This is a genomic window from Vibrio sp. A37 (assembly GCF_059777565.1).
This window is the reverse complement of record NZ_JBLNLI010000013.1, coordinates 1-85,075: the sequence shown is the minus strand read 5'-3', so window position 1 is coordinate 85,075 and position 85,075 is coordinate 1. Positions and strand designations below refer to the sequence as shown.

80 protein-coding genes and 1 pseudogene are annotated in these 85,075 nt (G+C 43.6%); 28 read left to right on the top strand and 53 right to left on the bottom strand.

All coding sequences use genetic code 11. The annotated features are described in order from the left end of the window. Nucleotides 1-142 precede the first annotated feature (142 nt). Genes hemG through ACM2FC_RS18750 form a run of 3 tightly spaced genes read right to left on the bottom strand, consistent with a single transcriptional unit; the run spans nt 143 to nt 2,795 of the window. A complete protein-coding gene (gene hemG, locus ACM2FC_RS18760) occupies nt 143-673 on the bottom strand; it encodes a menaquinone-dependent protoporphyrinogen IX dehydrogenase (RefSeq protein WP_498482535.1) in 531 nt (176 codons plus the stop codon). Nucleotides 674-681: 8 nt separating this feature from the next. Then, entirely contained in the window at nt 682-2,139 is a 1,458-nt protein-coding gene (locus tag ACM2FC_RS18755) for a TrkH family potassium uptake protein (RefSeq protein WP_498482534.1), read from the bottom strand. A 38-nt stretch (nt 2,140-2,177) separates the two neighbouring features. Beyond that, nucleotides 2,178-2,795, bottom strand: coding sequence for a YigZ family protein (locus ACM2FC_RS18750; RefSeq protein WP_498482533.1), 618 nt, complete (start codon nt 2,793-2,795; stop codon nt 2,178-2,180). A 243-nt stretch (nt 2,796-3,038) separates the two neighbouring features. On the opposite strand from ACM2FC_RS18750, the gene fadB reads away from it, so the two are divergent. Then, entirely contained in the window at nt 3,039-5,210 is a 2,172-nt protein-coding gene (fadB, locus tag ACM2FC_RS18745) for a fatty acid oxidation complex subunit alpha FadB (RefSeq protein ID WP_498482532.1), read from the top strand. Between the two features lie 26 nt (nt 5,211-5,236). Beyond that, complete coding sequence (gene fadA / locus ACM2FC_RS18740; RefSeq protein ID WP_498482531.1) at nt 5,237-6,400, top strand: acetyl-CoA C-acyltransferase FadA; 1,164 nt, start codon at nt 5,237-5,239, stop codon at nt 6,398-6,400. Nucleotides 6,401-6,441: 41 nt separating this feature from the next. On the opposite strand, the gene punR is transcribed toward fadA, so the two are convergent. Then, nucleotides 6,442-7,344 (bottom strand): DNA-binding transcriptional activator PunR, encoded by a 903-nt coding sequence (gene punR / locus ACM2FC_RS18735; protein ID WP_498482530.1) that lies wholly within the window; start codon nt 7,342-7,344, stop codon nt 6,442-6,444. Between the two features lie 150 nt (nt 7,345-7,494). On the opposite strand from punR, the gene punC reads away from it, so the two are divergent. Beyond that, on the top strand, nt 7,495-8,700 hold the full coding sequence (gene punC, locus ACM2FC_RS18730) for a purine nucleoside transporter PunC (RefSeq protein ID WP_498482529.1): 1,206 nt from the start codon (nt 7,495-7,497) through the stop codon (nt 8,698-8,700). Nucleotides 8,701-8,772: 72 nt separating this feature from the next. On the opposite strand, the gene glmU is transcribed toward punC, so the two are convergent. From glmU to mnmG, 14 genes are all read right to left on the bottom strand, one after another. Beyond that, complete coding sequence (gene glmU, locus ACM2FC_RS18725; RefSeq protein ID WP_498482528.1) at nt 8,773-10,137, bottom strand: bifunctional UDP-N-acetylglucosamine diphosphorylase/glucosamine-1-phosphate N-acetyltransferase GlmU; 1,365 nt, start codon at nt 10,135-10,137, stop codon at nt 8,773-8,775. Between the two features lie 145 nt (nt 10,138-10,282). Further along, nucleotides 10,283-10,705, bottom strand: coding sequence for a F0F1 ATP synthase subunit epsilon (locus ACM2FC_RS18720; RefSeq protein WP_498482527.1), 423 nt, complete (start codon nt 10,703-10,705; stop codon nt 10,283-10,285). An 18-nt stretch (nt 10,706-10,723) separates the two neighbouring features. Next, entirely contained in the window at nt 10,724-12,127 is a 1,404-nt protein-coding gene (gene atpD, locus ACM2FC_RS18715) for a F0F1 ATP synthase subunit beta (protein WP_498482526.1), read from the bottom strand. A gap of 26 nt (nt 12,128-12,153) precedes the next feature. Further along, nucleotides 12,154-13,020, bottom strand: a complete 867-nt coding sequence (gene atpG / locus ACM2FC_RS18710; protein WP_498482525.1) for a F0F1 ATP synthase subunit gamma — start codon at nt 13,018-13,020, stop codon at nt 12,154-12,156. A 43-nt stretch (nt 13,021-13,063) separates the two neighbouring features. After that, entirely contained in the window at nt 13,064-14,605 is a 1,542-nt protein-coding gene (gene atpA / locus ACM2FC_RS18705) for a F0F1 ATP synthase subunit alpha (protein ID WP_498482524.1), read from the bottom strand. A gap of 13 nt (nt 14,606-14,618) precedes the next feature. Then, nucleotides 14,619-15,152: a F0F1 ATP synthase subunit delta gene (atpH, locus tag ACM2FC_RS18700; protein ID WP_498482523.1), complete on the bottom strand. Its 534-nt coding sequence runs from the start codon at nt 15,150-15,152 to the stop codon at nt 14,619-14,621. 14 nt (nt 15,153-15,166) lie between these two features. After that, a complete protein-coding gene (gene atpF / locus ACM2FC_RS18695; protein ID WP_498482522.1) occupies nt 15,167-15,637 on the bottom strand; it encodes a F0F1 ATP synthase subunit B in 471 nt (156 codons plus the stop codon). Nucleotides 15,638-15,707: 70 nt separating this feature from the next. Then, on the bottom strand, nt 15,708-15,965 hold the full coding sequence (gene atpE, locus ACM2FC_RS18690) for a F0F1 ATP synthase subunit C (RefSeq protein WP_237363418.1): 258 nt from the start codon (nt 15,963-15,965) through the stop codon (nt 15,708-15,710). 60 nt (nt 15,966-16,025) lie between these two features. After that, on the bottom strand, nt 16,026-16,832 hold the full coding sequence (atpB, locus tag ACM2FC_RS18685; protein WP_237363417.1) for a F0F1 ATP synthase subunit A: 807 nt from the start codon (nt 16,830-16,832) through the stop codon (nt 16,026-16,028). Nucleotides 16,833-16,840: 8 nt separating this feature from the next. After that, nucleotides 16,841-17,230 (bottom strand): F0F1 ATP synthase subunit I, encoded by a 390-nt coding sequence (locus ACM2FC_RS18680; protein ID WP_498482521.1) that lies wholly within the window; start codon nt 17,228-17,230, stop codon nt 16,841-16,843. A 197-nt stretch (nt 17,231-17,427) separates the two neighbouring features. Then, a complete protein-coding gene (locus ACM2FC_RS18675; protein ID WP_498482520.1) occupies nt 17,428-18,315 on the bottom strand; it encodes a ParB/RepB/Spo0J family partition protein in 888 nt (295 codons plus the stop codon). A 27-nt stretch (nt 18,316-18,342) separates the two neighbouring features. Then, on the bottom strand, nt 18,343-19,116 hold the full coding sequence (locus ACM2FC_RS18670; protein ID WP_498482519.1) for a ParA family protein: 774 nt from the start codon (nt 19,114-19,116) through the stop codon (nt 18,343-18,345). Nucleotides 19,117-19,131: 15 nt separating this feature from the next. Beyond that, nucleotides 19,132-19,764: a 16S rRNA (guanine(527)-N(7))-methyltransferase RsmG gene (gene rsmG / locus ACM2FC_RS18665; protein ID WP_498482518.1), complete on the bottom strand. Its 633-nt coding sequence runs from the start codon at nt 19,762-19,764 to the stop codon at nt 19,132-19,134. Then, nucleotides 19,764-21,659 (bottom strand): tRNA uridine-5-carboxymethylaminomethyl(34) synthesis enzyme MnmG, encoded by a 1,896-nt coding sequence (gene mnmG, locus ACM2FC_RS18660; RefSeq protein ID WP_498482517.1) that lies wholly within the window; start codon nt 21,657-21,659, stop codon nt 19,764-19,766. The genes rsmG and mnmG overlap by 1 nt, the downstream gene beginning before the upstream one ends. An 894-nt stretch (nt 21,660-22,553) precedes the next feature. Between mnmG and ACM2FC_RS18655 the strand changes: the two genes are divergently transcribed. Further along, complete coding sequence (locus ACM2FC_RS18655) at nt 22,554-23,015, top strand: hypothetical protein (RefSeq protein WP_498482516.1); 462 nt, start codon at nt 22,554-22,556, stop codon at nt 23,013-23,015. A 66-nt stretch (nt 23,016-23,081) separates the two neighbouring features. Here ACM2FC_RS18655 and mioC read toward each other — a convergent pair whose 3' ends face one another. The 10 genes from mioC to ACM2FC_RS18605 all read right to left on the bottom strand — a co-directional run bounded on the left by mioC (nt 23,082) and on the right by ACM2FC_RS18605 (nt 34,777). Next, nucleotides 23,082-23,516 (bottom strand): FMN-binding protein MioC, encoded by a 435-nt coding sequence (gene mioC, locus ACM2FC_RS18650; RefSeq protein ID WP_498482515.1) that lies wholly within the window; start codon nt 23,514-23,516, stop codon nt 23,082-23,084. 137 nt (nt 23,517-23,653) lie between these two features. Next, nucleotides 23,654-28,153 carry a phage tail family protein gene (locus ACM2FC_RS18645; protein WP_498482514.1) on the bottom strand — a complete coding sequence of 1,500 codons (4,500 nt, stop codon included), beginning with the start codon at nt 28,151-28,153 and terminating at the stop codon, nt 23,654-23,656. Between the two features lie 243 nt (nt 28,154-28,396). After that, nucleotides 28,397-29,758 (bottom strand): tRNA uridine-5-carboxymethylaminomethyl(34) synthesis GTPase MnmE, encoded by a 1,362-nt coding sequence (gene mnmE / locus ACM2FC_RS18640; protein ID WP_498482513.1) that lies wholly within the window; start codon nt 29,756-29,758, stop codon nt 28,397-28,399. Nucleotides 29,759-29,892: 134 nt separating this feature from the next. Beyond that, complete coding sequence (gene yidC / locus ACM2FC_RS18635; protein ID WP_498482512.1) at nt 29,893-31,542, bottom strand: membrane protein insertase YidC; 1,650 nt, start codon at nt 31,540-31,542, stop codon at nt 29,893-29,895. Between the two features lie 2 nt (nt 31,543-31,544). Then, nucleotides 31,545-31,802 (bottom strand): membrane protein insertion efficiency factor YidD, encoded by a 258-nt coding sequence (gene yidD, locus ACM2FC_RS18630; protein WP_237363407.1) that lies wholly within the window; start codon nt 31,800-31,802, stop codon nt 31,545-31,547. After that, entirely contained in the window at nt 31,769-32,092 is a 324-nt protein-coding gene (rnpA, locus tag ACM2FC_RS18625; protein ID WP_498482511.1) for a ribonuclease P protein component, read from the bottom strand. The genes yidD and rnpA overlap by 34 nt, the downstream gene beginning before the upstream one ends. 46 nt (nt 32,093-32,138) lie before the next feature. Further along, on the bottom strand, nt 32,139-32,273 hold the full coding sequence (rpmH, locus tag ACM2FC_RS18620; RefSeq protein WP_006880025.1) for a 50S ribosomal protein L34: 135 nt from the start codon (nt 32,271-32,273) through the stop codon (nt 32,139-32,141). 209 nt (nt 32,274-32,482) lie between these two features. After that, entirely contained in the window at nt 32,483-33,220 is a 738-nt protein-coding gene (locus ACM2FC_RS18615; RefSeq protein ID WP_498482509.1) for an amino acid ABC transporter ATP-binding protein, read from the bottom strand. Next, nucleotides 33,217-33,888: an amino acid ABC transporter permease gene (locus ACM2FC_RS18610; protein WP_498482507.1), complete on the bottom strand. Its 672-nt coding sequence runs from the start codon at nt 33,886-33,888 to the stop codon at nt 33,217-33,219. The genes ACM2FC_RS18615 and ACM2FC_RS18610 overlap by 4 nt, the downstream gene beginning before the upstream one ends. A gap of 139 nt (nt 33,889-34,027) precedes the next feature. Then, entirely contained in the window at nt 34,028-34,777 is a 750-nt protein-coding gene (locus tag ACM2FC_RS18605; protein ID WP_498482506.1) for an amino acid ABC transporter substrate-binding protein, read from the bottom strand. Between the two features lie 419 nt (nt 34,778-35,196). Between ACM2FC_RS18605 and dnaA the strand changes: the two genes are divergently transcribed. The 8 genes from dnaA (at nt 35,197) to ACM2FC_RS18565 (ending at nt 45,064) form a co-directional block, all read left to right on the top strand. After that, nucleotides 35,197-36,585, top strand: coding sequence for a chromosomal replication initiator protein DnaA (gene dnaA, locus ACM2FC_RS18600; protein ID WP_498482504.1), 1,389 nt, complete (start codon nt 35,197-35,199; stop codon nt 36,583-36,585). A gap of 62 nt (nt 36,586-36,647) precedes the next feature. Then, entirely contained in the window at nt 36,648-37,748 is a 1,101-nt protein-coding gene (dnaN, locus tag ACM2FC_RS18595; RefSeq protein WP_498482503.1) for a DNA polymerase III subunit beta, read from the top strand. Nucleotides 37,749-37,769: 21 nt separating this feature from the next. Beyond that, on the top strand, nt 37,770-38,849 hold the full coding sequence (recF, locus tag ACM2FC_RS18590; protein ID WP_498482501.1) for a DNA replication/repair protein RecF: 1,080 nt from the start codon (nt 37,770-37,772) through the stop codon (nt 38,847-38,849). 14 nt (nt 38,850-38,863) lie between these two features. After that, nucleotides 38,864-41,281 (top strand): DNA topoisomerase (ATP-hydrolyzing) subunit B, encoded by a 2,418-nt coding sequence (gyrB, locus tag ACM2FC_RS18585; RefSeq protein WP_498482500.1) that lies wholly within the window; start codon nt 38,864-38,866, stop codon nt 41,279-41,281. 274 nt (nt 41,282-41,555) lie between these two features. Then, the gene (locus tag ACM2FC_RS18580; protein WP_498482498.1) at nt 41,556-42,620 is read left to right on the top strand and encodes an ABC transporter substrate-binding protein; all 1,065 of its coding nucleotides are present in this window, start codon (nt 41,556-41,558) and stop codon (nt 42,618-42,620) included. Nucleotides 42,621-42,622: 2 nt separating this feature from the next. Further along, nucleotides 42,623-43,630 carry a FecCD family ABC transporter permease gene (locus tag ACM2FC_RS18575; RefSeq protein ID WP_498482496.1) on the top strand — a complete coding sequence of 336 codons (1,008 nt, stop codon included), beginning with the start codon at nt 42,623-42,625 and terminating at the stop codon, nt 43,628-43,630. Next, nucleotides 43,621-44,397, top strand: a complete 777-nt coding sequence (locus ACM2FC_RS18570) for an ABC transporter ATP-binding protein (RefSeq protein WP_498482495.1) — start codon at nt 43,621-43,623, stop codon at nt 44,395-44,397. The genes ACM2FC_RS18575 and ACM2FC_RS18570 overlap by 10 nt, the downstream gene beginning before the upstream one ends. Nucleotides 44,398-44,626: 229 nt before the next feature. Further along, a complete protein-coding gene (locus ACM2FC_RS18565) occupies nt 44,627-45,064 on the top strand; it encodes an Hsp20 family protein (RefSeq protein ID WP_498482493.1) in 438 nt (145 codons plus the stop codon). Between the two features lie 186 nt (nt 45,065-45,250). On the opposite strand, the gene ACM2FC_RS18560 is transcribed toward ACM2FC_RS18565, so the two are convergent. The 3 genes from ACM2FC_RS18560 to glyQ all read right to left on the bottom strand — a co-directional run bounded on the left by ACM2FC_RS18560 (nt 45,251) and on the right by glyQ (nt 49,684). Then, nucleotides 45,251-46,501: a valine--pyruvate transaminase gene (locus tag ACM2FC_RS18560; protein WP_498482491.1), complete on the bottom strand. Its 1,251-nt coding sequence runs from the start codon at nt 46,499-46,501 to the stop codon at nt 45,251-45,253. Between the two features lie 187 nt (nt 46,502-46,688). After that, nucleotides 46,689-48,755 (bottom strand): glycine--tRNA ligase subunit beta, encoded by a 2,067-nt coding sequence (gene glyS / locus ACM2FC_RS18555; protein WP_498482490.1) that lies wholly within the window; start codon nt 48,753-48,755, stop codon nt 46,689-46,691. A gap of 2 nt (nt 48,756-48,757) precedes the next feature. Then, nucleotides 48,758-49,684 (bottom strand): glycine--tRNA ligase subunit alpha, encoded by a 927-nt coding sequence (gene glyQ / locus ACM2FC_RS18550; RefSeq protein ID WP_498482489.1) that lies wholly within the window; start codon nt 49,682-49,684, stop codon nt 48,758-48,760. A 395-nt stretch (nt 49,685-50,079) separates the two neighbouring features. Between glyQ and ACM2FC_RS18545 the strand changes: the two genes are divergently transcribed. Further along, the gene (locus ACM2FC_RS18545; protein WP_498482487.1) at nt 50,080-50,637 is read left to right on the top strand and encodes a TMEM165/GDT1 family protein; all 558 of its coding nucleotides are present in this window, start codon (nt 50,080-50,082) and stop codon (nt 50,635-50,637) included. Nucleotides 50,638-50,772: 135 nt separating this feature from the next. Then, complete coding sequence (locus ACM2FC_RS18540) at nt 50,773-51,033, top strand: hypothetical protein (protein ID WP_498482486.1); 261 nt, start codon at nt 50,773-50,775, stop codon at nt 51,031-51,033. Between the two features lie 10 nt (nt 51,034-51,043). Here the strand turns inward: ACM2FC_RS18540 and tusA are convergent, their stop codons facing one another. Continuing rightward, on the bottom strand, nt 51,044-51,292 hold the full coding sequence (tusA, locus tag ACM2FC_RS18535) for a sulfurtransferase TusA (protein WP_498482485.1): 249 nt from the start codon (nt 51,290-51,292) through the stop codon (nt 51,044-51,046). A 134-nt stretch (nt 51,293-51,426) separates the two neighbouring features. Here tusA and ACM2FC_RS18530 point away from each other — a divergent pair, with 134 nt between their 5' ends. After that, the gene (locus tag ACM2FC_RS18530; protein WP_498482536.1) at nt 51,427-51,600 is read left to right on the top strand and encodes a hypothetical protein; all 174 of its coding nucleotides are present in this window, start codon (nt 51,427-51,429) and stop codon (nt 51,598-51,600) included. 109 nt (nt 51,601-51,709) lie between these two features. Here the strand turns inward: ACM2FC_RS18530 and ACM2FC_RS18525 are convergent, their stop codons facing one another. Then, the gene (locus tag ACM2FC_RS18525) at nt 51,710-51,970 is read right to left on the bottom strand and encodes a DUF5062 family protein (RefSeq protein ID WP_498482484.1); all 261 of its coding nucleotides are present in this window, start codon (nt 51,968-51,970) and stop codon (nt 51,710-51,712) included. A 261-nt stretch (nt 51,971-52,231) separates the two neighbouring features. Between ACM2FC_RS18525 and ACM2FC_RS18520 the strand changes: the two genes are divergently transcribed. Next, the gene (locus ACM2FC_RS18520; RefSeq protein ID WP_498482483.1) at nt 52,232-52,519 is read left to right on the top strand and encodes a hypothetical protein; all 288 of its coding nucleotides are present in this window, start codon (nt 52,232-52,234) and stop codon (nt 52,517-52,519) included. Nucleotides 52,520-52,621: 102 nt separating this feature from the next. After that, the gene (locus ACM2FC_RS18515; protein WP_498482481.1) at nt 52,622-53,575 is read left to right on the top strand and encodes a LysR family transcriptional regulator; all 954 of its coding nucleotides are present in this window, start codon (nt 52,622-52,624) and stop codon (nt 53,573-53,575) included. Between the two features lie 29 nt (nt 53,576-53,604). Here the strand turns inward: ACM2FC_RS18515 and acuI (ACM2FC_RS18510) are convergent, their stop codons facing one another. From acuI (ACM2FC_RS18510) to ilvG, 7 genes are all read right to left on the bottom strand, one after another. Further along, nucleotides 53,605-54,585 carry an acrylyl-CoA reductase (NADPH) gene (acuI, locus tag ACM2FC_RS18510; protein ID WP_498482479.1) on the bottom strand — a complete coding sequence of 327 codons (981 nt, stop codon included), beginning with the start codon at nt 54,583-54,585 and terminating at the stop codon, nt 53,605-53,607. Between the two features lie 218 nt (nt 54,586-54,803). Then, nucleotides 54,804-55,784, bottom strand: coding sequence for an acrylyl-CoA reductase (NADPH) (gene acuI, locus ACM2FC_RS18505; protein WP_498482476.1), 981 nt, complete (start codon nt 55,782-55,784; stop codon nt 54,804-54,806). 155 nt (nt 55,785-55,939) lie between these two features. Further along, complete coding sequence (gene ilvA, locus ACM2FC_RS18500; RefSeq protein ID WP_498482474.1) at nt 55,940-57,469, bottom strand: threonine ammonia-lyase, biosynthetic; 1,530 nt, start codon at nt 57,467-57,469, stop codon at nt 55,940-55,942. Nucleotide 57,470: 1 nt separating this feature from the next. Then, the gene (gene ilvD, locus ACM2FC_RS18495; protein ID WP_498482472.1) at nt 57,471-59,312 is read right to left on the bottom strand and encodes a dihydroxy-acid dehydratase; all 1,842 of its coding nucleotides are present in this window, start codon (nt 59,310-59,312) and stop codon (nt 57,471-57,473) included. A gap of 14 nt (nt 59,313-59,326) precedes the next feature. Then, nucleotides 59,327-60,274, bottom strand: a complete 948-nt coding sequence (gene ilvE / locus ACM2FC_RS18490; protein WP_498482470.1) for a branched-chain-amino-acid transaminase — start codon at nt 60,272-60,274, stop codon at nt 59,327-59,329. A gap of 13 nt (nt 60,275-60,287) precedes the next feature. Beyond that, on the bottom strand, nt 60,288-60,572 hold the full coding sequence (ilvM, locus tag ACM2FC_RS18485; protein ID WP_498482469.1) for an acetolactate synthase 2 small subunit: 285 nt from the start codon (nt 60,570-60,572) through the stop codon (nt 60,288-60,290). A 9-nt stretch (nt 60,573-60,581) separates the two neighbouring features. Then, on the bottom strand, nt 60,582-62,228 hold the full coding sequence (ilvG, locus tag ACM2FC_RS18480) for an acetolactate synthase 2 catalytic subunit (protein ID WP_498482468.1): 1,647 nt from the start codon (nt 62,226-62,228) through the stop codon (nt 60,582-60,584). Nucleotides 62,229-62,722: 494 nt separating this feature from the next. On the opposite strand from ilvG, the gene ACM2FC_RS18475 reads away from it, so the two are divergent. Both ACM2FC_RS18475 and yihG read left to right on the top strand, forming a co-directional pair. Continuing rightward, nucleotides 62,723-64,252 (top strand): YifB family Mg chelatase-like AAA ATPase, encoded by a 1,530-nt coding sequence (locus ACM2FC_RS18475; protein WP_498482467.1) that lies wholly within the window; start codon nt 62,723-62,725, stop codon nt 64,250-64,252. A gap of 151 nt (nt 64,253-64,403) precedes the next feature. Further along, nucleotides 64,404-65,276: a 1-acylglycerol-3-phosphate O-acyltransferase, YihG family gene (gene yihG, locus ACM2FC_RS18470; RefSeq protein ID WP_498482466.1), complete on the top strand. Its 873-nt coding sequence runs from the start codon at nt 64,404-64,406 to the stop codon at nt 65,274-65,276. A gap of 185 nt (nt 65,277-65,461) precedes the next feature. On the opposite strand, the pseudogene ACM2FC_RS18465 reads toward yihG, so the two are convergent. From ACM2FC_RS18465 to ACM2FC_RS18450, 4 genes and pseudogenes are all read right to left on the bottom strand, one after another. Further along, nucleotides 65,462-66,070 (bottom strand): annotated as a pseudogene (locus ACM2FC_RS18465) (thiol:disulfide interchange protein DsbA/DsbL); the annotation flags it as partial. Between the two features lie 34 nt (nt 66,071-66,104). Next, nucleotides 66,105-67,091 carry a serine/threonine protein kinase gene (locus ACM2FC_RS18460; RefSeq protein WP_498482465.1) on the bottom strand — a complete coding sequence of 329 codons (987 nt, stop codon included), beginning with the start codon at nt 67,089-67,091 and terminating at the stop codon, nt 66,105-66,107. Nucleotides 67,092-67,147: 56 nt separating this feature from the next. Continuing rightward, complete coding sequence (gene ccoG / locus ACM2FC_RS18455; protein ID WP_498482464.1) at nt 67,148-68,578, bottom strand: cytochrome c oxidase accessory protein CcoG; 1,431 nt, start codon at nt 68,576-68,578, stop codon at nt 67,148-67,150. Nucleotides 68,579-68,734: 156 nt separating this feature from the next. Beyond that, nucleotides 68,735-69,001, bottom strand: coding sequence for a YihD family protein (locus tag ACM2FC_RS18450; protein ID WP_498482463.1), 267 nt, complete (start codon nt 68,999-69,001; stop codon nt 68,735-68,737). A 542-nt stretch (nt 69,002-69,543) separates the two neighbouring features. On the opposite strand from ACM2FC_RS18450, the gene ACM2FC_RS18445 reads away from it, so the two are divergent. Together ACM2FC_RS18445 and trhA are read left to right on the top strand one after the other, a co-directional pair. Next, nucleotides 69,544-70,326, top strand: coding sequence for a sporulation protein (locus ACM2FC_RS18445; RefSeq protein WP_498482462.1), 783 nt, complete (start codon nt 69,544-69,546; stop codon nt 70,324-70,326). Nucleotides 70,327-70,398: 72 nt separating this feature from the next. Then, on the top strand, nt 70,399-71,049 hold the full coding sequence (gene trhA, locus ACM2FC_RS18440; protein WP_498482461.1) for a PAQR family membrane homeostasis protein TrhA: 651 nt from the start codon (nt 70,399-70,401) through the stop codon (nt 71,047-71,049). Here the strand turns inward: trhA and ACM2FC_RS18435 are convergent. The 6 genes from ACM2FC_RS18435 to def all read right to left on the bottom strand — a co-directional run bounded on the left by ACM2FC_RS18435 (nt 71,046) and on the right by def (nt 77,379). Continuing rightward, nucleotides 71,046-71,603 (bottom strand): DUF3157 family protein, encoded by a 558-nt coding sequence (locus ACM2FC_RS18435; protein ID WP_498482460.1) that lies wholly within the window; start codon nt 71,601-71,603, stop codon nt 71,046-71,048. The two genes, trhA and ACM2FC_RS18435, sit on opposite strands and share 4 nt — an antisense overlap. A 24-nt stretch (nt 71,604-71,627) precedes the next feature. After that, nucleotides 71,628-73,073 carry a TrkH family potassium uptake protein gene (locus tag ACM2FC_RS18430; protein WP_498482459.1) on the bottom strand — a complete coding sequence of 482 codons (1,446 nt, stop codon included), beginning with the start codon at nt 73,071-73,073 and terminating at the stop codon, nt 71,628-71,630. A 12-nt stretch (nt 73,074-73,085) separates the two neighbouring features. After that, nucleotides 73,086-74,462, bottom strand: coding sequence for a Trk system potassium transporter TrkA (gene trkA / locus ACM2FC_RS18425; RefSeq protein ID WP_498482458.1), 1,377 nt, complete (start codon nt 74,460-74,462; stop codon nt 73,086-73,088). A 60-nt stretch (nt 74,463-74,522) separates the two neighbouring features. Further along, entirely contained in the window at nt 74,523-75,800 is a 1,278-nt protein-coding gene (gene rsmB / locus ACM2FC_RS18420; RefSeq protein WP_498482457.1) for a 16S rRNA (cytosine(967)-C(5))-methyltransferase RsmB, read from the bottom strand. Between the two features lie 77 nt (nt 75,801-75,877). Further along, a complete protein-coding gene (fmt, locus tag ACM2FC_RS18415; RefSeq protein ID WP_498482456.1) occupies nt 75,878-76,825 on the bottom strand; it encodes a methionyl-tRNA formyltransferase in 948 nt (315 codons plus the stop codon). Between the two features lie 32 nt (nt 76,826-76,857). Next, nucleotides 76,858-77,379: a peptide deformylase gene (gene def / locus ACM2FC_RS18410; RefSeq protein ID WP_498482455.1), complete on the bottom strand. Its 522-nt coding sequence runs from the start codon at nt 77,377-77,379 to the stop codon at nt 76,858-76,860. A 174-nt stretch (nt 77,380-77,553) separates the two neighbouring features. Here def and dprA point away from each other — a divergent pair, with 174 nt between their 5' ends. The 3 genes from dprA to ACM2FC_RS18395 are packed head-to-tail and all read left to right on the top strand — an operon-like array spanning nt 77,554 to nt 79,757. Further along, nucleotides 77,554-78,678 (top strand): DNA-processing protein DprA, encoded by a 1,125-nt coding sequence (gene dprA, locus ACM2FC_RS18405; protein ID WP_498482454.1) that lies wholly within the window; start codon nt 77,554-77,556, stop codon nt 78,676-78,678. Next, nucleotides 78,675-79,151, top strand: a complete 477-nt coding sequence (locus ACM2FC_RS18400; RefSeq protein WP_498482453.1) for a DUF494 family protein — start codon at nt 78,675-78,677, stop codon at nt 79,149-79,151. Before dprA ends, ACM2FC_RS18400 begins: the two co-directional genes overlap by 4 nt. A gap of 30 nt (nt 79,152-79,181) precedes the next feature. Further along, nucleotides 79,182-79,757, top strand: a complete 576-nt coding sequence (locus ACM2FC_RS18395) for a DNA topoisomerase family protein (RefSeq protein ID WP_498482452.1) — start codon at nt 79,182-79,184, stop codon at nt 79,755-79,757. Nucleotides 79,758-79,781: 24 nt separating this feature from the next. Here ACM2FC_RS18395 and ACM2FC_RS18390 read toward each other — a convergent pair whose 3' ends face one another. Continuing rightward, nucleotides 79,782-80,900 carry a 5-(carboxyamino)imidazole ribonucleotide synthase gene (locus ACM2FC_RS18390; RefSeq protein ID WP_498482451.1) on the bottom strand — a complete coding sequence of 373 codons (1,119 nt, stop codon included), beginning with the start codon at nt 80,898-80,900 and terminating at the stop codon, nt 79,782-79,784. Between the two features lie 4 nt (nt 80,901-80,904). Next, the gene (gene purE / locus ACM2FC_RS18385; RefSeq protein WP_498482450.1) at nt 80,905-81,390 is read right to left on the bottom strand and encodes a 5-(carboxyamino)imidazole ribonucleotide mutase; all 486 of its coding nucleotides are present in this window, start codon (nt 81,388-81,390) and stop codon (nt 80,905-80,907) included. A gap of 201 nt (nt 81,391-81,591) precedes the next feature. Between purE and tsaC the strand changes: the two genes are divergently transcribed. The 4 genes from tsaC (at nt 81,592) to ACM2FC_RS18365 (ending at nt 84,279) form a co-directional block, all read left to right on the top strand. Further along, nucleotides 81,592-82,149 carry an L-threonylcarbamoyladenylate synthase type 1 TsaC gene (gene tsaC, locus ACM2FC_RS18380; RefSeq protein WP_498482449.1) on the top strand — a complete coding sequence of 186 codons (558 nt, stop codon included), beginning with the start codon at nt 81,592-81,594 and terminating at the stop codon, nt 82,147-82,149. 18 nt (nt 82,150-82,167) lie between these two features. After that, nucleotides 82,168-83,085 carry an oxygen-dependent coproporphyrinogen oxidase gene (hemF, locus tag ACM2FC_RS18375; protein WP_498482448.1) on the top strand — a complete coding sequence of 306 codons (918 nt, stop codon included), beginning with the start codon at nt 82,168-82,170 and terminating at the stop codon, nt 83,083-83,085. 103 nt (nt 83,086-83,188) lie between these two features. Beyond that, nucleotides 83,189-84,022 carry a shikimate dehydrogenase gene (gene aroE / locus ACM2FC_RS18370; RefSeq protein WP_498482447.1) on the top strand — a complete coding sequence of 278 codons (834 nt, stop codon included), beginning with the start codon at nt 83,189-83,191 and terminating at the stop codon, nt 84,020-84,022. Then, on the top strand, nt 84,019-84,279 hold the full coding sequence (locus ACM2FC_RS18365) for a DUF1488 family protein (protein WP_498482446.1): 261 nt from the start codon (nt 84,019-84,021) through the stop codon (nt 84,277-84,279). The genes aroE and ACM2FC_RS18365 overlap by 4 nt, the downstream gene beginning before the upstream one ends. 7 nt (nt 84,280-84,286) lie before the next feature. Here the strand turns inward: ACM2FC_RS18365 and ACM2FC_RS18360 are convergent, their stop codons facing one another. Next, a complete protein-coding gene (locus tag ACM2FC_RS18360; RefSeq protein WP_498482445.1) occupies nt 84,287-84,832 on the bottom strand; it encodes a gamma carbonic anhydrase family protein in 546 nt (181 codons plus the stop codon). Nucleotides 84,833-85,075 lie beyond the last annotated feature (243 nt).

Here is an 85,075-nt window from a genome sequence, read left to right as displayed (position 1 = left end):
TGGCTTGTTTGAAGCCATCCCGTGTCAGCGAGGGGGCATTATAGAGATCGGAACTATATTGGCAAGCGTTTTTTTGGATTATTTTCGAAAAACACACCTTTCGACTAAAGTTTAATCATTTTGACTTATAACTCTACATTTATTAGTCCATGTTCTTAAACTTTTCGGCGAATAATGTCACTTTTTGCCAGTTGGTATATTCCACTTCTTTACTAGTATCTGTTTCCCCACCCGTCATCGTCATGATGAATTTAATCATCATTTTATCTATCCAGTTATAACGTGGGTAATACAGTGCTCCAGCAAACACACCGATTAGCTCGGGTTTCCATGGAGACTTTTTCAAAAAAGTCTGAATATAGGCACTACCTTCTGGTGTGTCTTTACCTTGGTCTTCTTTTCTCGCGGTTAGGTTTACACAGAAAAAAGCCACTTTGCTTTTTTTGAGTTGCTCTAAATGTGTTTCTATAAACTGATACAACTTCTTGTTCAGGTGCCCATAGCGTATCGATGCACCGACGAGAATTTTATCGTATAGAGAAAGGTCAATTTGCTCTGCATCATGCAAATTCTTTAACTCACACTCACAACCTTGCAATTCACTATCGATAAATTTAAATATTTTCTTTGTTTGACCTTCTCTACTTGAATAAAGAAATAGTACTTTCATCACCAACCTCTTTAACTGCGCCAAAATGTAGGAGTAAACAAAATAAGCAGAGTAAATATCTCTAATCGCCCAAAAACCATAGAAGCAATAAGCACCCATTTAGCACCATCATTGACGCTACCAAAGTTCATTGCTACCTCACCTAGGCCGGGTCCAAGGTTATTGAGCGTCGCAGCAACAGCAGAGAAAGCAGTTAACTCACCCATTCCTGTCGCTATGAGTGCTAGCATACACACTACAAAAACCAAAGTATATGCAGAAAAGAACCCCCATACCGCATCTACAACTCTTTGATTTAACGCAGTTCCTCCAAGTTTAATGGTATACACTGCCCTTGGATGGATAAGCCTTTTCATTTCACGAGCACCTTGGCGAGTTAGCAATAAAATCCTTATCACTTTCATTCCGCCTCCTGTCGAACCAGCACATCCACCAATAAATGAGGAAAAAAGCAGTAATACAGGGAGAAATAGTGGCCATTCGGAAAAGCTTGATGTTGTAAACCCCGCGGTTGTAGAGATAGAAACCGTTTGAAACAAGGCCATATCAAAGGTTTCAAACGTGGAATTATAGGTTTGGCTCAGTAGCAACACCGAAAAGCAGATTAAAAACAAAATACCTTGTACGGCAAAAAATGCTCGAAACTCTGGATCTCGCCAATAGTACTGGGGGTGAACGCCTCCAGAGGCTACCGCAGCGAAATGAAGAGAGTAGTTACATGCTGAAATAAGCAGGAAAACTACTGCAATTAAGTTAATGGTTTCGCTATTAAAATAACCAATGCTGGCATCATGAGTAGAAAAGCCGCCAATCGCAATGGTAGAAAAACTATGACAAATAGCATCAAACGGCGTCATCCCTGCTAGCCAATATGCCAAAGCACATGCAATGGTGAGGCTCAAATAAATATACCAAAGCGCTTTTGCTGTTTCAGCAATCCTAGGAGTCATCTTGCGATCTTTAACTGGCCCAGGAATTTCTGCGCGATAAAGCTGCATACCACCGATACCCAAAACTGGCAATATCGCTACGGCTAATACGATGATTCCCATACCACCAAACCATTGGAGAATTTGCCGGTAAAATAGTATTGCTTTAGGCAAGTAGTCGAGCCCGGTTAAAACCGTTGCTCCGGTAGTAGTTAAGGCTGAAAAAGATTCAAAGAAGGCATCGGTCACGGATACGCTTGGGTTATCTGAGATGAGAAAAGGCAAAGCACCAGCACTACCGAGTACTATCCAAAATAGTACAACAATAAGGAATCCATCTCGGGATTGTAGCTCTTGTTTGTATTGCCTATTTGGAAACCAACAGAAAGCCCCACAGGCCAGTAATACGAAGAATGTCGTGACAAAAGAAACCCCGGCTCCATCTCGGTAAATTAGCGCCACCAGCGCAGGGGCAAGCATAGTGATACTGAAAAGAGCCAACAAAAGGCCAACTATGCGAATAATGGATCGAAATTGCATGGCATCAAAAGTGAAGGCTAGCTTCTAACTTCCCAATGTTAATTTATAGTGGCGACAACTACCTTTGCACCACTTTTATTGATCGTCGCTTGGGTAAAAGCATCGACTTGATTTTTTTCTATTTCTACAATTAACACAACTGAATCTGAATATTTTGAATCAATTGTTTGTGCCTGATGAAAATCTATAACTGTTTGCACGACAGGCATCAATCCATAGTCTAACTCTAGGCGTAACTTTGTCGTTATTTTTTTCTCAATTGTTTGAAGCTGCTTGAGCGCTTGCTGGACTCCGCCCCCATAGGCTTTCACCAATCCACCTGTTCCAAGCTTAATACCACCCGAATAACGAGTCACCACAGCAGTTAACTCCCCAACACCAGATCCAGACAATTGAGCGAGTATCGGCTTACCTGCTGTACCAGAAGGTTCTCCATCATCACTGAACCCCCACTTCATAGAATCTTCTGGCCTTCCTGCTACAAATCCCCAGCAATTATGTCGTGCTGACTTATGCTCTTGCTTTATTTGTTCAATTGCCGCTTTAGCGGCGTCTACACTTGGTGTAGGGATCAAATGAGTAATAAAGACACTTTTTTTAATTTCCTCTTCAAAAATCGTTGGTTCAGAGGGAATTAAATAAGGGCTATCGTTCATGAGAATTCCGATATTTGGCAACAAAGTGAAATTCTATCACGTAATCTGGCAGTTCATTTAACAAGATAGAGTTTTATATTGTTAAACAAATGTTGAAAAAATGTATTGAATACTACTAGAGATATGTGCAAACTAAAGCAACTGGTCTAACCAGACAAAATAACAATGCGCATTTTCGAGAAATTGAAAGTTGTACAGTCGAATAAACTGAAGATGCTTAGGTATATGTGACGGAGATAAATAATGATTTATCAAGCGAACACCTTGTCAGTCGAAGAACTAGATAATGGCATTGCGGAGTTAAAGTTTTGTTCACCCGGTTCAGTGAATAAACTTGATATCGCAACACTTGAATCTATTGATAATGCAATAGAAGCCATAAAATCCCACTCAGGCGTAAAGGGACTTATTGTTACATCAGATAAAGACAGTTTTATCGTTGGTGCTGATATCACTGAGTTTTTAGGGCTTTTTGAAAAGTCGAAACAGGAACTCGATAAGTGGCTTCAATTTGCGAACTCGATATTCAATAAACTGGAAGACTTACCGTTTCCAACACTTTCAGCCCTGAGAGGTCATACTCTTGGTGGCGGGTGTGAATGTGTGTTAGCGACGGATTTCCGAATTGGCGACAACTCTACCAATATCGGTTTACCGGAAACAAAATTGGGCATTATGCCTGGCTTTGGAGGTTGTGTAAGACTTCCGCGCCTTATCGGCGCAGACAACGCCATGGAAATAATTACTCAAGGTAAATCAATTAAAGCAAGCAAAGCTTTGAAACTAGGCCTGCTAGATGCAGTTGTTGAAAATGGATCTTTACGACAATCAGCAATAGATACTATCAGCAAAGCAATCATTAATGAGCTAGATTGGGAAAAGCGTCGTAAACAAAAAACCTCTCCACTAAGCTTAAGCAAGCTCGAGTCTAAAATGAGCTTTACGATTGCTAAAGGGATGGTTTTACAAGTAGTGGGTACTCACTACCCTGCTCCAATGAATGCTGTTCTGGCAATCGAAAACGGTGCAGTTCACTCTAGACAAGAAGCACTTGATATTGAACGACAATACTTTATCGAACTAGCTAAATCTCCCGAAGCAAAATCCTTGGTCGGCATATTCCTCAGCGATCAATATCTAAAAGGACAAGCGAAGAAGTCCGCTAAAAGCACCAACCAAGATACCAACCAAAGCGCGGTATTAGGTGCTGGAATCATGGGAGGCGGCATCGCCTATCAATCCGCTCTGAAAGGCGTTCCCGTTACCTTGAAAGATATCGCTCAGCCCGCATTGGATTTAGGGATGGGTGAAGCCTCTAAGTTACTCAACAAGAAACTGTCTCAGGGTCGAATAGACGGCTTCAAAATGGCTAAGATACTCTCTGATATCAAGCCAACACTTAACTACAGTGAAATCAACGATGCTGATGTTATTGTCGAGGCTGTTATCGAAAATCCGCAGATCAAATCCAGTGTTTTAAAAGAAGTCGAAGAGTTAGTTGATTCCGATACCGTTATTGCCTCCAACACTTCAACCATTCCAATCAATACTTTGGCTGCTTCCCTGAAAAGGCCAGAAAACTTCTGTGGTATGCACTTTTTCAACCCTGTCCATCGTATGCCTTTGGTAGAAATAATCCGTGGTGAACACACATCAGAAGAGACCATCAATCGGGTTGTAGCCTATGCAGCGAAAATGGGTAAATCCCCTATCGTCGTCAACGATTGTCCCGGTTTTTTCGTCAACCGAGTACTTTTCCCTTACTTTGCTGCTTTCAACCTACTACTCAAAGATGGTGCAGACTTCACCCAAGTAGACAAGGTTATGGAACGCCAATATGGCTGGCCAATGGGACCTGCTTATCTGCTTGATGTTGTAGGTATTGATACTGCCCATCACGCTCAAGCGGTTATGGCAGAAGGTTTCCCGACCAGAATGGCAAGCCCAGATAGAGACGCAATTCAAGCCTTGTTTGAAGCAGAGCGATATGGCCAGAAAAATGGCCGAGGTTTCTATGAATACAGCGTGGATAAGAAAGGAAAACCTAAGAAGTCATTCTCCGACGAGGTTTCCTCTATTTTAGAGTCTGTAACAATGGAGTCAGCTGAATTTGATGCTGAAACCATTATTGAGCGAATGATGGTTCCCATGATAAATGAAGTACTGCTGTGCTTTGAGGAAAACATCATCGCAACACCTCAAGAAGCGGATATGGCACTGGTTTACGGTCTGGGCTTCCCTCCGTTTAGAGGTGGTGTCTGCCGCTATTTGGATTCAATTGGCACGGATAAATATATTGAAATGGCCGAAAAATATCAGCACCTTGGTCCTCTTTACCAAATTCCAGCTTTGCTGGAAAAAATGCGCAGTGAAGGCAAAACATTTTATTCAATAGAAAATGTTAGCTCACTATAAACCACTTTTGGAAAAGGAATAGAATCATGAACAACGTAGTTATTGTTGATTGCCTACGCACCCCAATGGGACGTTCCAAAGGTGGTGCCTTTCGTCATACGCGAGCTGAAGATCTTTCTGCTCACCTTATGAATGGTTTGCTGCAGAGAAATCCGCAAGTCTCCGCCAACGAAATCGAAGACATTTATTGGGGATGCGTACAGCAAACCCTTGAACAAGGATTCAATATAGCTAGAAATGCTGCTCTACTAGCGGGACTACCGATCGAAATTGGAGCAACAACCGTTAACCGCCTTTGTGGATCGTCCATGCAAGCTTTGCACGATGCAGCGAGAGCCATTATGGTGGGTGATGCAGAGATCTGTATTATTGGCGGCGTCGAGCACATGGGCCATGTACCTATGAATCACGGCGTCGACTTCCATTCAGGGTTATCAAAAAATGTCGCAAAAGCAGCTGGAATGATGGGCCTAACCGCTGAAATGCTGGGCAAAATGCACAACATAAGCCGCCAGCAGCAAGATGAATTCGCTGCAAGCTCCCACCAAAAAGCACATGCAGCGACCGTTGAAGGGCGTTTTAAAAACGAAATATTGCCAATTGAGGCACATTCAGAAGACGGCTCTCTGATTACGCTCAACTATGATGAAGTTATACGTCCTGAAACCAGTGTCAAAGGATTATCTCAACTAAAACCAGTTTTCGATCCTGCTTCTGGTACGGTAACAGCTGGCTCGTCTTCAGCTTTATCCGATGGTGCAGCCGCGATGTTAATTATGTCCGAAGAAAAAGCACAATCACTTGGCTTAACCATACGGGCAAGAATTAAATCAATGGCAATAGCTGGCTGCGACCCTTCTATCATGGGCTACGGGCCTGTGCCTGCCAGCAAGAAAGCGCTAAAAAGAGCCGGTTTATCTATCTCTGATATCGATGTTGTCGAGCTTAATGAAGCCTTTGCAGCTCAATCTCTTCCTTGCGTAGCAGACCTAGGGCTTGCTGAGGTAATGGACAAGAAGGTAAACCTCAATGGCGGCGCTATCGCGCTTGGCCATCCGCTAGGTTGCTCTGGCGCAAGAATATCCACCACGCTGATCAACATTATGGAACAGCAAAATGCCAAATTTGGTTTAGCGACAATGTGCATTGGACTTGGACAAGGTATCGCTACTGTATTCGAAAGGCCTTAGTTATAGTCCTAGCTAACAAGGGTCAGTATCTCGCTGGCCTTTCACGCTTTTAGCCAATCTTGATATAACTGCTCTGTTGTTCCCAAATAATCCACCATCCACTGTATCAACCTATTAGTAGGATCTCTCTTCCATACTAAACAACACTCGCTACTTGGGGTTTCCAAGGTAGTAGCTTTACTAATCAGTGTGCCAGCAAGTAAGTGCTTACTTGCCATATGGACTGGCATATAGCCTGCACCTAAGCCTTTTCTTAAACAATCTATCGCAACATGCCAATTGGGCATCAACAAACGGCGCTGACTCGGATAATAGCTATTATGTCGTTTCGGTAACTCTCTAGACGTGTCATCTAAACAGATAGCGGGGTACTTACTTATCAGCTCCTCGGTCAGCTGTTCTGCTTTAGCACAAGGGTGATTAGGAGACATAACAAATATCCAGTCCATGCTGCCCATGTTTTTAGTATTGTACTCGCCGCCTACAGGTATCGCAGAGGTTGCCCCAATGGCTATATCCGCTCGTCCTTGCGATATTGCTTCCCAAGACCCATTAAAGACTTCCATGTTAATTTGCAGCTCAGCAAAATCAAAAGAGCTATAAAAGTCACTGACTAAGCTTTCCAGCTTTTCTAAACGAACAATGTTGTCGAGGGTAATTTTTAAGGTTTGTTTCCAACCATTCGCCGCTCGCTGGGTTTGAATTGTCACCTCATCCATTTGCCGTAACATACTTCTAGCATGCTCAACAAAAATTTCTCCAGCAGCCGTGAGCTCTACTTTTCTAGGAAGCCGTCTGAATAAAACGACGCCAAGATCTTTCTCAAGTTGTCTCACCGAGTAGCTAATCGCAGAAGGAACTCGATGCAATACTTCCGCAGCAGCAGCAAAACTTTCTAGCCGAGCGATAGTATCTATCAGTTCAAGGGAGGATTTAGAATACATATTTGACATCAAATTTTTTGAATCATAACTACAAAAATTAGCGTTTTATTTATAAGCAGTCAAAAAATAAAATTCCAATCCAAAGGTTAAAGGGCTAACTAATATCCTGATACAAGTTTTAAACATTAAATTTTTTGATTGGAAATAAGAATGAGACCATCAAAATTACAACTACTCTATCTAATTTGTTTATCAATGCTTGGTTTTGTCGCCACTGACATGTACCTTCCTGCATTTAAAGATCTTGAATTAGCATTTTCCACAGGCCCACAACAGATTGCACTTTCGCTAAGTGTTTTCTTGGTTGGTATGGCAATTGGACAATTTCTTTGGGGAATAGCTAGCGACCAGTATGGAAATAAGAAAACATTAATTGTAGGGCTCGCTATCTTTTCAATAGCTTCATTCGGCATCGCTTACAGCGACTCGATTTGGCAGCTACTTTCGTTAAGGTTTTTGCAAGCTATTGGCGTCTGTGCACCAGCAGTAATTTGGCAAGCGATGGTAATAAAACGCTACTCAAACACCACCAGCCAACAGCTATTTTCCACAATTATGCCTTTAGTTGCATTATCTCCAGCACTAGCACCACAGTTGGGCGTTGTTCTTGCGCACAGCCTTGGTTGGCAGAGCATTTTTATTGCATTAACTCTGATCGGTATAGTTCTTGTCGTTGCGACTTCCTTACAACCTAAAGAAGAAGTATCAAAAAACCTTTCTCGTTCAGTGAAACAAGATGTAGCTTCATTGTTTAAGAATCGCGTTTATGTCGGTAATATATTGATGTTTGCTTTTGCTTCCGCAGCGTTTTTTGCATACCTCACAGGTATGCCAGAAATTATGACTCGCTTAGGTTATTCAGCAAAAGACATTGGTTTGAGTTTCATTCCACAAACTATCGCGTTCATCGTAGGCGGCTATACAGGAAAGAGGGTCGTCAGCAAATATGGCGCTGCTGATACATTGAAAAATTTACTCGCTGTGTTTGTTGTCGCTTCTGTGATGGTATTTGCAGCATCCCAATGGCGGCTCAATTCAATATGGCCAATATTAGCGCCATTTTGCTTACTTGCCCTTGCTAACGGTGCTATGTACCCAATTATTGTCAACCAAGCGCTTTCTAGCGCAAAACACTGCGCAGCCACTGCTGCTGGCCTACAAAATAGTATTCAGATTTCAGTAAGCAGTATCGCCAGTGCTATCGTGGCTACTTTTGCACTTCGCGCACAATCCGCCACAGGTATTGCCATTCTAATTTGCATGGTTGCACTTCTCATCAGCTATGTTATTGGGAATAGCAAAGCGAAAAAGAATGTTATAGGTCAAGAACATAAACCTCTTACAAGTGAAAAGTAAAATCTCTTGAAGTCAATATACATAAGGGCCCGTAAAGGACCCTTATGTTATTTTTGATATTACTTGTCTGAGTTATTTTCTTTCCTTAACTGGGCGCTGCCAATTCGAAACCTTACGTTCCTTAGCTCTTGTAATAACAAGCTCATTTTCTGCAACATTTTTTGTTAGCGTGGTACCAGCACCTATTGTTGCACCATTGCCAATTTCTACTGGAGCAACAAGCTGGCTGTCTGAACCAACAAAAACATCATCTCCGATGATAGTCTTGTGTTTGTTCGCACCATCGTAATTGCAAGTAATCACACCGGCGCCAACATTGACACGTTGACCAACTTCAGCATCGCCGATATAGGTAAGATGGTTTGCCTTGGAGCCTTTGCCCAGCACAGCATTTTTCATTTCGACAAAGTTTCCAACATGAGCATAATCAGACAGCTGAGCTCCGGGTCTTAAGCGACTAAAAGGCCCAATGGTGCAGTCTTCACCAACGCTTGCATCCTCTATAACGGAATAAGGGCGAACAACCGTGTTGTCATCAATTTCGCAGTCGATTAATACACTTCCAGCTCCAATTTTAACATTGTCTCCAAGCGAAACTTTACCTTCAATAACGACGTTAATATCAATTTCGCAATCTTTACCCGCTTGCAATTCACCTCTTAAGTCAAAGCGAGCCGGATCCCTTAGCATAACACCTTGCTTTAACAAGCTTTCCGCTTGCATAGTTTGGTAAGCTCTTTCTAATCGAGATAGCTGAAGGCGATCGTTCACCCCTTCAACTTCCACTGGGCTAGCAGGATGAACGGCTTCAATTGTACGGCCTTCTTGGTGGGCGGCTGCTATGACATCAGTTAAATAGTATTCACCTTGAGCATTGTCGTTGTTTAGGCCCGATAACCAACGTTTTAGATCTTTGCCAGTTGCAACCATGACACCTGTATTGATTTCTTGGATTTGTTGTTGCTCTTCAGACGCATCTTTTTGCTCTACAATTGCGACAACATTTCCATTGTTACGAACGATACGGCCGTAGCCCGTAGGATCATCTAACACAACCGTCAACAAGCCAATACCACCCTCTGGCTGAGCTTGTAAAAGATTGGTAAGTGTGTGCTCACTTATCAAAGGAACATCACCGTATAGAACTAAAACTTGTTCATCGTCGGTAAATTGAGATGAAGCTTGATCAACGGCGTGTCCAGTACCTAGCTGCTCAGCTTGTAGTACCCAATTCACCTTTTCGCCAGACAACGAGCTTTGCATTAGCTCACCACCGTGACCGTAAACCAGATGAATACTTTGCGCATTCATCCCTTCACAAGTATCAATAACATGCTTAACCATTGGCTTACCTGCTAGTGTATGTAACACCTTTGGCAAGTTGGAATACATTCGGGTTCCTTTTCCCGCAGCGAGAATAACGGCGCTAAAATTCATTGATCACTACCTTATGGAGACAAGTTTAATGAAAGCTATTGTAACGGCGAACAGTATTTGAAGGAAAGGTTGCAAGAGCATTAAGACAGTATTCATACAAAAAAGGCGACCTAGAGGTCGCCTTTACATTCTAATTTGCTAAGAATTAGCGTCTACGTTTAGTCAACTCAATGACACGTAGCTGAGCTATCGCTTTCGCTAAATCACTTGCCGCTTGAGCAAAGTCCATATCACCGTGTTGGTTCTTAATATGTTCTTCAGCTTTACGTTTGGCTTCTTCAGCTTTTGCAGAATCTAATTCTTCACCACGGATAGCCGTATCAGCCAGTACCGTTGCTGTTCCTGGTTGAACTTCAACAATACCACCGGACACATAAATAATCTCTTCGTGTCCGAACTGTTTTACGATACGAACCATTCCAGGCTTAATAGCGGTAAGCAGCGGTGTATGGCCATGAAAAATACCCAATTCACCTTCGCTACCGGTCACCTGAAAAGTTTCAACACGGCCTGAGAAAATCTTCTTCTCCGCGCTAACAACATCAAGGTGAAAGGTAATCTCTGCCATATGACCTCCTAATTAGCCTTATAGCTTCTTGGCATTCTCAACAGCGTCGTCGATTGCACCGCAGTACATGAACGCTTGCTCAGGAATGTCATCGTAATCGCCAGCTAGCAGACCTTTAAAGCCACGTAGTGTTTCTTTTAGAGGTACGTATACGCCTGGGTCACCAGTAAATACTTCTGCTACGTGGTAAGGCTGAGTTAAGAAACGTTCAATCTTACGAGCACGAGATACCACTTGCTTATCTTCTTCAGATAGCTCATCCATACCTAGGATAGCGATGATATCTTTTAGCTCTTTGTAGCGTTGAAGCGTTCTTTGAACACCTTGTGCTATATCATAGTGCTCTTGACCAACAACAAGAGGGTCAAGCTGACGAGACGTTGAATCTAACGGGTCAATCGCTGGGTATAGACCCATTGCGGCGATGTTACGGTTAAGTACAACTGTTGCATCCAAGTGAGCAAACGTTGTTGCTGGAGACGGGTCAGTCAAGTCATCCGCAGGTACGTATACCGCCTGTACAGACGTGATAGAACCAGAACGAGTTGACGTGATACGCTCCTGAAGTACGCCCATCTCTTCAGCAAGAGTTGGCTGGTAACCTACCGCAGATGGCATACGACCAAGCAGTGCTGATACCTCAGTACCCGCAAGTGTATAGCGATAAATGTTATCGATGAACAGTAGTACGTCACGACCTTCATCACGGAACTTCTCAGCCATTGTTAGGCCTGTCAAAGCAACACGTAGACGGTTACCCGGTGGCTCGTTCATCTGACCGTAAACCATCGCTACTTTTGATTCTTCAGGATTTTCAACGTTTACAACGCCCGCTTCCTGCATCTCGAAGTAGAAATCATTACCTTCACGAGTACGCTCACCAACACCAGCGAATACGGATAGACCTGAGTGTTGAAGTGCAATGTTGTTGATAAGCTCCATCATGTTAACGGTCTTACCTACACCCGCACCACCGAACAGACCGATTTTACCACCCTTCGCGAATGGACAAACCAAGTCGATAACTTTAACGCCAGTTTCTAAAAGCGCTGTTTCGTTCGATTGTTCTTCGTAGCTTGGCGCTGGACGGTGAATCGCATAGTGCTCTTCTGCACCAATTTCACCACATTCGTCAATTGCATCACCAAGTACGTTCATGATGCGTCCCAAAGTCTTAGTACCCACTGGTACAGAAATTGGAGCACCTGTATTTTCTACTGTCAAACCACGACGTAAACCATCAGAGCTACCCATAACGATGGCACGAACTACGCCACCGCCAAGTTGTTGTTGAACTTCTAGTACTAAACGTTCTTTGCTATCAACAACGTTAAGAGCATCATATACACTAGGTACTTCGCTCTGTGGAAACTCCACGTCGACTACCGCACCAATGATCTGTACGATCTTACCTGTAGCCATCGTTAATCCTCTAAATTTTATTTCACCTAAACTGCAGCTGCACCAGATACAATCTCTGATAGCTCTTGTGTAATCGCCGCTTGACGGGCTTTGTTATACACAAGTTCTAACTCATCAATAAGATTGCTGGCATTATCAGTTGCCGCTTTCATTGCTATCATTCGAGCAGCTTGCTCACATGCAAGATTTTCAACTACACCTTGATATACCTGTGACTCTACGTAACGAACTAAAAGTTTATCCAGTAGAGGCTTTGGTTCAGGCTCGTAGATGTAATCCCATGCATGATCGCGTTGCATCTCTTCACTATCAGATTTAGGCAAAGGTAATAATTGATCGATCGTTGGTTCTTGCGTCATCGTGTTAACGAAGTGGTTATACACGACGAATAGGCGATCCAACTCACCTTCATCATATTTTTTCAACATTACGCCGACAGAGCCAATCAAACTTTCCAGAGTAGGTGTATCACCTAGTCCAGAAACCTGAGCTGCAACCTTAGCGCCGCTATTATTGAAAAACGCGGTAGCCTTTGAGCCAACTATGGCTAATTCGACTTCTGCACCTTGCTCAGACCAGTCTTTCATATCCAGCATGGCTTTCTTAAACAGGTTAATGTTTAAACCACCACACAATCCGCGGTCAGTTGAAATAATGATGTAACCAACACGTTTAGCTTCACGCTCTTCTAGATACGGATGACGATACTCTAGATTTGCGTTCGCTACATGACCGATCACCTTACGCATTGTTTCAGCATATGGACGAGACGCTTGCATAGCCTCTTGAGAGCGGCGCATTTTAGACGCCGCTACCATTTCCATTGCTTTCGTAATTTTTTGAGTGCTTCTAACACTACCTATTTTATTACGTATCTCTTTTGCGCCGGCCATCGTTAATCTCCATTAGTCGGTGGCATCCTGTGCCACCTACCTTTTACCAAGTTTGGGTCGCCTTGAAATCGTCAGTCAGTTTCTTCAGCTGACCTTCAACTTCATCGTTATAAGCACCCGTCTTGTTCACTTCCGATACTAACTCGGCATATTGGCTATGAGCGTATGACAGTAGTGCCGCTTCAAAATCTAGAAGCTTGTTTAATTCAACATCATCTAGATAGCCACGCTCTGCAGCGAAAATAACTAGTGCTTGGTCGAATACTGACATCGGAGCATATTGCTTCTGCTTCATTAGCTCAGTTACTTTCTGACCATGGTCTAGCTGCTTCTTAGTTGCATCATCTAAGTCAGATGAGAACTGAGCGAAAGCCGCAAGTTCACGGTATTGAGCTAGAGCGGTACGGATACCACCAGACAGTTTCTTAATGATTTTTGTCTGAGCAGCACCACCAACACGAGAAACAGAGATACCTGGGTCAACCGCTGGGCGGATACCCGAGTTAAATAGCTCAGTTTGAAGGAAGATCTGACCATCGGTAATCGAGATAACGTTGGTCGGTACGAACGCTGATACATCACCGGCTTGAGTTTCGATGATAGGTAAAGCGGTCAATGAACCTGTTTTACCTTTCACTTCACCTTTGGTGAACTTCTCTACGTACTCTTCACTTACGCGAGCTGCACGTTCTAGTAAACGTGAGTGGAGGTAGAATACGTCACCTGGGAATGCTTCACGGCCCGGTGGACGTTTTAGAAGAAGTGAGATTTGACGATAAGCAACCGCTTGCTTTGATAAATCATCGTATACGATAAGTGCATCTTCACCGCGATCACGGAAGTACTCACCCATAGCACAACCCGCATAAGGAGCTAGGTATTGCAATGCCGCAGATTCAGAAGCTGATGCGACAACAACGATAGTGTTTGCTAGTGCACCGTGCTCTTCAAGCTTGCGTACTACGTTTGCAATTGTTGATGCCTTTTGGCCAATCGCTACGTAGATTGAGTAGATGCTTGAATCTTTTTGGTTGATGATAGCGTCGATTGCTAAAGCCGTTTTCCCCGTCTGACGGTCACCGATAACAAGCTCACGCTGACCACGACCGATTGGAATCATCGAGTCAACAGATTTGTAGCCAGTTTGAACAGGCTGATCAACCGATTTACGATCGATTACCCCTGGTGCGATAACTTCAACAGGAGAGCTCAACTTAGCTTCGATAGGACCTTTGCCATCGATTGGCTCACCTAGCGTGTTTACAACACGGCCTAGGAGTTCAGGACCCACAGGTACTTCAAGAATACGGCCTGTGCCTGTTACTTTCATGCCCTCTTTAAGGTCGGCATAAGGACCCATAACTACTGCACCCACTGAATCTCTGTTCAAGTTCAATGCTAGTGCGTAACGATTTCCCGGCAGTTCAATCATTTCACCTTGCATCACATCTGCAAGGCCATGAATACTAAGAATACCATCGCTTACCGATACGATAGTACCTTCATTGCGAGCTTCACTAACAACGTCGAATGCTTCGATTCGTTGTTTGATTAGATCGCTAATTTCGGTGGAATTAAGTTGCATGCTCCAATCCCCATTAAGACATCAATGCGTCGCTCAGGCGAGTCAAACGACTACGTGCTGAGTTATCAATGACTAAGTCTCCGGCTCGAATTATGACCCCTGCTATTAGGGCCGCATCTACACTGCAATTCAGCTGAATTTTGCGCTCAAGGCGCTCTGCCAGTTTTTTGCTAATGTCGTCTTGTTGCTTCTTGGTGAGCTTAGTGGCAGAAATTACTTCAACATCCACTTCTTGCTCATGCTCTCGCTTGAGAGCCATAAAAGCGTCAAATACATTTGGAAGCGCCATTAGACGTCCATTCTCGGCCATCACTTTGAGAAAGTTTTGGCCATTAGCATCAAACTGTTCGCCACATACCGCGATAACAATTTCAGCAAGCTTCTCTGCAGAAACCGAACTGGTTAAGAGTTCATGAATTTGTTCGTTGTTTGCGACTTCGGCTGCGAAAGCCAGCATTTGACTCCATTGGTCTAGCTGTTTTTTCTCAACCGCAAAATCGAAAGCTGCTTTAGCGTAGGGGCGTGCAATTGTTGTCAAGTCAGACATATTCGCCCCCTGATTTAAAGTTTTGCAGTAATATTTTCAAGAATATCTTTGTGCGCGTCTTTATCGACTGAACGCTCAAGGATCTTCTCCGCACCGGCGATTGCCAGAGCTGCAACTTGTTTACGCAGATCATCTCTAGCTTTAATACGCTCTGCTTCAATTTCGGCTTCTGCTTGAGCCAGGATATTTTTACGTTCTTCCTGAGCTTCATGACGAGCTTCATCCAAAATTTGAGCTTTGCGTTTATTGGCTTGATCGATAACCTCTGTTGCCGTGCGCTTCGCTTCCTTCATTTGCTCGGAAGCGTTGGCTTGTGCCAAGTCAAGATCTTTGGCCGCTCTATCAGCAGCCAACAAACCATCAGCAATTTTTTTCTGACGTTCTTCGATTGCCTGCATGATTGGTGGCCACACGTATTTCATGCAGAACCAAACAAACAGTGCGAACGCGATTGCCTGACCTAGCAGAGTTGCATTCATATTCACAACGCTACCCCTTCCTTTGTTTAGACTTGGTGTTAATCAATGACAAACTAAGTTGTCTCAATCAGATAGATTAACCGCCTAGCTGACCAACGAATGGGTTTGCAAATGTAAATAGAAGCGCGATTACGATACCGATCATTGGAACCGCATCAAGCAGACCTGCGATGATGAACATCTTAACTTGTAGCATAGGAGCCATTTCTGGTTGACGAGCTGCACCTTCAAGGAATTTACCGCCTAAGATTGCGAAGCCGATTGCTGTACCAAGAGCAGCTAAGCCTACGATGAGACCTACAGCAATAGCGGAATAGCTCAATAATATTTCCATTACTATCTCCAAAAAATTTATAGTTGTTGGCTAAATTAAGTTAATTAAAATTTCAAAGTATTAATGATTATCTTCATGTGCCATTGATAGATAGACAATAGTCAACATCATGAACACAAACGATTGAATCAAAATGACTAGTATGTGGAAAATCGCCCACGGAAGTGAACCGACCCACTGTAGCCACCAAGGCAACATTGCCGCGATAAGAATGAATACCACCTCCCCCGCAAACATGTTACCGAATAGACGCATGCCTAGAGAAAGAGGTTTCGCCAGTAAAGAAACCACTTCGATAAGCAGGTTAAACGGAATCATAATTGGGTGATTGAATGGGTGGAGAGCCAGTTCTTTCGCAAAGCCCAATGGACCTTTCACTTTAATGCTGTAGTAGAGCATCAAAGCAAAAACGCCAAGAGCCATTGCCATGGTGATATTTACGTCAGCTGTCGGGACCACTTTAAGATAAGGGATTCCAGCGAGCTGTGCTGAGTACGGTAAGAAGTCAACTGGAACTAAGTCCATTAGATTCATTAAAAACACCCAGCAAAAGATAGTCAGAGCCAGTGGTGCTATCAATGGATTGCGTCCATGGAAGGTGTCTTTGACGTTTTGATCGACAAAACCCACTACCATTTCAACGAAACATTGCAGCTTTCCTGGTACATCTGATGTTGCTTTCTTGGCTACAGAGCGAAATACCCAAAGGAATAACACCCCAGTCAGCACAGAAAACACCAAACTATCTATATTCACGTTCCAGAAACTTGTTTCCTCCGCGACCAAACCTAACTTAGCTAAAGAAAGATTGGCGAGGTGGTGCTCAATGTATCCGGCCGATGTTAGCGCTTCACCTGGCGCAGCCATAACTCATCCTATTTCTTTTTGTTAACGAATAGCACTGGCGCTAAAAAATTGATTCCTAATGCCAGCGAATAGGTTAGTTGTAGGGGAACGAGGTCCACCTTCATATACATGTAGGCAACATAGAAGAGTGCAACGGTGATGAGGATTTTTAGCGCTTCGCCTGTATAGAAAGAAGCTGTGATGAGCTTTGCAGCACGAGCTCCACTAAACATAAAAGCACAGAATGCGAAAACTGCGTTAGCGACAACAAAAATACCGCCACCAACCAGCGCTGAAACTCCCCATTCAGCATTCACAGCAATTGACATCCCTGCAGCCAGTAATATAACCGCGCCAGACTGGATCATTAACAATTGCTTTGCAAGCTCTCGCCCAGGCCTAGCCAACGCAGCTACCATGTATTCTTACCTCTAAGTATGATTCTCAGCTATGAAAACTAATTTTTTTAAAATGCTAAGAAGTCGCCGAAATTATACGGCCAGTTAAACTGAATGCAATGAAAATAACGCATAAAGTTACAACTTTGTTTACAATCCGACAATTTTTGTACAAATACCTAGATTTGTTCATAATTGGTCGAAACCAATTATCTCACTTAGTTTTTAAGGCGGGCGATTAGCGCTTCCAATTTGTGAGGCTCATCAACACTAATTGTCATTTTTGCCTTTCCGGTCTTAGTTCTAACAATGGATACTTTTGCACCCAAAATTTCACTTAAATTTTGTGACAATTGGTGTGTTTCTTCGTCTTGAGGAGTGTTTTTTTCTTCAGGTTGAGGTGAAAGACATTTTTTTACCAAACTTTCAGTCTGGCGAACGGTCATGTTTTTGTTTGCAACTTGTCGCGCAACATCACGTTGCTGCTCGCCTTCAAGCATAAGAAGAGCCCTAGCATGACCCATTTCCAAATGCTTTTCTGCGACGAGTGATTTTACAGAATCCTCCAACTGATTAAGCCTAAGAAGATTACTCACAGTTGCACGAGATTTGCCTATCGCATCGGCTACTTGCTGGTGGGTCAGAGTGAATTCGCCTTGCAGTTTTTCTAAAGCTTGCGCTTCTTCAATAGCATTCAAGTCTTCGCGCTGAATATTTTCGATAAGTGCCATCGCAATAGCTGCTCTATCAGCAACGTTTTTTATTAAACATGGCACTAGATACAAACCAGCTTGGCGGGCAGCTCTCCAGCGTCGTTCACCCGCAATAATTTCATACTGGCCTTCTTCACCATCCAATTCTCTCACCACAATTGGCTGAATGATTCCTTGAGATTGAATTGACGTAGCAAGCTCTTCCAACGCTTCTGGAGACATTTCTTTACGTGGCTGATAGGCCCCTGGTCGTAAACAGGATATTTCCAACTCGGTTAGCTCTCCGTCAGATGACATTACCTGACTTTTAGTAGCAACTTGTTGTTTTTCACGAGCCAATGAGCTAGTTGCAAGTAACGCATCTAGCCCTTTTCCTAAACCACGTTTAGACATTGAGTGATTCCTTTAATTTAATATTGGTTAAGCCGGTACTTCTTCTCGACGAAGCATTTCTCCAGCGAGGGCCAAATAAGCTTTTGAGCCAGCAGAATACTTATCATAATACATAGCTGGTTTTCCGTGGCTAGGAGCTTCTGCTAAACGAACATTTCGTGGAATGACTGTGCGATATACTTTAGTCCCGAAGTGCTTTTTGAGTTGATCAGAAACTTCATTGGAAAGTCGGTTTCTAGGATCAAACATGGTTCTGAGCAAACCTTCTATCTTAAGGTTTTCATTGACCACCGCTGCCAGTTTACTGATAGTGTCCATCAGCGCTGTTAACCCTTCTAGGGCAAAATACTCACATTGCATTGGGACAAGAACGGAATCTGCAGCAGCCATTGCGTTTATGGTAAGAAGGTTTAATGAAGGTGGGCAGTCTATGAATATGAAATCATATTCATCTTTAACAGGCGCGAGAGCATTTTTAAGTCGAACTTCACGCGCAAACACTTCCATGAGTTTAATTTCTGCTGCAGTGACATCTCCATTTGCCGCAATGAGGTCATAGTGACCAGAAGTTTTTCGGCATACTACGTCAGCAAAAGGCGTGTCTTCAACCAATAAGTCATAAGCTGTCGCTTCAACTTGATATTTGTCGACGCCACTTGCCATAGTGGCATTACCTTGTGGATCGAGATCGATAACCAAGACTTTTCGTTTTGTTGCGGCCATAGATGCCGCAAGGTTTATACAAGTCGTTGTTTTGCCTACGCCACCTTTTTGATTGGCGATTGCTACTATTCTACCCACTGTTTTCCTCGCTATTTATCCCTTGCGCGATAAGACGACCAGATGACGCTCTCCCTCCAACTGTGGGACTTTTAATACTTCCACACTATCAACATGACACCAGTTTGGTAGTTGATTTAGCTCATCTTGAGGTAACTGACCCTTTAACGCGTAAAATATCCCTGAATCTTGCTTAGGTAAATGATGGCACCACTCAACCATATCTGTCATGGATGCGAATGCTCTACTTAGAACACCATCAAACTTTTCGTTAGGTTCAAACTCCTCAACACGACTTTGAATAGGCGTGACATTGGTTAATTGGAGTTCGTGTACCACTTGCTTAATGAATCGAATACGTTTACCTAAACTATCTAGTAAATAAAATTCACTATCCGAGTTCATGATTGCTAGGGGTATACCCGGTAAGCCTGGACCAGTTCCTACATCGATAAAACGCTGGCCTTTTAAATGTTGGCTTACAATAATGCTATCCAATATATGTTTAACTAACATGTCCATTGGGTCGCGAACAGAAGTCAGGTTATAAGCCTTATTCCATTTATCCAATAACGCCACATATCGCACAAGCTGATCAATTTGTAGTTCACTGACTGTTAAGTTTGCTTGTTTAACTAACTGCTCTAACTTTACTCTCAAAGCTTCCATTATGCTACTTCACCTTTTTTCAGCATGCCTTGTTTTTTGAGATGAACAAGCAGAATAGAAATTGCAGCTGGAGTCACACCAGAGATGCGCGAAGCAATGCCAATAGTTTCTGGTTTAGCTTCACTTAACTTAGATATAACTTCGTTGGATAACCCTTTTACATCCTGGTAGTTAAGGTCAAGCGGCAGTTTGGTGTTCTCATGACGGAGCGACTTCTCTATCTCATCCTGCTGACGCTGAATGTAACCTTCATATTTTACTTGGATTTCAACTTGCTCTGCCGCTTGTCGATCATCGAGTGCCGGGCCAAATACTTCTAAAGCAGTTAATTGCGCGTAATCAACTTCAGGACGGCGCAGCAGATCTTCACCACTTGCTTCTCTAGAGATCGGTGTTTTCAACATGGCATTTAGATCATCGACACCTTCAGATTTAGGGTTGATCCAAACTTGGCTCAAGCGTGCACGTTCCCGCTCCATGTTCTCAATCTTTTCATTAAATCGCGCCCAGCGATGATCGTCTACTAGCCCTAGACCTCTAGCCATTTCGGTTAAACGCAAATCAGCATTGTCTTCACGCAGAAGTAGACGATATTCAGCGCGAGATGTGAACATCCTGTAGGGTTCTTTGGTACCCATTGTGGATAGATCGTCGATAAGCACGCCCATGTATGCTTGATCACGACGAGGACTCCAACCTTCTTTGCCTTGACTAAACAAGCTTGCATTCAAGCCAGCCATTAAACCTTGCGCCGCGGCTTCTTCGTAACCTGTGGTGCCATTGATCTGCCCCGCAAAGAACAAACCGTTGATGAACTTGGTTTCGTAGGTTTGTTTTAAATCTCTTGGATCAAAGAAATCATATTCGATAGCGTAACCAGGACGCACAATGTGTGCGTTCTCAAAACCTTTCATTGATCGAACAATTTCAACCTGAACGTCAAAAGGCAAGCTGGTGGAAATACCGTTTGGATAAAGCTCGGTGGTATCAAGACCTTCTGGCTCAATGAAAATTTGGTGACTATTTTTGTCCGCAAAACGCATCACTTTGTCTTCAATTGAAGGGCAATAACGAGGACCAATACCTTCAATTACACCAGCATACATAGGACTACGATCTAAGTTTGAACGGATAACATCGTGAGTGTTCTCGTTAGTATGTGTGATGTAACACGGTATTTGACGAGGATGCTGACTGCGATCACCCAAGAATGAGAAAACGGGAGTAGGATCATCACCATGCTGAACTTCAAGTACTGAAAAATCGACACTTTTGGCATCGATCCTTGGTGGTGTACCTGTTTTTAAACGATCCACTCTAAATGGCAATTCTCTTAATCTATCCGCTAAGGCAATCGACGGAGGATCGCCTGCGCGCCCTCCAGAGAAGTTTTCCATGCCAATATGGATCTTTCCACCTAAAAATGTTCCAACGGTTAATACGATCGCTTGAGCGTGGAATTTAAGACCCATTTGAGTCACAACACCAATAGCTCGATCTTGTTCAACGATAAGATCGTCTACTGATTGTTGAAATAAGGTCAAGTTCGGTGTGTTCTCTAAAGTGCTGCGAATAAAAGCCTTGTACAACGCTCGATCAGCCTGAGCTCTGGTTGCTCTTACTGCTGGCCCCTTTGATGCATTAAGGGTTCTGAATTGTATACCAGAATGATCAATTGCTTGAGCCATAATGCCGCCCATTGCATCCACCTCTTTCACTAGGTGACCTTTACCTATTCCACCTATTGCTGGGTTACATGACATTTGACCCAGGGTGTCAATATTGTGTGTCAGTAGTAGTGTTTTCTGACCTGTACGGGCAGAAGCAAGAGCAGCTTCAGTACCAGCATGGCCACCACCAACCACAATGACATCAAATTTTTCATGAAAAAGCATAGGCTGACCTCAAATGTATCTCGAAGTAATGGACAGACAAAAGGAGACGTATTCTACCCTCTTTCAGGTTTGAGAGAAACGGTTTTGTCAGTTTTTCCTGATCCTTTGAATGTCTTTAATATATATAGATCTATATAGATCTTTTTATTGGATCTATTATTAGGATCACCGATCTCTGTGGATAAGCGGTAAATGATCATATAGATCATGATGTTTGGTGGGATCAAAAGATGTGTCATTGTTCTGATCTGATCGAGGATTAGCTGGGATCTAAATTAATGGTTATACACAGGGGGGATTTAGTATACGAGTTATTATTTGGATAACTAAAGGTTAATCACTGAAAAGATCTAGTTTTATCCACAGTAGTTTTGTTAGTGGGATAACTGTCCAGATAGTTGTGTATATCCCTAATGGGAGAGAACTGTAACACTGTGTGCTGCTAAGCTAATAAAAGTTAGAAACTAAAAATAGTTTAATAAGAAGTAAGTTTCGTAACCATTTTTAGTAGTGCACTATAAGCGTTGGGAATTATTAATTTATAGGATAATGTCCGGTTAAATAATGGACAATTGTTGTTGAATAAGTATAAATATAATTATAACATGACATTCCTTAACTTTATTACACTTACTAATAGTACCTAACTGGATAAGGATATATTTCATTTCTAAACTGTTATTTAAATGATAATTAATATTGTTTTTAATTTTTATTTACTGTTTATTATTGATTTGTTATTTCTAATACTTCTTACTTATCGATTTTGTATAATGCACTGTTCATACGTGATCTAAATGTAAAACTACTATCCATACATTAGTATTGGTACATCAAGTTAAGAGTGAGACATCTTTTTACTAATATAAAAATAAAATCTTTATAGGAAATAGTATGAAAAAACTTTTAGCTTTAAGCATAGCAGCATCTGTCGTTACTCTTTCAGGATGTTCTACCATGTTTAACAGTGGTAGCCAGACCATCGTAGCGAATGCTCCGAACCCAGATCAAAAAGTAAAAGTAGACGTAACTACACCGAATGAAACGTATCACACGACTTTGCCTGCTACTATAGTTACTCACCCTTCTTCTACTAAAGAAGTGACCATAAAAGTTGACGACAAGTGTTACAACAGTACTTCTGTGACTGTTAATCGCTCTGTTACTTCTTCTTATTGGGCAAACTTGCTTAATGGTTGGGGTTTCTTAATCGATTATGCGACTGGCGACATGTGGAAATATGATAGTCAGGTACTCGTTCCTGTTGAGAAAAAGCAAGACTGTGTATCGACATCTTCAACAAACTCTCCAGCTCCTGCAGCTAAAGCTCCTGCCAATAAAACAAAAGCAAGCTAATGTAACTTTAGCTTGTTTTTAACGAATGGTATTAAAGAGCCTTTTTAATAAAAGGCTCTCCTGAAATTAAAATAATTCAATATTATCTGCTAACCACTCTTCTGCTGCATCCTCTGGGACTGGATGAGTCAGAACATCAATCGCTAGCAACTCGGTTAGTGGTGTAGCGCCAGAATCTTTTAGCAGTTGAAATGCTTGTTTACCTGCGGCGCAAAAGGTGTCGTAGCTTTTATCTCCAATACCAATAACAGCAAAGCTCAATTTGTCCAAACTTACTTCAGTCTTTTGCAGCTCTTCGATAAAAGGCTGAATATTATCTGGAAATTCTCCCGCTCCATGTGTTGAAGTGATCAATAGCCAAGTGCCCTCTTTTGGGATCTCATCAAAATCGGGCGAGTTATGGATCGTCGATTGTTTCCCTTGTTCTTCTAGTAGATCACTAAAGTGATCGCCTACGTATTCAGCGCCACCTAGCGTGCTGCCTGTAATTATGTGGATCATGTTGTTTACCAAATATATCTCAAGTATTGATAGTATTCTGTCTCATTACTAATTTGTAAATGAGTTCTGTAACCTATCAATTGTCTTACCTTCCTGTTGCCAATTTCTTTCGCGAGCCTATCTGAATCCAAGGTTATCTAATCTGTCATTTTTAGTAAGCCATCAAATATTGGTAATACTGCAAGCAAACCACATTTAATCAGCATCCAATCAGGGTTAGTGGGCTCATCTATAGGTATCCAGCACCCACTGTCATAGCTGTACGTGTAATCTGAATAGGTTAGAAAAGTGGCAGTTCTTCCCAAGTCGCTAGCAATTTCATCCATAATATACTTTCCATTTTTGGATGTTACAGAAGCTGCGATCGCCGCTATAAGCCCAATAAAAACATTGATTGCCTCACGCCACCAGTTCCACCTAGCTATTTCTTTGATCCATTCTTTCCCTTCAGCTGGCGGCGGTATTTTCCAAAAACGAGTGTACGCGATTAAAGCACCAATCTTACAAAGCCAATCCCAAGCATTCCGAATGATATCAACGACACATAATAAAACCTGATTGCTTTCATCAAGCTCCTTTCGCTTCCAACCCAACATCTCTACATTTTCGCAAGTGACTCGCGTGAGTTTTACGAGAATACGCATCAATTGGATATATCCTTTACAAACGTCACAACGCTTTTTATCGTCACCTTGTATCCCTTTCTTCCTTAAAATCCAAGCTACGTTTTCAAATTCCCTGCATGCTAACGGGAGGAAAGTAAAAATATTTTCTTGTCTTTTACTCATAGACTCTAAGGCTAAGCCATCGTTGCTATTCGAAGTAAGCATATCTGAAAAGTTGGACATTGACGTATTACAAGTAACATAGGCGACAACCCAGCTGCCTAAACCTAAAGTCCAACCGACAAAATCGGAGAAACTAATATTTTCTTCAAGGTTTACGCCAAATATTTTGAATAAGTCTGTTAGTAAAGGAATTTGCAGGGTTATAAAGTTTGCTTCGAATAGCGCCGGGATGATGCTTGTGTATAACTCAGGTAAATCAATAGCATCTTTGAAGAGTGTAATAAAGTCTTCGGCAGAGTCCATCGTATCGTCACCAATAGACTTTATGGACTTGAGCATATTTCCAGCTAGAGACGCTGGGTCACAAATACTAGTAAAAGCTGCAATTAAAGCCCCTACGACATCAGATATGATCTTATCAATATCCGAATAGATTTTATCTAATATTCCTTCAATACTCGCTATGAATTTCTCGGGGAATGAAAATGAATTCACCAAGATAGGAGTAAGAGCATCATATATGCCGTCTTCTACTTGAGAAAACTTGGCCATGGCTTCTTCAACAAGGTGAAAAACGGGATGAAGAACTTTATTCGTGAGAAAGCTCATCCCTTGTTTTAGTTCGCTCTCAATTTGATCTGATAAATTGGTCGTTACGGGACAGTCATCTATTAGGTTTTGAATCTTATTATCAAAGATTGTTTTACCTTCGTTGACGATACTCGTCGCTTCATTAGCTATGCTATTGATGGTTATGTTCTGCTGTTCGAAGTCGTTGCTAGCTTCGCTAAATATTCCTAAAGCTCCAGAAGGGTAGCTTTTTACAAAGCTAAGCATATCGCCCAAATGAAAGAACATTTCAATAAATCGAATCACCGCTAACATATAGTCAAACCAAGCATTGATGACTAAAAATAACGCTGACAATCCCGGAATTACGCTGAGAACTTTTTCCACTGATAGAACGATGCTTTGTACATCTTTAATTGCAACGCCAATATCCTTTAAAACATCATCTGGAATTTTGGCTAAGTTGTTGAATATATTTTCACCTTCTTGAACAACGCTTTGCCGAATGGATTTTAGATCACTTTTTAATTTGTCATATTGTTTTTCAGCCCAGCTTTCAATTGAGTGCCAAGCATGAGTAATCCAGCCAAAAGGGTTCCAGGTTAAGCCGATCTGATTGGCTGAATTTTTTTGTTCGATAATACAAAGGAATGGGTTGATAAATTTTGTTGAATCAGAATGATATAATCCGTTGGCAATTTCTATATTAACGCCATCTCCTCGAAGCCTGTCATAGTTCAAATTGTCTTTTTGGCTCAATTTAAGAAGTTCGCTTCCAGTTTGCTTAGACAGACTGGACATTTGAGTGTTGCCGTCGGATGTGGAGATATCTGAACGGTATTTGGGTTGCATTGCTCCGACTTGATCGGGTGTTATGTTTGTTTCTAGCCGACCATTTGCTCCTTTACCAATAAAGCAACTAAACCAAGCAGAGGTCGTTGGAGAATCGGCTTCCTGAAGAGGAATGACGGAGCTGCCTAGATTGGGATCGGTCGTATAGTTTGGTAGTGTCGAGTTATCATCATCTACATAATTTCCCATATCGACGCTTCGAATCATTAAATGCGCAGCTAAACTTGAAGCCTGAATTCTAAATCGTAGCGTAGAATGTTTAGTTATCGGGCGAATGACAGCGCCACTATTTCTTGAGGCTTGGTGTGCATAGCCATTGTGGTCGATAATTGTGATGGGATTACTTGAGCGAATCTCATAGTAAAAAGCTTCAGGAGCTGGGCTCTGAGAATCACTATTATCAAAGGGCACGCTGTAGCCATAGTTATTGATAGGTTCGATGGCAACTTGGTGGAATTGCTTACGTTCTGGATCAGGCCTGTTATCATCTGTTATTTGTTTTCGTTGGCTAATCGCTTGGCTAGACCATTGACCAGCTACATGGTTGAAGCTGTATATTTGTGTTGTCAGCTCACCGCTAGTCGCATCACCTTTAACGCTGACATATTCAAAGTCATGGCTGAACTTGTTGTTACAAGCAAGGCTAACGTGTGCATTGCCTAGGAACAGTGCCTGATTTGCCGACATGCTGGTGTCGGTAATGTCTGTTCTAAAGTCTGGTACTTTTGCGTATTCCCACAAGGTAGCCTCAATCGGCCCCATTGCTTTTAAGTGTTCTCTATATCCGTTGGTAGAAAATGGGTTATCAGGTTGTTCTGAATCTTCACTTGATTGGAAGGATTGGCTAATCAATCCAGCACCATTTAATGTATTGATCAGAAAACGCCATCCGCCATATTTAGATTGTCCGCCTCTTAGAAAGTAGACTTTCGTATATCCTAGATAACCCGGAAAGTTTAGTTTTACTGTTGATTGTATTTCCTTCGATATGCTATCAACACCGTATAGTATTACTCTAGAATCCCTATTATTTGTATCTATAGACCACCAAGCTATACCGATGTAGATATCGATATTTCTCTGATTTTTATCTGGTGACGTTAGATTGGTCGCCAACGTATTTCCTAGATAGTGGCTATCAGTGATATCTGTTATGACACGACTATCAGAGTAGTCGGGAGCATTGGGAAGAAACTTAGGAGAATCGATATACGAATCGTTTGGAAGAATTGGGCCATTAACATAATGAAGATTAAAAGCTGTATTGTCAGACAAAGTATCACTTTTGCACTGAAAATTTGAGCTATCAAATTCTAACAACTTATAGTGCCCAGGCTCTCCATCACAATAGCAAGAAAACCAAATTTTGAGTTGATTACTATCGGCTGGATTGTTGGGTGAGTACTCAATATCGTTTATAGAATTAAGATCGTAAGTTGTTTGCGCTGCATACACATTAACACTATCAGGATAGATGAAGCTGTATATGGCATTTTGTTTTCTATTTGACTCGTCTTGAAACCAAAAATGTGTAAAACCATAGCGATCAATAAATCGAGATTTTAAGGTCCAGCTTGCATCATCACCTAACTGACATAGCGGAGCATTAGTATCACTTTTATATTCTATCCACTTACAATTCTCAACGGCAGAAACAATATTACTTCTATCTGGATAAAGAGCTAAATTGTCTAAGCTAATTTTTCTAGAAAGGATAGCGGTATGCCCCTGACACAAGATAAAAACCATCCACATGGCATGAACAGAGCTACCACTACTTACGTCGTTTGTTCCTGGTAGTGTGACTGCAACAACTCTTTCTGGGTTAGATGGAAGGTCTAAAGGCACAATATGTTTGTGTAATCCCTCGGCTGGTACTTCCGAACTTTGAGTATGAACTGGGATATTTTCATAGTGTTCAAATTGCCATCCATTGTTAGGATCTTTTATTACTTGTATGACTTCTGTCGGTCCATAATTTGCAGACTTGTCAATAAACGTTGCTTCGATTGAATCTGAAGTATTGTAGGTTGGCATCGAATACAGCTTACAGTTACCCCAATTAAATCCTTCGATACTATCAACAAGAACAGAAAAGTTAGGTGCGTCGCTATAGGCGGGATAGCTCATTAGCTCGTCAGACACTCGAAAGCTATAGATACCAGGCTCAGCTGCCATTTCACTGTCGGTGATACCGTAGTCTGATGGGTTAGACTCAAAGCCAGAAATGGTTTGTCCCCATGCGGTCGGAACGCAACCTGCGGCGACGAGAGAGGAGAGTGAAGCAACCTTAATACTGCCAGATAAAAATTCTCTTCTTGATACTAAACTATCAAAACAACTGAGTTCTTTTGTTTGTAATTCCGATGAACGAATGATTTGTTTGAGCTTATTAGCCAGCTGAGTCCGCAATTCAGAGAGTGTCATTTTTAATAATAACCAGTTATAAATTATAATGGTCAGCTATTAAAAACAATAACTATGAATATTATATTAAGGATTTATGATTTGATATTAAATTAGTGGTTTACAGTATAAGTCTAGAATATAAAATATATTAGATAGTGAAATTATTTAATAAATACGTTAACAGAAACAGCACAACGATAATATAAATATAACGAGGTGCTGTCTTGTATAATTATAAATATTTAAATATTAGATTAGCCATTATTTACCAATACAAAAAGAAGAGAAGATTCTGCCCAGAAGATCATCTGAACTAAATTCACCGGTAATTTCATTGAGATGTTGCTGAGCGATACGCAGTTCTTCAGCTAATATTTCACCAGCCATATAGCCTTCAAGCTGCTGCTGGCCAATATCTAGATGTTCGGCAGCTCGAGCAAGGGCATCTAAGTGACGTCTGCGAGCCATAAAGCTACCTTCGTGACCACCAGCAAAACCCATACACTCTTTTAAGTGATTGCGCAGTGAGTCTACGCCTTGTCCAGTTTTTGCAGAAAGGCGGATAAGAGTAGGAGAGTTAACATGGCAAATACCTAGGCTTTCACCAGTTTGATCTGCTTTGTTGCGAATAACCGTCATGCCAACATTGCTTGGTAATCTATCAATAAACTCTGGCCAGATTTCTTTTGGATCGCAGGCATCGGTTGTCGTGCCATCCACCATAAACAGAATTCGATCGGCTTGCTCTATTTCTTCCCAAGCTCGTTCAATACCAATTCTTTCTACTGCGTCTGAAGCATCACGTAGGCCAGCTGTATCGATAATATGAAGTGGCATGCCGTCAATGTGAATATGCTCTCTCAGTACGTCACGAGTGGTGCCAGCGATTTCGGTCACGATAGCGGACTCTTTGCCGGAAAGGGCATTCAACAAGCTTGATTTACCCGCATTTGGCCGGCCAGCAATCACCACTTTCATCCCTTCACGCATGATAGCGCCTTGGTTGGCTTCTTTACGTACTAAATCAAGATTATCGATAATTGTTTGCAGATCGCCGGCGACTTTACCGTCTGCCAAAAAGTCGATTTCTTCTTCAGGGAAGTCAATCGCAGCTTCAACATAGATGCGAAGGTGAATGAGTGATTCAACCAAAGTTTGGATGCGATTTGAAAACTGACCTTGCAAGGAGTGCAAGGCCGATTTCGCCGCTTCTTCAGAGCTGGCGTCAATCAAATCAGCAATGGCTTCTGCTTGAGCTAAATCCATTTTGTCGTTTAGGAAAGCTCGTTCTGAAAACTCACCTGGCCTTGCCGCACGTACTCCTGAAATACCTAGTATGCGCTTTATCAGCATATCCATAACAACGGGGCCACCGTGGCCTTGAAGCTCTAAGACATCTTCTCCCGTAAAGGAGTGAGGGTTTGGAAAGTACAAAGCGATACCTTGGTCCAAAGCTAAGCCATTCTCATCTTGGAAGGCTAGGTACTCTGCATAACGAGGTTTGAGCTCTTTGCCCGTTACCTCTAGAGCAACTTGTTTTGCTTTTGGTCCTGATACTCGAATGATTCCAACACCACCTCGGCCCGTTGCGGTTGCTTGAGCTACGATAGTTTCAGTTGTCATAACTATGCCTACTTTAAATAGCGAAGTGCGTTGATGAATGATAAACGCACAGCTTGTTGTCTAAATTAGCTGAATTGTAATCAGCAAAAACAAAAAAGGCGACCTTTGGCCGCCTTTTAACTCAGAGATAATCGTTAACTCTTGGCTTTTTTGCTGTGTAAGCCTTTTTTCTCCAGCTGACGATAAATCAAAGTCTGCTGAATCAGAGTTACGATGTTCGATACTAACCAGTAAAGAACCAAACCTGATGGGAAGAACACGAAGAATACCGTGAAACCAACTGGCATGAACATCATGATCTTCTGCTGCATTGGGTCCGTTACAGTCGTCGGGCTCATCTTCTGGATGAAGAACATACTTACACCCATTAATACAGGTAGGATGTAGTATGGGTCAGCAGCTGACAAATCGTGAATCCAACCAAAGAACGGTGCATGGCGAAGTTCTACAGAACCCATCAATGCCCAGTATAGAGCAAGGAATATTGGCATCTGCAATACGATAGGGAAGCAACCACCGAGAGGGTTTACTTTCTCTTTCTTATACAGCTCCATCATCTCTTGGCTCATACGTTGGCGATCATCGCCAATGCGCTCTTTCATTGCCTGAATCTTAGGCTGCAGCATACGCATCTTAGCCATAGATGTGTATTGAGCTTTTGTCAGCGGGTACATCGCACCACGAACCAAGAAGGTTAGGATGATAATTGCGATACCCCAGTTACCAACGAAACCGTGGATGAAAGCAAGTAGTGAGTGAAGAGGTTTTGCGATAAACCACAACCAACCATAGTCAACAACTAGGTCTAGGTTCGGAGCAACGGCTGCCATTTTGTTTTGCAGCTGTGGACCAACCCAAAGCGTTGCATCGAAAATAGCTTGCTGGCCATTGGCTATAGTTTTGTTTGGTAAACGAACACCAATATCTGCGAAGTTGCCTACTGTACGGCTATAAATGTCAGTACCAGGAGCATTGCGAGGAACCCAAGCAGTCGCGAAATACTGTTGAATCATCGCTACCCAACCTTGACCGTTTTTAAGATCAATGGATAGGTTGCTCTTCTTCATTTCGTCGAACTTGTACTTCTCGTAGCGAGTATCAGCCGTTGAGTATGCGGCACCTGTATAGGCGTGCTCAGTAAAGCCACTGCTCTTATGATTAGCAATATTTTTACGTAGGTGAGCGTACATGCCTAAAGTCGCGTTTTTGCCAGAGTCGTTCTTCACGTCGTATTGAACGTTAACAGCGTAGCTACCGCGTTTTAGGATATAGGTTTTGGTGTAAGTGATGCCATCTTTGGTGTACGTCATTGGTACACGTAGTTCATCTTGGCCTTTGGCTAAAGTGAAGCTATCAGCACTTACTTTGTAATCAGGGCGATCAGCTGTGCTTAGGTCGATACCTTGAGGGCCAACTAAGCCACTTTGTGCGATGTACTGTTTACCTGGTTTATCTTCAAGAAGAACAAACGGTGATTTTGACTTCAACGTTGCATCATACTTGTTCAAATCTGCATTGATGACGTCGCCGCCTACAGTATCGATAGTCAAAGTTAAAACGTCAGTTTTAACTTGAATAGTTTTCCCAGTGCTCTGATGTTGTTGAGCAGGAACGGGGTCCAACGCGTTAGTACCCGTGGTCGTTGGTGGCAAACTGCTTTTTGATGCTGTCTGCTCAACCGCATGTGTTTGTGGTGCTGGGTTCTTCTCTTTTTGCCATTGTGAATAAAGCAAAAAAGAAACCAGAGCCAAGGCGATTAACAGGAAATTACGTTGAGAATCCATTGTTATTTATCTCGGTTTTGTTTCTGGGCAGGAGGGACTGGGTCGAATCCTCCTTCGTTCAAAGGGTGGCATTTTAATAAACGTTTACCTGATAACCAACACCCTTTTACAAAACCGTGAGCTTTCAACGCTTCTATTGCGTATCGAGAGCAGGTTGGTGTAAATCTACAGCGTGGGCCAATTAGCGGACTGATGAGCCATCTATACAGATAGACAAGTCCAATGGCTAACCGCGCGAGGGGCGAGACAGGCGATGCCATAATTTATCAAATAACCTAAACACTTCATCATTGCTCAAACTTTGCGCGCTTTTCTTAGCAATTACAACAAAATCTTTATTGGGAAGTTCATGTTGTTTGTTACGAAAGCTTTCGCGAGCAATTCGTTTGAACCTATTACGGTCAACAGCAGTCTTAATCTGTTTTTTAGGTACAGCTAACCCTAATCTAGGATGATTGAGAGTGTTATTGCGAGCGATGATAGTGAAGTGAGGCGAGCCAGCTCGATGAGCTTGCTGAAAGACGTTTTGATAATGCTCGGGAGTTAACAAACGTAACTCCCGATTGAACGCGTATGTATTCAAAATAATTCAGTGATTATTTTGATAGGCGCGCACGGCCTTTTGCACGACGTGCATTAATAACCTTACGGCCGTTCTTAGTTGCCATGCGAGCACGGAAACCGTGTGTACGCTTGCGCTTTAGAACTGAAGGTTGAAAAGTGCGTTTCATGATAATTACCTTACTGATCAGTAGTTTTAGGTTCTTAGTTAACCCGGCGTGGGTTTTTATTCGTCCAGTTATTAAACATAGACGATTTCCGACGCCTCTCAACAAAGAGGCGGAATTGTAATCACTGTCACTGAAAGTGTCAATGAACAAATTCCAGCCGGGGGGATTATACGAAGTAGAAACAAAATCTCAAGGATCTTTCGCGATCTTTAAACAGTTCCCACTTTACGTAAAAAGCGTTTTAGTCGCTCATCTTGTGGATTGTCAAAGATATCCTGTGGATGACCTTGTTCGACAATATTTCCTTCAGCCATAAAGATCACTCTGTCAGCGACCTCTTTGGCAAATTGCATCTCGTGAGTGACCACCAGCATAGTTTGGTGATCTTTGGCTAGTTTCTTCATTAATGCCAAAACTTCTCCTACCCATTCAGGATCGAGTGCAGATGTTGGCTCATCAAACAATAGCAGTTCTGGAGAAAGCGCCATCGCACGCCCGATGCCCACTCGCTGCTGTTGGCCGCCAGAGAGAGAAATAGGGTAACTGTCAGCTTTATCTCCAAGGCCGATATCAGTAAGTATCTCAATGGCACGGTCGTAAGCTTTCTGTTTCTTCCAGCCTCTTACTGTAATCAAACCCTCTGCGATGTTTTGCTTTGCTGTCATATGAGCAAATAGTGCATAGTTTTGAAAGACAAACCCGGTCTTTTTCCTCAAGGCACGAACTTCGGCATTTGAATGCTTCTGGGTATCTACTTTTACATCATCAATAGATATTGAACCTTGATTGGCATTTTCTAGAAAGTTAATGCAGCGCAGTAGGGTAGATTTCCCTGTACCGCTCGATCCGATCACAACGACGATTTCGCCCTTATTAATGGTGAGATCAATACCTTTTAATACTTCACTGTCGCCGAAAGACTTATGAATATCTTTTATTTCGATCATTTTGTGTACGCCTTATCCAGTTTTGCTTCTACCATGGTTTGTGCTCGAGTGAGCAAGACAACGACAGCCCAGTAAATCAGCGCAGCGGCCGTAAAGGATTCGAAAAAACGAAAACTGGAAGAAGCTTCCATCTGAGCTTTTGCCATCACTTCTGCTACGCCCAAGGTGAAGGCTAGGGAAGTAGACTTAATCAAATCGATGTAATAGTTCATTAATGATGGAAAGGCGATGCGTGTCGCTTGCGGCAAAATAATACGACGCATTGCTTGTGGTGTGGTCATTCCAACAGAAAGACTCGCTTCCATCTGGCTTTTATCTATACCAAGAATTGCTGCGCGTACTGTTTCTGCCATGTACGCTGCATAATGAAGGCTTAAGCCAAACACAGCAGCGTTGAATGCACTCATCCCTTCAAAAAAAGGCACCACTTGCGGCAAACCAAAATAGAAAAGAAATAGCTGCACCAACAAAGGTGTACCGCGAAAGAAGCTGATGTAAATTTGGCTTATTTGATCAAGTACTGGAATTTTGAATATGCGAATATTTGCGATAAGCACCGATAAGATAAGCGCAAATATCATGGCGAGCGTCGCCATTTTCATTGTGACACCAAGATACTTAAACAAGATTGGCAGAAGCCCAATCATATAGTGAAAATCAAAGCCCATAACGTCATCCAAAAAAGAAAGTAAAACCCACTACTAATAAAAGTAGTGGGTAAAATAAAATTAAGTTGTTATACACATTAGCTAAAGTTACTTCAGTACTCGCCACTAGCTTGTTATGTATATTTATGTAAGCAAGTGCTTACTCTTTAGTAATATCTGCTCCGAACCATTTTTCTGAAATTTTAGCTAAAGTGCCATCTTTTCTCATTGACGCAAGAGCTTGGTTTACTTGATTTCTTAGTTTCTTACCTTTGGCATCATTGGCGAAAGGCCAAGCATTTTCGATGGTGGCGAATGGCTTGCCAGCTAGCTTGAAAGGTAGGCCTGTTTTCTTGATAAGTTGTACGACTGACAAACGGTCCATAACAAAAGCATCGGTTGCTCCAATCAATACAGACTGTTCGATACCTGTATCGAAGGTCTTAATGTTGAACTGGTTGTTTTTGTCATGCTTGCGAAGCAACTGTTCAAAGTTAGACCCAAGGTTAACTGCAACGGTTTTGCCTTTTAGATCATCGATGCCATGAATCGTGTTATTGGACTTTTTTACGGCTAATTGAGCACCGTCGATAACATACGGATCGGAGAATAGGTATTTAGCTTTTCTCTCAGGTGTAACCGTAATTTGGTTTGAGATAGTATCGATGTGGCCAGTCTCTAAAAGACCAAACAGACCAGAGAAGTTTGCAGTGACAAATTCCACTTTATAGTCTTCACGCTTACCGATCTCTTTCCACAAATCCACTTCGAAGCCTTGTAGCTTGTCATTCTTTACGAAAGTAAATGGGAAATAGCGGCCAGACATGCCAACTTTAACCACAGTTTCTGCTTGAACGCTGGTGACGGATAGCGCAACTATCGCCAATAGTACTTTAATCCAGTGTTTCATATTGTCACTCCTCAATTAATAGGTGGGCGATACTACATTCTATATAGTTCGCGTAATAAATAATGTTCAGCAATAACCTAGATCTTTAGGGTATAAAGGTGGCGAGGGTACAGTTATCTTTGTTGGTAAATCAAATTGATAGCTAACCTGAATGTTGCTGATTAGGAGTCATTAGCAATAAAGTAATCCACAAAGTTATCACCAACGGCAGGATCTTAATTTTTTTCACTAATCGTAGATTTTGTGGATCAAGGTGTGAGTAAATTTAGGGTGAGCTGTGCGGATCTCGTCAAAACTGCGAAAAAATTGTGAATAAGTTAGATCTTATTCACTGCAACGTCGATCATTTGCTGGCGATCTTGTTTATCAACAGGTAAAATTAACGGTCTTTCCTGATCATTTTTTCTCGTGGGGGCACCGTGTCATCTTCGCTTTGGTTGCAATGTATGCAACAACTTCAAGAAGAGCTACCAGCTACAGAATTCAGTATGTGGGTTCGTCCGTTACAAGCGGAGATTAATGACAATACGTTGACTTTATTTGCTCCAAACCGCTTTGTATTAGATTGGGTTCGCGATAAATACATCAATAGTATTAACCGTTTACTGCTTGAGTATTGTGGTAATGATATTCCTAGCCTGCGTTTCGAAGTAGGCAGCAAGCCCGTAGTCGCACCAAAGCCAGAGCCAGTGAGAACAAAAGCTGACTTAGCGGCTGAATCTTCGGCACCTGCTCAGCTACAAAAAACGTGGGATGATGAAGCAAGCGCCATTGCTAATATTAATCACCGTTCAAACGTAAACCTTAAGCACAAGTTTAATAACTTTGTTGAGGGTAAATCTAACCAACTCGGCCTAGCAGCTGCGCGTCAGGTGGCAGATAATCCTGGTGCGGCGTATAACCCTCTATTTCTATATGGTGGAACGGGTTTAGGTAAGACTCACCTTTTGCATGCAGTAGGAAACGCGATTGTCGATAATAAGCCGAACGCAAAAGTGGTGTACATGCACTCTGAGCGTTTCGTGCAAGATATGGTAAAAGCACTACAAAATAACGCCATTGAAGAGTTTAAGCGTTACTATCGTAGTGTTGACGCGCTGCTTATCGATGACATTCAATTCTTTGCTAACAAAGAGCGTTCTCAAGAAGAGTTTTTCCACACCTTTAATGCACTGCTTGAAGGCAATCAGCAAATTATCCTAACTTCTGACCGATATCCAAAAGAGATCAGCGGAGTAGAAGACAGATTGAAATCTCGCTTTGGTTGGGGACTCACTGTTGCGATTGAACCACCAGAGCTAGAGACTCGTGTGGCAATTTTGATGAAAAAGGCGGAAGATCACCAGATCAACCTTGCTGATGAAGTGGCGTTCTTTATTGCTAAGCGCCTGCGCTCCAACGTTCGTGAACTTGAAGGTGCTCTAAACCGTGTGATTGCCAATGCAAACTTTACTGGTCGCCCAATCACCATTGATTTTGTTCGCGAAGCGCTGCGTGATTTGCTTGCGTTGCAAGAAAAGTTAGTCACTATTGATAATATTCAGAAAACCGTTGCAGAATACTATAAAATCAAAGTGGCAGATTTGTTGTCAAAACGTCGCTCACGTTCTGTTGCGCGTCCTCGTCAATTAGCGATGGCTCTCTCAAAAGAGTTAACTAACCACAGCTTGCCTGAAATTGGTGATGCATTTGGTGGGCGAGACCACACAACTGTTTTGCATGCTTGTCGTAAAATAGAGCAGTTACGTGAAGAGAGCCACGATATCAAGGAAGATTATTCGAATCTGATTCGTACTCTATCTTCTTAAATCTGCATAAGTATTATATCTATCAATATTTGAGCGAACTGTCGGTTTGTTAAGAGCTATATATGAAATTTACTATTGAACGTAGTCACCTGATTAAACCGTTACAACAGGTATCTGGTGCATTGGGTGGAAGACCTACCCTGCCTATTTTAGGTAACCTCCTTCTTAAAGTGGAAGAAGGTGCACTTTCAATGACATCGACGGATTTAGAAATTGAGCTAATCAGTCGAGTCAACTTAGAAGGTGAGTTTGAAGCGGGTGCAATTACCGTTCCTTCACGTAAATTCTTAGATATCTGTCGTGGATTGCCAGACAATTCCAGCATTACCTTTGTATTAGAAGGTGATCGAGTTCAGGTGCGCTCTGGCCGAAGCCGTTTTTCTCTTGCTACTTTACCTGCTAACGACTTTCCAAATATCGAAGATTGGCAAAACGAAGTTGAGATCTCTCTAACGCAGGGTGAATTGCGTGGACTTATCGAAAAAACTCAATTTTCAATGGCCAACCAAGACGTTCGCTACTATCTAAACGGCATGCTGTTTGAAGTTGATGGTACTACTTTAAGATCGGTGGCAACCGATGGTCACCGTATGGCGGTGGCACACACACAATTGAGTAACAATTTTGAACAATCGCAAATCATTGTTCCGCGCAAAGGTGTTCAAGAGCTGGTAAAAGTATTGGACGATCCTGATCAACCCGTGGTGTTGCAAATCGGTAACTCTAATATTCGCGCTGAAGTAAACAACTTCATTTTCACTTCTAAGTTAGTTGATGGCCGCTTTCCAGATTATCGCCGTGTCTTACCTCAAAATACTAACAAAGAGTTGCAAGCTGGGTGCGAAGATTTAAGACAGGCGTTTGCTCGAGCTGCTATTCTTTCTAATGAGAAGTTTCGAGGGGTTAGGGTTAACCTAGAAAACAGTGAAATGCGGATAACCGCAAGTAACCCTGAACAAGAAGAAGCAGAAGAAAATCTAGATGTTACCTTTGACGGCGAGCCAATCGAAATTGGTTTTAACGTCAGCTATGTTCTGGATATTCTCAATACACTTCGCTGTGAACAAGTAAGAGTGTCAATGTCTGAAGCAAATGCTAGTGCATTGATTGAAGACCTTGAAGATGACAGTGCAATGTATGTTGTGATGCCGATTCGCTTATAGGATAAGTGACTTTAAGCTTAAATGCCTCTTACTCGTCTAGTTGTAAAACAATTTAGAAATATTAAAGCCTGTGATATCGAACTATCACCAGGCTTTAACTTTCTTATTGGGCCTAATGGCAGCGGTAAAACCAGTCTACTAGAAGCGATTTATTTGCTTGGCCATGGTCGCTCGTTTCGCAGCTCGCTGACCGGTAGAGTGATTCAAAATGAATTCGATGAGCTGTTTGTTCATGGTCGCTTTTTGAATCCAGATAACTTTGAACTGCCAATCGGTATTAATAAGCAGCGCGATGGCACAACAGAGGTTAAAATAGGCGGCCAATCTGGACAAAAAATAGCAAAATTGGCTAATGTACTGCCTTTGCAATTGATTCACCCAGAAGGTTTCGACCTTTTGACGGCAGGGCCGAAGTCTCGCCGCGCATTTATTGATTGGGGCCTGTTCCACTCAGAGCCTTCTTTTTATGAGGCTTGGGGAAGGTACAAGCGATTAGCCAAGCAGCGCAATGCTTTGTTAAAAACGGCTCGAGATTACGCCGAAGTCAGTTATTGGGATCAAGAGTTAGCAAAGCTGGCCGAGAGTATTAGCCAATGGCGAGAGTCATACGTTAATAACGTAAAGAAAGTGGCAGAGGTGATTTGCCATGAATTCTTACCAGAGTTTGACATCCGTTTGAAGTACTATCGTGGCTGGGACAAAGATACTGCCTACAAGGATATCCTCAGTCAAAACTTCGAACGAGATCAGTCTTTAGGTTACACCTTTAGTGGACCAAATAAGGCTGACTTAAAAATAAAAGTGAATGGGACGCCTGTTGAAGATGTCCTTTCACGTGGTCAATTGAAGTTAATGGTGTGTGCATTGCGCGTCGCGCAGGGGCAGCACTTAACTGAAATGACGGGAAAGCAGTGTATCTACTTGATAGATGATTTTGCTTCCGAGTTAGATAGCCAGCGTCGCCAACGTCTTGCAGACTGTTTAAAAGCGACGGGGGCTCAAGTTTTTGTAAGTTCTATTACCAAAAACCAGATTGCAGATATGCATGACGAGCAAGGTAAGGTGTTTCATGTGGAACACGGAACAATAGAGCACGTATAAATAGAGAGTAACTCATGTCTGAAAATTATGATTCATCGAGTATTAAAGTACTGAAAGGGTTGGATGCGGTACGTAAGCGTCCAGGTATGTACATCGGTGACACTGATGATGGTACCGGATTGCATCACATGGTATTTGAAGTAGTGGACAACTCGATTGATGAAGCGCTAGCTGGCCACTGTAAGGACATTATCGTCACTATTCATGAAGACGATTCAGTATCAGTGAGCGATGATGGACGTGGTATTCCTACAGAAATGCACCCAGAAGAGAACGTGTCGGCAGCAGAAGTTATCATGACGGTACTTCACGCTGGTGGTAAGTTCGATGACAACTCGTACAAAGTTTCTGGTGGATTGCACGGTGTAGGTGTCTCTGTTGTAAACGCGCTGTCTGAAAAAGTCGAACTAGTTATTCATCGTGGTGGCTCGGTTCATACCCAAACTTATCATCATGGTGAGCCTCAATCACCGCTTGAAGTGATAGGTGAGACTGACAAGACAGGAACCTTTATTCGTTTCTGGCCAAGTGCTGAAACCTTCTCGAATATCGAATTCCACTACGACATTTTAGCCAAGCGTCTACGTGAGCTTTCGTTCTTGAACTCGGGCATCTCAATCAAGCTCATTGATGAGCGTGAAGAAGACAAGAATGACCACTTTATGTATGAAGGTGGTATCCAAGCGTTCGTTGAGCACTTGAACACCAACAAAACGCCAATTCACGCTAAAGTTTTCCACTTTGACTTTGAACGTGAAGATGGTATTTCGGTAGAAGTTGCGATGCAATGGAATGACGGTTTCCAAGAGAACATCTACTGCTTTACCAACAATATTCCTCAGCGCGATGGTGGTACTCACTTGGCGGGTTTTAGAGCTGCCTTGACTCGTACCATTAACAGCTTTATGGATAAAGAAGGCTTCTCGAAAAAAGAGAAAACGTCCACTTCTGGCGATGATGCACGTGAAGGTTTGACGGCGGTTGTATCTGTAAAAGTGCCTGATCCAAAATTCTCTAGCCAAACCAAAGACAAGTTAGTCTCTTCTGAAGTGAAATCGGCGGTAGAGTCTGTCATGGGCGAAAAGCTGTCTGAATTCTTGGTTGAAAACCCGAACGAAGCGAAAACAGTCTGTAGCAAAATCATCGATGCTGCTCGTGCTCGTGAAGCGGCTCGTAAAGCTAGAGAAATGACTCGCCGCAAAGGTGCGCTCGATTTAGCTGGTTTACCAGGCAAACTTGCTGATTGCCAAGAAAAAGACCCTGCACTTTCTGAACTATATATTGTGGAGGGTGACTCTGCGGGTGGTTCAGCAAAACAAGGGCGTAACCGTAAAAACCAAGCGATTTTGCCGCTAAAAGGTAAAATCCTAAACGTTGAGAAAGCGCGCTTTGACAAGATGCTTTCGTCACAAGAGGTTGCTACGCTAATCACGGCTCTTGGTTGTGGTATTGGTCGCGATGAGTACAACCCAGATAAACTGCGTTATCACAACATCATCATCATGACCGATGCGGATGTCGATGGTTCGCACATCCGTACTCTACTTTTGACCTTCTTCTACCGTCAAATGCCTGAGCTTATCGAACGTGGCTATATCTATATCGCTCAGCCACCTTTATACAAAGTGAAGAAAGGTAAGCAAGAGCAATATATTAAAGACGAAGATGCGATGAATCAGTATCAAGTCTCTTTGGCTTTGGATAATGCTTCTTTGCATGTAAACCCAGAAGCACCTGCGATGTCTGGAGAAGCTTTAGAAGACCTAGTTAGACAATACAACGCTGGCATGAAGCTGGTCGGTCGTATGAGCCGCCGTTATCCGCAAGCTTTGGTTGAAGAGTTGATATATGTGCCGCGATTAACTGCCGAACAGTGCCAAGACTTATCTGCAGTTGAAACATGGGGAAATCAGCTAGTTACTCAATTAAACGAGAAAGAAGTGGGTGCGAGCCAATATAGCTTGGAAGTTGAACAACACGAAGAGCTTGGCTTGAATCTACCGAAAGTGATGGTGCGTACTCACGGTGTTAGTCACGAGCATGTATTAACGGTAGATCTACTTAACTCAAAAGAGTACAACAAACTGGCGACGCTCTCTGAAGCACTAGAAGGTCTGATTGAAGATGGTGCCTACGTGAAACGTGGTGAGCGTACTATCCCAGTTGCTAGCTTTGCTGAAGCGTTAACTTGGCTGCTAAAAGAGTCGAAGCGTGGCCTAAGCCTTCAACGTTATAAAGGGTTAGGTGAGATGAACCCTGAGCAGCTTTGGGAAACCACAATGGATCCTGAAACTCGCCGCATGATGCAAGTAACGATTGAAGATGCAGTTGGAGCCGATCAGCTATTTACCACATTGATGGGCGATCACGTTGAACCTCGTCGTAACTTCATTGAAGAAAACGCATTGAAAGTGGCAAACCTCGACGTTTAACATTCAATCTAAGTTTTCACCTATAAGGCGAACCTAGTGTTCGCCTTTGTTTTGTCTAGCGATATACAAATGTGCATATAAATATTATTTATACTATTCAATGACAAACGGGCTATTACGCCTAATACTCTTCAATTTCTACAGTCATTCATTTTAGTTAGATTCGGCGAAACGCCAGTAGTGTGATTTTTTGAGTAGTGTCACATTATTTAATGTCACTACTAACTCACGGTATAATTCAACCTCAATTTTTATTAGGTCTTTAGGTTGGGCAATGTTGGCTGCATTTAAGCGAAACACACTATTCTCATCGTTACTATTTTTGATTGTTGGGCTATTTTCTTTTTCAGCTATGGCGAGCCAAACGATAATCGATCAGACAGGCCACAAAGTTGTACTGCCCGATCATATTAAGCGTGCGGTCATCTTAGAGCACCACACCTTAGATGTGGCTGTTGAGCTTGGAGCCACGTCGCAAATTGTTGGAGTGGTGCGTGATTGGCAATCTCTGCTAGGTTCAGACTTTGCGCGTTTAGCGCCGCAGATTGTTCACCTACCGACTCCGGGCGATCTGACTTCGGTCAATTTAGAAGAGCTCCTCAGTTTGCACCCTGATGTGGTCTTTATGAGTAACTACGCACCCGAACAAATGGTGAAGCAAGTACAGAGCGTAGGGATACCTGTTGTCCGAATGAGTTTTTTCGTCAGCAAAGCCAGTCAAAGAACCAGTTTCAACCCAGAGATCACCAATGGGCCAAAAGCGTATTGGCAAGGAATGAAGCAAGGTATCACCTTGCTTGGCAAAATATTTGGCAAAGAAAAGCAAGCCAGCGCGCTTGAGCATCAGATGGATGTCACCAAGCAGATCATTAATAGTCGTATTGACGGCTTAACTTCAGCACAAAAAACGCGTTTGTACATGGCTAACCCAGATATGAACACTTATGGTTCTGGCAAATTTACCGGTGTCATGATGGCTGAGTCAGGTGGCTTTAACGTAGCGCATACTATCCATGGATATGGTGAAGTGTCTATGGAGCAGGTACTAGCTTGGAACCCTCAAGTTATTTTCGTACAGAGCCGCTATCGCGATATTGTTGCGGGCATTCAATCCGATCCTGCTTGGCAAAAAGTTGATGCAGTAAAAAATCATCGTCTGTTTATTTCTCCAGAGTACGTTAAGCCTTGGGGTCACCCAGCACCAGAAAGCTTTATCCTTGGCGAACTTTGGATGGCGAAAAAGCTTCATCCTAAGTTGTTTGCTGACGTAAATCTAAACCAACGCGTTGACGAGTTTTATCGTCAGTTTTACCACACGACCTATAAGCCAGAGCAGTAATAATGACTCGGCTGCCTTTCCAACGCTTAATGATAGGGCTGATTGCCAGCACAGTGATTATTGTGCTGGTGGCTGCGTGCCTTGGGCGATATATGATCTCCCCAGAGGCCATGTTGCGTGCACTGGTGAATCATTGGCAGGGGAAGGCTGGTCACAATATGGTATACACCGTACTCTCAGACGTGCGTTTTCCGCGAGTAGCGATGGCTTTTTTGGTTGGCGCGAACCTTTCTTGCAGCGGTGTCTGTTACCAAAGCATGTTTCGCAACCCTTTAGTTAGCCCATTTATTTTGGGTATTTCAGGGGGGGCAGGCTTTGGGGCTGCCATAGCCATTTTGCTTTTGGGTGGCAGTTATTGGATATATATCAGTGCGTTTGGCTTTGCAGTCATTGCGGTTTTGCTGTCAATGTTGCTGGGTGGCAAAGAAGGCCAACGTTCAACTTTAGTGCTGGTGCTTTCAGGAATTGTTGTCGGCTCAGTATTTACCGCTTTGTTGGCGTTGCTTAAATACACTGCTGATCCAGACAACAAACTGCCAATCATCGAATACTGGCTAATGGGCTCGCTAAGTGATAGCCGACCTGACCTGCTGGCAACTTATAGCTTGTTTACGCTACCAGCAATGGCGCTGCTGTGGTGGTTCCGTTGGCGATTAAATTTACTGTCGAACAGTGACGATATATCTCAATCTTTAGGTATTAACGTAAAACTTGAGCGCGGTCTTTTCATCGCTTTAGCAACAGTGTTAGCTTCGGCATCGGTTGCCGTTAGTGGGATTATTGGTTGGGTGGGTTTAGTTATTCCGCATTTAGCTAGGTTGCTTGTCGGCCCCTGCCATCGCAAATTGGTTCCTGTGAGCTTTTTCCTTGGTGGTGCCTTTTTGCTGGTGTGCGATACGGTGGCGCGCTCTAGTGCCAGTTATGAAATTCCACTAGGGGTGATTACTGCTCTTTTAGGTGCGCCAATATTTGCTGTTCTATTGCGTCGAGGTAGGCAGTCATGGAACTAACCGTTAATGATTTGAGCTTTCAGCACAAAGACGCAAAGAATCCGGTATTTGAACGCCTTAATATCCATGTGGCAAGCGGCGACATTTTATCTATCCTAGGGCCGAACGGGGTAGGCAAGTCAACCTTATTACGCTGCATTTCTGGACTGCTTACGCCTAGCTCTGGAGAAGTGCGAATAGCCGGTCAGAATATCGCGGCTATGAGTTTTGGCCAGCGCGCGCGCAACTTGGCACTCGTTTCTCAAAGCGAGTCATGTACTTTCAATTACCAAGTCCTTGATGTGGTACTGACAGGATTTGCATCTCAGCTTGGATTTTTGAAAAAGCCAGGGCAGAACGAGATAGCTGAAGCTAAGCAAGCTCTATCGTTGTTAGGTATCGAGTCTTTTTCTGAGCGAGACTACAGTAAACTCAGCGGTGGTCAGCAACAGTTGGTGCGTATTGCCCGTGCGATTGTGCAAAAAAGCAAAATATTGCTGTTTGATGAGCCGACCGCTCACCTCGATCTCGCTTTTCAGCAGCAGGTTTTAAAAGCGATTGTCTCTTTAAAAGAGCAAGGCTTTACCATTGTGATGACGACTCACTCTCCCGATCATGCCCACTATTGTGGTGGCAATGTTCTACTACTGGGCCCGCAGCAATCTCAATATGGCAGTTGCCAAGAAATGTTGACTAAACAAAACCTCAGTAGTATTTATCAGGTAGATTTGGAAGTATTCTCTAGCCCTACCGGCAGTCTTGTTTGTATTCCTAGTTATCAAAAATAAATCAAATTAATTTTGACTATTCCCTTGAATCTAATTTTTCCATCCCTATATCTAGTTATGAAGAGGATGCCAAATGGGCCTCTGACTAGCGCTAAATTGAACTTTGCTCAGGAGAGGAAGTGCAGCTTAGCAAACTAAAATTCGATTCTCTCTGACGTCCGCAAGGAGCATGAGATGAATCTCGTTGCCACCTATGGCAACACTATTGCTTATTAAAGAGGATAGTATTATGCGTAATGTAGATTTCTCACCTTTATACCGTAACGCGATTGGTTTTGACCGTCTGTTTAACTTGATGGAAGCGAACAACGCGAAAAATGGTTCTTCTGGTTACCCTCCATACAACATCGAACAGCAAGACGAAAATAAATACCGTATTACCATGGCGGTAGCAGGCTTCGCTGAAGATCAGCTTGAAATTACTCAGAAAGAGAACATGCTGTTGGTACGTGGAGAGCAAAAAGCGGCAGAAGAGAAGAACTATGTTTACCAAGGTATTGCTGAACGTGATTTCGAACGTAAATTCCAATTAGCAGATTATGTAAAAGTGATCGGCGCTGAGATGGAAAATGGCTTACTTCATGTTGATTTAGAGCGTGAAATTCCAGAAGCCATGAAACCACGTAAAATCGCAATCAATGGTAGCAAGCTAATCGACAATAGCTAAACAATTCCATCATAAGGTAGAGAAAGAGCGCTAATAAGCGCTCTTTTAGTATTCGCAGTATTTAAGTGAAACAAGCTTCCACAAACCGCTCAAGACATCCATGTTCGCTTAAACATGGGCATCCATGCCCATGTATGTTTGTTCCAGCTTATTCCACTAAGATGAGCAAAGTTTTCAAGATTGAAATTAACCTTGAGCGTAAGCTTTTTCGATCTCTTCGGCGATAATACTAATGCCTTTTTGCATCACGTCTTCTGGCTGTACGTAGTTCATGCGTAGACACTGATGACCGTGATCCCAGCCGTCTTCTTGGCCGAAGAAGAAGTATTCTCCCGGAACGATTAATACCCCTCTTGCCTTCAAACGCTTATAAAGTTCCATTGTCGTGATCGGCAATTCATCAAACCATAACCAAAGGAATATCGCCCCTTCTGGTTTGTGAATGCGGAAGCGAGAGTCTGGAATCGCTTCTTGCAGTAAGTTGACTGCCAGCTGCGACTTTTCTTTGTAGTAAGGTTTGATTACTTGACGGCTCATCTTAAGCAAATCGCCTTTTTCAATCATGTGATTGACGATGGCGGGCCCCATGCTACCCGGCGCTAGGCTAATGACTCCATTAAGGTTGGTTAGAGCCTTAGTAATTTCTTCATTCGCGATGATGATACCGCAGCGCAGGCCCGGTAAGCCTAGCTTTGATAGGCTTTTGCACAGGATCGTGTTTTCATTCCAGAAAGGCTTAACGTCTTCAAAGATAATACTTGGGAAAGGTACACCATAGGCATTATCAATGATGAGTGGAATATTGTTGACGCGAGCAAGCTTATCCAGCTTTTGTACTTCTTCATCTGTCAGTACATTGCCGGTTGGGTTAGTTGGACGTGATGCGCAGATCGCAGCAACAGAGTCGTCTACTTCCAGCTTTTCAAAATCAACGTGGTACTTAAACTGTCTGTCGCCAAGTAGCTCAATTTCTGGGTGGTAAGAGACAAAAATATCGTCGTCGATGCCTGCATCTGCGTAGCCGATATATTCTGGTGCCAGTGGCAGCAAAATTTTCTTGGTTGACCCATCAGCTTGCTTACCAGCTAGTAGGTTAAATAGGTAGAAAAAGCCGCTTTGGCTACCGTTGGTTAAGGTAATGTTTTTTTCGCTGATATCCCAACCGTACGTGTCTTTTAAAAGAGCGGCTAGCGATTTAATAAAAGCATTTTTGCCTTGCGGGCCATCATAGTTGGTCATGGAAGCGATGAGTTCACCGCTTTGCAACATTTCTTCACTGGTTTGGCGAAAGTACTCGAGCATTTCTGGTATTGCGGCTGGATTGCCGCCTCCGAGCATGATGGCTCCTGGAGTACGCAGACCATCGTTTAGGTCATCCATTAACTGTGTAATACCTGAATAGCGATTAAATTTTTCACCAAAGTTAGAAAATTGCATTTTTTATTATACCTAGTGTGTTGTATTTACTTTTTATGGGCCCGTTTGCGAAAAAGCCGGAACCGTTGAACATACCCTAATGTCATCACCTGTCATAGTAATTATCGGTGACTTTTTATAAAAATACTGCTTATAAAAAAACCCAGCTTTATAGCTGGGCTTCGTTTAGCTGAAGGTTACCCGACAATCACTTTTGCAGGAGAGAAATATCCGCTGTTTTTAGGAATAGATTTCTTAGCTGGCTAAGTAGAGTGAGTCGGTTTTTCTTAAGCGCTTCATCATCAGCCATTACCATTACGTTGTCGAAGAACGCATCGACAGGTTCACGTAGGTCAGCTAGCTGAGTAAGAGCTTGTTGGTAGTTACCTGTCTCAAATGCAGGCTCTAGCGCTTCTGTCATGATCTCAACATTTTCTGCTAGTGCTTTTTCAGCGTCTTCTTGCAGCAATGCTAAATCAATTTCGTTAGCAAGCTCGCCATCGAATTTTGCCAAGATATTACCGACACGCTTATTCGCAGCAGCAAGAGATTCGGCAGCTTCTAGGCTGCGGAAGTGTGATACCGCTTTAACACGCTGATCGAAGTCTGCGGGCTTGGTTGGGCGGCGAGCTAATACCGCTTGAATCGTATCAATGCTAAAGCCAGCATCTTGATACCAAGCTCTGAAGCGGCCTAGCATGAATTCGATAACGTCAGACTCTACCTTGTCGTTAGTGAGCTTATCATCGAATAGTGATTTTGCTTTGCTGATCAAATCAGTTAAATCTAACTGGTAGCCATTTTCAACGATGATACGAAGTACACCAAGTGAAGCGCGGCGAAGTGCAAACGGGTCGCTGCCCTTTGGAGCTTGGCCAATACCGAAGATACCTACGATAGTGTCTAGCTTGTCTGCCATTGCAACAGCAGAGGAGATACCGCTGCTTGGTAAGTCATCACCCGCGAAGCGAGGCATGTACTGTTCGTTTAGTGCGACTGCAACTTGTTCGTCTTCACCGTCATGGCGAGCATAGTGCATACCCATCACGCCTTGAGTGTCAGTGAACTCGAATACCATCGAGGTCATTAAGTCACATTTCGCAAGTAGCGCTGCACGTTTTGATTTCTCGATGTCTGCACCGATTTTCTCTGCGATGTAACCCGCTAGTTCAGTGATGCGGTCGGTTTTATCCTTGATTGTACCTAACTGCTTCTGGAAGATAGCTGTTTCTAGCTCTGGTAGACGGTCAAGCAAAGGACGCTTGCGGTCGGTGTTAAAGAAGAACTCAGCGTCAGCTAGACGAGGGCGAACCACTTTCTCGTTACCTTCGATAACGTATCTTGGCTCTTTCGATTCAATGTTAGATACGAAGATAAAGTTCGGCAGAAGCCTTTTGTTTTCGTCGTAAACTGGGAAGTACTTTTGGTCGCCTTTCATGGTATAAACCAACGCTTCAGAAGGCACTTTTAGGAACTCTTCTTCAAACTTAGCGGTTAGCACAACTGGCCATTCAACCAAAGAAGTCACTTCTTCTACTAGGTCATCTTCAAGATCAGCAATACCGCCAACCGCTTGTGCAGCTTGTTGTGCGTCAGCTAAGATGATCGCTTTACGTGCTTCATAATCAGCCATGACTTTACCACGCTCTAGCAAGAGCTCTGGGTATTGATCTGCAGACTCAATAGCAAATTCCTGCTCACCCATAAAGCGGTGACCACGGATAGTGCGACCAGAAGCAACACCAAGGATTTCACCTTCGATCAGCTCGTCGCCAAACAGTACAGTTAGTGTTTTAACTGGACGGATGAATTGAGTTTCTTTGTCACCCCAACGCATAGGTTTCGGGATTGGAAGATTAGCCAGTGCCTTTGCCGCAAGGTCGATAACAATTTCTTTAACTGGTTTGCCAGCGACTTCTTGTTTGAACAGTAACCATTCGCCCTTGTCAGTCACTAGGCGATCGGCTTGTTCAATAGTGATCCCGTTGCCGCGAGCCCAGCCTTGAGCGGCTTTGGTTGGGTTACCGTCTGCATCAAATGCAACAGAAATTGCAGGGCCGCGTTTTTCAACCACTTTGTCGGCTTGAGAATCAGCAAGCTCAGCCACTTTAAGTGCAAGGCGACGTGGTGCTGCGTACCATTTCACACCTTGGTGAGAAAGCTCTGCACTTTTTAGCTCAGCTTCAAAGTTGTTAGCAAAGGCTTCAGCTAGAGTGCGTAGTGCCGTTGGTGGTAGCTCTTCCGTACCTAATTCAATTAGAAAATTCTTAGCCATGATTACTTCTCCTCGCTTTTTTCTTGGTTACGACACATCGGGAAACCAAGTGCTTCACGGGATGCGTAGTAGGCTTCAGCAACCGCTTTGGTTAGGTTGCGAATGCGGAGAATGTAACGTTGACGCTCAGTTACCGAAATAGCTTTACGAGCATCTAGCAAGTTGAACGCATGAGCGGCTTTTAGAATGCGCTCGTAAGCTGGCAGTGGAAGAGGCTTTTCAAGCTCAAGCAGCTCTTTCGATTCTTTTTCACATTGGTCGAAGAACGAGAATAGGAAATCAACATCTGCGTGTTCGAAGTTGTAAGTCGACTGCTCAACTTCGTTTTGGTGGAAAATGTCACCGTAAGTCACAACGCCTTGCGGGCCTTTGTTCCACACCAAATCGTAAACAGAATCCACTTCCTGAATATACATAGCTAAACGCTCGATACCATAAGTGATTTCACCAGTGACTGGCTTACACTCAAGGCCACCTACTTGTTGGAAGTAAGTAAACTGAGTGATTTCCATACCGTTTAACCAGACTTCCCAGCCAAGGCCCCAAGCGCCAAGTGTTGGGTTTTCCCAGTTGTCTTCAACGAAACGGATGTCGTGGACAAGTGGGTCGATACCAAGTACTTCCAGTGAACCTAAATACAGCTCTTGAATATTGTCCGGAGACGGCTTCAAAGCGACTTGAAATTGGTAGTAGTGCTGCAGACGGTTTGGGTTTTCACCATAACGGCCATCAGTTGGACGACGAGATGGTTGCACGTAAGCCGTCGACATTGGCTCAGGACCTAGTGCTCGAAGGCAAGTCATTGGGTGTGAAGTACCCGCACCCACTTCCATGTCTAGCGGTTGCACAATAGTACAGCCATTTTGAGCCCAATAATCCTGCAGCGCGAGGATCATTCCCTGGAAAGTTTTGATATCGTATTTTTGCATAGTCAGGTTCGCGCGAAATTGATAAATAATTCGATAAAAATTAGCGGCCCAGTATACCCATATAACGGGTGCTGTAGTAGGGGTAATCGTGCTTAATTAATAAACTAAAGCGAAAATGTCGTTGAATGAGGCGCTAAATTAACGTGATCGTGTCGATTTGTTGCTTTCAACAGCAAAGTTCAATAGAATTTGCCTGTCTTTGGGGAGTAGCTTAGTGAATTCAAACCTAAGAATTCGCTTCGTTCGTCAACATAATTGGTGCCAAATCACCATGGCGTTCGAGACTAAAAGCCTTTTTAGTTTAGCAAGACCTTAGGCAAGCACCATGAACCGAGGCGGGGCATGGGGTTTGTCTATGGTTAAATATTATAACCCCTGCCTCATATGAGTGCATTGTGAGCGTATTAGCAACTTCCATTACTAGTATCACCTTGGCTGAAATCGGCGATAAAACCCAACTTCTTTCTTTGCTGCTGATTAGTCGCTATCGAAAACCTACCGCGATTATTTTTGGCATATTGTTCGCCACACTATTAAATCACCTTGTCGCTGCTTGGTTGGGTGTGGTCATTGCTGACTGGCTTTCTCCAGTAGTACTAAAATGGCTGGTGGTGCTAAGTTTTGTGTCTATGGCTTTGTGGGTATTAGTGCCCGATAAAATAGATTTTGATCAGAAGTTTGCCAACCGAGGTCCTTTTTGGGCTAGTTTCATCGCATTTTCTATTGCTGAAATAGGCGATAAAACGCAAATTGCTACTTCTATACTTGGTGCTCAATATTCTCACGCGTTGGGTTGGGTGGTGATCGGAACAACGATAGGCATGATGCTTGCCAATGTGCCGGTCATCATTATCGGTCAAATGTCTGCGGATAAAATACCGATGGCATGGGTTCGCAAGGCCAGTGCTGGCGTGTTTGTGATAATGGCGATCATTGCTTGGTTGTCTTTGTAATTAGGATTCGTGGTGGCATTTATATTTGCTTAAACTTTTGCCTAAAATTCGCCTGATATCGTGATAGTTGGCAAATTTGTCTCGCTTAGCTCATGCTAACTTAGAGACAGATCACCAGCGAATGAGGGCGATACTATGCTTACACGTTATACGGGCATGACAGCAAAGAATCAGAGCTATTTATTCACGTTTGGTTTTATTTTGACGGTACTCGGGATGGGGCTAACTGATTTATGGTTACCTATGGTGGTGGGCGCTATCTTGATGGCCGCACTGATGGTTGAATCGTGGATTCGGGTGGCTCACATTATTCCAATGCACAGAGAAATGCGCAATTTGAAGCATCAGTTAGAACGATTACAGCAAGATAGCCGCTCACAAGAAGAAAGGCTGTAATCTACTTTGCTTAATCGGTGCCTTTTTTTATGAGGTACTGAAAGGGAGGCTCTTCTGTTTGCGAATCAATCAGCTGATGATCCATAAAACGACAGAAGCTCGGAATATCACGAGTAGTGGATGGGTCGTCAGCTTCAACTAGCAGCACTTCACCATCTTTCATCTTTCTAATGGTTTTTCTCACCATCATAACAGGCTCAGGGCAGCGTAAGCCTTGTGCGTCTAAAGTCTGATTGGCAAGTTTTGAGTCTACTGTCATAGTGTAATCTGCGTTCAAAAATCCAAAGCGTAGAGGATACAGGGAGTAAAAAAATATTCAATAACCTCTTGGCAAAGCAAAGTTTTTCCTTTAACTTATTTAACAGTTTTTTAACAACAACTAAAGGAAGCAACGTGACAGCAATGGATAGGCTCACCGTTTATTCTGTTCTTTGTTTGGTTTCATTTTGCGCTTTAGTGTTTCGTAGCTCTGCAGATATATCATTCCTTCCACTCATTGGGTTAAGCGCCACTATTATTGGTATGTGCTTAGAGATGTATCGTTGGCACGAACCTAACGATGAATAGGCTCACTTTTCATTTTTGGTTGTTAGATAATTGTAAGGTTACACATTCCGACACTATCCCAATTTTCTTGGGCTTCCCCGCCGAAAGGCGGGATTTTTTTATCTAATTTTTATTTCAGTGGATCGTCATCCGGTAAGGCGTTATGTATCCAGCGTGCTAGTCGTTTTTTGATGTTGGCACCGTCGAGCTTGTCGTCGGGGAGTGGCGTGATTTGGTTTACTTCAACTAAGAACAAGTAGACGGCTTTTGTTTTAATTGGCTGGGAAGAGTTTGGTAACTCAAATCCTTGCATTTTTGCCATTTTGAAACCGACTTCTATCGCTTTTTTTACCAGTTTATCTTCGTTTAGGATCTTCGCGGTTTTAGACATGTTGTCACCATCTTCGGCATCGATTGAGCATTGAGTATATCAAACGCAAAACCCTTCACAAATCACGTTGCTGGATAAGTGATTAAGGTTTTATTTCAGGTGCTTATGGGGTTGTTTGCCCTCGTTTTACAAATGGTTACGTTAGGACACGAATATCAGCAAATTCGGTGTGACAGCTTTGCTCTCTGTGACTTGCTATACAGAAAGTACAGTAGATTTTATTTAGCCTGAGCGCGTAAAGGAATGAAGAAGGTATGAGTTATGAACTATCAATACTACGTGGCAACAACCAATAAATGTGAAACTGTGATGTCTCACTTTGGTACTCGCGGACACATGGAAGCGTTAAATAAATCGGGTTTGGATTATAGTGAATTAGTGGCGCTGCAACCTATCGATCCCCAATTTGAATCCAAAAAGTCATCTCCAGAAATTGTAGTCTGTAAGTGGACGGCTAAACTAGAAAAAGAGGTCGACAGTCAGGATATTCAAGCCAACATTATTCAATTGTTAGCAAAGCAGCCTGATGCATTAATCTACGTGAATTGAACAAGAAACGCACTTTAAAGGTATTATATCCTGTCCTATGACAGGATTTTTTTTTACCGAATGGGTACACTTGCTCACTGTGTATCCTAAAGAAAAATCGTCGTGGAAATTGAAGAAGTGTATCGCAGGGACCTGAACCTGCTGGTAGCGCTGCGAGTCTTGATTGAAGAGTCAAGTGTTACAGAAGCCGCAAATAGGCTGAACTTAAGTCAGTCTGCGATGAGCCGCACTCTTGGTCGTCTGAGAAATATGCTTGATGATCCGTTGTTTACACGCCAAGGTCAGCATTTGATCCCAACAGAAAAGGCGATTGAAATAGACAATTTGTTTTCAGATCCGATTGAGTCGCTCTGTCGGTTACTATCTCCAATAGAGTTTGAACCCGAGAATTGCTGCAAAAAATTTGTAATAGCAACGACTGATTATGCAATGCAGACCATTTTACCTTATGCCCTACCAAGGATTTATCAAGAAGCGCCAAATGTCTCTTTTGATTTTGTTCCGATACAACAACACAGGCTCGCGGACCAACTGGCGTATGGTGAGGCTGATTTAGCGATTTGTCGAGCGGCTGAACCCTTAGACATACTGCATTGCGAAGGTTTGGGTAAAGTGGGCATTTCGTGTTTACTATCAAAAAAACATGCGCTAGCAAACGAGGATCTATCGCTTAAGGAGTACCTTAAGTTTCCTCAAGCTATGATAGCAATAAGTGAAGGGGTAAAAGCCTTAATTGATCATGCCCTTGAGGGCGCTCCTCAACCAAAAGTTGTTTTATCCACTTATCATTTGGAAACGGCATTGGCGATAGTCGATAGCATTCCATTAATTATCAATGTGCCTGCAGATTTAGCGTACTTGGTGGCTAAACGCTATGACTTAGTTGTGAAGGAATTACCGTTTGAATTTACTACGGTCAATTATTCGATGATTTGGCATCCGCGTTGTGAGCATTCAGTGGTTCAGAGCTGGTTAAGGAACGTATTTAAGGAAGAATGTTCTCGCCTTATTACTCAACGAATGGAAGATATTGAGCGAGCGAGAACAAACGAGTAGCAAAACCTAGAGCGTTACTGTAACTACGGCTATGGTTTTACGACGATACGTCCGGTGACTTGCCCTTTGGTGATAGCCTCTGCAAAGTAAGGTACTTCTTCTAGCTCAATCTCGTTGCAGGCTTGTTCAAAGTAACTATCTGGCAGTAAACTTGCGAGCGCTTCCCATGCGACAATACGCTTCTCTATTGGGCAAGAGACGGAATCGACACCTTGTAGCCTCACATTACGTAGAATAAATGGCATAACAGTTGTGGGAAGATCAGAACTACCAGCCAAGCCACAAGCAGCTACGGTACTACCATAATCCATTTGCGATAGCACTTTTGCTAACATGCTACCACCAACGGTATCTATTGCTCCTGCCCATTGTTGTTTCTCAAGTGGGCGCAACGGCTGTTCAAATTCTTCTCGAGCAATAACTCGGTTCGCCCCAAGTTGTTTGAGCAATGGTCCATTTTTATTTACTCGACCTGTAACGGCGGCAACGTTATAGCCAAGCTGTGACAGCAAACAGACAGCAACAGAACCAACACCACCACTTGCGCCAGTGACCAGTATTTCTCCAGTACTCGGTTCAAGATCCATATCAGTAAATGCCTCAACGCAAAGCATAGCGGTCAACCCTGCGGTCCCGATCATCATGGCCTTTTTACTATCAAGTGTTTCAGGAAGTGGTACTAGCCAATCAGCTTTGAGTCTGGCTTTTTCAGCCATGCCGCCCCAATGTTTTTCGCCAACACCCCAGCCCGTCAGTATGACTTTATCGCCAATTTTATATCGGGAATCATCCGAATGAGCGACGGTGCCGACCAGATCTATTCCCGGAATCATAGGGAAGTTGCGAACAACTTTTTCTTTTCCTGTGATGGCCAAACCATCTTTATAGTTGAGCGACGAGTAGTCTACGTTTACTAGAACTTCTCCTTCAGGCAGGGTCAATTCATTGAGTGAATTAATACTGGCTATAGTGTTTTTTTCCACTTGGTTTAACACGAGTGCTTTAAACATTGAAATCTCCAGACAAAGCAAGCAACTTAATCATTAGGGAGTGTATGTTGTTAAAGGCTGTGAAAAAAATGAAACTTTAGCATAGTATTCATGACTTATATGCATTTCAATGGGTGAGAAAAAGGTAGCCTCACTTATTTACGTGATTAGGCTTTAACATCAAGCTGCTATTTTGTTTATATAACAGCTTGATATAAAAGGGCATGTAATAGGATCTATTAAAGCTTAATGACGACTCGCCCTGTGACCTGGCCATTGGTGATATCTTCGGCATATTGAGTCGCTTGCTGCAAAGTTATCTCGGTACAAGCTTGCTCAAAATAGCTCTCTGGCAGCAGCTTAGTGAGAGTTTCCCAAGCTTGAATTCGTTTATCTACAGGGCAAGAAACCGAATCGATCCCTTGTAGGCGTACATTGCGCAAAATAAATGGCATCACTGTCGTTGGCAAATCAAAGCCACCAGCCAAGCCACAAGCCGCAACAGTGCCGTTGTAATCCATTTGTGCTAGAACTTTTGCTAACACCTTGCTGCCAACAGTATCAATGGCTCCAGCCCAGATCTGCTTTTCCAGTGGTCGACTCGGCTCTTCAAATTCCGATCGATCGATAATGCGAGCAGCGCCTAATTGGGTAAGTAAAGGTCCATTTTGTTCTACACGTCCTGTAACAGCAGCAACTTTATATCCCAGTTGAGACAAAAGAGTGACTGCGACAGAGCCAACACCACCGCTTGCGCCTGTGATTAATATTTCTCCAGCGTCTGGTTTGATATCTGAGTCTAGGATAGCTTGAACACACAGCATAGCAGTAAAGCCCGCTGTACCGACCATCATTGCTTTTTTGCTATCTAACCCTTGTGGTAGCGGGACTAACCAATCAGCTTTCAAGCGCGCTTTTTCAGCCATGCCACCCCAGTGATTTTCTCCTACTCCCCAACCTGTGAGAACGACGTCATCGCCAGCTTTATAGCGCGAGTCTTCAGAGCTGATGACTTTACCTGCTAAATCGATTCCAGGTACCATTGGAAAATTACGAATGATTTTACCTTTTCCAGTGATTGCTAGTCCGTCTTTATAGTTTAAAGATGAGTACTGCACCTCAATTAACACCTCACCTTCTGGTAGGGCAGACTCCTCCAAACGCTCGATGTTGGCGAGAGTTTTTTTATCGACTTGATTGAGTACTAGGGCATTAAACATACATGACTCCATGCTTTTAAGGCTTTGATAAATAATGAAATGAAACATTACGAAAGAGATTAAACAGTCGTCACTATAGCACTTTGTTTCAGGCTAAAGTATAGGGCTAAATCAAACGGAGAAATGATGGCCAGAACTTTATTCTGGCCAAGATATTAAGAAAGGAAAAATTGGTAGGATGGATTATCTGTTTCGTCTTTGCATTGATAGCCAAGCTCCCTTAGATGCGCAGAGAAGCGAGTCAAGTCAGACTCTTGTAACTCGAAACCACACAAAACACGCCCGTAGTCTGCGCCATGGTTTCGATAGTTAAATAAGCTGATATTCCAATGCGTTCCTAACGTACTCAAGAACTTTAACAGTGCGCCGGGGTATTCTGGAAATTCAAAGCTATACAGTCTTTCTTGAAGAGGCTTGGATGGCTTGCCACCAATCATATAGCGGATGTGCAGCTTTGCCATTTCATCATCAGAGAGATCAACTACGGGATACCCACCATCTCGCAAATCTTGGATGATATTGTCGAGTTCAACTTGACCATCTTGCAGACGAACACCGACAAAAATATTTGCCAATTGGTCGTCGTTGTAGCGATAGTTAAACTCAGTAACGGCACGCCCACCAATCAGATTGCAGAACTCAAAGAATGCGCCTTGACGCTCAGGAATGGTGACCGCCAGTAAACCTTCACGTTTTTCACCTAGCTCTGAGCGTTCTGAAACATAACGTAATCCATGGAAGTTAGTGTTTGCGCCAGAAAGGACGGTGCCAAGCTTTTTATCTTTGAGGTTGTTTTGTTCAACATATTTCTTCAGGCCTGCTAATGCGAGTGCACCTGAAGGCTCGGCAATGGCGCGAGTATCTTCAAAAATGTCTTTTACCGCAGAACAGATCTCATCGCTGCTGACTGCAACATGGTCGTCGATATATTGTTGGCAAAGACGGAAGGTTTCGCTGCCGATCTGTTTTACCGCAACGCCATCAGCGAACATACTAATCTGATCGAGTACGACCGGCTCTCCAGCGTCTAGAGCCGCTTTAAGGCAAGAAGAATCTTCCGGCTCGACAGCAATAACTTTTACTTCTGGCATTAGTTGCTTTACCAAAACTGCGACGCCAGCCGCTAAACCACCTCCGCCGACTGGCATAAAGATGCAGTCTAAGTGACCATTTTGCTGTAGCATTTCCATGCCGATGGTTCCTTGTCCAGCAATGACCAATGGGTGGTCAAAAGGTGGAACAAAAGTATAGCCGTATTGCTTAGCTAAGCGTTCCGCTTCAGCTTTGGCTTCATCGAAGTTGTTGCCATGCAACACCACCTGTCCACCGAAATCTCTAACGGCATCCACTTTGATATCTGGCGTAGTTTTTGGCATCACAATGGTGGTTTTGATACCTAGCTTGCTACCAGAAAGAGCCATGCCTTGCGCGTGATTACCTGCGGATGCTGCAATCACACCAGCACTTTTTTGCTGCTCAGTTAAATTGGACACCATGTTGTAGGCGCCGCGTAACTTAAAAGAGTGGACGGGTTGGCGATCTTCGCGCTTGATTTGAACTTGATTGCCGATGCGTTTGGACAATCTAGGCATGTCTTGAAGTGGCGTTACAGTGGCGACTTCATAAACAGGAGCTCGGAGTATTTGGCGCAGATAATCTGCGCCAGTTTGGTTGGTCAATGTCATACTAGTCCTCAAGCATAGATTTGTCTCTTACTGCGCCTTTATCTGCGCTGGTTGCCATGCTTGCGTATGCTTTGAGAGCAAAGGAGACTTCACGTTGACGATCAACTGGTTTCCAGCCTTGAGCACTCTTTGCATCACGGCGAGCTTTTAGCTCTTCTTCACTCACATCAAGAGTGATAGAGCGATTTGGAATGTCGATAGTAATACTATCGCCCGGCTCGACAAGACCAATGGTTCCGCCATTGGCCGCTTCTGGAGAAACGTGGCCGATTGAAAGGCCTGATGTGCCGCCAGAGAAACGTCCGTCTGTAAGTAGTGCACACTCTTTGCCCAAACCCATCGATTTCAGGTAAGTGGTTGGATAGAGCATTTCTTGCATGCCAGGGCCGCCTTTTGGACCCTCATAGCGAATGACGACAACATCGCCAGACTTAACCTTACCACCGAGAATACCTTCAACCGCATCTTCTTGGCTTTCAAAAACCACGGCTGGGCCTTGGAACTTAAGGATACTCTCGTCAACACCTGCCGTTTTGACAATGCAGCCATCCAGTGCAATGTTACCACTCAGAACAGCCAGTCCACCATCTTGGCTATAAGCGTTGGATTTCTCACGAATACAGCCTTCTTGACGATCATCGTCTAGCGTGTCCCAGCGACACTCTTGAGAAAAGGCTTCTGTCGTACGAATGCCCGCAGGACCCGCGCGGTAGAAATCTTTCACTTCATCTGAGTTGGTTTGCTTGATGTCATACTCTGCAAGTTGCTCTTCAAACGTCATGCCAAGTACGGTATTCACTTGGTTGTTGAGCAGCCCTGCGCGGTTAAGCTCACCTAAGATCCCCATAACGCCACCTGCTCGGTGAACATCTTCCATGTGATATTTTTGGGTGGAAGGTGCCACTTTACAGAGGTGTGGGACTTGACGGGACATGCGGTCAATGTCGCTCATGTCAAAGTCCACTTCGCCTTCTTGGGCTGCAGCGAGCAGGTGCAGAACGGTATTGGTTGAACCGCCCATAGCAATATCAAGCGCCATGGCATTTTCAAATGCGGATTTGTTAGCGATATTGCGTGGTAGGGCCGTTGTATCATCTTGCTCGTAGTAGCGTTTAGTCAGTTCTACAATGCGTTTACCCGCGTTAACGAACAGCTGCTTGCGATCCGCGTGCGTTGCCAGCATAGAGCCATTGCCCGGTTGAGAAAGACCAAGAGCTTCGGTTAAGCAGTTCATCGAGTTTGCGGTAAACATGCCAGAGCAACTACCACATGTTGGGCAAGCGGAACGTTCAATTTGCTCGCTTTGCTCGTCAGAAACACTTGGATCAGCACTTTGCATCATTGCATCAACCAAATCGAGTTTGATGATCTGATCAGAAAGCTTAGTTTTGCCCGCTTCCATTGGCCCACCTGAAACAAAAATTACAGGGATGTTGAGGCGCATAGAGGCCATCAGCATTCCCGGAGTAATTTTGTCGCAGTTAGAGATACATACCATCGCATCCGCACAATGAGCATTAACCATGTACTCAACAGAGTCAGCGATTAGCTCACGTGAAGGCAGAGAATACAGCATTCCACCGTGGCCCATCGCGATGCCATCATCCACAGCGATAGTGTTGAACTCTTTCGCGATGCCACCAGCGGCTTCGATTTCTTTGGCAACCAGTTGCCCTAAATCTTTTAAATGAACATGGCCGGGAACAAATTGGGTGAAAGAGTTAACGACGGCAATGATCGGCTTGCCGAAATCTTCATCTCTTACTCCAGTTGCTCGCCATAAAGCGCGAGCCCCTGCCATGTTACGACCGTGTGTTGTGGTTGCTGAACGATACTTCGGCATTTTATTTTTTTCCTTTATTTTTTAGGTGCTTGGTCTGGATAGACGTAATCTAACCAGCCCCACTTATCTTCTGTGGTTCCGTTAAATAGACCGAAGTATGCTGCTTGGAGCTCTTCGGTGATAGGTCCGCGTTTACCAGAACCGACTTCAATCTTGTCTACGCTGCGCACAGGAACGATCTCTGCTGCAGTGCCCGTCATGAATATTTCATCTGCTAGATAAAGTGCTTCTCGTGCAATATTTGCTTCTTGAACTTGGTAACCTCTGTCTCTTGCTAGCACCATAATTGAATCGCGAGTGATGCCAGGCAAAATTGCGCTGGTGGCTGGAGGTGTGGTTAGAATGCCGTCTTTGATAACAAAGATGTTTTCACCAGCACCTTCGGATAGATAACCATCGACGCTAAGAGCAATGCCTTCATCATAACCATGACGGCGTGCTTCACCACCAACCAGCAGTGAAGATAGGTAGTTTCCACCTGCTTTTGCTGCTGTTGGAATGGTATTTGGTGCTGCGCGGTTCCAGCTAGAAATCATTGCATCAACACCATTTTCTAATGCTTCTTCGCCTAGATAGGCACCCCATGGGAATGCTGCGACGATAACATCCATTTCAGTACCCACAGGAGGACACACACCAAGACCCACATTGCCGACAAAACCAAGTGGACGAATATAGGCAGAAGTCAGCTTGTTGACGCGCAGTGTTTCTCTGGTCGCTTCCATAATTTCTTCGACAGAGTATGGAATAGGAAAACGATATATTTTTGCAGAGTTATGCAAGCGCTGTGCATGTTCTTGATGGCGGAAAACAATCGGTCCATTTGGCGTGTCATAGCATCTGACACCTTCAAATACAGAGGTCCCATAGTGCATTGCGTGTGTTAATACATGCACATTTGCATCTTCCCATGGAACCATTTCACCGTTGAACCAGATGTAGTCTGCTGTTTTCTTAGCCATTTATCGTTTTCCTTTATGCACAAATATTTTGTTGGAGGTTATTGTTGGGTAGTTCATTGTTATTGATTGCTGTTACTTCGACACTGCGCACGTCCCAAAGTTTTTCAATTTGATTGGTTAAAAATGAAATTGGACGGTCGCTGTCGACAATGATCTCTACACTAGCGACTTTGCTTTCATGATTTTGTGTCGCAGCTATCTGTTTGATGATAAATCCACGATGGCGAATGACGCGTAGGATTCGTTCAACCAATACGGGCTTGTCTTGCGCTTTGATGTCTACTAAATATCTATCCACCGGTCTCTCCTAAGTATTTTCTAACATATCGTTGTTTGAGGCACCTGGTGGCACCAAAGGCCATACATTTTCTTCTTCATCAATGACAACGTGCAGCATATAAGAAGTTTTGCTCGCAAGCATTTCTTTTAGCGCTGGCTCTACTTCTTCTTTCTTTGTGATGGTTTTCCCTGGAATATCAAATGCTCTCGCTAGGGTCACGAAATCTGGGTTGTCATCTAGAATCGTTTCACTGTGACGACCATCAAAGAACAGCGATTGCCACTGACGAACCATGCCAAGACGTTGGTTGTTTAGCAATACGATTTTGACTGGAATTTGACGACGCTTCAAAGTGCCTAATTCTTGCACATTCATCATAAATGATCCGTCACCTGTAATTAGGATTGACTGATCGTCGGGTCTTCCAACGGCTGCCCCCATTGCTGCTGGTAGACCAAACCCCATTGTGCCAAGGCCCGCAGAAGTGATGAAGTTTTGTGGATCTCTGGGTTGAATATGTTGAGCTGCCCACATTTGATGTTGGCCAACATCGGTAGAAACAATACTGCTATCAGGCATCATGTCTGAAAGTTGTTTAAGTAGTAGCGGGGCGAAGATAAGCTCGCCAGGATGGTCGTAGCGCCATTTGAACGCAGTACGCAGGCTCTCACAATGATGCACCCATGGCGAAATGTCGTGACTCATTTCTAGCTTCGGCAGGATGGTATTGATATCGCCACGAAGTGGCGCATGTGCATGGCGGAGTTTGTTGATTTCAGCCGCATCAATATCGATATGGACAACTTTGGCGTTCGGAGCAAAGGTATCTAACTTGCCCGTCACGCGGTCATCAAATCGCGCACCAACCACAATCAGTAGGTCGCTTTCTTGAACGACTAAGTTGGCCGCTTTTGTGCCGTGCATGCCTAGCATGCCTAGGTAGTGTGGATCGTGACGTTCAATAGTACCTAAACCCTTCAGCGTGCTGACACACGGCATTGGGTTCAAGCGAAGAAATTCCCTAACAGACTCTGTCGCGTAAGCTAATTGAACACCACCACCGACATAAAGGACTGGACGAGAGCTTTCTGCCATCACTTGTTGTGCTGCTGCAAAATCTTCATCACTAGGGACTGGCATTGTTGGTGCATCGAACTCAGGTAAGAACGAGTCAGGCACCTCCGCTAACTGAACGTCTTTTGCTATATCAACGATCACAGGACCAGGCCGGCCTGTTTGAGCAACTTCAAATGCTTCTGCTAATGTTGGAGCGAGCTCATTGATATCAGTGACGAGGTAGCTATGTTTGGTACAGGAGAGGGACATACCGATAACATCCATTTCTTGAAAAGCATCAGTACCGATATGAGAAGTAGCGACTTGGCCAGTGATTGCGACGAGGGGAATGGAATCAAGGAAAGCATCAGCGAGGCCAGTGACGAGGTTAGTTGCTCCAGGGCCGGAAGTCGCCATACACACTCCCACCTCTTGGGTTGCTCTGGCCATACCGATTGCAGCCATTGCAGCACCTTGTTCGTGTCGGCAGAGAATATGTTCTACTTCTGCGTCATAAAGTGCGTCGTATATTGGCATGATTGCGCCGCCGGGATAACCAAAAACGGTTTTAATTCCCTTTTGTTTTAGCGCTGCGACAACAAGTTCGGCTCCTTTCATTGGAAATTCCCTCTCTGTCGTGATGGCTTATCGCAGCTTCTGCGGTAATTCGATGTCATGTTTGCTCCCGTTCTTCCTGCTTATCTGATTATAGTTGTGTTATTTTTAATCAGATTTTGCGCTTATTTTTGTTAAATTTAGTTGTAAAAAAACCCCCGGACTTTTCAGTGCGGGGGTTTTTGCAAATATGTGGGTTATCTTTCGCCCACTCGCCCCCGCGCGGTGCTAATAATGACCACGATAATCAGGACAACGAGAGTGTTAATGCGAGTGACTAAATTCATCTGATTTCTGTAATGATTAAAAAATTTATGTACCAAACCCTTTGTGCCTTTAGTGGTAACATACAAATCCGTTAATTGACAAGCAAAATTTCATTCTTTTTTCATCAACTGAGCATGTTCAGCTGAGATATATAAGTAACTTTGATGGCGAAAATTAGATTTTGTCGCCATTGGTTGTTTTGTATTTGTAGCATATGAATAAGGCAGAACATGGCGCTAGCAATCATAAATAGCCGAGCTTGTATCGGTGTGGAGTCTCCCCAAGTTACCGTCGAAGTGCATATCAGTAATGGGATGCCAGGCTTTTGTTTGGTTGGCCTGCCGGAAACAACGGTAAAAGAATCTCGCGATAGAGTTCGTAGCGCCATCATCAATTCGCGCTTCGAATTTCCAGCTAAAAGAATCACGGTGAATTTGGCACCTGCTGATTTGCCCAAAGAAGGAGGACGTTTTGATTTACCTATTGCTTTAGGGGTATTGATTGCTTCGGGTCAGATCCCTGCAACTTCTATTGAAGATAAAGAGTTTATTGGTGAGCTTGCTCTTTCTGGTGAGTTGCGTTCGGTGAAGGGTGTGCTTCCTGCCGCCCTTGCAGCAAATGTGTCAAAAAGAAGCTTGATAGTACCCCATCAAAATGGCGATCAAGCCGCATTGGTTGGTCGAGAGAAACACAAGTCAGCACAATCATTATTAGAAGTCTGCGCAGCTCTCTGCGGTCAAGAAACCTTGGGCCTATTTGAAAGTTCAGGGACATCACCTTTGCCTACTTCTCATCGAGACTTACGAGATATTATCGGTCAGCAACAGGGAAAGAGAGCGCTAGAAATTGCTGCGGCAGGTAATCATAACTTGCTTTTTCTCGGTCCTCCGGGAACAGGCAAAACGATGTTGGCTTCTCGGCTTTGCGATTTGTTACCAGAAATGAGCGATGACGAGGCACTAGAAACGGCTTCCATTGCCTCTTTAACCCAGCAAGAAATTAATCATCACAATTGGAAACATAGACCTTTTCGTTCTCCTCATCACTCTAGCTCAATGGCCGCTTTGGTGGGAGGGGGCACGGTGCCAAGGCCAGGAGAAATATCTCTAGCTCACAATGGCTTGTTATTTTTGGACGAGCTGCCGGAATTTGAGAGAAAAGTGCTGGATTCGCTACGCCAGCCTTTAGAGTCAGGAGAGATTATCATTTCTCGAGCGCAAGGAAAAACCCGTTTTCCTGCTCGTTTTCAATTGGTTGGGGCGTTAAATCCTAGCCCTACCGGTTACTACGAAGGTAATCAAGCTAGAGCTAACCCGCAGAATATGTTGCGTTATCTAAGTCGCCTTTCTGGCCCCTTGCTAGACCGCTTTGATATGTCGATAGAAATACCAGCTCTGCCAAAAGGGATGTTGTCTGAGGGTGGGGACAGAGGTGAAACAACCTTGATGGTGAAGGGAAGGGTAGAGCAGGCAAGAGGGCTGATGCTAGCGAGAAATGGGAAGGCAAATGCACTGTTAGGAAGTCGAGAGATAGATGAGTATTGCCCGTTGGCCAAAGTTGATGCTGAGTTTTTAGAGAATGCTTTGCATCGGCTTGGTTTGTCGATACGGGCGTATCACCGAATCATCAAGGTCGCACGTACAATCGCAGATTTGGCTGGCGCGAATGATATTAATCGCACGCACTTATCAGAAGCCCTGGGGTATCGCGCAATGGACAGGCTACTGCAGAGGTTGACAGAAAACTCAGTCGTGAATTAAGAAGCGATTGTTCAACAAGTGATTTTATCTAGCTAGTTATTCCAATGTGTAGAAGGAATTGTATAATGACGAGCTGCTTTTTTAGGCTAAAATTAGGCCACTAAAGGGCTCAAACGGATTTATCAATTCTCAATCATTGTTGTTATTAAATATGTTGGCTTATTTATTACTTGTGCTGAATGTTTCTTTAGTCATTCTCAATTCAGCTTTTTGTTCGATTATTATTTGTATTATCGCACTGTTTAAAGTGCTGCTTCCTACCGCTTCACTCAAATCATTGGCGACTCGCTTGGCAAATAAAGCAATGTGGCTATGGGCGACCATCAATTCTTGGATTTTGTCTGCTTCAAACAAAGTTGATTGGGATATTGAAGGAGGAGAAGGGCTAAGAAAAGATGGTTGGTATTTGATGATAAGTAACCATCTGAGTTGGACTGATATTGTCGTTCTGTGCTGCGTGTTTAAAGACAAAGTGCCCATGCCTAAATTCTTTCTAAAGCAGCAACTACTTTACGTTCCGTTTATTGGTATGGCGTGCTGGGCGCTGGATATGCCTTTTATGCGTCGTTATTCCAGAGAATATTTAATTCGCCATCCAGAAAAACGGGGCCAAGACCTAGCGACAACACGCCGATCTTGCGCTAAGTTTCAGCATACACCTACAACGGTCGTTAACTATGTTGAAGGTACTCGGTTTTGTCACAGTAAAAAGAAAGCGAATGGCTATTCATATTTGTTGCAGCCTAAATCTGGTGGTATTGCTTATACATTGGCAGCTATGGGCGAACAGTTTGATAGTATTGTAGATGTGACGCTCGCTTATCCAGAAAATTTAGATAAGCCGTTTAAGGATATGCTGATGGGGCGAATGACGAAAATAGTAGTGAGAAGTCGAACTTTACCAGTCAATGAAGAGGTCACGGGTGATTACTTTAATGACAAGCCATATAAGAGGCAGTTTCAGCAGTGGCTATCCGATGTTTGGCATGAGAAAGATGAGTTGCTAAAGGATATTCATAAGTAAACGATTAACGGGGTAGCAATGAGCGACCCCGTTTTATTAATGACTTAGAAACTTTAGTTAATTATTTAACTTGTTGCTTCTGTTGTGCTCTTAGTGACTGTTTCACTGTCTTTATGTTGTTTATCTGCTTTAGAGCTTTTATCTGACTTGTCGTCACCTTTCGGTTTATGCCCTGGGTTTCCTTTCAATAGGTACTTAACCAAGTCCATATACTCATCGATGGATTTAATAGATTGCGTTCTAACAATATATTTGTTGTTGATGATAACCGTTGGAACACCGGAGATACCAGCATCACGGAAGTCTTTGTCGTAACGGCGAACCATTGAGTCGACAGCGAAACTATTAAAGACGGAGTTAAACTGCTCTTCACTTACGCCTGCATTTTCAAAAATATCGCGCAGCTGGTCGATATTTTGAGGTGGCTTGTTTAATTTATGGATTTGATTAAACATGATTGGCACCATTTTCTTCTGAATACCTAGCTCTACCATTGTTGCGTAGGCCTTACTCATGTTTTCACCCATAGAGCCGCCCATAAATGAGACGTGTTCTTTCTTAAAGATGACATTTTTCGGTAACTCGCTTTGCAGTTTCTCGATAATTGGTTCGAACTGATAACAGTGCGGGCAATAAAAAGAGAAAAACTCCGTAACAGTAGGCTTTGCTGACGAGGCGAGTTTGAGTGTTGTGTAATTAACGCCTTCTTTAAACACTGTCGGTGTTGTAGGCTGGGCAGCGTATGCAGAAACACTCAGCAATAAGGTTGCAGCCAGTGCAAACAGCTTTTTCATATAAACTCCATTCTATGTAATAATCGGTGACTCTTTACCATTGAGGTGAAAGCGACAGCGGTGGTTCACCCAAAGCCGCTATTTGTTCTTTAAACGACAAAACCTGATTTTCCCAATATTTTGCATCTGCAAACCAAGGGAACGCAATCGGAAAGGCTGGGTCATTCCATCTTTTCGCAAGCCATGCCATATAATGTACCATTCTCAGACCACGTAATGGCTCAATCAGTTTCAATTCCGTGGACTTAAATTGATAAAATTCCTCGTAAGCTTCTAAAATAACGTCTAGCTGGGCAAGTTTGTCGTGCTTTTCACCACTCAGAAGCATCCATATATCCTGAATAGATGGACCATTTCTAGAGTCATCGAGGTCGACAAACATCGGGCCATCACGCCACAAAATGTTGCCTGGATGGCAATCGCCGTGCAGGCGAATATTGGTGTGTCCATCCGTCCATAGGGTGCTGAGCTCATTAATTAACAGATCGAGATCGTTAAAAAATGCACTCTCCAAATGGCTAGGGATAAAAGACGAGTTTTGCAATAAATCTCTGGGCTGATAGAGATATTCTTCAAGACTAATTGTTGGCCGATGTTCGAAGGGTTTCGTACTGCCTACTTTGTGGATACGACCTAAGAATCGGCCCACGCCTTCAAGTTGATCAAAATTATCGACTTCGAACTGTCTGCCTCCGACGCTTTCGAATAGGGCAAACATATAGCCTTGGTAGTGGTGTAATGATTCGCCATTAATTATCGCAGGAGGAGCAACAGGGATATCAGCCTCCAAGAGATCAAAGGTAAAAGCGTGTTCTTCTATGATTTGTTCTTGGCTCCATCGCTGTGGACGATAAAATTTAACCACGTACCTTGTACGCTCTTCATCAGTAAATTGATATACGCGATTTTCATAACTGTTGAGCGCCAGAAGTCCAGACTCTGCTCTAACCCCGATACTCTCTAATGCATACCACATGAAGTCTGGTGTCAGCGCATCAAAATTAAACGCTTGCTGTGTCATAGCTTACAAGGTTCATTACTGAACCCGGATCCTTCGTTGTGCCAAATCTGTCGAGGCTATAGTTTTTGGATAAACCGGCTTTCGACTTCAATGGTGAAATGATTACTGTCCGACAGTATAAACTGAATCTTGGAAACAGGTGAACGGAGATTTTCTGGGTCAACACCGAGTGTCATTGGTAAGTTGAGAACTTCTCCTGGTTGTACCCAAACTTGCTGTTTCCCGTACCATGATGCTTGATTTAGCCCTTCAACACTAAGCTGATACAACTGTGGTTTTTGCGTTTTATTAAGGATTTTTAGTAGGTAAGTATTTTCAACTTCGCCTGAGCTGTTTATGCGATACAGTTGACTTCTGTCTCTTAAAACCGATAGTCCGGCAGGATCTACAGTGCTGATCTGTGCGAAAAATAGCCCGATCATTATTAACATGACTAGGCCATAACCAATCAATTTAGGCCTAAATATATTGGTAGAATGTCCCTCAAGCTTGTGTTCTGTCGTGTAGCTAATGAGTCCTCTGTCGTAGCCCATTCGATCCATGGTTTTGTTACAGGCATCTATGCAAGCACCGCAGTTAATGCATTCGTATTGAAGCCCTTCGCGAATATCGATACCAGTTGGGCAAACTTGGACACATAAGTCGCAGTCCACACAGTCACCTAAACCTAATTTTTTAGGGTCGGCTTTTCTAGAGCGGGGCCCTCGCTGTTCACCGCGCTGGTTATCGTAGCCCACAATGAAGGTGTCTTTGTCGAACATAGCCGATTGAAATCGAGCATAAGGGCACATATGAATGCACATAATGGAACGCATCCACCCCGCATTGCCGTAAGTGCAGGCTGCAAAAAACAGCACCCAAAATGCGGGCCAGAAACTCAAATTTAGAGTAAAGGAGTCAATCATTAAGGATTTAATTGGCACAAAGTAACCGACAAACGTTAGCCCGGTTGCCAGTGCTATAGCCCACCATGCGAAGTGTTTGAGTAGTTTTTTGTATATTAGCGAGGACGTAAACTTTTGTGAGTCTTGTTTGCGACGTTTGTTCGCGCTGCCTTCCAGCTTTTCCTCGAACCAAATATACATGAAGGTCCAAACTGTTTGCGGGCATAAGTAACCGCACCAAACTCGACCTAAAAATGTGGTGAGGAAAAACAACCCAAAAGCAGCGATGACAAAAAGTACCGCGAGCAGAGTGAGATCTTGCGGATAAAGAGTCGTGCCGAAAAAGTTAAATCGTTGGTTACCGATATCAAGTAAGATGGCTTGATGGCCTTCAAAACTCAACCATGGAGTTAAGGTAAACAGAGCTAGGAAAAACCAACCACCGTATCGACGTAGCTTTTGAAACGTGCCCTTACTTTCTCGCACGTAGATACGATTACTAGGATTAAACCTATCACCATTTTTAGTGGATTTATTTTGTGGTGATTTAGGCTTGTTGTTCGTTGGAGAGATGTCCTTGACGTCAATTTTATCTTGACTCATATGAAGGTCCTTCTTCAAACGCTAGCACTAAACTCCAATCAGATATGCTAGCGAATATTTGCCCACTTTAAGCGGGCATTTTAACCAGTAGATACGCGAGTGTCCCTTCTTGCGATCATAAATTGAATGTCATGTGCGATCTGGTGAGATTGATAACTAAGAAATTATCCCTCTTGCTTTCAAGATAGCAGTTTTAAAATCTTCTTCGTGATCTTTCTTTAGACCAGGGATCTGTTCTTGGTTGTCACTGCTACGCATTTTTAAATGATAAATGAGTACGTCATCAGTCAATTTGGACAGTTCACCCTTATAACCTGCTTCTTGAGCGAGTTTAGCGATAAATTCGAGTAGGTTTAAATCCGAGTCTTTTAGCCAATCAGATTTAAGCAGTTCAAGAAGTTCATTGATTCTATGTTGATTCATGGTCGTTTCCTAGCAGCTTTACTTCTCAGCATAAAATATCAAACTGGCTTCGAAATACCAATGAGCATTGTGTGGGTATTTAATATAAGGAAGCAAATATAAAAAAGCGCAGACTGTCACTGCGCTTTAACCTTTAGGTACTACATTATAATTATGTACTACTTTTTCTTGGCGACTGGAATCGTAGCGAAGCCACTACGACGCGCAGCACTTCGACTATTGTGTGCAAATCTAATAGGCGTGTGATGCATTGGTTTACCTAACTATCCGACAATCCATTGTCAATTTATAGGCCTGAATAATAATGAGTTGAACTTCTACAGCAAAATGAAGGGTGGCTCTTCTGGCTTCGGCCAATCCAAATCACTATTCAGGTACACTTGATATACGAAAACATATATCACGCGGATGGTAGCATTTAATTCGGTATTGATCGATAGTTAAACAATTAATCTTTTGTAAAGATACTAAAATAGTGAAATAGGTCCATTGAGTTTCGATAGTAAACCGGATTAATATGAATATTCCAAATGGAGGTGTACATGTCGTTTATAAATAAGACCCTCTCAAGCTTCGGAATTGGCTCGGTCAAAGTCGACTCTGTATTGCGCCAAGATGTTCTTTTCCCAGGACAAAAAGCTAATATCACCGTTCATTTATATGGTGGCGGTGAGCAGCAAGAAATTGAAAACATTCATCTAAGGTTGTGTTGTCGTTATATCAAAGAAGTTGTGGACAAAAGCTCCAATAAACTTCAACGCGATCACGAGAATTACACCTTGTTGACTTGGGAGTTGCCGTACTCTTTTACCCTTGAGCCACGTGAAACGCGTGACTTTGACGTTGAGCTCGATATACCTTGGAATACCCCAATCACAATCGGTGATACCAAAGTATGGGTTCAGACCGATGTAGATATCGCTAAGGCTCCAGACCCAACTGACAAAGACATATTGACGGTTCGTCCTGATGTTTTAATGGATGGCATTTTTTCTGCTTTAGAAAATAAAGGTTTGAGTATCAGACAAGTAGAATGTGAAGCGGTAGATGGTTTCCCATTGCCTTACGTACAAGAGTTTGAGTTCGTGCCTATCGATGGTCCTTATCATGGCTGTTGGAGAGAGTTAGAGCTGGTTTGCCATTACACGGAAAATGATGTTCAGATGTGGTTTGAGATTGATAGAAACCGCAAGGGCACAAAAGGCATGTTAGCAAGTTTACTGAGCAAAGATAAGTTAACGCATCACCTTTCGATTCCTTTTGCTGCCACGGCAGAGCAAGCTGGCGATATGGTAATAAGCTACTTGGAAGAGACCTACCTCTAGCTTAAAGTTTAACTTACACGTGTAAGCTAAATGTGTGATACTGAACTCTAATTTTGGCTGAAGAGGTGCGCTATGGGTTCGGTAGCAAGCAGGTACACACCTAGAGAAGAGTTATTCAATGCATTAACTCATGGTGTGGGTTTGGTTTTCAGCATTGTAGGGTTAATATTACTGCTGATTAAAGCCAACCTTCACCATGCCGACTCTTTGGCTGTTGCGAGTTATGCAATATACGGCGCGAGCATGGTGTTGCTTTTTCTGGCCTCTACTCTTTACCATTCAATTCCTTTTCCTAACGCAAAGCGTTGGCTCAAGACATTTGATCACAGCGCCATTTTCCTACTTATCGCGGGTAGCTATACCCCATTTATGCTGGTGAGTTTGCGTACGCCTCTCGCAATTGGATTGATGATTGTCATTTGGTTATTAGCGATCGTTGGCGTGATTATTAAGATGATATTTGTCTATCGATTTAAAAAAGTGTCGTTAGCAACGTATTTAGTGATGGGGTGGCTGTCTTTAATCGTCATCTATCAGCTTGTGTTGCACTTACAATTAAACGGCATCATCTTATTGGCCGCTGGTGGAGTGGTCTATTCGCTGGGCGCTATTTTTTATGCGGCTAAAAGGTTGCCTTACAATCATGCGATTTGGCACCTGTTTGTTTTGGGAGGTAGTGTTTGTCACTACCTCGCGATATACCTGTACGTAACGCCTGTCTAGCGCGTTACTACTTGGGTAATCGTTGCTGTTATCTTGTATTGCTTCAACGCTTTCACATCCAATGCAATACTTTTACCTGTCTTTTGGCTTTGAGGTCTCAGGTAGGTGTCAGCCAGCCTTTTAATCGACTCCCAGACGTTGACGGTTTGATTCGCGAGAACCTTACCGTGAGTATCTGAAATGGTGACGTCAAGCGTAACCAATATGACTGACTCACTGCCTTGGTTAGTGATTGATGTGGGTATAGTGAGAGTGCCTGATTGATACTGCAAAGCTCCGAGCAGCACATCAACACCTGATTTAGACAGTTGAAGTGTCGGTTTGTGTGCGCCAACAGCGGCGAGGGTGCTGACGGCTTGCGACACTACAATAGGAATTATTGGTGTGGTAGTTGTATGTTTGTCACTTGAAACGTTGTGAGCACTCGCCTCGACATATTGCCAAGTGAAGTTGTCGTTAAGTTGAACTTTACGTCCATCTTTTAGAGTGACAACTTCCGCTGCGTAGCTAAATGGTGTGATAAATATCAATAGGGTTAATAAAAGCTTTTTCATAATCAACAGTGGCAGTAGTGTCTACTAGCGTCTCCAAAATGCTGGGAAGAAGAGTACCAATAACGTCAAAATTTCGAGCCTGCCCATTAACATACCTAGGCTTAATGCCCATTTCGCTGCATCTGGTAATGGAGCAAAGTTACCAGTCGGGCCAATGATTGGCCCCATACCAGGTCCAACGTTTGCGACGGCGGTTATTGAACCTGAAATACTGGTCACTGGGTCTAAACCAAGCGCGCTGAGAAATGCTGCGAGCCCAATAATAGTAATAAAATACATTAATGTGAATGCAACCAGTGAGCGAACAATATCATCTGTCACTGGGCGATTATTATATTTTTGTACAAATACGCCTGATGGGTGAATGAGCTTTAGCATTTGTTTTTTAAGTAGGGTCATGGCTATCTGAAAGCGGAAAATTTTAATACCGCCAGCGGTAGAGCCAGAGCAAGCGCCTATCATGAGTAACACAGCAAAAATCGTGGTTGGCAGTGCGCCCCATGCAGTAAAATCCCCAAGACCATATCCGGTTGTAGTAAGGACCGACACTACATTAAACATAGATAGCCTCAGGGCATCTAACGGTTGATAACCATCCCTTAAGGTCATCCATATCGCAATGGTGAAACTTGCGACTAATACCAAGTAGGTGAATCCTTTTACTTGTTCGTCATACAACAAAGCTTTTAGCTTGCGCTTCCTCATTGCGGTGACGAATAGTAAAAAGGGCAGGCCACCTAGGAACATAAAGAGAGTTCCAACCCAGTCAGCGGAGTGCGAAAAGTGGTTCATCGAGCTGTCTGTGGTTGAATAGCCTCCAGTTGATAGAGTCGTAAAAGCATGATTAATGGCGTCAAAAAGGCTCATTCCCGCCAATCTATAGCCCAAAATACAGAGCGCGGTGAGCACTAAATAGACTATTACAATATTTTTAGCTACGGTTTTTGCTCTAGGGCTACTTTTATCTGACCAGTCGGAAGATTCGGTTTGGAACAACTTCATACCACCAACGTTTAGCATAGGTAAGATGGCCACGGCCATGACGATAAATCCTACCCCGCCAATCCACTGCAATATTGAGCGCCACAATATGACGCTGGGAGGCATTTTATCCAAGCCACTGAGTACCGTTGAACCTGTGGTTGTGATGCCAGACATCGTCTCGAAGTAGGCGTCAGTGAAGCTAATATGGTTAATGAAGACAAAAGGCAGCGCAGCAAATGCGCTGGTGATCATCCAAACTAAGCTGGTGATCAAAAACATATCGCGCACATTAAGCTTGAACGACTTGGTTTTGCCAAATGATAGGCAAATCAACGACACGATGTGAGTGATAATGACAGCTTTGGCAAATTCGATGAATCCGCCTGTTCCGGTAAAAAATGCCACAACAGTCGGGACGTACATAAATAAAGCTAGTTTAGATAAAACCAGCCCTATCACAAACAGTACTGGGCGAAAGTTGACCATAGTAGTTACAACCTAAAGGAAAAACGGGCTTGGTTGGAATAAGGCTTCTACATCGGGTACGTACTTTTTGTCGACCAAGAACATCACTACATGATCGTCTTGTTCGATCACTGTTCTATCATGGGCTATTAAAACCTCTTCGCCACGAACAATTGCACCAATGGTTGTGCCTGGTGGTAACTTAATGTCACTGATCGCTCGTCCAACCACTTTGGATGTTGTTTCATCCCCGTGAGCAATCGCTTCTATGGCTTCTGCCGCGCCTCGGCGAAGTGAAGATACATTGACGATATCGGCTCGGCGAACATGGGTTAGAAGAGCAGAAATAGTCGCTTGTTGTGGAGAAATAGCCACATCAATCGCGCCTCCTTGTACCAAGTCAACATAAGCGCCACGCTGGATAAGAACCATTACTTTTTTTGCGCCCATGCGTTTAGCGAGCATTGCCGACATGATGTTGGTTTCATCTTCATTGGTTAACGCGATAAAGACATCGACTTGGTCGATATTCTCTTCCGTGAGAAGTTCTTGGTCGGCTGCATCGCCGCAAAAAACGATGGTATCTTCGAGTTCCTCAGAAAGCTTTTCGGCGCGTTGGTAGTTGCGTTCAATAAGCTTGACGCTGTACGACTCTTCAAGTCTTTTCGCTAAGCTCGCACCAATGTTACCGCCACCAACAATCATGATGCGCCGATAAGGCCGTTCAAGGCGTTGTAATTCACTGATAACAGAGCGGATATGATTACTTGCTGCGACGAAGAATACTTCGTCATCGGCTTCAATAACCGTGGTGCCTTGAGGGCGAATCGCTCTACCTTGGCGGAAGATGGCAGCTACGCGAGTGTCGATATGTGGCATGTGCTCGCGAAGCGCTGAAAGCGCATTGCCCACCAAGGGGCCACCATAATAAGCCTTTACCGCCACTAGGCTGACTCTTTCTTCGGCAAAGCTAACAACTTGCAGCGCGCCGGGATATTGAATTAGTCTTTCAATATAGCTGGTAACGAGTTCTTCTGGCGCAATAAGGTGGTCTACTGGGATTGCCCCCGACTTAAATAAAGCCTCTTTCTCAACTAAATATTCAGGAGATCGAATTCGTGCGACACGGTTTGGCGTGTTGAAAAGAGAGAAAGCAACTTGGCAGGCGGCCATATTGGTTTCATCCATGTTGGTGACAGCTACCAACATATCTGCATCTTGAGCGCCAGCATCCAGAAGAACTTGCGGGTGGCTGGCGTAACCATTCACAACTCGTAAATCATATTTATCTTGCAGTTCGCGTAGTCGCTCGTTGTTTTTATCAACAATGGTTATGTCATTGTTTTCACCCACTAGGTTTTCTGCGAGGGTTCCACCGACCTGACCTGCACCAAGAATGATGATCTTCATACTGAATTCTCTAGTTAATCCTGAATTTTCGTGAGTCTTATTAATGAGTTTATTTAATTACTATTGCTTCTCGATAACAGCATAATAGAACCCGTCCATATCGTCTTCTCCAGGTAAGATTTGTCTTCCAGGGTTAGACCTCTCACTACCTATTAACTCAGCTTCAGGTGTTCTCGCTAAGAAGGTCTTTACTTGCTCTGCATTTTCTTGTGGGCTGATAGAGCAGGTCGCGTAAACCAAAGTTCCACCCACTTTTAGCTGTTGCCACATGGCATCCATGATCTCGCTCTGCAAGCTAGCAAGCGCTGCAATGTCTTCACTGCGGCGTAGCCATTTGATGTCAGGGTGTCTGCGAACAACCCCTAATGCTGAACAAGGAGCGTCCAGTAGGATACGGTCAAACTTATCGCCACTCCACCAATCTTGTGGATTTCTTGCATCGCCACAGATCACTTGTGCTTTTAAGTTTAAACGCTGTAGGTTTTCCTGTACGCGTTTTAAGCGAGCTTCATCGCAATCTAGCGCGACAACACTCACGTTGTTACTGCGCTCTAGGATATGCGCCGTTTTTCCACCCGGTGCTGCGCAGCAATCTAAAATGAGTTCACCATCTTGTGGCTGGAGATATTCTACCGATAATTGAGCAGCCGCATCTTGTACAGAGACCCAACCTTTCTCAAATCCTGGTAGCTTAGTTACATCACAAGCACTAGCTAACTTTATTGCATCTTGGGCTTCATGGTGAGCTTCACCTTCAATGCCTTGCTCTTTTAGCTTCGAGAGGTATTCATCTCGGGTGTGATGTTGCCGATTTACTCTTAACCACATCGGCGCTTTGAGGTTATTGGCTTCAATGATGCTTTGCCATTGATCTGGATAGCTTTGTTCTAGCAGTTTAATTAGCCAGCTGGGATGGGCGTATTTTCCAGCGTTATGGCTGACTGAAAACTGATCCAGCTCTTGCTGTTGGCGCTGATAGTTTCTTAATACCGCGTTTATCAGTCCTCTCAAGCGAGGGCCTTTTAAGGTTTTGGTCGCTTCAACGGTTTCCGCTACTGCTGCGTGAGCAGGAATTCGCATAAAGCTAAGCTGGTAAATGCCCACCAGAATCAAGTGATGAAATACTCGCTGTTTTCCCCGCAATGGTTTATCCATTAGTTTTCCGCTGATCGATTCAAGGCGTGGTAAATAACGCAGCGCACCGTAGCATATCTCTTGTAAAAGCGCGTGATCTCTTGGTTTGATGGATTGTTGTGCGGTGGGAAGAGCTGAAGATAGAGAAACACCTTTATCTACAACTTGATATAAAACGTTGGCAGCGGCAGCGCGAACATTCATAGCTGTTACCTTAAAGTAGAGGACATCTCTGCCCTGAAATGAAGGCCTGTCGAATTCATCTTTCGGCAGGCTCTAGACTAGTTTAGTTGAGTACCGACTGCAAACCAGTCTGAACGTGAGTTCAAAATATCTTGTACTGACATAGCTTTCTTACCTGGAACCTGAAGTGATTCTAGTACTAAAACCGATTCACCAGTGGCTATATAGATCCCGGTCTTGTCTGCTTGGATAATGGTGCCAGGCGCTTTATCCGAAGCCATATCTTCCACGCGGCTTTTCCAAACCTTAATATTGTTCTCTGCAACAGCAAAGTGGCTCATTGGCCAAGGGTTGAAAGCGCGCACGCAGCGTTCAATATGTTCCGCTTTGTCATTCCAATCGATTTTCGCTTCTTGCTTAGATAGCTTTTGCGCGTAATTGGCAAGGTCGTCATCTTGTTTGACAGGTTTAGCTTGGCCTAATGCGATGTCAGATAGAGTGCTAACCAAAGCTGTTGGGCCAAGTTCTGCAAGTTTCTCATACATAGAAGCGCTGGTGTCATCAGCTTCAATAGGCAAGGTTGCAATGTGCAGCATGTCACCAGTATCTAGGCCGATATCCATTTGCATAATGGTCACGCCAGTTTCTTTGTCGCCAGCCCAAATTGAACGCTGTATTGGCGCTGCACCGCGCCAGCGAGGCAGGATAGAGCCATGTACGTTGATGCAACCAAGTTTTGGGGTATCTAGCACGACTTGAGGCAATAGTAGCCCGTAAGCGACCACCACCATAATATCGGCGTTAAGTTCTGCCAAGTCTTGCTTCGCTGCATCAGATTTGAAGTTCTCTGGCTGATAGACTGGAATATCATACTCCAACGCTAGGCTTTTAACTGGACTAGCCGTGAGTTTCTTTCCTCGACCAGCAGGACGGTCGGGTTGAGTATAAACAGCGATAACTTCATGCTGTGAAGACAATAACGCCGCCAAATGTCTGGCGGCGAAATCAGGAGTACCTGCAAATACAATTTTTAAAGACGAACTCAAGGTGGGCTTCCTTCTAACTAAAGGGTAAACAGTTACCCTTTGTTGGCTTGTTTTTCGTTGTAGCGCTTGATTTTGGCAAGTTTCTCTTGGATGCGCTTACGTTTGAGTGGCGATAGATAGTCGACGAAAAGCTTACCTTCTAAATGGTCCAACTCATGTTGAACACAGATTGCCAATAGGTCGTCAGCATCAAAAGTAAACTCTTTTCCATCACGGTCCAGCGCTTTTACAGAAACTTCTGCAGCTCTAGGTACCAGTGCTCGAGCGCCTGGGACAGATAAGCAGCCTTCTTCGATACCGTCTTCGCCACGTTTTTCAGTAATCTCTGGGTTAATTAAAACCATCGGTTCATTGCGAGACTCAGACACGTCAATCACGACGATTCTTTGATGAAAGTCGACTTGGGTTGCTGCCAAACCAATACCTTCTTCGTCGTACATCGTTTCGATCATATCGTCGATAAATTTCTGAAGTTCTGGGGTCACTTCTTTGACCGGTTTAGCGACAGTGCGTAGGCGATCGTCGGGAAACGTTAATACTTCTAATACAGACATATACACTCAAATAATTGAATTGTGCCGAAACGGCGTAAAAATAATTGGGTCAATTCTAGACATTCTATCAGTCAAATGACAGCATGCCAAAAGTATAATTTTTCGCTTCTGTGTCCATATTGCAGAGAAAGAGGACCAAAACGTTTACATTTGTCTTAATTTTAGGAAGATAGGTTGAACGACGATTATTTATTAGCCTGGTTAGCGCTCGCATTAACTCCGAGACTCGGAGCGAAATCTTTAGCCAAACTTGCCACAATTGACGAAATAGAAAATATCGTTGGTTATGATAGCTGCGCTTTGAGTGATATAGGCTTTAACCAAGAGCAGATTAACTACCTTCATAACATCGCCCCAATGGAGGTAGAGAACTGCCTAGAATGGGGGAATAGTTCAACCAACAACCATATATTGGTTCCTGCAGCGCCGAATTACCCCTCTCTTCTTAACCAAACCCATTCCCCGCCACCAATACTATTCGTTAAAGGTCAGTTAGAGGTACTCGACATGCCTCAGATAGCTATGGTTGGAAGCCGAAATGCCAGTCGAGATGCTTTGCAATCGGCGTTTGCTTTTGCCAAAGATTTTGTTGTGCAAGGTTTGGTGGTAACAAGTGGGCTAGCGTTGGGAATTGACGGCTACGCCCATGATGGTGCTTTAAAAGGTGGTGGTTCGACGATCGCCGTTTTAGGCTCAGGATTGGAGCAAGTGTACCCGAGCAGACATAAAGCTTTATCGCAGCGCATTACTGAGCAAGGTGGTGCATTGGTTTCAGAGTTCTTGCCACAGGCAAAAGCGAGATCAAATCATTTCCCCAGAAGAAATCGTATTATCAGTGGGCTTTCTGTCGGAGTCTTAGTTGTGGAGGCCGCAGAGCGAAGTGGTTCCTTGATTACTGCTCGATATGCCGCTGAACAAGGACGAGAAGTTTTTGCCATTCCTGGCTCGATTCATAACCCTTCTAGCCGTGGGGCTAACCAGCTAATTAAATCAGGTGCTTGCTTAGTACAAAATACCCAAGATGTCCTAAATGAAATTGAAATATTAGTAAACTGGTCGATAAATAATAATAAAAGCGTGAAAGCGGTACTTTTTGATGAAAATGATGCACAAGAAGAATTGCCATTTGCTGATCTGTTAGCTAACGTAGGAGTAGAGGCTACGCCAGTTGATATTTTAGCGGACAGGACCAATATTCCTGTACATGAAGTCATGATGCAGCTCTTGGAGTTAGAACTTCTCGGGCATGTTGTTGCAGTTTCCGGTGGCTATATTCGAAAGGGGAGGGGCGAGCTATGATGATGGACATACTTATGTATTTGTTCGAGACGTACATCCATAGTGATGCGGAGTTACAGGTCAATCAAGACGAGCTCGAAGATGAATTGTTAAGAGCAGGTTTTCACCAAGAAGATATCTACAAGGCCCTCCACTGGTTAGAGGGGTTAGCAGCGTTACAACAAAGCGATACACACTCAGCAATTGCAACCAGTGCAGCCACATCTACACGTATTTACACACGCACCGAAATGTCGAGGCTCGATTTAGAATGTCGCGGCTTTCTGATGTTTTTGGAGCAAATTAAAGTTCTCACAACTGAGATTCGCGAGATGGTAATCGACCGAGTTATGGGTCTTGAAACCAGCGAATTTGAATTAGATGATCTGAAATGGATTATTCTAATGGTGCTGTTTAATGTGCCAGGTAATGAGAACGCCTACACGCTAATGGAAGAGCTGTTGTACACCAAAGAGCAAGGGATATTACATTAAAGATAGACGGCCCTAAAGCTCAAGAAGTTTATGAGTAGTAAAATCGATCATCAGCTTTTCAGTGCTCACGAGCACGCGTTAGAAAGCGAAAATTGCCCTCAATGTGGAGGGCAATTACAAATGAAATATGGTAAGCGAGGCGGTTTTCTCGGTTGTAATCATTATCCAGAATGCGATTACATGCGTCCGATACATCAAAACGATGGCCATGTGGTGAAAGCGTTGGGTGTTGCTTGTCCTGAATGTGGGCAAGAGCTGGTGCTTAGACAAGGCCGATATGGAATGTTTATTGGTTGTAGTCACTACCCTGAGTGCCACCACATAGAAAGTCTAGAAAATCATCACTCGCAAAACCAACAAGCCGAACTTTCCTGCCCTGAATGTCGTAAAGGGCATATCGTGGAGCGCAATAATCGCTTTGGCAAAGTGTTTTATTCTTGCGACAACTACCCAAAATGTCGATTTGCTATCAATCAACAGCCAGTAGCCGGTTCGTGTGAGGCTTGCGGTTTTCCGTTACTAATGAAGAAAAAGTTAGCCAGCGGAGAAAAGTATCAGTGTGCCGATAAGAAATGCCATCATATACAAAAAGAAAAGGTGTCTTAGCGACACCTTTTTCAGTTTTTATCACTATTGATTGAAGCGTTGCATTGCGGGAAATGCTTTTTTGTCTAAAACGGTGGCAAGTTGTGCGAGTTTTCTGTCTAGCTCTGCGGTGTACTCTGCGCTTACATTGATGTGACCCATCTTGCGCCCTGTACGTTTTTCTTTTCCGTACCAGTGAATATGACAGCCCTCAAGCTTTAGCAGCTCTTCTGGCAATGTGTCCTCACCCAGAACATTGATCATGCAAGTTGGTCTAACTAGCTTTGTGCTTCCTAAAGGCAAACCACAAACAGCGCGTAGGTGGTTCTCAAACTGGCAAGTTTCCGCGCCTTGTTGTGTCCAGTGTCCTGAATTATGAACGCGTGGAGCCAGTTCATTAACGAGCAACTCACCATTAACATCAAAAAATTCAATTGCCAAAACACCCACGTAATCCATTGTTTCAGCGACAGCAGTGAACATCTGCTTGGCTTTGTCTTGCAACTCTATATCGTTGATCGGTGTCGATAGGCTTAAAACGCCGTCGGTATGGACGTTTTCTGCGAGCGGGTAAACAGCAATTTCACCGTTAGCATTGCGTGCGCCAACAAGAGAAACCTCCCGATTGAATGGGACAAATTCTTCAGCGACGATAGCCTGCTTTGAATCTGCTAAACATGACTCCATTTCTTGCCATATTGCATCTGCATTCGCCAAGTCCTTAAGTCGCCATTGTCCTTTGCCGTCGTAGCCGCCCAAAGCCGTTTTCAATACCATTGGCACACCGACATATTCAATGGCTGCTTCGAAGTCCGCTTTGCTTTCGATGACATGGTATTTAGCGTTTTTTACCTGAGCTTTATCTAGCAGGGCTTTTTCTATTCTTCTGTCACCGCCGGTGAGAATCGCTTGCATACCAGGGAGAAACTTACCGCTCTTTTCGCAAACTTCAAGAACGTCAGCGGGAATGTGTTCGAATTCAGCAGTGACAACATCCGCTTGTGCAATCGCATTTTCTAGGCCGTCGCCAATGTGAGCCTGAGTTAAAGGGTGAACGATTTTTCCGCTAGCAACATCGAAAGCGGTAATGGAAAGATTGAGAGGTGCACCGGCTAATGACATCATCCTTGCTAGTTGTCCCGCACCCAATACTAAGACTCGCATTTGTTTAGTCCTCTGCTGGGTTTGGGTTGGCTAATACCGTTTCAGTTTGCTCGGCGCGGAAAGCTTCGACTTTTTCCATCACGCTTTCATTATGCGTACCGATGATTTGCGCCGCTAGAATGCCAGCGTTTGCTGCACCTGCTTCACCAATCGCTAGAGTACCAACCGCAATACCTTTTGGCATTTGCGCGATGGATAGCAAAGAATCCATGCCGTTTAGAGCTCGAGATTGTACAGGAACACCCAGAACAGGAAGGCTAGTGAAAGCCGCAGTCATACCAGGTAAATGCGCCGCGCCACCTGCTCCAGCAATAATAACCTTAATGCCGCGCTCTTTGGCACTGGTTGCGTAGTCTGCAAGAAGTTGAGGGGTACGGTGAGCCGAAACTACTTTTGTTTCGTAGGAAACACCAAATTGGTCTAGCATATCCGCAGCTAGTTTCATTGTTGGCCAGTCAGATTTAGAACCCATGATAATACCGACAGTCATCTCGAACTCCTTCGTTTTTGGTAATAGGCGAGCTGATAGTTTGAGCGCATTATACGGCGAAATAAATTCTAAGCAAACGTTTGCTTTTTTCGTTGAGCCAGTTTTGTCCGAATGCTGCAAAATTAAACTTTCGCCTGTTCGCTTTTTGTCGTTAAACTTAGCGCTATTAGAACGAATTATACAAACAGTGAAGGTGAATCAGTGTCCGATCTTCAACAGGCTGTACAAGCTCTGCAGCAAGGAAAAGTCATCGCGTATCCAACAGAAGGTGTATTTGGGGTTGGTTGCGATCCTGATAACTCTCAAGCTATCCAGCAATTGCTTTCAATTAAGCAGAGGCCAGTAGAAAAAGGCCTGATTTTAATTGCAGGCAACTTCGAGCAATTGGTGCCATACATCGATTTGAGCCAATTGAAAGCTGTACAGCTAGAGAAGGCGATGGAGACTTGGCCAGGGCCGGTTACTTGGATTATGCCAGCCAGTGAGAAGGTCACCCAATGGGTCTCTGGAGAGTTTTCGACGATTGCTGTTCGTGTAACTGATCACCCACTGGTGCAAGAGTTAACGAATGCTTTTGGTAAGCCTATCACTTCAACCAGCGCTAACTTGTCTGGTCTGCCTCCATGTAAAACAACAGAAGAAGTGATGGAACAGCTGGGTGAACAACCGCTTGTCGTCTTGGCTGGAGAAACAGGTGGCCGTGAAAATCCTAGTGAAATAAGAGATATCAAAACGTCTAAGGTATTGCGCCAAGGTTAGGACTGAAAAGGATTAATAATGACTTCGATAAACAAACAGGCAGTAAAGCAGTTTTTACTCGATTTACAAGATTCCATCTGCCAACAATTAGAGCAAGTTGATGGTCAGGCAACGTTTGAAGAAGATGCTTGGCAACGTGAACCCGGAGAAAAGCTGGGCGGCGGCGGCCGCTCGCGCATCATGAATAAAGGTAACGTGTTTGAGCAAGGTGGCGTGAACTTCTCTCATGTAGAAGGAAAGCAGATGCCTGCCTCAGCGACCGCTCACCGACCTGAATTGGCGGGGAGAAGGTTTGAGGCTATGGGTGTCTCTTTGGTCATGCACCCAAATAACCCTTATGTTCCCACCTCTCACGCCAACGTTCGATTTTTTATCGCAGAAAAAGACGATGAAGAGCCAATCTGGTGGTTTGGTGGAGGCTTTGACCTAACTCCTTTCTATCCTTTTGAAGAAGACTGTCAGCATTGGCATGATGTATCCAAACAACTTTGTGCGCCTTTTGGTGAAGAGGTTTACTCAGAACATAAAGCTTGGTGTGACAAATATTTTTACTTGCCACACCGTGAAGAAACACGCGGTGTTGGTGGGTTATTCTTCGACGATTTAAATCACTGGGAATTTGAAAAGTGCTTTGATTACATTAAAGCCGTTGGCGAAGGTTACACTAAAGCCTATGTTCCAATTGTTGAACGTCGAAAGGATACGTCATTTGGTGAAAGAGAGCGCCAATTCCAGCTCTATCGCAGAGGCCGCTATGTTGAGTTCAATCTCGTTTACGACCGTGGGACTTTGTTTGGTCTGCAAAGTGGCGGCAGAACTGAGTCGATACTGATGTCTATGCCACCTCTAGCTCGCTGGGAATACAATTATCAAGTTGAAGATGGCTCGCCAGAAGCGGAGTTGTATCAGCATTATTTGCAACCAAGAGATTGGTAAAAATTTCTCTAGTTCTTAGCTCAACTATTGAACAAATGAATAACATTGAGACTGGTTTGCGATAGTGATAGTTTGCTAACTTAATCCAGTCCGAGGAAGTAAGATGACTCAGCATACAGACCGTTATGTGGTATTCGGTAACCCGATAAGCCAAAGTAAATCTCCAGCGATTCACACTCTTTTTGCTCAGCAGACACAGCAAAATATTGCCTATACTGCTGAATTGGCACCAGAGGATGGGTTTAAGAAATCGGCTGAGGCGTTTTTTAGTAGAGGTGGTAAAGGTTGTAATATCACTATGCCATTTAAAGGCGATGCTTATCAGTTTGCGGATGAATTGACGCAACGGGCGGAGCTTGCAGGCGCAGTTAATACCCTGAAGAAACTGGATAATGGCCAAATCCTTGGTGATAACACCGATGGTGAAGGCTTAGTTCAAGATCTACTCCAGAACGGAGCGTCATTTGAAGGCAAAACTGTTCTATTGATTGGTGCGGGCGGTGCCGCGCGTGGAGTTTTAAAACCTCTACTCGATCAAAAGCCAAGTCAAATTGTCATTGCGAATCGTACTGTAGAAAAAGCACAGCAGTTAGCGGATAGGTTTCAGGACTATGGTGACCTAAAAGCTTCTAGCTTCGATGACCTTGCTGGCGGGTTTGATATTGTTATTAACTCGACGTCGACAAGTTGGTCTGGCGACTTACCAAATGTTTCGTCAGTGATATTTGAGGGCTGTGAAGTTTGCTATGACATGGTATACAAAGCAGAGCAGACGTCATTTAATTGCTGGGCAAAGGAAAACGGTGTGCCAAAGGCTCTTGATGGTCTGGGCATGCTCGTCGGCCAAGCTGCTGAGAGTTTTATGGTATGGCGAGGCGTTCGGCCTGACACCCAAGCGGTCGAAGAGACATTACGAGAAGAGCTACAAGGCCAATGAATCAATCAATAATTTTCCCAGATGAACAGAGTTGGAGCCACGAGCTTCAAGCCGTTGTCTTTCCTTCACAAGTCTCTGGGATGCTTGTTGACTGTATCGTGAAAATTGAAGACTTAGCGCGGATGTCAGGAGAAAACCTAGATTCACCTTCTCAGGCTTTAGCCTGTTTTGAAAGGTTACGGTTTGATCTTGAAGAGCTCGCCGAGCAGGCTATCGAAGAAGAGGAGTATGACTCCTCTGGACGTATACAAATATAGTGTGCGTTTAAACAGGCTTTACTTGATGTAGATAGTCTTCTTTGTTTTGCACATAGTTGTCAGAAGACTTTTGTAGAAAGGCGCGCTCTTTATCCGTTAATGGACGCGCTTTTTTAGCTGGGCTTCCAACATATAGATAACCACTTTCAAGTACCTTATTGGGTGCGACTAAGCTACCTGCACCGATCATCACCTCATCTTCTACTATTGCACCGTCAAGAACGATTGCTCCCATTCCCACCAAAACGCGATTTTTAATAATACAGCCATGAAGAGTGACTTTGTGGCCTACTGTTACATCATCGCCTATGATGAGTGGATACCCCTCCGGGTTCTCCTTATTCTTGTGAGTAACATGCAACACGCTACCGTCTTGGATATTACTACGTTGACCTATTGTTATAGAGTTTACATCTCCTCTAGCAGCGACAAGTGGCCAAATACTAGAATCATCGCCGACAGTGATATCACCGACGATAACAGCGCTACTGTCTATATACACGCGCTTACCGATTTTTGGCTCAATGCCCTTATAGCTACGAATAGAGCTCATAAAGATTCCTTTAGTTTGTGATGTTAGGACTATATAGGAGTAAAAGAGTAAGAAAAATAGCCGTTTTTGACCAGAAAATAATCAGATCTAAAAAATATTAAAAAAACTGAAAAAAACACTTGCCAATGTGAAGGGGATCTCTATAATGCCCCCTCGCTGACACGGGATGGCTTCAAACAAGCCAAGCACCCAGTTAGCAAGGTCTCCTAGCTAAGCCAAGTGCTTAAAAAAGTTTTGAAAAAG

Bases quoted from the DNA above. Each gene is read 5' to 3' on its own strand.
- ACM2FC_RS18755 (WP_498482534.1), bottom strand. From the start codon at position 2,139: ATGCAATTTCGATCCATTATTCGCATAGTTGGCCTTTTGTTGGCTCTT.
- ACM2FC_RS18750 (WP_498482533.1), bottom strand. From the start codon at position 2,795: ATGAACGATAGCCCTTATTTAATTCCCTCTGAACCAACGATTTTTGAA.
- fadB (WP_498482532.1), top strand. From the start codon at position 3,039: ATGATTTATCAAGCGAACACCTTGTCAGTCGAAGAACTAGATAATGGC.
- fadA (WP_498482531.1), top strand. From the start codon at position 5,237: ATGAACAACGTAGTTATTGTTGATTGCCTACGCACCCCAATGGGACGT.
- punR (WP_498482530.1), bottom strand. From the start codon at position 7,344: ATGTATTCTAAATCCTCCCTTGAACTGATAGATACTATCGCTCGGCTA.
- punC (WP_498482529.1), top strand. From the start codon at position 7,495: ATGAGACCATCAAAATTACAACTACTCTATCTAATTTGTTTATCAATG.
- glmU (WP_498482528.1), bottom strand. From the start codon at position 10,137: ATGAATTTTAGCGCCGTTATTCTCGCTGCGGGAAAAGGAACCCGAATG.
- ACM2FC_RS18720 (WP_498482527.1), bottom strand. From the start codon at position 10,705: ATGGCAGAGATTACCTTTCACCTTGATGTTGTTAGCGCGGAGAAGAAG.
- atpD (WP_498482526.1), bottom strand. From the start codon at position 12,127: ATGGCTACAGGTAAGATCGTACAGATCATTGGTGCGGTAGTCGACGTG.
- atpG (WP_498482525.1), bottom strand. From the start codon at position 13,020: ATGGCCGGCGCAAAAGAGATACGTAATAAAATAGGTAGTGTTAGAAGC.
- atpA (WP_498482524.1), bottom strand. From the start codon at position 14,605: ATGCAACTTAATTCCACCGAAATTAGCGATCTAATCAAACAACGAATC.
- atpH (WP_498482523.1), bottom strand. From the start codon at position 15,152: ATGTCTGACTTGACAACAATTGCACGCCCCTACGCTAAAGCAGCTTTC.
- atpE (WP_237363418.1), bottom strand. From the start codon at position 15,965: ATGGAAATATTATTGAGCTATTCCGCTATTGCTGTAGGTCTCATCGTA.
- atpB (WP_237363417.1), bottom strand. From the start codon at position 16,832: ATGGCTGCGCCAGGTGAAGCGCTAACATCGGCCGGATACATTGAGCAC.
- ACM2FC_RS18680 (WP_498482521.1), bottom strand. From the start codon at position 17,230: ATGGTAGCTGCGTTGGCTAGGCCTGGGCGAGAGCTTGCAAAGCAATTG.
- ACM2FC_RS18675 (WP_498482520.1), bottom strand. From the start codon at position 18,315: ATGTCTAAACGTGGTTTAGGAAAAGGGCTAGATGCGTTACTTGCAACT.
- rsmG (WP_498482518.1), bottom strand. From the start codon at position 19,764: ATGGAAGCTTTGAGAGTAAAGTTAGAGCAGTTAGTTAAACAAGCAAAC.
- mnmG (WP_498482517.1), bottom strand. From the start codon at position 21,659: ATGCTTTTTCATGAAAAATTTGATGTCATTGTGGTTGGTGGTGGCCAT.
- ACM2FC_RS18655 (WP_498482516.1), top strand. From the start codon at position 22,554: ATGAAAAAACTTTTAGCTTTAAGCATAGCAGCATCTGTCGTTACTCTT.
- mioC (WP_498482515.1), bottom strand. From the start codon at position 23,516: ATGATCCACATAATTACAGGCAGCACGCTAGGTGGCGCTGAATACGTA.
- ACM2FC_RS18645 (WP_498482514.1), bottom strand. From the start codon at position 28,153: ATGACACTCTCTGAATTGCGGACTCAGCTGGCTAATAAGCTCAAACAA.
- mnmE (WP_498482513.1), bottom strand. From the start codon at position 29,758: ATGACAACTGAAACTATCGTAGCTCAAGCAACCGCAACGGGCCGAGGT.
- yidC (WP_498482512.1), bottom strand. From the start codon at position 31,542: ATGGATTCTCAACGTAATTTCCTGTTAATCGCCTTGGCTCTGGTTTCT.
- yidD (WP_237363407.1), bottom strand. From the start codon at position 31,802: ATGGCATCGCCTGTCTCGCCCCTCGCGCGGTTAGCCATTGGACTTGTC.
- rpmH (WP_006880025.1), bottom strand. From the start codon at position 32,273: ATGAAACGCACTTTTCAACCTTCAGTTCTAAAGCGCAAGCGTACACAC.
- ACM2FC_RS18615 (WP_498482509.1), bottom strand. From the start codon at position 33,220: ATGATCGAAATAAAAGATATTCATAAGTCTTTCGGCGACAGTGAAGTA.
- ACM2FC_RS18610 (WP_498482507.1), bottom strand. From the start codon at position 33,888: ATGGGCTTTGATTTTCACTATATGATTGGGCTTCTGCCAATCTTGTTT.
- ACM2FC_RS18605 (WP_498482506.1), bottom strand. From the start codon at position 34,777: ATGAAACACTGGATTAAAGTACTATTGGCGATAGTTGCGCTATCCGTC.
- dnaN (WP_498482503.1), top strand. From the start codon at position 36,648: ATGAAATTTACTATTGAACGTAGTCACCTGATTAAACCGTTACAACAG.
- recF (WP_498482501.1), top strand. From the start codon at position 37,770: ATGCCTCTTACTCGTCTAGTTGTAAAACAATTTAGAAATATTAAAGCC.
- gyrB (WP_498482500.1), top strand. From the start codon at position 38,864: ATGTCTGAAAATTATGATTCATCGAGTATTAAAGTACTGAAAGGGTTG.
- ACM2FC_RS18580 (WP_498482498.1), top strand. From the start codon at position 41,556: ATGTTGGCTGCATTTAAGCGAAACACACTATTCTCATCGTTACTATTT.
- ACM2FC_RS18575 (WP_498482496.1), top strand. From the start codon at position 42,623: ATGACTCGGCTGCCTTTCCAACGCTTAATGATAGGGCTGATTGCCAGC.
- ACM2FC_RS18570 (WP_498482495.1), top strand. From the start codon at position 43,621: ATGGAACTAACCGTTAATGATTTGAGCTTTCAGCACAAAGACGCAAAG.
- ACM2FC_RS18565 (WP_498482493.1), top strand. From the start codon at position 44,627: ATGCGTAATGTAGATTTCTCACCTTTATACCGTAACGCGATTGGTTTT.
- ACM2FC_RS18560 (WP_498482491.1), bottom strand. From the start codon at position 46,501: ATGCAATTTTCTAACTTTGGTGAAAAATTTAATCGCTATTCAGGTATT.
- glyS (WP_498482490.1), bottom strand. From the start codon at position 48,755: ATGGCTAAGAATTTTCTAATTGAATTAGGTACGGAAGAGCTACCACCA.
- glyQ (WP_498482489.1), bottom strand. From the start codon at position 49,684: ATGCAAAAATACGATATCAAAACTTTCCAGGGAATGATCCTCGCGCTG.
- ACM2FC_RS18540 (WP_498482486.1), top strand. From the start codon at position 50,773: ATGCTTACACGTTATACGGGCATGACAGCAAAGAATCAGAGCTATTTA.
- tusA (WP_498482485.1), bottom strand. From the start codon at position 51,292: ATGACAGTAGACTCAAAACTTGCCAATCAGACTTTAGACGCACAAGGC.
- ACM2FC_RS18525 (WP_498482484.1), bottom strand. From the start codon at position 51,970: ATGTCTAAAACCGCGAAGATCCTAAACGAAGATAAACTGGTAAAAAAA.
- ACM2FC_RS18520 (WP_498482483.1), top strand. From the start codon at position 52,232: ATGAACTATCAATACTACGTGGCAACAACCAATAAATGTGAAACTGTG.
- acuI (WP_498482479.1), bottom strand. From the start codon at position 54,585: ATGTTTAAAGCACTCGTGTTAAACCAAGTGGAAAAAAACACTATAGCC.
- acuI (WP_498482476.1), bottom strand. From the start codon at position 55,784: ATGTTTAATGCCCTAGTACTCAATCAAGTCGATAAAAAAACTCTCGCC.
- ilvA (WP_498482474.1), bottom strand. From the start codon at position 57,469: ATGACATTGACCAACCAAACTGGCGCAGATTATCTGCGCCAAATACTC.
- ilvD (WP_498482472.1), bottom strand. From the start codon at position 59,312: ATGCCGAAGTATCGTTCAGCAACCACAACACACGGTCGTAACATGGCA.
- ilvE (WP_498482470.1), bottom strand. From the start codon at position 60,274: ATGGCTAAGAAAACAGCAGACTACATCTGGTTCAACGGTGAAATGGTT.
- ilvG (WP_498482468.1), bottom strand. From the start codon at position 62,228: ATGAAAGGAGCCGAACTTGTTGTCGCAGCGCTAAAACAAAAGGGAATT.
- ACM2FC_RS18475 (WP_498482467.1), top strand. From the start codon at position 62,723: ATGGCGCTAGCAATCATAAATAGCCGAGCTTGTATCGGTGTGGAGTCT.
- yihG (WP_498482466.1), top strand. From the start codon at position 64,404: ATGTTGGCTTATTTATTACTTGTGCTGAATGTTTCTTTAGTCATTCTC.
- ACM2FC_RS18460 (WP_498482465.1), bottom strand. From the start codon at position 67,091: ATGACACAGCAAGCGTTTAATTTTGATGCGCTGACACCAGACTTCATG.
- ccoG (WP_498482464.1), bottom strand. From the start codon at position 68,578: ATGAGTCAAGATAAAATTGACGTCAAGGACATCTCTCCAACGAACAAC.
- ACM2FC_RS18450 (WP_498482463.1), bottom strand. From the start codon at position 69,001: ATGAATCAACATAGAATCAATGAACTTCTTGAACTGCTTAAATCTGAT.
- ACM2FC_RS18445 (WP_498482462.1), top strand. From the start codon at position 69,544: ATGTCGTTTATAAATAAGACCCTCTCAAGCTTCGGAATTGGCTCGGTC.
- trhA (WP_498482461.1), top strand. From the start codon at position 70,399: ATGGGTTCGGTAGCAAGCAGGTACACACCTAGAGAAGAGTTATTCAAT.
- ACM2FC_RS18435 (WP_498482460.1), bottom strand. From the start codon at position 71,603: ATGAAAAAGCTTTTATTAACCCTATTGATATTTATCACACCATTTAGC.
- ACM2FC_RS18430 (WP_498482459.1), bottom strand. From the start codon at position 73,073: ATGGTCAACTTTCGCCCAGTACTGTTTGTGATAGGGCTGGTTTTATCT.
- trkA (WP_498482458.1), bottom strand. From the start codon at position 74,462: ATGAAGATCATCATTCTTGGTGCAGGTCAGGTCGGTGGAACCCTCGCA.
- rsmB (WP_498482457.1), bottom strand. From the start codon at position 75,800: ATGAATGTTCGCGCTGCCGCTGCCAACGTTTTATATCAAGTTGTAGAT.
- def (WP_498482455.1), bottom strand. From the start codon at position 77,379: ATGTCTGTATTAGAAGTATTAACGTTTCCCGACGATCGCCTACGCACT.
- ACM2FC_RS18400 (WP_498482453.1), top strand. From the start codon at position 78,675: ATGATGATGGACATACTTATGTATTTGTTCGAGACGTACATCCATAGT.
- ACM2FC_RS18395 (WP_498482452.1), top strand. From the start codon at position 79,182: ATGAGTAGTAAAATCGATCATCAGCTTTTCAGTGCTCACGAGCACGCG.
- ACM2FC_RS18390 (WP_498482451.1), bottom strand. From the start codon at position 80,900: ATGCGAGTCTTAGTATTGGGTGCGGGACAACTAGCAAGGATGATGTCA.
- purE (WP_498482450.1), bottom strand. From the start codon at position 81,390: ATGACTGTCGGTATTATCATGGGTTCTAAATCTGACTGGCCAACAATG.
- hemF (WP_498482448.1), top strand. From the start codon at position 82,168: ATGACTTCGATAAACAAACAGGCAGTAAAGCAGTTTTTACTCGATTTA.
- aroE (WP_498482447.1), top strand. From the start codon at position 83,189: ATGACTCAGCATACAGACCGTTATGTGGTATTCGGTAACCCGATAAGC.
- ACM2FC_RS18365 (WP_498482446.1), top strand. From the start codon at position 84,019: ATGAATCAATCAATAATTTTCCCAGATGAACAGAGTTGGAGCCACGAG.
- ACM2FC_RS18360 (WP_498482445.1), bottom strand. From the start codon at position 84,832: ATGAGCTCTATTCGTAGCTATAAGGGCATTGAGCCAAAAATCGGTAAG.